At 41.0% G+C, this 115343-nt stretch carries 94 protein-coding genes, 1 tRNA gene, 1 other RNA gene, 1 pseudogene and 1 riboswitch (1 of these 98 only partly in view); of the genes and pseudogenes, 67 read left to right on the top strand and 30 right to left on the bottom strand.

Translation table 11 applies throughout. The features are described from left to right. Positions 1-433: 433 nt before the first annotated feature. From ACFQWC_RS15235 to ACFQWC_RS15155, 17 genes are all read left to right on the top strand, one after another. A tRNA-Arg gene (locus tag ACFQWC_RS15235) sits at positions 434-505 on the top strand. A 251-nt stretch (positions 506-756) separates the two neighbouring features. Continuing rightward, positions 757-2097 (top strand): RNA polymerase factor sigma-54, encoded by a 1341-nt coding sequence (rpoN, locus tag ACFQWC_RS15230; RefSeq protein WP_299743306.1) that lies wholly within the window; start codon positions 757-759, stop codon positions 2095-2097. Between the two features lie 133 nt (positions 2098-2230). Continuing rightward, positions 2231-2476, top strand: coding sequence for a glutaredoxin family protein (locus ACFQWC_RS15225; RefSeq protein ID WP_299743309.1), 246 nt, complete (start codon positions 2231-2233; stop codon positions 2474-2476). A 149-nt stretch (positions 2477-2625) separates the two neighbouring features. Continuing rightward, complete coding sequence (locus tag ACFQWC_RS15220; protein WP_341356952.1) at positions 2626-3645, top strand: sugar-binding transcriptional regulator; 1020 nt, start codon at positions 2626-2628, stop codon at positions 3643-3645. A 54-nt stretch (positions 3646-3699) separates the two neighbouring features. Then, positions 3700-4707, top strand: a complete 1008-nt coding sequence (gap, locus tag ACFQWC_RS15215) for a type I glyceraldehyde-3-phosphate dehydrogenase (protein ID WP_044338275.1) — start codon at positions 3700-3702, stop codon at positions 4705-4707. A gap of 182 nt (positions 4708-4889) precedes the next feature. Next, the gene (locus ACFQWC_RS15210; protein WP_299743322.1) at positions 4890-6074 is read left to right on the top strand and encodes a phosphoglycerate kinase; all 1185 of its coding nucleotides are present in this window, start codon (positions 4890-4892) and stop codon (positions 6072-6074) included. Positions 6075-6133: 59 nt separating this feature from the next. Then, complete coding sequence (tpiA, locus tag ACFQWC_RS15205; RefSeq protein WP_299743325.1) at positions 6134-6898, top strand: triose-phosphate isomerase; 765 nt, start codon at positions 6134-6136, stop codon at positions 6896-6898. Beyond that, entirely contained in the window at positions 6891-8426 is a 1536-nt protein-coding gene (gpmI, locus tag ACFQWC_RS15200) for a 2,3-bisphosphoglycerate-independent phosphoglycerate mutase (RefSeq protein WP_299743328.1), read from the top strand. The genes tpiA and gpmI overlap by 8 nt, the downstream gene beginning before the upstream one ends. Positions 8427-8439: 13 nt before the next feature. Continuing rightward, positions 8440-9732, top strand: a complete 1293-nt coding sequence (eno, locus tag ACFQWC_RS15195) for a phosphopyruvate hydratase (protein WP_044338271.1) — start codon at positions 8440-8442, stop codon at positions 9730-9732. Between the two features lie 532 nt (positions 9733-10264). Next, on the top strand, positions 10265-10492 hold the full coding sequence (gene secG, locus ACFQWC_RS15190) for a preprotein translocase subunit SecG (RefSeq protein WP_044338270.1): 228 nt from the start codon (positions 10265-10267) through the stop codon (positions 10490-10492). Positions 10493-10854: 362 nt separating this feature from the next. Then, complete coding sequence (locus ACFQWC_RS15185) at positions 10855-11601, top strand: alpha/beta hydrolase (RefSeq protein ID WP_299743348.1); 747 nt, start codon at positions 10855-10857, stop codon at positions 11599-11601. Between the two features lie 27 nt (positions 11602-11628). Beyond that, positions 11629-13971, top strand: coding sequence for a ribonuclease R (gene rnr / locus ACFQWC_RS15180; protein WP_341356949.1), 2343 nt, complete (start codon positions 11629-11631; stop codon positions 13969-13971). Between the two features lie 120 nt (positions 13972-14091). Next, positions 14092-14562: an SsrA-binding protein SmpB gene (gene smpB / locus ACFQWC_RS15175; RefSeq protein WP_044338267.1), complete on the top strand. Its 471-nt coding sequence runs from the start codon at positions 14092-14094 to the stop codon at positions 14560-14562. Between the two features lie 150 nt (positions 14563-14712). Beyond that, positions 14713-15076, top strand: a transfer-messenger RNA (tmRNA) gene (gene ssrA / locus ACFQWC_RS15170). Between the two features lie 274 nt (positions 15077-15350). Next, on the top strand, positions 15351-15743 hold the full coding sequence (locus ACFQWC_RS15165; protein ID WP_377108289.1) for a DUF3139 domain-containing protein: 393 nt from the start codon (positions 15351-15353) through the stop codon (positions 15741-15743). A 138-nt stretch (positions 15744-15881) separates the two neighbouring features. Beyond that, on the top strand, positions 15882-16271 hold the full coding sequence (locus ACFQWC_RS15160; protein ID WP_377108287.1) for a cupredoxin domain-containing protein: 390 nt from the start codon (positions 15882-15884) through the stop codon (positions 16269-16271). 203 nt (positions 16272-16474) lie between these two features. Then, a complete protein-coding gene (locus ACFQWC_RS15155) occupies positions 16475-17035 on the top strand; it encodes a hypothetical protein (RefSeq protein WP_377108285.1) in 561 nt (186 codons plus the stop codon). Between the two features lie 2 nt (positions 17036-17037). Here the strand turns inward: ACFQWC_RS15155 and ACFQWC_RS15150 are convergent, their stop codons facing one another. Then, positions 17038-18450, bottom strand: coding sequence for a PQQ-dependent sugar dehydrogenase (locus ACFQWC_RS15150; RefSeq protein ID WP_299743364.1), 1413 nt, complete (start codon positions 18448-18450; stop codon positions 17038-17040). A gap of 279 nt (positions 18451-18729) precedes the next feature. On the opposite strand from ACFQWC_RS15150, the gene ACFQWC_RS15145 reads away from it, so the two are divergent. Beyond that, entirely contained in the window at positions 18730-19248 is a 519-nt protein-coding gene (locus ACFQWC_RS15145) for an undecaprenyl-diphosphatase (protein WP_299743367.1), read from the top strand. 117 nt (positions 19249-19365) lie between these two features. Here ACFQWC_RS15145 and ACFQWC_RS15140 read toward each other — a convergent pair whose 3' ends face one another. After that, complete coding sequence (locus tag ACFQWC_RS15140; RefSeq protein WP_377108282.1) at positions 19366-19854, bottom strand: hypothetical protein; 489 nt, start codon at positions 19852-19854, stop codon at positions 19366-19368. Positions 19855-20017: 163 nt separating this feature from the next. On the opposite strand from ACFQWC_RS15140, the gene ACFQWC_RS15135 reads away from it, so the two are divergent. From ACFQWC_RS15135 to ACFQWC_RS15110, 6 genes are all read left to right on the top strand, one after another. Beyond that, a complete protein-coding gene (locus tag ACFQWC_RS15135; RefSeq protein ID WP_299743370.1) occupies positions 20018-20845 on the top strand; it encodes a DUF2935 domain-containing protein in 828 nt (275 codons plus the stop codon). Between the two features lie 363 nt (positions 20846-21208). Then, entirely contained in the window at positions 21209-22234 is a 1026-nt protein-coding gene (gene qoxA, locus ACFQWC_RS15130) for a cytochrome aa3 quinol oxidase subunit II (protein WP_377108280.1), read from the top strand. Positions 22235-22251: 17 nt separating this feature from the next. After that, positions 22252-24216: a cytochrome aa3 quinol oxidase subunit I gene (gene qoxB, locus ACFQWC_RS15125; protein WP_377108278.1), complete on the top strand. Its 1965-nt coding sequence runs from the start codon at positions 22252-22254 to the stop codon at positions 24214-24216. Positions 24217-24218: 2 nt separating this feature from the next. Next, complete coding sequence (qoxC, locus tag ACFQWC_RS15120) at positions 24219-24830, top strand: cytochrome aa3 quinol oxidase subunit III (protein ID WP_148970166.1); 612 nt, start codon at positions 24219-24221, stop codon at positions 24828-24830. Further along, positions 24830-25129, top strand: a complete 300-nt coding sequence (qoxD, locus tag ACFQWC_RS15115; RefSeq protein ID WP_149156577.1) for a cytochrome aa3 quinol oxidase subunit IV — start codon at positions 24830-24832, stop codon at positions 25127-25129. The genes qoxC and qoxD overlap by 1 nt, the downstream gene beginning before the upstream one ends. A gap of 196 nt (positions 25130-25325) precedes the next feature. After that, positions 25326-26714: a M20/M25/M40 family metallo-hydrolase gene (locus ACFQWC_RS15110; RefSeq protein ID WP_299743387.1), complete on the top strand. Its 1389-nt coding sequence runs from the start codon at positions 25326-25328 to the stop codon at positions 26712-26714. Positions 26715-26811: 97 nt separating this feature from the next. Here ACFQWC_RS15110 and ACFQWC_RS15105 read toward each other — a convergent pair whose 3' ends face one another. Continuing rightward, positions 26812-27234: a VOC family protein gene (locus ACFQWC_RS15105; protein WP_299743389.1), complete on the bottom strand. Its 423-nt coding sequence runs from the start codon at positions 27232-27234 to the stop codon at positions 26812-26814. A gap of 144 nt (positions 27235-27378) precedes the next feature. Then, on the bottom strand, positions 27379-27747 hold the full coding sequence (locus tag ACFQWC_RS15100; protein WP_299743391.1) for a cytochrome-c oxidase: 369 nt from the start codon (positions 27745-27747) through the stop codon (positions 27379-27381). Positions 27748-27991: 244 nt separating this feature from the next. On the opposite strand from ACFQWC_RS15100, the gene ACFQWC_RS15095 reads away from it, so the two are divergent. From ACFQWC_RS15095 to ACFQWC_RS15065, 7 genes are all read left to right on the top strand, one after another. Further along, positions 27992-28621, top strand: coding sequence for a methanogen output domain 1-containing protein (locus ACFQWC_RS15095; protein WP_377108275.1), 630 nt, complete (start codon positions 27992-27994; stop codon positions 28619-28621). 247 nt (positions 28622-28868) lie between these two features. Next, entirely contained in the window at positions 28869-30299 is a 1431-nt protein-coding gene (aspA, locus tag ACFQWC_RS15090) for an aspartate ammonia-lyase (RefSeq protein WP_341356944.1), read from the top strand. A 391-nt stretch (positions 30300-30690) separates the two neighbouring features. Continuing rightward, positions 30691-31962, top strand: a complete 1272-nt coding sequence (locus tag ACFQWC_RS15085) for a helix-turn-helix transcriptional regulator (protein ID WP_299743397.1) — start codon at positions 30691-30693, stop codon at positions 31960-31962. 321 nt (positions 31963-32283) lie between these two features. Beyond that, positions 32284-36462: a S8 family serine peptidase gene (locus ACFQWC_RS15080; protein ID WP_377108272.1), complete on the top strand. Its 4179-nt coding sequence runs from the start codon at positions 32284-32286 to the stop codon at positions 36460-36462. A gap of 262 nt (positions 36463-36724) precedes the next feature. Then, entirely contained in the window at positions 36725-37990 is a 1266-nt protein-coding gene (locus ACFQWC_RS15075; RefSeq protein WP_377108270.1) for a helix-turn-helix domain-containing protein, read from the top strand. Positions 37991-38188: 198 nt separating this feature from the next. Beyond that, on the top strand, positions 38189-42340 hold the full coding sequence (locus ACFQWC_RS15070) for a S8 family serine peptidase (RefSeq protein WP_377108268.1): 4152 nt from the start codon (positions 38189-38191) through the stop codon (positions 42338-42340). 661 nt (positions 42341-43001) lie between these two features. After that, positions 43002-47162: a S8 family serine peptidase gene (locus tag ACFQWC_RS15065; RefSeq protein ID WP_377108266.1), complete on the top strand. Its 4161-nt coding sequence runs from the start codon at positions 43002-43004 to the stop codon at positions 47160-47162. Positions 47163-47217: 55 nt separating this feature from the next. Here ACFQWC_RS15065 and ACFQWC_RS15060 read toward each other — a convergent pair whose 3' ends face one another. Next, complete coding sequence (locus ACFQWC_RS15060) at positions 47218-48444, bottom strand: helix-turn-helix domain-containing protein (RefSeq protein ID WP_377108263.1); 1227 nt, start codon at positions 48442-48444, stop codon at positions 47218-47220. Between the two features lie 233 nt (positions 48445-48677). On the opposite strand from ACFQWC_RS15060, the gene ACFQWC_RS15055 reads away from it, so the two are divergent. Together ACFQWC_RS15055 and ACFQWC_RS15050 are read left to right on the top strand one after the other, a co-directional pair. Beyond that, positions 48678-49934 carry a helix-turn-helix domain-containing protein gene (locus ACFQWC_RS15055; protein ID WP_377108261.1) on the top strand — a complete coding sequence of 419 codons (1257 nt, stop codon included), beginning with the start codon at positions 48678-48680 and terminating at the stop codon, positions 49932-49934. A gap of 132 nt (positions 49935-50066) precedes the next feature. Next, the gene (locus ACFQWC_RS15050; RefSeq protein WP_377108259.1) at positions 50067-54158 is read left to right on the top strand and encodes a S8 family serine peptidase; all 4092 of its coding nucleotides are present in this window, start codon (positions 50067-50069) and stop codon (positions 54156-54158) included. Between the two features lie 151 nt (positions 54159-54309). Here ACFQWC_RS15050 and ACFQWC_RS15045 read toward each other — a convergent pair whose 3' ends face one another. Both ACFQWC_RS15045 and ACFQWC_RS15040 read right to left on the bottom strand, forming a co-directional pair. Beyond that, positions 54310-55026 carry a YwaF family protein gene (locus ACFQWC_RS15045; protein WP_377108257.1) on the bottom strand — a complete coding sequence of 239 codons (717 nt, stop codon included), beginning with the start codon at positions 55024-55026 and terminating at the stop codon, positions 54310-54312. A 291-nt stretch (positions 55027-55317) separates the two neighbouring features. Then, positions 55318-55938 (bottom strand): YdeI/OmpD-associated family protein, encoded by a 621-nt coding sequence (locus tag ACFQWC_RS15040; protein WP_377108519.1) that lies wholly within the window; start codon positions 55936-55938, stop codon positions 55318-55320. Positions 55939-56736: 798 nt separating this feature from the next. On the opposite strand from ACFQWC_RS15040, the gene ACFQWC_RS15035 reads away from it, so the two are divergent. Continuing rightward, on the top strand, positions 56737-60162 hold the full coding sequence (locus ACFQWC_RS15035; protein ID WP_377108255.1) for a S8 family serine peptidase: 3426 nt from the start codon (positions 56737-56739) through the stop codon (positions 60160-60162). A 152-nt stretch (positions 60163-60314) separates the two neighbouring features. Here ACFQWC_RS15035 and ACFQWC_RS15030 read toward each other — a convergent pair whose 3' ends face one another. Beyond that, a complete protein-coding gene (locus tag ACFQWC_RS15030; RefSeq protein WP_377108253.1) occupies positions 60315-64385 on the bottom strand; it encodes a S8 family serine peptidase in 4071 nt (1356 codons plus the stop codon). A gap of 514 nt (positions 64386-64899) precedes the next feature. On the opposite strand from ACFQWC_RS15030, the gene ACFQWC_RS15025 reads away from it, so the two are divergent. The 7 genes from ACFQWC_RS15025 to ACFQWC_RS14995 all read left to right on the top strand — a co-directional run bounded on the left by ACFQWC_RS15025 (position 64900) and on the right by ACFQWC_RS14995 (position 74919). Beyond that, positions 64900-69000, top strand: coding sequence for a S8 family serine peptidase (locus tag ACFQWC_RS15025; protein WP_377108251.1), 4101 nt, complete (start codon positions 64900-64902; stop codon positions 68998-69000). Between the two features lie 141 nt (positions 69001-69141). Further along, positions 69142-70380, top strand: coding sequence for a helix-turn-helix domain-containing protein (locus tag ACFQWC_RS15020; RefSeq protein ID WP_377108249.1), 1239 nt, complete (start codon positions 69142-69144; stop codon positions 70378-70380). A 678-nt stretch (positions 70381-71058) separates the two neighbouring features. Further along, positions 71059-71601 carry a signal peptidase I gene (locus ACFQWC_RS15015; protein ID WP_377108247.1) on the top strand — a complete coding sequence of 181 codons (543 nt, stop codon included), beginning with the start codon at positions 71059-71061 and terminating at the stop codon, positions 71599-71601. 19 nt (positions 71602-71620) lie between these two features. After that, positions 71621-72331: a hypothetical protein gene (locus ACFQWC_RS15010; protein WP_282138519.1), complete on the top strand. Its 711-nt coding sequence runs from the start codon at positions 71621-71623 to the stop codon at positions 72329-72331. Positions 72332-72445: 114 nt separating this feature from the next. Further along, a complete protein-coding gene (locus tag ACFQWC_RS15005) occupies positions 72446-72946 on the top strand; it encodes a protease inhibitor I9 family protein (protein ID WP_377108245.1) in 501 nt (166 codons plus the stop codon). Positions 72947-73385: 439 nt separating this feature from the next. Further along, a complete protein-coding gene (locus ACFQWC_RS15000) occupies positions 73386-74615 on the top strand; it encodes a helix-turn-helix domain-containing protein (RefSeq protein WP_377108243.1) in 1230 nt (409 codons plus the stop codon). A gap of 43 nt (positions 74616-74658) precedes the next feature. Further along, the gene (locus ACFQWC_RS14995) at positions 74659-74919 is read left to right on the top strand and encodes a hypothetical protein (RefSeq protein WP_377108241.1); all 261 of its coding nucleotides are present in this window, start codon (positions 74659-74661) and stop codon (positions 74917-74919) included. A 44-nt stretch (positions 74920-74963) separates the two neighbouring features. Here the strand turns inward: ACFQWC_RS14995 and ACFQWC_RS14990 are convergent, their stop codons facing one another. Continuing rightward, positions 74964-76349 (bottom strand): DUF2254 domain-containing protein, encoded by a 1386-nt coding sequence (locus ACFQWC_RS14990; protein WP_377108239.1) that lies wholly within the window; start codon positions 76347-76349, stop codon positions 74964-74966. Positions 76350-76609: 260 nt separating this feature from the next. Beyond that, a riboswitch (SAM riboswitch) is annotated at positions 76610-76719 on the top strand. A 160-nt stretch (positions 76720-76879) separates the two neighbouring features. Here ACFQWC_RS14990 and ACFQWC_RS14985 point away from each other — a divergent pair. Together ACFQWC_RS14985 and ACFQWC_RS14980 are read left to right on the top strand one after the other, a co-directional pair. Further along, the gene (locus tag ACFQWC_RS14985) at positions 76880-78127 is read left to right on the top strand and encodes a homoserine dehydrogenase (RefSeq protein ID WP_299743424.1); all 1248 of its coding nucleotides are present in this window, start codon (positions 76880-76882) and stop codon (positions 78125-78127) included. A gap of 173 nt (positions 78128-78300) precedes the next feature. Further along, complete coding sequence (locus ACFQWC_RS14980) at positions 78301-79497, top strand: aspartate kinase (RefSeq protein WP_377108237.1); 1197 nt, start codon at positions 78301-78303, stop codon at positions 79495-79497. Positions 79498-79574: 77 nt separating this feature from the next. On the opposite strand, the gene ACFQWC_RS14975 is transcribed toward ACFQWC_RS14980, so the two are convergent. Continuing rightward, entirely contained in the window at positions 79575-80069 is a 495-nt protein-coding gene (locus tag ACFQWC_RS14975) for a L,D-transpeptidase family protein (RefSeq protein ID WP_299743429.1), read from the bottom strand. Positions 80070-80192: 123 nt separating this feature from the next. Next, complete coding sequence (locus ACFQWC_RS14970; protein WP_341356928.1) at positions 80193-80825, bottom strand: spore coat protein; 633 nt, start codon at positions 80823-80825, stop codon at positions 80193-80195. 146 nt (positions 80826-80971) lie between these two features. Between ACFQWC_RS14970 and ACFQWC_RS14965 the strand changes: the two genes are divergently transcribed. Both ACFQWC_RS14965 and ACFQWC_RS14960 read left to right on the top strand, forming a co-directional pair. Continuing rightward, positions 80972-81601: a LysE family transporter gene (locus ACFQWC_RS14965; RefSeq protein WP_377108234.1), complete on the top strand. Its 630-nt coding sequence runs from the start codon at positions 80972-80974 to the stop codon at positions 81599-81601. A gap of 64 nt (positions 81602-81665) precedes the next feature. Then, the gene (locus ACFQWC_RS14960; protein ID WP_377108232.1) at positions 81666-82409 is read left to right on the top strand and encodes a YqcI/YcgG family protein; all 744 of its coding nucleotides are present in this window, start codon (positions 81666-81668) and stop codon (positions 82407-82409) included. Here ACFQWC_RS14960 and ACFQWC_RS14955 read toward each other — a convergent pair. Further along, the gene (locus ACFQWC_RS14955; protein WP_377108230.1) at positions 82406-83725 is read right to left on the bottom strand and encodes an amino acid permease; all 1320 of its coding nucleotides are present in this window, start codon (positions 83723-83725) and stop codon (positions 82406-82408) included. The two genes, ACFQWC_RS14960 and ACFQWC_RS14955, sit on opposite strands and share 4 nt — an antisense overlap. 129 nt (positions 83726-83854) lie before the next feature. On the opposite strand from ACFQWC_RS14955, the gene ACFQWC_RS14950 reads away from it, so the two are divergent. Together ACFQWC_RS14950 and ACFQWC_RS14945 are read left to right on the top strand one after the other, a co-directional pair. Beyond that, a complete protein-coding gene (locus tag ACFQWC_RS14950; RefSeq protein ID WP_377108228.1) occupies positions 83855-84796 on the top strand; it encodes an arginine deiminase family protein in 942 nt (313 codons plus the stop codon). A 392-nt stretch (positions 84797-85188) separates the two neighbouring features. Beyond that, on the top strand, positions 85189-86079 hold the full coding sequence (locus ACFQWC_RS14945; RefSeq protein WP_299743444.1) for a TIGR01777 family oxidoreductase: 891 nt from the start codon (positions 85189-85191) through the stop codon (positions 86077-86079). 41 nt (positions 86080-86120) lie between these two features. Here the strand turns inward: ACFQWC_RS14945 and ACFQWC_RS14940 are convergent, their stop codons facing one another. Beyond that, positions 86121-86498 carry a winged helix-turn-helix transcriptional regulator gene (locus ACFQWC_RS14940; RefSeq protein WP_299743447.1) on the bottom strand — a complete coding sequence of 126 codons (378 nt, stop codon included), beginning with the start codon at positions 86496-86498 and terminating at the stop codon, positions 86121-86123. A 131-nt stretch (positions 86499-86629) separates the two neighbouring features. Between ACFQWC_RS14940 and ACFQWC_RS14935 the strand changes: the two genes are divergently transcribed. Beyond that, positions 86630-87610: a zinc-binding dehydrogenase gene (locus ACFQWC_RS14935; RefSeq protein ID WP_377108225.1), complete on the top strand. Its 981-nt coding sequence runs from the start codon at positions 86630-86632 to the stop codon at positions 87608-87610. A gap of 41 nt (positions 87611-87651) precedes the next feature. Here ACFQWC_RS14935 and ACFQWC_RS14930 read toward each other — a convergent pair whose 3' ends face one another. Together ACFQWC_RS14930 and ACFQWC_RS14925 are read right to left on the bottom strand one after the other, a co-directional pair. Next, positions 87652-88407: a sugar phosphate isomerase/epimerase family protein gene (locus tag ACFQWC_RS14930; protein WP_299743450.1), complete on the bottom strand. Its 756-nt coding sequence runs from the start codon at positions 88405-88407 to the stop codon at positions 87652-87654. Between the two features lie 27 nt (positions 88408-88434). Beyond that, positions 88435-88863, bottom strand: coding sequence for a MarR family winged helix-turn-helix transcriptional regulator (locus tag ACFQWC_RS14925; protein ID WP_299744006.1), 429 nt, complete (start codon positions 88861-88863; stop codon positions 88435-88437). 177 nt (positions 88864-89040) lie between these two features. Here ACFQWC_RS14925 and ACFQWC_RS14920 point away from each other — a divergent pair, with 177 nt between their 5' ends. The 3 genes from ACFQWC_RS14920 to ACFQWC_RS14910 all read left to right on the top strand — a co-directional run bounded on the left by ACFQWC_RS14920 (position 89041) and on the right by ACFQWC_RS14910 (position 91652). After that, entirely contained in the window at positions 89041-90243 is a 1203-nt protein-coding gene (locus ACFQWC_RS14920) for an MFS transporter (RefSeq protein ID WP_377108223.1), read from the top strand. Positions 90244-90405: 162 nt separating this feature from the next. After that, complete coding sequence (locus tag ACFQWC_RS14915; RefSeq protein WP_299743456.1) at positions 90406-90873, top strand: flavodoxin; 468 nt, start codon at positions 90406-90408, stop codon at positions 90871-90873. A 17-nt stretch (positions 90874-90890) separates the two neighbouring features. Beyond that, positions 90891-91652, top strand: a complete 762-nt coding sequence (locus ACFQWC_RS14910; RefSeq protein WP_377108221.1) for a hypothetical protein — start codon at positions 90891-90893, stop codon at positions 91650-91652. 42 nt (positions 91653-91694) lie between these two features. Here the strand turns inward: ACFQWC_RS14910 and ACFQWC_RS14905 are convergent, their stop codons facing one another. Next, entirely contained in the window at positions 91695-91970 is a 276-nt protein-coding gene (locus ACFQWC_RS14905) for a hypothetical protein (RefSeq protein WP_299743462.1), read from the bottom strand. 143 nt (positions 91971-92113) lie between these two features. Between ACFQWC_RS14905 and ACFQWC_RS14900 the strand changes: the two genes are divergently transcribed. Continuing rightward, positions 92114-92269 carry a DUF1540 domain-containing protein gene (locus tag ACFQWC_RS14900; protein WP_082051198.1) on the top strand — a complete coding sequence of 52 codons (156 nt, stop codon included), beginning with the start codon at positions 92114-92116 and terminating at the stop codon, positions 92267-92269. A gap of 100 nt (positions 92270-92369) precedes the next feature. Here ACFQWC_RS14900 and ACFQWC_RS14895 read toward each other — a convergent pair whose 3' ends face one another. Continuing rightward, positions 92370-93578: an MFS transporter gene (locus tag ACFQWC_RS14895; RefSeq protein WP_299743467.1), complete on the bottom strand. Its 1209-nt coding sequence runs from the start codon at positions 93576-93578 to the stop codon at positions 92370-92372. 292 nt (positions 93579-93870) lie between these two features. On the opposite strand from ACFQWC_RS14895, the gene ACFQWC_RS14890 reads away from it, so the two are divergent. Next, positions 93871-94881 (top strand): nuclease-related domain-containing protein, encoded by a 1011-nt coding sequence (locus ACFQWC_RS14890; protein WP_377108218.1) that lies wholly within the window; start codon positions 93871-93873, stop codon positions 94879-94881. A gap of 7 nt (positions 94882-94888) precedes the next feature. On the opposite strand, the gene ACFQWC_RS14885 is transcribed toward ACFQWC_RS14890, so the two are convergent. Then, on the bottom strand, positions 94889-95203 hold the full coding sequence (locus ACFQWC_RS14885) for a winged helix-turn-helix transcriptional regulator (protein ID WP_299743473.1): 315 nt from the start codon (positions 95201-95203) through the stop codon (positions 94889-94891). 152 nt (positions 95204-95355) lie between these two features. On the opposite strand from ACFQWC_RS14885, the gene ACFQWC_RS14880 reads away from it, so the two are divergent. The 3 genes from ACFQWC_RS14880 (at position 95356) to ACFQWC_RS14870 (ending at position 97820) form a co-directional block, all read left to right on the top strand. Continuing rightward, positions 95356-95757, top strand: a complete 402-nt coding sequence (locus ACFQWC_RS14880) for a DoxX family protein (RefSeq protein WP_299743476.1) — start codon at positions 95356-95358, stop codon at positions 95755-95757. 15 nt (positions 95758-95772) lie between these two features. Continuing rightward, positions 95773-96621, top strand: coding sequence for a VOC family protein (locus ACFQWC_RS14875; RefSeq protein WP_377108216.1), 849 nt, complete (start codon positions 95773-95775; stop codon positions 96619-96621). A 221-nt stretch (positions 96622-96842) separates the two neighbouring features. Further along, positions 96843-97820, top strand: coding sequence for an LLM class flavin-dependent oxidoreductase (locus ACFQWC_RS14870; RefSeq protein WP_377108214.1), 978 nt, complete (start codon positions 96843-96845; stop codon positions 97818-97820). Between the two features lie 111 nt (positions 97821-97931). Here the strand turns inward: ACFQWC_RS14870 and ACFQWC_RS14865 are convergent, their stop codons facing one another. The 3 genes from ACFQWC_RS14865 to ACFQWC_RS14855 form a co-directional block, all read right to left on the bottom strand. Then, the gene (locus ACFQWC_RS14865; RefSeq protein ID WP_299743486.1) at positions 97932-98204 is read right to left on the bottom strand and encodes a spore coat protein; all 273 of its coding nucleotides are present in this window, start codon (positions 98202-98204) and stop codon (positions 97932-97934) included. A 209-nt stretch (positions 98205-98413) separates the two neighbouring features. After that, a complete protein-coding gene (locus ACFQWC_RS14860) occupies positions 98414-98956 on the bottom strand; it encodes a DUF6944 family repetitive protein (RefSeq protein WP_299743489.1) in 543 nt (180 codons plus the stop codon). A gap of 69 nt (positions 98957-99025) precedes the next feature. Beyond that, complete coding sequence (locus tag ACFQWC_RS14855; protein WP_299743492.1) at positions 99026-100114, bottom strand: MBL fold metallo-hydrolase; 1089 nt, start codon at positions 100112-100114, stop codon at positions 99026-99028. A gap of 163 nt (positions 100115-100277) precedes the next feature. Here ACFQWC_RS14855 and ACFQWC_RS14850 point away from each other — a divergent pair, with 163 nt between their 5' ends. The 5 genes from ACFQWC_RS14850 to ACFQWC_RS14830 are packed head-to-tail and all read left to right on the top strand — an operon-like array spanning position 100278 to position 104330. Then, a complete protein-coding gene (locus tag ACFQWC_RS14850) occupies positions 100278-100796 on the top strand; it encodes a DM13 domain-containing protein (RefSeq protein WP_377108211.1) in 519 nt (172 codons plus the stop codon). 13 nt (positions 100797-100809) lie between these two features. Next, positions 100810-101517 carry a response regulator transcription factor gene (locus ACFQWC_RS14845; protein ID WP_377108209.1) on the top strand — a complete coding sequence of 236 codons (708 nt, stop codon included), beginning with the start codon at positions 100810-100812 and terminating at the stop codon, positions 101515-101517. Then, a complete protein-coding gene (locus ACFQWC_RS14840) occupies positions 101507-102559 on the top strand; it encodes a sensor histidine kinase (RefSeq protein ID WP_299743500.1) in 1053 nt (350 codons plus the stop codon). Before ACFQWC_RS14845 ends, ACFQWC_RS14840 begins: the two co-directional genes overlap by 11 nt. Then, positions 102556-103698, top strand: a complete 1143-nt coding sequence (gene msrB, locus ACFQWC_RS14835) for a peptide-methionine (R)-S-oxide reductase MsrB (protein WP_377108207.1) — start codon at positions 102556-102558, stop codon at positions 103696-103698. Before ACFQWC_RS14840 ends, msrB begins: the two co-directional genes overlap by 4 nt. Continuing rightward, positions 103695-104330, top strand: a complete 636-nt coding sequence (locus ACFQWC_RS14830; protein WP_299743505.1) for a Crp/Fnr family transcriptional regulator — start codon at positions 103695-103697, stop codon at positions 104328-104330. Before msrB ends, ACFQWC_RS14830 begins: the two co-directional genes overlap by 4 nt. A 17-nt stretch (positions 104331-104347) precedes the next feature. Here the strand turns inward: ACFQWC_RS14830 and ACFQWC_RS14825 are convergent, their stop codons facing one another. From ACFQWC_RS14825 to ACFQWC_RS14815, 3 genes are all read right to left on the bottom strand, one after another. Continuing rightward, positions 104348-105538 carry an NAD(P)/FAD-dependent oxidoreductase gene (locus tag ACFQWC_RS14825; protein ID WP_299743508.1) on the bottom strand — a complete coding sequence of 397 codons (1191 nt, stop codon included), beginning with the start codon at positions 105536-105538 and terminating at the stop codon, positions 104348-104350. A gap of 243 nt (positions 105539-105781) precedes the next feature. Next, a complete protein-coding gene (locus ACFQWC_RS14820; protein ID WP_377108517.1) occupies positions 105782-106192 on the bottom strand; it encodes a VOC family protein in 411 nt (136 codons plus the stop codon). Positions 106193-106327: 135 nt separating this feature from the next. Further along, positions 106328-106750 (bottom strand): organic hydroperoxide resistance protein, encoded by a 423-nt coding sequence (locus tag ACFQWC_RS14815; protein ID WP_299743511.1) that lies wholly within the window; start codon positions 106748-106750, stop codon positions 106328-106330. 178 nt (positions 106751-106928) lie between these two features. Here ACFQWC_RS14815 and ACFQWC_RS14810 point away from each other — a divergent pair, with 178 nt between their 5' ends. Further along, on the top strand, positions 106929-107369 hold the full coding sequence (locus ACFQWC_RS14810; protein WP_299743514.1) for a MarR family winged helix-turn-helix transcriptional regulator: 441 nt from the start codon (positions 106929-106931) through the stop codon (positions 107367-107369). 253 nt (positions 107370-107622) lie between these two features. Here the strand turns inward: ACFQWC_RS14810 and ACFQWC_RS14805 are convergent, their stop codons facing one another. Then, positions 107623-107835, bottom strand: coding sequence for a hypothetical protein (locus ACFQWC_RS14805; protein WP_377108203.1), 213 nt, complete (start codon positions 107833-107835; stop codon positions 107623-107625). 36 nt (positions 107836-107871) lie between these two features. Between ACFQWC_RS14805 and ACFQWC_RS14800 the strand changes: the two genes are divergently transcribed. After that, a complete protein-coding gene (locus tag ACFQWC_RS14800; protein WP_377108201.1) occupies positions 107872-108942 on the top strand; it encodes a nuclease-related domain-containing protein in 1071 nt (356 codons plus the stop codon). Here ACFQWC_RS14800 and ACFQWC_RS14795 read toward each other — a convergent pair. The 5 genes and pseudogenes from ACFQWC_RS14795 to ACFQWC_RS14775 form a co-directional block, all read right to left on the bottom strand. Beyond that, positions 108845-109127, bottom strand: a pseudogene (locus tag ACFQWC_RS14795) (hypothetical protein). The gene ACFQWC_RS14800 and the pseudogene ACFQWC_RS14795 sit on opposite strands and share 98 nt — an antisense overlap. An 87-nt stretch (positions 109128-109214) precedes the next feature. After that, on the bottom strand, positions 109215-109751 hold the full coding sequence (locus ACFQWC_RS14790) for a flavodoxin family protein (protein ID WP_148970101.1): 537 nt from the start codon (positions 109749-109751) through the stop codon (positions 109215-109217). A 131-nt stretch (positions 109752-109882) separates the two neighbouring features. Beyond that, positions 109883-110182, bottom strand: coding sequence for a hypothetical protein (locus ACFQWC_RS14785; RefSeq protein WP_377108199.1), 300 nt, complete (start codon positions 110180-110182; stop codon positions 109883-109885). Then, on the bottom strand, positions 110176-110304 hold the full coding sequence (locus tag ACFQWC_RS14780) for a hypothetical protein (protein WP_377108197.1): 129 nt from the start codon (positions 110302-110304) through the stop codon (positions 110176-110178). Before ACFQWC_RS14780 ends, ACFQWC_RS14785 begins: the two co-directional genes overlap by 7 nt. Before the next feature lie 105 nt (positions 110305-110409). Continuing rightward, on the bottom strand, positions 110410-110865 hold the full coding sequence (locus ACFQWC_RS14775) for a hypothetical protein (RefSeq protein WP_299744011.1): 456 nt from the start codon (positions 110863-110865) through the stop codon (positions 110410-110412). An 89-nt stretch (positions 110866-110954) separates the two neighbouring features. Here ACFQWC_RS14775 and ACFQWC_RS14770 point away from each other — a divergent pair, with 89 nt between their 5' ends. The 4 genes from ACFQWC_RS14770 to ACFQWC_RS14755 all read left to right on the top strand — a co-directional run. Further along, entirely contained in the window at positions 110955-112406 is a 1452-nt protein-coding gene (locus ACFQWC_RS14770; protein WP_377108195.1) for a DEAD/DEAH box helicase, read from the top strand. A gap of 190 nt (positions 112407-112596) precedes the next feature. Then, positions 112597-114177 (top strand): long-chain-fatty-acid--CoA ligase, encoded by a 1581-nt coding sequence (locus tag ACFQWC_RS14765; protein ID WP_341356910.1) that lies wholly within the window; start codon positions 112597-112599, stop codon positions 114175-114177. 149 nt (positions 114178-114326) lie between these two features. Further along, entirely contained in the window at positions 114327-114611 is a 285-nt protein-coding gene (locus tag ACFQWC_RS14760; protein WP_299743536.1) for a hypothetical protein, read from the top strand. A gap of 189 nt (positions 114612-114800) precedes the next feature. Further along, positions 114801-115343: the 5' portion of a dimethylarginine dimethylaminohydrolase family protein gene (locus ACFQWC_RS14755; protein ID WP_299743539.1), read on the top strand. It continues 315 nt past the right edge of the window; 543 of the gene's 858 nt are visible here — the first part of the coding sequence; its start codon is at positions 114801-114803; the stop codon falls past the right edge of the window.

The following is a 115343-nucleotide window of genomic DNA, read 5'->3' as shown; positions in this document are numbered from 1 at the left end:
TTCCTTTTTTAAACGGGGGTGATGTGGTAAGTTTGTTGTTATTTAAGTTAGTAGAAGGTCAATTTCAGTGAATTATGTATCTACCTTCTAAAACAGTATAGAGTGAATCATAGACCGTTCCTTTCCGCTACAGGCACTTGCTTTCCGCGGGGCGTGAGTTGAGCCTCCTCGGGCTTTGCCCTGTGGGGTCTCAACTTTCCCGCTATTCCCGCAGGAGTCAAGTGCCTTCCGCTTCAATACACTCTGTGGTTCTTTAATAAGATAGATAAAGAGTACAGGAGATCTTGAAGAGTTAACTAATTACAAAGAACTTCCCACTGCAATTCTTAAAGGATATTAATAGATAATCTAAAAAAGACATAAACGAGAATATCTATTGCAAACAAGCATTTTCTGGCTTATAATATGTATTCGTGACGGTCATTCATTTCATGCCCTCGTGGTGCAACGGATAGCACGTAAGATTCCGGTTCTTAAAATGGGGGTTCGATTCCCTCCGAGGGCGTACTTTAATCCAGAGAGTTCCTGTGTTTGTAGAGAGACATTACAAGCACAGGAACTCTTTTGCGTTGTAGCTAATTAATAGAGCTAATTGGACAGGGACCTTTATATAAAGTTTAATAGTAGCCTCGGTTCTCCTCACATTTTCCCACTCGTTCCTTCATATTTATAGTACAAACCCACCAACTACCAACGAATTCCCATTAACGAACCGCCAATTTTATTGTAGAATAGACAAATGGGAGGTTAGTAATCATGAATTTGAAAGCAGGACTTTTTCAAAATCAACAATTAAAACTTCAAATGACGCAGCAGCTTTCTCAAGCCATCACCATCCTCCAATATTCTACGATGGAACTGAATGCTTATTTAGAAGCTAAGCAATTAGAGAATCCCCTTATACAATTAGAACCGCCTAAACTAGACCCCCTCCATCAACGAGAACCTTATACTTATAAACGAAATGCCGGCAATCACGAAAATACGGTGGATTGGTATGAATATGTATCCGTGCCAAAGAGGACTCTTGCGGATGCGCTATCTGTTCAATTAAATTTGAAATCGCTTACTTCTTTGGATAGAAAGGTAATGGAAGAATTAATATACAGCTTGGATGACAATGGGTATTTGAGAGTAGACGAAGAATCCTTCATTCAAAAACATGGTTTGGAAATGGCTCGACTAGAAGACTATATTAATAAGCTTCAGGAATTAGAACCGGCCGGGATAGGAGCGAGATCCCTGAAGGAGTGCATATCCCTTCAGCTGCAACGGAAATCCAATGTTCCCCCTCTGGTTACGATGATTGTCGATAACCATTTTCAAGCTTTTGCAGAAAAGAAGTGGAAGGCAATCGCCAATGATCTTGCCGTTGAGCTAAAAGACATCCAGCAGGCGGCTGATTATATCCAGCACTGCAATCCGAGACCCGGCTCGAAATATTCCCAGCATATCGCTGAATACATTATTCCTGAGCTGGTCGTAAAAGTGATCGATGGTCATACAGTGGCTGTATCGTTATATGATGGTACAACCGTAAACGTCACATATAATGAAGAATATACAGATTTCCTAAAGCATCACCCGGATAAGGAAGTCCAGTCCTATCTTCAGGAAAAGGAGCAAGACTTCGAGTGGCTATTGCAAAGTTTAAGACAGCGAAAGCAAACGATCCTGAAAGTAGGGAAGATGCTGGCTGAAAAGCAAAAAGCCTTCTTCTTAAAAGGTCCATCCGCGATCCATCCTCTGACGTTAAAGCAAGTGGCCAATGAAATCGATGTTCATGAATCCACCATTAGCCGGGCTGTAAAAGGAAAGTATATGCAAACACCTTATGGGATCTTCGAGTTGAAGTACTTCTTTACCTCGGCGATCAAATCGGTCAAGCTCGAGGATTCAGAAGTAGCTTCTGCCAGGGCGGTGAAAAATGAGCTGCAAAGGCTGATTGATGAAGAAGATAAGAAAAAGCCTCTATCAGACCAGAAAATTGTCAATCTACTATTGGATAAAGGCTATGATGTTTCAAGAAGGACGATTGCCAAATACCGTGATCAATTAGGGATCACTTCTTCGACGATGAGGAAGAGGTACGAATAGAATCTTGGACTAGTGAGTGTACCAGGTACTCAATGGTTAATTTGTACCTGGTACACCGAAGCCATTTTGTACCAGGTACAAGGCCAACAAACGAAACGACGTTTCCTACAATTAAACAAAGCGAGGCAACAACATGAAACAAGTCATTTTTTACACACGCACACAATGCGGACTTTGCGAAGACGCAAAAATCACCCTGAAACTCCTTCAGGATGAGATGGGCTTTTCCATTGAAGAAAAGGACATCGATAAAAGCGATGTCCTCACAGAACGTTTCGGACTGATGATCCCGGTCGTGGAACTGGACGGGGAAATCCTTCAGTATGGGCAAATTGATTATTTTACGCTCAGCAAGCGTTTACATGAGAAAACCCGATAGTTTCTAGTTGAATTACGGTTCATACCCTGATAAAATAAAATTTGAAAGCAGGGATGAATTTTTTTTAGAGGTAGTGGGACATAATATGTCTATGTGGGACCTTTAAAGTCCAACGCAACCACGCACTTCATTTGAAGGAGCTTTTATCTATGGAATCTTTAATTGACATACAAAAGCGATTATTACCTGACCTGCTTGAAGTTATGCAAAAAAGGCATCAAATTCTACGGTCCATCCGTTTCATGCAGCCTGTCGGACGCAGAAGTCTTGCCCAGAATATGGGGCTGACAGAACGCGTTCTAAGAAGCGAAGTGGAGTTCCTGAACAACCAAGATCTCATTGATATCAAAACCTCTGGCATGATCATGACGGAGGAAGGTATCCAGCTTTTAGAGAACCTTGAAAGCATGATGAGAGAGATTTCAGGAATCAACGTTATGGAACAGGAATTAAAATCTTTACTAAATCTTCATGAAATTGTAATCGTTCCTGGGAATAGTGATGAGTCTCCTTGGGTAAAAGAAGAATTAGGGCGTGCATCAGCTTCTAGTATGAAACGTCGCCTGAAAGGAAATACTATCATCGCTGTGACTGGAGGTTCGACGATGGCAGCCGTAGCAGAAAGGCTGACACCTGATTTCTCTGACGATACCTTGTTTGTTCCTGCTCGGGGTGGAATCGGAGAAGACGTTAAAAACCAGGCTAACACCATATGTGCCAAGATGGCTGAGCACACAGGAACGCGACATCGTGTTTTATATGTGCCGGATCAGGTTAGTAAAGAAGTATACAAATCCTTCTTGAAAGAACCGATGATCAAAGAGGTTTTGAATTTGATCAAATCGGCTAACATGGTTCTCCATGGGATTGGAGATGCTATCACAATGGCTGAAAGACGGAAGACCACTGAAGAGGATTTTGAGAAAATCACAGATGGTCATGCTGTCGGGGAGGCATTTGGTTATTATTTTAACGAATCGGGTGAAGTGGTACATAAGGTGCCAACGATCGGCCTGCAATTAGAAGATTTAAGTCACATCGAAAACGTCATCGCCGTCGCCGGCGGAAGCTCGAAGGCGAAAGCGATTCGGGCGTATATGAAGAGTGCTCCGTATAAAACCGTGCTTATCACGGATGAGGGAGCCGCAAGAGAGCTTTTAAAAGGGTAAGCCCTTTTGAAATATAAAAAATCATCCTTAACTATCTAAAGGAGGAAATTATTCATGGCAACAAAAATTGGTATTAACGGATTTGGACGTATTGGACGTAATGTATTCCGTGCAGCACTTAAAAATAATGACGTAGAGGTAGTAGCGGTTAATGACTTAACTGATGCAAACATGCTTGCTCACCTTTTACAATATGATACAGTTCACGGAACTCTTCAAGAGAAAGTAACTGTTGATGGTGACTACCTTGTAGTCGGCGGTAAAAAAGTAAAAGTATTAGCTGAGCGCGATCCTGCTCAACTTGGTTGGGGAGATCTTGGTGTAGATATCGTTGTTGAATCTACTGGACGTTTCACAAAGCGTGCTGACGCTGCGAAACATATCGAAGCTGGTGCGAAGAAAGTCATCATTTCTGCTCCTGCATCTGATGAAGATATCACAGTGGTTATGGGTGTTAACGAAGACAAGTATGACGCGGCTAGCCACGATGTTATCTCTAACGCATCTTGTACAACAAACTGCTTAGCGCCATTCGCTAAAGTTCTTAACGATAAATTCGGAATCAAGCGTGGAATGATGACGACCATCCACTCTTACACAAACGACCAACAAATCTTAGACTTACCACATAAAGATTACCGTCGTGCTCGTGCAGCTGCTGAGAACATGATTCCAACAACTACAGGTGCTGCGAAAGCTGTATCTCTAGTACTTCCTGAGCTTAAAGGGAAACTGAACGGTGGAGCGGTTCGTGTTCCAACTCCAAACGTTTCTCTAGTAGACTTAGTTGCTGAACTGGATAAAAACGTAACAGCTGAAGATGTGAATGCTGCGCTTAAAGAAGCGGCTGAAGGCGATCTTAAAGGAATCCTTGCGTACAGCGAAGAGCCTTTAGTATCAACTGATTACAACGGTAGCCCGGCTTCTTCTACAATTGATGCATTATCTACAATGGTTCTAGAAGATAACATGGTAAAAGTAATCTCTTGGTATGACAACGAGAGCGGATACTCTAACCGTGTTGTAGACCTGGCTGGTTATATCGCTTCTAAAGGACTTTAATCGATAAAGTTTTGTAAATTGACATCATTAGCATGGTGATTGATGGATAAATTTTGTCCCACCATCTATAATGAAGATGTGATGAAGGGGAGCGGGGAAGATTCCCCTCTCCCTTTTCTTATTGCCATTTCTATTTTTTTGAAAAAGATGTAGAAATTGAAAACTAAAGGAGGCCTTTTACGATGAACAAAAAGTCGATTAAAGATGTCGATGTAAGAGGGAAACGCGTATTTTGCCGAGTAGACTTCAACGTACCGATGTCTGAAGGCAAGATTACAGATGAAACTCGTATTCAAGCTGCTCTTCCTACTATTAAGTACTTAGTGGATGGCGGAGCTAAAGTCATTCTGGCTAGTCACTTAGGGCGTCCTAAAGGTGAAGTGGTGGAAGAACTGCGCTTGACCCCGGTAGCCGAAAGACTTTCCGAACTTCTTGGGAAAGATGTAGCAAAAGCCGATGAAGCTTATGGTGAAGCTGTTCAAACCAAGATCAGCGACATGGCTGAAGGCGACGTTCTTGTACTGGAAAACGTCCGCTTCTACCCGGGAGAAACAAAGAATGATCCTGAACTCGCAAAAGAATTTGCAGCGCTTGCCGATCTTTATGTGAACGATGCATTCGGTGCGGCTCACCGTGCACATGCTTCTACTGAAGGAATTGCCAAGCATCTTCCAGCTGTAGCTGGCCTTCTGATGGAGAAAGAACTGGACGTATTAGGAAAAGCTCTATCTAACCCTGAACGCCCATTTACAGCAATCGTTGGCGGAGCAAAAGTAAAAGACAAAATCGGTGTCATCGACAACCTATTAGATAAAGTGGACAACCTGATCATCGGTGGAGGACTTGCTTACACATTTGTGAAAGCCCAAGGCCATGAGGTAGGAAAATCCCTTCTTGAAGAAGACAAAATTGATTTAGCCAAGCAATTCATGAAAAAAGCAGAAGATAAAGGCGTTAAATTCCTTATGCCTGTTGATGTAGTCGTTGCTGATGACTTCTCAAATGATGCAAATACGAAGGAAGTGGATATTGATTCGATTCCTTCTGATTGGGAAGCACTTGATATCGGGCCTAAGACTAGAGCGTTATTCCAGGATACGATCAAAAGCTCTAAGCTTGTGATCTGGAACGGACCGATGGGTGTATTCGAATTAGAAACATTTGCAAATGGAACGAAAGCCGTAGCGGAGGCGTTAGCCGATGCAACAGATACATATTCTGTTATCGGTGGCGGTGACTCTGCAGCAGCCGTTGAAAAGTTTGGCTATGCTGATAAGATGAGTCATATTTCTACAGGTGGTGGAGCATCCCTGGAGTTCATGGAAGGAAAAGAACTTCCTGGAGTAGTGGCTCTTAACGATAAATAATCGCTTTTCAAAGACCAACAATTTTTGGAACCGATTATATAACAGAAAGGATGAGTACAATGCGTAAACCGATTATTGCGGGTAACTGGAAGATGAATAAGACTTTATCGGAAGCAAAATCTTTTACTGAAGAAGTACAAGGATTAGTTCCTGATCAAGAGGTTGTCGATTCTGTCATCTGTTCTCCAGCCCTATTTTTAGAAAGCTTAGTGAACATTTCAAAAGAATACAAGGTAGAAATTGGTGCTCAAAATATGCACTTCGAAGAAAACGGAGCATTTACAGGGGAAGTCAGTCCTGTAGCGCTTTCTGATTTAGGCGTAAAGTATGTCATCCTTGGGCATTCAGAGCGTCGTGAAATGTTCAATGAAACAGACGAGTCAGTGAACAAAAAGACTCTTGCTGCTTTCAAACACGGGTTAACTCCAATCGTTTGTGTAGGGGAGACGCTCGAGCAACGTGAAAATAATGAAACAAAAGAACTTGTTGGTAACCAAGTGAAAAAAGCACTTGCCGGCCTATCAGCAGATCAAGTGAAACATACCGTCATTGCTTACGAACCAATCTGGGCAATCGGAACAGGTAAGTCATCTACAGCTGAAGATGCGAACGAAGTATGTGCTCATATCCGTCAAGTGGTTGCAGGAGAATTTTCTCAAGAAGCAGCAGACGCAGTGAGAATTCAATATGGTGGTAGTGTAAAACCTGGGAACATTAAAGAATACATGGCCCAATCAGATATCGATGGAGCCCTTGTAGGTGGAGCAAGCCTTGAACCACAAAGCTTCTTGCAGCTTTTAGAAGGGGCAAGCACACATGAGTAAGTCACCAGTAGCGTTAATCATCTTAGATGGTTTTGCTTGCCGTAACACAAAAGAAGGAAATGCTGTAGCCCAAGCGAACAAGCCGAACTTTGATCGCTTGTGGAATCAGTACCCTCATAATCAATTAACTGCAAGTGGTGAAGCAGTAGGACTTCCTGAAGGACAAATGGGGAACTCCGAAGTGGGTCACTTGAATATTGGTGCAGGACGTATCGTGTACCAAAGCTTAACACGTGTGAATTTAGCGATTCGTGAAGGTGAATTCGAAACGAATGCCACTTTCCTTGACGCCATCAATCATGCAAAGGAAAAAGGCACAAATCTTCATATCTTCGGACTACTTTCGGATGGCGGAGTGCACAGCCATATCGAGCATCTTTATGCCCTTCTGGGTTTAGCGGCCAAAGAAGGAATGAAAGATGTTTATGTCCATGCCTTCCTTGACGGTCGAGACGTCGGCCCTCAAACGGCGAAGAAGTATATTGAAGACGCTGAAGCGAAAATGAAAGAAATCGGCGTGGGTCAATTTGCGACGATTTCTGGTCGTTACTATTCCATGGACCGTGACAAGCGGTGGGAACGTGTGGAGAAATCCTACCGTGCCATGGTTTACGGTGAAGGTCCAAGCTATCACGATCCGATGGAACTTGTGAACGATTCATATGAAAATGGAATCTACGATGAATTCGTCATTCCATCCGTGATGACGAAGGAAAACGGAGAGCCGGTTGCAACAATTAAAGACGATGACGCTGTAATCTTTTACAACTTCCGTCCTGACCGTGCGATCCAAATCTCAAATACATTTGCGAATGCAGATTTCCGTTCATTTGAACGTGGAGAGAAGCATCCGAAGAACCTTCACTTTGTCTGCTTAACACGATTCAGTGAAACGGTAAATGGATTTGTGGCATTCAAACCGACAAATCTTGATAATACACTTGGTGAAGTCCTTTCCCAAAACGGACTGAAACAATTACGTATCGCCGAGACGGAGAAATACCCTCATGTCACCTTCTTTATGAGTGGCGGACGTGAAGATGAATTCCCGGGAGAAAAACGAATTCTCATCGATTCTCCTAAGGTGGCAACGTATGACTTAAAGCCTGAAATGAGTGCGTATGAAGTAACGGATGCTTTACTTGAAGAGATCCGTGAAGACCGTCAGGATGCGATTATCCTGAACTTTGCAAACCCGGATATGGTCGGACACTCAGGGATGCTTGAGCCGACGATCAAAGCGGTTGAAACAGTGGATGAGTGTCTTGGGAAAATCATAGACCTTATCACTGAAAAAGGTGGAACAGCCATCATCACTGCGGACCACGGGAATGCAGATGAAGTTCTGACCGAAGAAGGCAAGCCTATGACGGCTCACACAACGAACCCGGTCCCTGTCATCGTAACGAAAGAAGGAATCGAACTTCGTGACGGTGGAATTTTAGGAGACCTAGCTCCAACCATGCTTGATTTATTAAATGTTAATCAACCAGCCGAAATGACTGGAAAATCACTAATTAAAAAATAAGGAGAGATTCTAAATGCCATTTATTACAGACGTATACGCTCGTGAAGTATTGGATTCACGCGGTAACCCAACAATTGAAGTAGAAGTATATACACAATCAGGTGCTTTCGGACGCGCACTAGTTCCATCTGGAGCTTCAACTGGTGAATACGAAGCAGTTGAACTTCGTGACGGTGAAAAAGGCCGCTACCTTGGTAAAGGGGTACAAAAAGCAGTCGATAACGTAAACAACGAAATCGCTGAAGAACTGATCGGTTATGACATCACTGAGCAAGTAGCAATCGACCAAGCGATGATCGCTCTTGACGGTACAGAAAACAAAGGTAAACTGGGAGCGAATGCAATCCTTGGTGTATCTATGGCTGTAGCTCGTGCAGCTGCTGACTTCTTCGGAGTGGAATTATACCAATACCTTGGTGGATTCAACGCGAAACAGCTTCCAGTACCAATGATGAACATCGTTAACGGTGGAGAGCACGCTGACAACAACGTAGACATCCAGGAATTCATGATCATGCCTGTAGGAGCTTCTACATTTAAAGAAGGTCTGCGCATGGGTACAGAAATCTTCCACAGCCTGAAATCAGTACTTAAAGGTAAAGGCTACAACACTGCAGTAGGTGACGAAGGCGGATTCGCTCCAAACCTTAAGTCTAACGAAGAAGCACTTTCTACAATTATCGAAGCAATCGAAAAAGCTGGTTACAAGCCAGGAGAAGAAGTTCTTCTTGCAATGGACGTTGCAGCTTCTGAAATCTACAATAAAGAAGACGGTAAGTACCATCTTTCAGGTGAAGGTGTTGTTCGTTCATCTGCAGAAATGGTTGATTGGTATGAAGAAATGTGCAACAAATATCCAATCGTTTCAATCGAAGACGGTCTTGACGAAAACGACTGGGATGGTTTCAAACTTCTAACTGAGCGTATCGGTAAGAAAGTTCAGCTAGTTGGGGATGACTTATTCGTTACAAACACAACTAAGCTTTCTCAAGGTATCGAGCAGGGTATCGGTAACTCGATCCTGATCAAAGTGAACCAAATCGGTACACTTACTGAAACATTCGACGCAATCGAAATGGCGAAACGTGCTGGTTACACAGCAGTCATCTCTCACCGTTCTGGTGAAACAGAAGACAGCACAATCGCTGACATTGCAGTAGCAACAAACGCCGGTCAAATCAAAACGGGTGCTCCATCACGTACAGACCGCGTAGCGAAATACAACCAACTTCTTCGCATCGAAGATCAATTAGCTCACACAGCTCAATATCTTGGAGCGAAAACATTCTATAACGTTAACCGCTAATACAAGCAATTTGAAAAGCAGTCCCGTCTTTGGATGGGGCTGCTTTTTTGATTTTTGATGGCATTATTTTATCTATATCACCACCCTGGTTTGCCAAGGCACGTTACAATTAACGTTTTTCAGCTAAAAAAAGGGTTTGACAAGCTAAAGAAGAACGTTTCAATGGTGATGTAGTCCATTTCATTCGATTCTTTGCGGAGAAGACTGTTCCAAGGGGCTTTTAAGGGGGACTCGGATGGAAATCCGGCCGTTTTGGGTGGGAATCCAGCCGTTTTTGAGAAAAATCCGGCCGTTTCAGATGAAAATCCAGCCGTTTTCGAAAATAATCCGGCCGAAATAACCCAAAATCCAGCCGATTAACATTTTATCCCAAAATCGAATCGCATATCTCATTTTATTCCATCCCCACACCGACATGCGTTCGCGTCCCTAACCAACTCTTTCCACAATTCAAACAATATTACCTTGTCCACTGCATAATCCCTATGGTAAACTAGTAGTAATGTTATGTTCGTATCAGGAGGTGGGACTCATGCACACAATACTCGTCACTTTACTTATCATCGTATCAATCGCACTTATCGCCATTGTATTACTTCAATCAGGTAAAAGTGCTGGACTTTCAGGGGCCATCTCTGGTGGTGCAGAACAACTTTTCGGAAAACAAAAAGCTCGTGGTATTGACTTAGTACTGCACAGAATCACAATCGTATTATCGGTACTTTTCTTCGTACTAACCATTGCCATCGTAGCTATCTAATACGTACAAAAACCTGATCATTAAGGTCAGGTTTTTTTATTTATCATGTAAGTGGGGTAGCGGGTGATCCCTTCTATGCGTGAAAACAAACTTACTTTTCAAGCGAAATATTGGATTGTCTGACCAATGTTTGCTAAAAATAGAGAAGAACGAATCTTTAAAAGAGAGAAGCCTGCAGTATCAATCTTTTCCACAACTAATCAAACGTCTGTTTCACAAAAATCAAGAGAAAAACCTATTACATAATAATTACATAATAAAATCATTTAAACAATTGTTTAACAGGTTCAGGTCCTGCAAATCAAGGTTCCTATCAACTAATCAAACGTTTGTTTAAAATCAGATAAAAGGAGTTACTAGTCATGAAAACTGTATTACCAAAACCATTCACATTTGAAGCAGGTCCCCGTGCTGTTCTTTTACTACATGGATTTACTGGGAATTCTGCCGACGTCCGGATGCTTGGACGCTACTTGGAGAAGAAAGGCTATTCATCACATGCCCCTCACTATAAAGGACATGGGGTTCCACCTGAAGAATTGGTACATACCGGTCCTGAAGATTGGTGGCAGGATGTCATGGATGGCTATGAGCATTTAAAGAGTAAGGGATATGAAGAGATTGCGGTTGCCGGCCTTTCTCTTGGAGGGGTATTTTCTCTTAAATTAGGTTACACTGTACCTGTAAAGGGTATTGTCCCTATGTGTGCACCGATGTATATAAAAAGTGAAGAAGTCATGTATAAAGGGGTCGTGGATTACGCCCGTGAATTTAAGAAGTTTGAAGGAAAACCGGAAGGACAAATTGAAAAAGAAATAGAAGAGTTTAAGAAAACACCGATGAATACGTTGAAAGCCCTGCAGCAATTGATAGCGGATGTACGGGAAAACGTGGATATGATCTATTCACCGACGTTTGTGGTACAAGCAAGACATGACCATATGATCAATACGGATTCTGCGAATATCATCTATGATAACGTTGAATCCGATGACAAAGACATTAAGTGGTACGAAGAGTCTGGTCATGTCATTACATTAGATAAAGAAAAAGAACAGCTTCATGAAGACGTCTACGGTTTCCTAGAGAAATTGGACTGGACGGTTTGATGAATTCGATGATCAGGAGGGATTGTCATGGACGAAAATATTAAAGAGCATGTGGATAGGCTCCTTTCCTATATGAAGGAAGAAGCATACAAGCCATTGACGGTACAGGAGCTTGAAGAAGCATTCGGAATTAAAGGGTCCACGAACTTCAAGGACTTCGTAAAGGCTCTTGTCGTAATGGAAGAGAAGGGGTTAGTCGTTCGCACTAGAAGCAATCGCTACGGCCTGCCTGAAAAAATGAATCTGGTAAGAGGGAAAGTATCCGCTCATGCAAAAGGATTTGCGTTTGTGATACCGGAAGAATCCGGGATGGACGATATCTTCATCCCTCCTAATGAAACGAATAACGCCATGCACGGCGATATTGTATTAGTAAGAGTGTCTACTTCTTCTTCAGGTTCGAGAAGAGAAGGAACCGTCGTCCGGATCGTCGAACGTGGTGTCGACCAAATGGTTGGTACGTTTACGGAAAGTAAGCATTTCGGATTCGTGATTCCCGATGATAAAAAGTTTGCCAGTGACATCTTTATCCCTAAATCTGCTCAAATGGGGGCAGCCGAAGGACATAAGGTCGTCGTGAAATTAACATCTTATCCTGAGGGACGTAAAAGTGCCGAAGGGGAAGTCATCGAAATCCTCGGGCATAAAAATGATCCGGGAGTCGATATTCTGTCGATCATCCATAAGCATGGGATTGACGTTGAATTCCCTGAAGAGGTCATGGATCAGGCGAATAAGGTGCCAAGTGAAATTGACGAATCGGAAATTCCAAACCGGAAAGACCTTCGTGATCAGACCATCGTCACGATCGATGGCGCAGACGCTAAGGATCTGGATGATGCCGTAACGGTGACGAAACTGGACAATGGGAACTACAAGCTTGGAGTACATATTGCAGACGTCACGTATTATGTCAAAGAAAGTTCCCCAATTGATCAGGAAGCCTTTGATAGAGGAACTTCAGTATATCTGGTAGACCGGGTAATCCCAATGATTCCTCACCGGTTATCGAATGGTATTTGTTCTCTTAATCCCAAGGTCGATCGTTTAACTCTATCCTGTGATATGGAAATTTCACCTGATGGCGATGTCGTGAAACACGAAATCTTCCAAAGCGTCATTAAAACTACGGAACGAATGACGTATTCTGATGTCAACAAAATTCTTGTCGATAAAGACGAAGAACTTCGAAAAAAATACGAGCCGTTAGTACCGATGTTCGAAGAAATGGAAGATTTAGCGCAGGTTCTTCGTACGAAACGCATGAAGCGTGGAGCCATCGACTTCGATTTCAAAGAAGCGAAAGTACTTGTCAATGATGAGGGAGAACCGACGGATGTGGTTCTGCGTGAACGCTCGGTAGCCGAAAAGCTGATCGAAGAGTTCATGTTAGTGGCAAATGAGACGGTTGCTGAACATTTCCACTGGATGGAAGTGCCGTTCATCTATCGTATTCATGAAGACCCGAAGGAAGACAAGTTGCAGCGCTTCTTCGAATTCATTACGAATTTCGGTCTGATTGTAAAAGGGACAGCGAATTCGATTCACCCTCGGGCTCTTCAAGAGATTGTGGAGGACGTCCAGGGGGAACCTGAAGAGATGGTCGTTTCGACGATGATGCTTCGTTCCATGCAGCAGGCGAAATATGACCCTGAAAGCCTCGGTCACTTCGGACTGGCGACAGAGTTCTACACTCATTTCACTTCACCGATCCGTCGTTACCCTGACTTGATTGTTCACCGCTTGATCAGAACTTATTTAATTGAAGGGAAAATTGATCAGGCAACCCGTGAAAAATGGGGTGCTCAAATGGGCCACATCGCTGAGCACACATCAAGCCGTGAGCGTCGTGCAGTGGATGCAGAGCGTGAGACAGATGAACTGAAAAAAGCAGAGTATATGGAAGACAAAGTGGGAGAAGAGTACGACGGTATCATCAGTTCCGTTACGAACTTCGGACTGTTTGTTGAATTGCCTAACACGATTGAAGGTCTTGTTCATGTGAGCTATATGACGGACGACTACTACCGGTTTGATGAGCGTCACCTCGCCATGATCGGTGAAAGAACGGCAAACGTATTCCGAATCGGTGACGAGATCACCGTTCGTGTCGTGAGCGTCAATAAAGATGAGCGTTCCATAGACTTTGAAATCGTAGGAATGAAGAATAATCGCAAGGAGCGCGAAGACCGCGTTCGCTCGATCCGCTCTGATAAAGGAAAATCGGACCGTGGAAAATCGAATCGATCTTCAGACCGTAAAAAGGACGGCGAGTGGTCAACGCGTCCGCCGAAAAACAACAAGAAGAAAAAGACGAATAAGAAACACTTTGAAAATGCGCCTCGAAGCAAACGTAAAAAGAAGAAATAAGGGGTGAGGAGCAATGGGATATCCTTTGCTCCTTTTCCTTTCCAAGTGTTTCGGTACAATTTTTCCGGGAGTTATGAGATAATAAACAGTAAACTCTAGAAAGAAAATGAGGGGATTCTAATGCCAAAGGGAGAAGGCAAGCTTATTGCCCAAAATAAGAAAGCTCGTCATGACTATGCCGTAGAAGAAACTTATGAGGCGGGTCTAGTACTGCAAGGAACAGAAATTAAAGCAATCCGTGGCGGCCGGGTGAACTTGAAGGATTCTTTTGCCCGTGTTCAAAATGGAGAAATTTTCGTTCATAATATGCATATCAGTCCTTATGAACAGGGAAATCGATTTAATCACGAACCCCTCAGAACACGTAAGCTGCTGCTCCATAAAAAGCAAATCAATAAGTTGATCGGTGATTCGAAGGAAGCAGGATATAGTATCGTTCCACTAAAGCTATATATCAAAAATGGTGTAGCTAAGCTTCTGATCGGTCTTGCCCGTGGTAAGAAGAAGTATGATAAACGTGAAGATTTAAAACGAAAAGAAGCGAACCGCTCTATCCAGAGAGAACTGGCTCAGCGTCAAAAAGGCATGTGATTGTACAGATTTCCGGAATCTGGCATTTGCAATTATCTCAGGATTTGTTATACTAATAGATGTCGCGAGGTAATCTTGTGGCTGTAAGAACAATTGAATAAGTGACTTACACGCTGAACTTATTCTTTCCCGTTCTTCCCTTTCTATCATGGGGACGTTACGGATTCGACAGGGATAGTTCGAGCTTAGGTTGCGAGCCGTGGGGATCGTCCACGATAAAACGTCAAAGCCAATAATAACTGGCAAAACTAACAATAACTTAGCTTTAGCTGCGTAATAGCGCTTTAGCTGTTCCTCCCTCCATCGCCTATGTGGTAGGGTAAGGGACTCACTCTTAGTAGGCTACGCCGGAGTCCACCGTCTGAGGACAAAGGAAGAGAACAATCAGACTAGCTGCACGGACGCCCGTCGATAGGCAGAAGCTGCAGTGAACTTGCGAATATATCGACTACGCTCGTAGACGCTTAAGTGGCGATGTTTCTGGACGTGGGTTCGATTCCCACCGTCTCCACCAAATACATATTTGGTGGTTTTTATTTTATCGATTTTAAGATTAGGCTTTAAAATACCTATATTATGTGCCAATTTTGAGCCATGCTCTGTTTGAATGCAGAAGCATGGCTTTTATTATTCACTTGAAGGACCAGTTTAATAGAATAACCTTTCTTACAACTTCCTAAATAAACTGACAATTAAATTGTGAATAAACCCCATTAGTGTATAATTACACTAATGGGGTATTCGTTTACAACTAAATTTAGAGTTTTTTAAAAAGGAGTAAAAAGGTAATGGTCAATTTTATCAAAAACAGAATATCAACTATCATTACGATCACATTGGTTAGTATTTTTCTTACTTATTTATCATACGTCGTCTATACAGATATAGGTGAGAAAAAGCGATATGAGGCAATATTTAGGTATTTGACAGTAGAGAAAGGATATAAAGAAAGTGATATATCAAAGATTGAAGCCGTACATTCAATACAGGCTTTTTTATTTTCCTATGAACCATGGAGTATACCGGTAGTATTTAATGACGAACCAAATGCTATTTATTATTATCATTATAACGACGGAGTAATTAGTCAGGGTGGTATTTCAGGTTATACAGAAAGTGAAGTATATAAACATTTTGAAAGTGTTAAGGGAGGGTTGGATAAAAGTAAATTGATCGATTGATACATCCATTAGGACTTCAAAAGCAAGAGATCTGGGGCTCCAAGATAAAAAGTTCTATTTGAGGGGCGTTGAAACCAAATTTATAGAGTAATTTGCTATTAATTAGAAAAAATAGTGTTTAGGAAGGAGGGATAGCGAATGTCTATGAAAAGGGTAACAGGATTAGTCGTTGTGTTTGCAATGGTTATGGTGGTGACCACTCTAGGATCACAAGGCGTATTTGCCGAATCAGGTACTGTAACTCAGCTTATGGAGACGGAGAAAGCGATGATTGAGGTCGAGTTGAAAGATGATTACTTTAATCCGGAAGTCATCACGATTCCAAATGGGACAGCCACAACGTTGATATTGAAAAACAAAGGTAAGAAAGAGCACACCTTCACTGTGGAAAAGCTTGGGGTTGACGCCGAGGTCCAGCCAGGAAAAGAAAAAACGATTACTGTGAATCCGAAACAGCGTGGTACATATGAATTGATATGCCGGTACCATTTCCAGGAAGGAATGGTTGGGAAAGTAATCATCAAATAAAAAGCGGGCCTATATGGCCTTGCTTCTTTTTGTAAAGGAAATCCACTTATTATGACCGTGATCTCATCATGACAATTGAATTTCCTTCACAAACGGATGCTAAGTTCAGAAATGGATCTATGTATTATTCATAATAGTTCCACCTCTTATAAATGGTAAATAGTATATAGGATAACTGATACTAATTTGAATGGGGTGGAAAGGTGAAATATTTTAAACCTATATTTGATGACGTTCGTTCATCTCAACTAATATTCACTCATCATAAAAAAACGATGAAGTTCAGTTTAGTGTCTATTTTTGCCTGTATTGCTGGTATTCTGCAGGCTGCTGGTGGCTTTTTACCAGGTATAGGATATTTAATAAGTCCCCTCGCCACTGCACCTATTCTGTTATGTTCCATGTTCTCCATTCCATTTGGAGGAATGTCCTATTTACTGACAATCATGTTGTTATTTATCCTGCAGCCCACTGAACTAATTGTCTTTCCTTTTACAACAGGATTGTTAGGACTTGGCATAGGGGGATCCTTTCACTTTTTTAGAGAGAGAGTAAGTATCATTGCTACAGGTGCCATTCTTTTAATGGCAGGAATTATGAGCCTGCTATTTATTGTTGACTTCCCGGTTTTAGGGCCTGCATCCCCTGGTTTCTTTTCATTACTTACAACGGGAATTATATGTGTATTTGCTTTTCTTTATAGCTGGTTGTGGGTTGAAATGGCTTTAATCCTTTATAGAAGATTAAAGAGGATGATTATTTAAGATCATGGAATTATTTCAAAAACAGTGCCTTGGTTAAGGTCAGTCACTTTCGTAGAGCTATAAACCCCTAAATATAATCTTGTCTGCTTTAGATTCGTCCCCAAACTAACATAATAGGCAGATTGAGACCCAAAATCATAATCGGTCTGTATCACACTAAACTCATTTTGTTTACCATTTAGCCTTACGGTGGTGTAAGCTAAGGCCCCTCTAACCTGAGGGTGGGATTCTTTCCGGGCAAGATCGGTGAACACAACGCTTCCTGTTAAACCAGGGATTCTTTTCCCCATATACGGCTGGACTCCTGTAAGTGCAGTTCCTTCAAACTTATCGGGTCTGGTGTCTTTATGAAAATAACTAGTTAATGGATGAAGTCGGTTTCCTGAAAGTGTTACTGCTTCATTGTAAAAGGCAATAGATTTCTCATCCCAATCCGGAGTTCGTGAGCAGGCTTTAATAATCGAAGCAGGAAAATCACCTTCCCAGCCCCGCCAGCCAAAGTTGATGAACTCTTCATAGTCATGTTTGAAATTCATGGAAGAAGCTTGAACAAGCTGAGTAACCTGTATTGGCTGATACTGAACAAATGAAAAAATCGACTCGACCAGATGCTGTCCGACATTTCCAACATATTTAATATACTGATTATAGTATCTTTGAAATGAAATGCCTGGTATATTGCGAACCCCCTTGGCCATTACGGTGAGCGTTTCCTGAATAGATGTGGGAAGTTCATTAAAACGAGTGACAATGGGTGGGTTATTGATGGGTGTATTCTTATTTACATCAATTTCAATTATTTTACCAGATATTTCCATGTTGTCCTGACTTAAGTTAAATGGATCATAGCCAGACCCGCCATCTCCGGTTGTTAAAACAAGGTTACCTGTTTCGGGTGAGAAATTTAAACTATTGAACCCATTATGATTATAAAATGGTCTTCTTAAATTAAGCAATGTCCGTCGTTTCCTGGGTGTCCCATTCGCATGTAATATCCATTCTTCGATCGTATCAATATGATCATATTGATTTTCCCTATTTGTCCACCTGAGGTTTAATGTTGCAGGATCACACGGGTCAGGCTTATAAGACTCATCAAGCGCACCTGATCCTTCTGTTCCAGCGGCTGAATAATGAAGATAAAACAGACCGTTCAAAGTAAACTCTGGATGAAATGCCAGCCCCAGTAATCCCCGTTCATCATAACCGCCTCCAGAAACGCCCAGTCTTAGAATTCGTGAGCGAATATCTAAAAACGTCCGGATAACTCCATTTCTTATGTAAAAGATTTCTCCTACCTGGGTTGCGATAAATAGTCTTTCCCTTGAGTCACCCGGGAGTAAAGCCGTTTTCAACACAGTGGGTAAATTGATCTTACTTACGATAGGCTGTAAACCAACTTTTACTTTTATCAACTGACTTTGCCCTCCTTCTTATTGTTTTCTTATGATAAGAATATGATTTGAACCGTCTATTAGTACAAAATCAGGCGGGAATCAGACAAGGCTTATGGAGCGTCAGCTTGGTTTACAACCCTTGTTTACTGATGATACTGTGAAAAGTTACTGACTATTGCTATCTTTATGAATTGGTTTTCCAATAACGGTATAAAAATGAATTCATAAATAGATTTTTACATACATCACGCTTTAATAGGGGATTTTATTGGTATCTATCAAAATGGAGGCATATTTATGGACTACAAACTATTCAGTGCAATCAACCTGCTTTCTGGACGCTCGGAACCGGTTGATTTACTGATGATCTTTTTATCAAAAAAGATTCGTTATGTTTTTATATTTGTTTTGCTATTCATGTGGTTTCGAAATGATCATTATAGAAGAGTGTCGTGGAATGCAGTGATGTCTTCTGTAATTACTTTGTTTCTTCACACTTTGGTTAAGTTATTCTACTTTAAGCCGCGTCCATTTGCCAAACGGCGGGTCGGCATACTCATTCCATCAAGAACGGATTCTTCATTTCCAAGTAAGCATACCTTGCTGGCATGTGCCGTTTCTACGTCCATTTTTCTTTATGATCGTTTCCTTGGTTCGATCATGTGGATACTATCTGTGTTGACAGGTCTTTCCCGGATTTGGCTGGGACATCATTATCCATCTGATATTATCGGAAGTGCCATCATAGCCTCTATGACCAGCATGGTAGTGAGTAAAACTGCTGGTGGTTTTAAAGGTGAAGGAACACATCACTGAGTGAAGGTTCATTACATGAGCGTGGAAATTTACTATAAGAAAATAGCAACGGCAAAAACCTCTCTTCGTTCAATAGCGATGAGAGGTTTTTTCTTTAAATAACCACGGAATGACCTATTAACTTTCCACTTGCTCCTCTTTTTTAATCCTGCCGGAAAAAACGTTCTCATACAAATACTGAAATCCATACATAAATATCGATTTTAATAAAAAGAGTAACGACAGCTGCATTCGTGTAAACCTGATCAAGGTGACATATCCGATCCTCTTGAACCAATTCAACATGAAGATAGTGAAAAAAGAATCTACAATCAAATTAACCAGGAAATAGATCCAGAACTTCCCGTATGTGTATTTAAATATCCAAAATGACCCAACAAAAAAAGGACCTAGAATCAATGGCAGTTCAGCCAGTACATTCGGTTTGATGGAAAAAGGAAACCACCACCATTTTCTCCGGGTAGCCAAAATGCCCTCTGCTACTAAATATACGCACATAAACAGTGTACCGGGTAGAAATCTAATGAACGTTTTTTTGCGCAGAAGTGGAAGGGATAACCAGGGCAGCAAGGCCATTAACATAATCATTTGTTTTCTATTCTTCATAGAAGGACACCCTTTTCATCATAGTGGTAAATATATTCTTCCTTTTTTATGAAAAACTTATGTACATTCGTGCACGATTCTTTAATCTAATGGTAGTTCTGAATGAAGTCCTTCTTTTTTCACTCCTAATTAAATATATAAATAATAAAAAGGGGGTAAAAATGTGGCGAATCAAATGATCACGACATGGGAGGAGCACTTATTCTGGCTTGAGGTATTACAGGATCATGCTTATTTCATCAGAGACCACTTATCTGCCGCTGAAGCAGAGTATGTGGGTGTTTCACAGCAGTACATTCAACTATTCGGGGAGCTTATCGACCAATTAAACCGCGTTCCGCGTACAGCAGACCATCAGGATGAAACCATGGTCTGGTTTTCGAATAAGGTGTGGCCGGTGGCCAAAGGTTATTTCGAATTTGAAGGAATGCTGCAATCGTTAAGGATCGATAATAAAGTTAATCTAAATTTATCCCCTACTTACCTAAATGGCACGCTTGCAGAAAACCAGGAATACTTGCGGATTTTAATGTATCTCCAGAAGGGTGAAGAGCCAGAGCCGCTTCCTTTGGTGAATTTGATGGATTTATGGCTTGAAGATCAGCTGGGGCACGCGGTATTATTTCAAAACATACTCGATCCCATAGAAATTAACGCGAGCAGGCAGGCAGAGGCTTATATTAACCAATATCAAGTGTATATCATTCAAAATCGGCATCTGAAAGGATATCTCCGATTTAAGCAGCCTGGCTTCGCCCGGCAGAGGGAATTTGCCCATGAAGTTGGTCAAACGACTTTGGAAATGAGTCAGTATATCTCTGGAATGGTTATGAAATATAATAAGAAAAAACTGCTGAATAAAACCACTCTCCGTTTTTTAGAACATCATTTCCCTGAAACCTGTTATTTCATTAAAAAGCTCAGCTATTATTCTCCAAAGCTCAAGGAGGCTGCCGGAACTTGCTCTTTAAAAAGAGCCACCTATTTATGATAGGTGGAAGGGGATATCTGAAAGGTGATTGGTATTAGATGCCTTTCACGGAAAGAAGTTATGTAGGGTTTAATCATCAGCAGGAGGGTTTTATATAAAGGTTGAACGGCAGTGGTAAGGGAATCTTACTTTTCTAAATAATCAATTCATAAACCGCTCTCAAAATTATTCTTGAATAATTTTGAGAGTTATTTTTTTGAGATGTGAGAAATTCTTTCCAACATTGTTACCGTTCTGTGAATAAACTTCGACGAAATTTCGAAAATCTGTTTAAAGTTAAGTGAAACAAGGGTACCTTTTAATAGAATTTGATAGTATAGGTCTACAGTGATAAATCCGACATAAAGGAAGGTGATTTCCCCTATGTTCAATAAATTCAAGCCATACTTGATTGTCTTGATCAGTCTGGTTTCATTATTTTTCATCATTATATTCAGTTCGGGAAGTGAAATGATCATTCTCGATCCGAAAGGGCCGGTAGGGGCCGTTCAGAAAGATCTCATCATGCTGTCAATCTACTATATGCTTGGCATCATGGTTGTCGTTCTTTCCTTCTTTACTGTTATTCTCCTAAAATATCGCAGCAGTAAAAAGGATAGCGATTACAAGCCCGAAATGCACGGGAGTACGAAATTAGAAATAATATGGACGCTTATTCCAGTTTTGATTGTTATTGCCTTGTCTATCCCAAATACAAAGGCATTATATGAATTAAAGGAAGCTCCAAAAGCAACTGCTCATAAAGATCCGATTGTGATCCATGCGACTGCTGCTGATTGGAAATGGATCTTCAGTTATCCAGAGGAAGGTATTGAGACAGTTAATTATGTCAATGTACCGGAAGATCATCCCATTTTATTTAAGGTGACGGCTGCAGATTCCATGGCTTCTTTCTGGGTGCCTCAAATCGGCGGACAGATTTATGGTATGCCGGGAATGGTGAATGATTTATACTTACAGGCTGATGAGCCGGGAACGTATGATGGAAGAAATTCAAACTTCACTGGTGAAGGGATGACCCACCAAAAGTTTGATTTTGTTGCGTTAGAAGAAGGGAAGTATAGAGAGTGGGTAAAAGATGCTCAGGAAAATGAGCCGAAGCTGACGGAAGAAACGTATGAAAAGCTCATGCTTCCTGACACCGTAGACAAGATGACTTTCTCATCTACTCACTTATCCATCGTCGACCATGGGAAGAATTCTGAATATGCCATGGCGATCCGTGAGAAATATGGTGTAGAGGCATCTTCACATGGTGCGGATAAAGATGCTGAATCAAGTCATGGAAATCATGGTGATCATGGAGACATGGAGGATCATGATCACCATGAAGACCATGATAATGAAGAGCATAAAGGCCATGAAAATAACGAAGGACATGAACACTAAGAAAGGAGGACTTCTAGATGTTTGATTTTATAAAGGATAATTTAATCCTCAATGATCCGTTGATTCTTGGAGCCAATATTTCCATCGTTTTCACCGTAATCGGGATCGTCGCAACCCTAACATACTTTAAAAAATGGAAATGGCTATGGAACGACTGGATCACGAGTGTTGATCATAAAAAAATCGGTATCATGTATATCATTGCTGCATTGATCATGCTCTTCCGCGGAGGAGTCGATGCACTTTTAATGAGGGCGCAATTAACGGTGCCCAATAATGAATTTTTATCATCACAGCACTACAATGAAATTTTTACGACACATGGTACGATCATGATTCTATTCATGGCAATGCCATTCTTACTTGGACTAATGAACGTCGTAGTCCCTCTCCAAATAGGTGCAAGGGACGTCGCGTTCCCATTCCTGAATAACTTAAGTTTCTGGTCATTCATGTTTGGGGCGATCCTTTTCAATATGTCATTCGTATTCGGTGGATCACCGGATGCCGGATGGACGAACTACGCACCATTGGCAATCGAAGGAAGTCCGGGACCGGGAATTAACTATTACCTTCTTGGCTTGCAGATTTCCGGAATTGGTACATTATTAACGGGGATCAACTTTGTTGTTACGATCATCAAAATGCGTGCACCAGGCATGACGCTTCTTCGTATGCCGATGTTTACGTGGACGACATTGATTACTGCATTCATCATCGTATTTGCTTTCCCGATCTTAACGGTGACATTAGCGTTGATGACATTTGACCGATTATTCGGTACGCATTTCTTCACGCTGACAGCCGGCGGGAATCCGATGCTCTGGTCGAATTTATTCTGGTTATGGGGACACCCGGAAGTATATATCGTTATTTTGCCTGCTTTCGGTATTTTCTCAGAAATCATTGCAACATTTGCAAGAAAAACATTGTTTGGTTATAAATCAATGATTATCTCACTAGTAGCCATTTCAGGGTTAAGCTTCGTTGTGTGGGTTCACCATTTCTTCACGATGGGCGGAAGCGCTGCGGTGAACAGTGTATTCTCGATTTCGACGATGGCGATCGCCATACCGACCGGGATCAAGATATTCAACTGGTTGGGTACTCTTTACAAGGGACGGATTGAATTTACCGTCGCCATGATGTGGTCCGTTGCGTTTATTCCAACCTTCCTGATCGGTGGAGTGACAGGGGTCATGCTCGGTATGGCTGCAGCTGACTTCCAATATCACAACAACTACTTCCTGGTTGCTCACTTCCACTACACGCTGATTGCCGGTGTGGTATTTGCCTGCTTCGCAGGACTCGTATACTGGTATCCAAAAATGTTTGGTCATAAGATGAATGAACGAATCGGAAAATGGGCTTTCTGGTTCTTCTCTATCGGTTTCAATGTATGTTTCTTACCGCAATTCGTCTTAGGGTTTTCCGGTATGCCAAGACGTGTGTACACATACGGACCAGAAGATGGCTGGACAGCATTGAATGTCATCTCTTCTGTCGGGGCTTTCGGAATGGGAGTAGGATTCATGATCATCGTCTATAACGTCTACTATAGCTATCGTTTTGCAAAACGGGAACTATCAGGGGATGCCTGGGATGGACGTACGCTTGAATGGGCGACCAGCTCTGCGATTCCACCCCATTATAACTTCGCTCATGTTCCTGAAGTGAAGAGTGCGGATGCTTTCTACTATATGAAACAAGAGAGAAAAGAATCTGGCAAACCGGAAAAGGTTGAGTATAAACCGATCCATATGCCAAGTAATGCAGGGACACCATTTATCATGTCCGGGTTATTCTTCGTTGGAGGATTCGGCTTGGTGTTTGAACTGTGGTGGATGGCGATTCTTGCCCTTATCGGTATCTTCGGATGCATGGGATACCGTTCACTATTCTCACACAAACAGGATGCTGGTTACTATGTAAGTGTGGAAGAAATAGAAAAAACTGAAAATCCGTATAAGAGGGAGGCGTGAATATGGCACATAGTACAAATGTAGATCCAAATACGCCACTTGAATATCAATCGGAGATCGGCAAACTGAATATTTTCGGATTCTGGGTTTTCCTTGGTGCGGAAGTAGCTCTATTTGCCACTATTTTCGCTACATTCTTTGCCCTTGAAAGCGGCACGGTTGGAGGACCGCTTCCATCTGAAGTATTTGATCTGAAGAATACAATCATCATGACGTTACTATTATTGATCAGTAGTTTCACGTCCGGGTTATCGATAAATGAATTAAGAAGAAGAAATGTCAAAGGGATGATGGTCTGGCTGATCATCACACTGCTCTTTGGAGCAGGATTCCTTTACATGGAAATCACGGAATTCCTTCACCTGATCCATGAGGGAGCAGCCATGGGAACCAATGCATACTGGTCTTCTTTCTATCTATTGACCGGAACGCATGGTCTCCACGTATCACTAGGTATTTTATGGATTATACTGGTTATGTTCCAGGTGAAAAGACAAGGATTAAATCCAGATACCGCTAAAAAACTATTCGTATCCAGCTTGTATTGGCACTTCCTGGACTTTGTATGGATCTTCGTGTTTACAAGCGTGTACTTACTAGGGATGGTGGGATAATGGAACACAATACAGCGAATCATAGTCGTATTCCTTGGACACAGATCATAGGTTTTGTTTTATCCATTGCATTGACATTTTTGGCCGTTTGGTTCGGACTTTACGCAGGACTCGCGTACAATGTGATGGTGGCTCTTGTATTTGTTCTTGCCTTTATCCAGGCGGCAATCCAACTGTTTATGTTCATGCACGTAACAGAAGGAGAAGGCAGATGGCAGGTAGGAAAAATGATGTCAGCTGCATTCATTGCCCTTGTGATCGTACTTGGATCGATTTGGGTATTGAGCAATATGCATTAATGCATTAATTTGAAATAGAGACCGTTGAATTCATTCAACGGTCTCTATTTTTATATTCTCAACAGAAACACAGTATATTCCTATAAATAGAAAAAATAGTAAAATTTTACTGGTGATTTCGCCTCTTATTTCGTCTTGCGAAATAATGTATGATTCAGTATATTCAAACTATTAATCTACCAGGAGGATTTGATTGTTGAAAAAACCGATTGTATCTCTTACTCTTGCCGCCACTTTATCCATTGGAGCCATTGGGTTACAGCCCGCTTTTGCTCAAAGTAGCGAAGTCGGATATCACCATGTTCAAAATGACTTTGATAAGAAACTATTAAAAAAGATTGATGGAGAAAAAATCTATCAAAACATTGATTACTTATCAAAAGTTCCACGTGTAGCCGGGACAGTTTCTGAAGAAAATGCTGTTCACTATATTAAGGAGCAATTTGAATCGTATGGATATGAAGTGGAAATCCAGCCATTTACGTTTTATGGCTACACACCACCTACTACGATTGAGCTATCTGTAGAGAGCCAACAAGGGGAATATGCGCCAAGAGCATTTACATACTCAGTCAGTGGAAATGTAACGGGTGAACTTGTTGATGCGGGTCTTGGAAAGAAGGAAGACCTTCAAGACCATGACCTGACGGGGAAAATTGCCCTTGTTGAACGCGGGGAAATCAGTTTTAGTGAAAAGGTATTAAATGCAGCTGAAAAGGGAGCGGTCGGAGTCATCATTTATAACCATTCAGATGGACCATTAAGCGGTACATTAGGAGAACATAATGATGACTTTGTTCCGGCAGTTGCCCTATCAAAAGCAGAAGGGGAAGCACTTTCAGCTGAGTTGGGAAAATCAGTCACCATTACGATCGAAGGAGCGGAAACAGGAGAAAAAACTTCTCATAATGTGATTGCAACAAAGCATCCAAAAAATAAAAAGAAAGCAACTGACGATATTATTGTCGTAGGTTCTCATCATGATTCGGTAGCTGGAGCTCCTGGAGCAAACGATGATGCCTCAGGAACTGCTATGACTCTCGAGCTTGCACGTGTCCTGAAGAATGAACAGACAGATACGGAAGTTCGCTTTATCACATTCGGAGCAGAAGAAGTAGGCTTACTAGGTTCTTCACACTATGTTGAGACGTTATCAGAAGATGAAATCGATCGTACGGTGGCTAACTTCAACCTTGATATGGTAGGTAGTAAAGATGCAGGTGACCTTGTCATGCTTACTCTCGATGGTAAGCCTAACCTTGTGACGGAGCTTGCCCAGAAATCAAGTGAAAAACTAAACGGTGAGGCGACACCATACGGTCAGGGTGGACGCAGTGATCATGTTCCTTTTGCTGAAGTAGGAATTCCTGCTGCACTATTTATCCATAGCCCTTCAGAACCTTGGTATCATACACCTGAAGACACCATTGATAAAATTAGCAAAGAAAAGCTTCAAGATGTGGCCGAAATCGTGGGATCTGCTGTTTATGACCGTGCCAGAGTGGATTTTAAGGGTCCAAAGGCTAAAAAAGGTCCTAAACTAAAGGCGAAAGAAGAGATGTTTTACGAGCAGGATATTAAATAAACCCTATCAAAAATAATCAGACTTCAATCTTTACCAATCAACTAACAAACTACTAATAATGAAAAATCAGCCCCTAAAAAGGGCTGATTTTTTGAGTTTATTCTTCTTCACTCTCATAGTTAAATTGCCACTGAATACCAAACTTATCGGTCACCTGACCATACAACTTGCTCCAGAATGTCTCCTGAAGCTCCATATCCACCTTCCCGCCTTCTTTCAGTTTGTGGAAACGGGTTGTCAACTCTTCAGTATCGTTGCTTACCAGGGCCAGGGTGATATTGTTTCCTTCCACGAAAGGCATATCAGGAAACACGTCGGAAAACATGACGTTGCTGCCATCGATTGTCAGTCTTGTATGTAACACGAGGTTCCTGGCTTCTTCAGGAAGGGGATAATCAGGGTGGGGAGGTGCTTCTGCAAACGTCATGATCTGCGGTGGCTCCGTACCGAATACCTCTGCATAATACTCCACTGCTTCTCGACAATTCCCATTAAAATTAAGGTAAACATTGACTGACATGTCTATCACTCCTATTGATTATAATGACTACATTTTTTATTGTAGCATCATCTTGTCCTTGTTGGTTAAAAAATATGAATAATCAATCAATTTAACCAAACAAAAGAACGGCAACCTCAACGTCGGAGGTGGCGCTCACTACCTTCACTCTGCTTTCAATTCCTTCAAGACATTGATTCCAAACAAAAGGACACCGACTGTAGTCACTACACCACCGGCAGCAATAACCGGGACGACGCCTTCATTTCCAAGTATTAAGAAAAATAAACCAATCATCATAAGGGGCAATCCGACATTGTGAAGCCAGAAATGAGCTTTAGCCAGTTTAGTAGAAGATACTGCCGGGAATAAGTGATAAATGAGACCTGCTAACGTTAGGGCAGTCCAGCCTAATAAGTTAATGTGGACATGGACCGGAGACAAACTGTAGTCATGAACCATGGACATATACAGTCCGATACACACACCAATCATAAAGTAGACGACAGAAATTTTGATCAGTTTAATCCCCATCTAATTTCCCTCCTTTTCTCTGGTAATATATGAGAATTTTGACCTATATAGAAGTTGGGTTTCCGTCCATGTATCTAATTTAATTTCAAAAAATAGGCAGATAGTGTTTATTGGGTGTTATACTGAAAGAAATGGGTATTCATCTGTCTTTACAGAATTTTCGTGGAAGCCTCTCATAAAGTTCGAGAAGAATGTAAGCGTTTCCTGATGAGTGGAGTTCCTGAAAAAATGAAGGAGTGATAAGGTGGAAACTGAGACATCACTAACCGGCACGATATTCTTAAGTAAACTCATCACTCAATACGCGTATATACATCAAAAAACGGTAGGTAAAACAGCAGATGAATACATTCGTCAAATCGGCCTTCGTACAGGTGAATGGATTGAAGGATTATATGGGGATAAAGGTGAGGATTGGACGGTCGACCGATATGCAGAGGTCATTGTCGATTTGAAAAATTCAATCGGTGGGCATTTTTACATATCTAAAGTATATTCTGATCATGTCGTCGTAAAGGCTACGGCTTGCCCATTTGGAGAAGTCGTTCAGGATGCTCCACATTTGTGCAATATGACATCTAGCGTATTTGGAGGGATTGCATCCCGTCAATTCGGTTATTCTAAAGTGGTTCTGCGAAAACGAATAGCAGCTGGGGACTCACGCTGTGAAGTAGCGGTATATTTCCGTGAAACAGAAGAAGAAGGAGACGTCTACCGAGACTTACATTATACTCCTAATCACGGTAGTCCATATCATTGGGAAGAAGAAACCATTCGACTATTAAATGAACAGCTAAGGCAAAGTGATGAGCTGGTCATGAAACTTGTTAATGAGCTGGAAGAGTTGAGGGAGCAGGTCAAACAGAATGAATAGATTGCTAGAAAAGCGGGATTTATCTGCAAAGGGTGCAGTTTTCGTGTGCAATTTGATTAAATGACGTATTAAACGTTTCGTGAATCAACATGAGACGTTTTTTTCTGGAATTTCACCTTTTAAGAACCGTTTTTATATGGAGAGTAATGAAATTATTGGGGTTTTGGTATTAATCGTTGCCTACTGTGTCAGGAATTGATAGAATCATCAATTAGAGAAACTGTAATTCGAAAATGGGGAGAAAAAAATGATAAATGTCACTAGTGGATTTAGAATCGAAAAAGATTTTCTTGGAGAAAAAGAAGTACCCGAAGATGTGTACTATGGAATTCAAACCTTACGGGCAGTGGAAAATTTTCCGGTTACGGGGTACAAAATCCATAAAGAGATGATTGATGCCTTAGCAGTCGTGAAGAAAGCGGCAGCATTAGCAAACATGGAAACCACACGTCTTTATGACGGGATCGGTCAAGCCATCGTGCAAGCTTCTGATGAAATATTGGAAGGGAAGCTTCATGAATTCTTCATCGTCGATCCCATTCAGGGAGGGGCAGGGACTTCCATCAACATGAACGCTAATGAAGTCATTGCCAATCGTGCCCTGGAGCTAATGTCCCATCTAAAAGGTGAATATGGAAAGGTAAGCCCGAACAGTCATGTGAATATGTCACAGTCAACGAATGACGTATTCCCGACAGTCATTCATATTTCCACACTGAAGTTATTAGAGAAACTACTTGTCACGATGGAACATATGCTGAACGCCTTTAAAAAGAAAGCACAGGAGTTCGATCACGTCATTAAGATGGGACGTACCCATCTTCAAGATGCTGTTCCGATTCGCCTTGGGCAGGAGTTCGAAGCGTATAGCAGGGTAGTGGAGCGTGATATTAAACGTATCGGACGAACACGGGAGCACCTCTATGAAGTAAACATGGGGGCGACTGCAGTAGGAACTGGATTAAACGCGGATCCTGTATATATCAAGAGTGTCGTGAAACATCTGGCCGATATTAGTGGGTTACCATTAACGGGGGCTGAGCACCTTGTCGATGCTACGCAAAATACCGACGCATACACAGAAGTTTCGGCTGCACTGAAGGTATGTATGGTCAATATGTCCAAGATTGCCAATGACCTGCGTATGATGGCTTCGGGCCCGCGCGCCGGACTTGGTGAAATATCACTGCCATCCAGACAGCCCGGTTCTTCCATCATGCCCGGTAAAGTCAATCCGGTCATGCCTGAACTAATCAATCAAGTAGCCTTTCAGGTCATGGGGAATGATCAGACCATCTCCTTGGCATCAGAAGCGGGCCAGCTTGAACTGAATGTGATGGAACCAGTACTCGTATTTAATCTCCTTCAGTCTATCAGTATCATGAACAATGCGTTCAGAAGCTTTACGGACAATTGTCTTGTGGGAATTGAAGCGAATGAGACACGTATGAAAGAGTATGTGGAAAATAGTGTGGGAATCATTACAGCTGTGAATCCTCACTTGGGGTATGAAGTCGTATCCAGAATCGCCAGGGAAGCCATTCTAAAAGGAAAATCAGTGAGAGAGCTATGCTTGGAATATGATGTTTTGACAGAAGAAGAGCTTGATTTAATTCTGAATCCTTATGAAATGACGAATCCTGGGATTGCGGGACGAGTGCTATTTGATCGGGAATAGGTTTTAACCAGTATAACGAATGAAGAGAAATTTTCCTTTATAAATAGGGGAGGTTTCTCTTTTCTTATTTTTAGAAATCACACTTGGGAATGTTTATTAGCGGTCTAATTCTCTATTCACTACACCCATAAGACTTTTGTAGGGTTTAATTGGTTTATACCATTAAGACCAATTAACTCATAAAATCCTGTACCTTGCCCTCAGAACACATTAATGACAAAAGCTGTCTATTTGAATTTATCACTTTCCTTGAAAAGGTAAAAATGTATATTTATTAATAATTTATATATATTACCCAATAAGATAAGGATAATTACTTCCCATTAATAGCTTATAAGAAACGAATATCCTATGTATAATGATAGATATATACAAGGGGGGAAGTGAAACAATGTCTATAGGCAGGATCATCTACTATCATCGAAAAAAACAAAATAAAACACAAGAGCAGCTTTGCAAGGGGATATGTTCAACCACTCATTTAAGCAAGATTGAGAACAGTTCTAAAGAAGGAAATCTGGAAACATTAGAATTACTTTGTAAGCGACTTGGTGTATCAATCGAAGAGGAAACGGCAAAGACACTTTACTTGAAACGCCAGCTAGCCCAATTCTATGAAGCGATTGAGAGACTTCATCGAGATCATGCCGAAAGACTGTATCAGGAGTTACAAAGACATAAAGACTATATCCAATGTACGGAAATGGTTTACTTATTTGAGCTTTACATGCTTCGATATCAATTATTCACGAACAATCCAACCGAATATGAACAGGCTTCTCTTGGACTCAAAAAGAATATGAGTAAATTTTCATCGTTTGAAAAGTATTTATGGGAGTTCTTTCAGGGAATTTATTACGGACAGAAACAGCAATACTCCAAGGCGCTTTCCATCTTTGATCAAATAGAGGATAGAGCCGATCTCTATAGTGAGAAAGTAACAGATTATTATTACTATAAAGCGGCTAATCATGGGTTATTGAAGCATTTTACATTGTCTCTGCATTACTCACACAAGGCATTGAGGATTTTTCAGAACACTGGGAACATTTTGAGGATACTCCATGTGAAAATCGGATTATCGGCTAACTTGATTTATATTAACGATTTTGAACGTGCAGAAGTCATGTTGCATACGGCCTTAAACGATGCAGAGATGTTAAAGGATAACGAAACGAAAATTACCGCCCTTCATAATTTCGGATTGCTAAATAGAAAAAAAGGAAGGCTGCAAGAGTCGTTAGACTATTTCTCCCAGTCCCTCAAATTGAAAAAAAAGCATACAATGGGGTATTACGGCACATTGATTGAAATGGTACAAGTGTTGCTGGACTTGAACGAGAGGGAAATAGCAATCAATCTTTTGCAGGAGAACCTAAAAGATTTTAAAGATCAAGAGTCCGTTAAATATACGGAGTTGATGGTGTTGTATTTAGATGCGACAGAGGATGATAAACGGCTTAGCGACTATTTAATCGATCGTGGTCTGCCAATGATGAAGCAATATGATCGTTATAAGGCCGCGTCATTTTCAGAACGACTAGCGGTTTATTTTAAAGAGAAGGGGGACCTGATTTCTTCCAATCACTATCTTCAATTATCGAATGAGCTATTGAAAAAGTTAATCTTTAACCATATTGAACCTCTTCAAATAAAAAAGTAAAAACAAGCGACTGCTATTGGTTGCTTGTTTTTTTACTTTTATAAGAAATTTAATAGGGATTATTCACCTTTCGGTAAAGGGTGTATTTACCTATTTATAAGGGTGTAGGAAATAAAAAATAGGTACAAAGACTAACTCATGCGAAACTTTCCCAACTTTCTTCATGACTTAATAGAGAAATGTCATAAAAAAAATAGAATCTTTAAGATAAATGTCGGAAAGTGTAAAGAATTTTCCCAATTAACAGTCATATTAAAGAAGATTAAAATACAAACTGTAAACAACTCTACGCTAATGGATGAATATAAGAGGGGGAAAAGTATGAATAAGAAACGTTCAGCCAAGATCTTGACGGTTGCACTGGCTACAAGTTTACTAGGCACATCAGGGATGCCATTTAACGTGATGGCAGAAGGTTCGCCAAATCCGTCTAAGTTCACACAAGTAAAAGATGTAGAAAAGACGTTGATGAATCTATCGGATGAGCAGAGAAGTGCTCTTAAACAGATCGAAGCGAAACCGGATTTTGAAATCGCTCCGAATATTAATACAGAAAGCGAAGGACTCGTTGATGTCATCGTTGAATTCAAACAGGCACCTGCTAAAGTGGAAGTGATGAAGCAGGCGGCTAAGGGACTCCGAACGACTACTAAAGCAGCGGCTGAAAAGGTAGAGAAATCTCACAGTGAATTCAAACAAACATTCCATTCTATGAAAAATAAAAAGAGTGCAAGCTCTGGATTACAAGATGCGAAGATCACGAAAGAATATCGTTCCGCCATCAATGGTGTCGCGATGTCCATCCCGGGAAATGAGATTGATAGTTTGCTGGATTCCGGGGTCGTGAAACGTGTATGGAAAGATGAAGTCGTTCAGCTTGAACTTCCGGAAATGGAAGGGGAAGCTTCTGAATCTAAAATGATGGATAGTATCCCGCAAATCAATGTAGATAAACTTCATGATGAAAATATAACGGGTGAAGGAATCAAGGTCGGAGTACTTGATACAGGAATTGACTATCATCATCCTGATTTGCAGGATGCCTATAAGGGTGGTTATGATTTCATTGATAACGATAATGACCCTATGGAAACAACCTATGAAGATTGGCAGAATTCAGGTAAACCTGAGGTCAATCCTGCTTCTGGATCAGCCTACTACACGGAGCATGGTACACATGTCTCGGGAACGATTGGCGGCGAACAGAAGAATACAGTCGACTATGCGGTAAAAGGGGTTGCCCCTAATGTCGATTTATATGGCTATCGTGTTCTTGGTCCGTACGGTGCTGGAACAGCCACAAGTGTCCTTTCAGGAATTGAGCAAGCTGTCATCGATGACATGGACGTCATGAACTTATCTTTGGGTGCTTCAACGAACGATCCGCTATATCCGACTTCGGTTGCAGTTAACAATGCGATGCTCTCAGGAGTGGTGGCAGTAGTGGCAGCAGGAAACAGTGGGCCGGAAGAAGGAACACTTGGAGCTCCAGGTGCAGCGGCCCTCGGCATTACGGTTGGGGCAAGTGATTTTGACATGGATATCCCTACCTTCAAATCCATGAGTGTAAATGGTGAAACATTTGAGAATGTTTTATTATTGGGAAAGAACTTTTCCGATGATTTATCATCTCTTCAAAATCAGTCAAAACAAGTAGTTTTTGCCGGACTTGGATATGAAGCTGATTTTGAAGGGAAAGATCTAACGGGGAAAATTGCCTTGATTCAACGTGGTGAAATTGCCTTTGTGGAGAAAATGAAACAAGCGAAAGAAGCAGGGGCTGAAGCTGTCATCATCTACAATAATATAGACGGTGAGATTCAGGCCTATTTGGGAGAAGGATCAGACTATATCCCGACCTTTCGTATGACAAAAACGGATGGAGAGCGTTTGAAAGGGCTAGGCGATAACGCATCCATTACGTTTGGAGATGTAGCGTCTGTCCAAACAGAAGGGGATAACCTGGCCAGCTTCAGCTCAAGGGGACCTGTGGCTGGAAGCTATGATATTAAACCGGATGTTGTGGCACCTGGGGTAGCGATCTTCTCAACCATTCCAGAATATATCAATAGCCCGGAAGAAGGGGTAGACTATTCTGCAGCCTATGCCCGCCTTCAGGGAACATCGATGGCAACACCTCATGTAGCGGGAGTGGTGGCCCTCATGCTTCAAGAAAATCCAAATCTCTCACCATTCGATGTGAAAGCCGCCTTAATGAACACGGCAGAAGATTTGAATGGTGACATATCCGTATTTGAACAGGGAGCGGGACGTGTGGATGCCTATGATGCAGTACATGCCGATGTATCCATCAAAGTGATGGATACAACAAAAAATCTAAATGAAAATGGTGAAGAGGTCGAGATCGATGAAGAGACGGCATCCATCTCTTTCGGAAGTCACTACAAAGATGCCGATGGAATTAAAGCAGACAGCAGGATGAACATCGAGAACAATGGCGGGGAAGACAAGTCATTCAAGGTTGAAGTCGAATACCATGGTGAACGTACAGGTATCAAGGATTCAGCTGCGAACGGCATTCACTTAGACGTTCCGACGAGTGTAGCGGTTGCCGCAAGCGGTTCGAAAGAGATTTCACCAACGATCACGGTTCCGGAAGATGCAGAAGAAGGGCGATATGAAGGATATATTCACCTGACGAATGCAAGTGATGCGAGTGAAACGTACCAGGTTCCGTTTGCGATCCGAGTCACTGGAAAAGGGTTCGACTATCTTGAAACAGACAGGCCCGCTCTTGCGAATAATACGCCTAAGTGGCAGTACTACAATCCATACCTAACAGCAATATTCAAAATGAAAAGCCCACTGACCAAGTTAGACATTATAGTGAAAGATGGACAATCGGGTCAAGCTATTGGATTCATTGCTTCCCTTGAAGATGCGAATGCAAAGCCTGACAAAAAATATTACATTCCTTATGTTTTCTCAGGGGTCGTTTATCCGTTTACAAATGACAATCAAAATCCGATATCAGACCAAAGTATTGATTTGCCTGAAGGGGATTATGAATTAGAATTCATAGGGTACGACGAAGAGGGTAAAACGTATACGATCGACACACCTGTCATCGTCGACAATACAAAACCCCAAGTGACATTTGATAAAGCTTCAGATGTGTATGAAATCAGTGAAGATATGTACACAGAAGAGTTTGGAAAGACAGCATTCTGGCTACACGGAAATGTGCAGGATGAAACAGTGGAAGTCTTACAATCAAAAGGTATGGATTATGATCAATCATCGAACAAATTTTTGATAGCAACGGGATCCCGTGAGTATTATAATTGTTGTTTCCCTTCAGCGGATTCAGAAGGGGATACTCAGTTTGGAATCGAACCTTCTGATATTGCAGATGGACCATTAAGATTAAGTTTAGCTGGTGCTGATATGGCAATGAATGTCAATTACCAAAGATATATCTTCTTACAAGAGGGCACTGAGTATGTAACGTCTGACTACAACAAGAAAGAAGTCGGGATAGACGATACAGTGACCATGACTTTGAGCTTGAATAACGTAAAAGACCTTATTTCCGGAGAGTACACGATTCAATATAAAGGAGAAATGTACTCATTCGAATCGGCAAAGCTGAATGATGAATTTAAAGCCTATGCAGAAGAAAACGGACTTCAACCATCACTTCAAGACCCCGTTGAGGGCAGTCCAGGATATTACCAGACCGTCAAAGTAGGAGCTTCATTGAACGGAGAAGGGTACTCAGGTTTGGATGGTGATATGCCTATGGTAGATGTTACGTTCAAGGTCAATAAAGATGACTGGTTTTATGGATATGACAAACTTGATGTAACACAGTCAAGTTACACAAAGGCCGGTGAAGATGAGGTGGTATCTCTTCCTTATTACAGCACTTCATCATTTGATTTCGTGTCCAAACATTCAAGGATCGAAGGGTATATTAAACCAGAAGCATTTATGAAGAAAAGTGGTAGTGGCAATCTTATTTTACCAACTGGTGTTGCTCAAAATATCGGATCGAAGGTATACGCCTTATCACCGACTGGTAAAAAATATGAAGGCAGCATCGACTCAAGAGGGAAATACACAATCGAAGGTGTTCCTGCTTCACGTGAGACATACAATGTCGTAGTGGAAATCCCAGGACATTTAAAGACCTACTCGTCATTCATACCTGGTTTCGAATTGAATGGTGAAATTTTAGGAAGGTTCAATTCAGTAGGGTCCGATATGAGTCTAGCAGGTGATGTCGATGGAGATCATATGATTGATATTAATGATGCCATCATCACCGTCTTCTCTTATGGAAAAGAAGGCGTCGGAGTAAATAAAGGTGACCTGAACCAGGATGGCAGAGTAGATGAAACGGATCTGCGTTTGATTGAGAAGAATTTCTTAGAAAAAGGTCCAGATGCCAAAAAGAATAAAAAACCAAAAGAAAAACATGGCAAGGTGACTCTGGAAAAATTATTTCACTCAATTGGTCTTGAATTAGAAGAATAATAAAAACGGAGAAAGAGGTGTCCTATGGGGCACCTCTTTTCTTGTATAAAGAAAGTGCTAAGTTCACCAGAACGAGTGATAACTCTGACTGATGGAATTATCAGCAATGAAAGACTAAATCAATTTGATGAAATTCCTCAGAAATAAAATCATCTCAAATCTCTATAGAATGAAATGGAAACTAACTGGTTAGTGAGAAATGAAATTTTATAGTGCCCACAGAAAAAAGAAAGAATTAGAATGCGAATAGCAGGTGAGAAAAATGAATGCAACTTTATTTCAGAAGATTCAGCACTCTATGAAAGAGTTGGGATGGAGAAAAATAGACTTAGCACAACGCTCGGGGATTCATATGAGTGATATAAGTCGGACTTTCAATCATAAGCAGCCACTTTCACTTAAGCATCTGGATGCCATTACAAATGCTCTTGGATTGGGGCAGGGTTCTCTTTATCCGTTTTATGTAGAGGAATGCTTTAACGAAGACCAATTATTGGACAAACGTAGAAGTATTCAGTTCCTGTATAAGTGTATAACGCTTGGTTATGAAAAGCAGAAGAGTGATCTGTTGCTTATCATGAAAGCAGAAACGTCAGACACGAACCGAACCAACTATTTGTCCTATATTTTTACCGTTGCAGAGAACCTATTGAAAGCGAAAAAAGAAGAGAAGGCGTTACCCCTGTATGAATTGATTATTGAAAATGAACCGAATGATTTCTCAACACAACTGGCAACCAGTTATTTTAGGCGATTTTATATTGTGAGGATGACTGAGAACGCACAAATGGCACTTACCCATGTGTTAGAGCATCTGATGTGTTTGCCAAGAGAAGTTAGAATGGAAGCGTATTTATGGATTACAGCGTATTACTATCGACGTGAGCAATGGAAAGAAGTTCTGTATTACGCTGAGAGATTGGAAAGCATGATCAAAGAGGGTGAGTATTATGCAAGAGCCCTTATGTATAAAAGTTTTGCATTGGTACGCCTGGGTGGATCACTTGAAGAAGTATTGGCTCTTACTGCTCGATATGCTCAAGAAAACGAATATTTTGCTGAAATAGCCGCTGGAAACCGGTTTGCTGCTTATTTAGATTTTGGACATTTGGAGTATGCAGATGAGTATCTTGCTTGGTTAGAAGGTAGAGAGGATACATATATTGGTTTGCCAAAGGTGCTCGAGGCATATGTTCAACTGAATCGTATTGAGGATGCGAAACGGCTTTTGGACTGGTATCAACATATCATTGCTGACATGGCTGTTGGTGGAGAGCTGTGGCTGAAGCAGAAGGTGAATTTAGATTTTCGGTACGCCTATGCTCTGTATCAGTGTGAAACCCTTCTATTGCCGGAAGGATTGGATGAACTATTGAAGGTGGCGAGTACAGCAAATCAAATAGGTAATATAGAGAGATTTAAAAAATGTCTTCTCATTTACTGGAAATACAGGCATCATGCGACAGATGACCAAAGAAACAAATATATACAACTGTTAGGTATAAATGAATACCATGAAATTTATTGAAGCAGTTATATACAGCGACATAGCCAATCTAATTTTCTTAATATTCCAGGTGATCAAGGATTTATGATAAAGAAAATTAAAAAACTGAAACTCTCTTGAATAAAAAAACTGAATTTGATGAAATTTTGCAAAAGTTAAATTCTATCAAATTTAAATAGTATGAATATATCACCAGATAAGAAAGAAGGGAAAAGACGGATGAAAAAGAGAATCACCAAAAATGTCACAATGTTGGCACTTAGTGCAGGTCTCGTAGGCAGTAGTCTAGCACCGGCCACACTAACACACAAAGTTCATGCACAGCCCTATTCAGCCATTGATCAAGTACTGTCAAAGTTGACTCCAGAGCAGCGTCAAGCGATTAAACAATTACAAACGAATGTCCAAGGAGGACTACAACTATCCCCTGAGGTAGATCAAAAGAGTGCCGATTCCATTTCTGTTATTGTTCAATTTAAGGACAAGCCGGAACAGACAGCGGTGCTGGAAGCGGAACTCGAAGGAAAAACCCTTTCTAGGACAAAAGCAAAAGAAAAAGTAGATGCAGCTCATGAAACCTTTCAAAAAGACCTGCAAACAATTTTCAAAAATGAGATGAAACAAAAGAAATCATCTTTCAAAATCAAGCAGTCTTATAAGCATGCCTTTAACGGTGTGGCGATGACCATTCCTGCCAACAAGGCAAAAGAGTTACTTGATTCTAAAGAGGTAAAGGCTGTTTGGAGTGATTTGGAAGTACACGTCGAGCCTCCTGTCACAGAACAAGAAAAATCAGAGAAACAAACAGAACCGAATAAGATGACCACGTTTCCTGGCATCGAAAAGCTTCATCACGAAGGATTCACAGGAGAAGGTGTGAAGGTAGGGATCCTCGATACTGGAATCGACTATAATCATCCTGATTTAAAAGATGCCTATAAAGGCGGATATGATTTCGTGGATAACGATAATGACCCGATGGAAACAACGTATGAAGATTGGGTAAAGGCAGGAAAACCTAAAGGATCTCGAGACTATTTTACGCAGCATGGAACTCATGTGGCTGGAATCGTTGCCGGGCAGGGGGCGAACGAGTCTGACTTAGCGGTGACCGGAGTAGCACCGGATGCTGATATTCATGCGTATCGTGTCCTAGGTCCATTCGGTACTGGTAGCACCGGGGCGATATTAGCCGGTATCGACCAAGCAGTGGAGGACGGTATGGATGTGCTTAACATGTCCCTTGGTGCGAGTTACAACGATCCGTTGTATGTGACGAGTATTGCCGTTAACAATGCCGTGCTTGCCGGTGTAACGGCAGTGGTGTCAGCAGGAAACACAGGAAATGGAATGTATACACTTGGTTCACCAGGTACCTCTCCATTGGCGCTTACTGTCGGGGCAAGTGACACATCTGTTACGATTCCAACATTTAAAGGAACGCTTCATGCAGATGCAAATGTATCAGCGGATTTAAAGCTGGTTGCCAGAGGTTTTGACAATAAAATAGAAGAATTAAAAGGACAAAATTTTCAGGTTATAGATGGAGAAAACGGTTCTTATTTTGACAAAGATGTGGATGGAAAAGTTATCCTTGATACACGCGGATATATTGATCTTCGCTCTATGATAAATAATGCGAAAAAAGGAGGAGCGAAGGCTCTTCTATTATACAACGCCTATCCGCTGGAAGATGTGTATTTAGGAGAAGGGTTTGATTCCATCCCTGTATTCTCACTAAGCGATGAACAAGGAAAAGCAATGAAGCAAGCAATGGATTCAGGGAGTGCAACATTCTCCTTTGATGAAATAGGTGATCCAATTGTAACTGGAGGGGATGTATTAGCTGACTTCAGTTCTCGCGGTCCGTCCCGAGTATTGTATGATATTAAGCCGGAAGTAACCGCACCGGGGGTATCTGTCATGTCTACAGTACCGTCATATATACATGGAGAAGACCAAATCGGAAATTATCAATATGCGTATGAAGGTTTATCCGGTACATCCATGGCAGCACCAAATGTAGCGGGGGTTGCGGCACTTTTAAAACAAGCTGATCCAGACATGACGCCTGCCGATATCAAAGCGAGGCTCATGAATACGGCAACTCCATTAAATGGAGAATATAGCGTATTCGAAGTAGGAGCAGGGCGTGTGGATCCGTATAAAGCCATTCATGCCCAAACGAGCATTCAAGTAAATGACGAGACGGAAACGAGTGATGGAGGAGCCGCCACTCTTGCAGATGATGGAATCCAAACGATTAAAGAAACGACCGGTGCCCTCAGCTTTGGCGGCCATGCTGTTGATGGGAAGCATATAAGAGAGACCCGCTCTGTCACACTGATCAACAACAGTAATGAAACGAAAACATATGATGTGAAGGTCGAATTCCAAACATTAGAAGGAAGATTTGCTAATGATTATTCCCGCGAAGCCAACGATGCGGCGGCCAACGGTGTCACCTTGGAGACAAAGAAATCCGTGAAGGTGAAGGCAGGTAAGAAAAAGAAAACTGCGGTGACGATGCTAATTCCAAAAACGGCTGAATTAGGAAATTATGAAGGATACGTTGTGTACACGAATAACGATGATCCGGATGAAACGTATCGCGTTCCATTTGGCATTCATACAGCGGAAGAGGGTATTGATCATATCGAGGCAAGTCCTCCTGCGTTTACAGTAGCGAATGAAGCTGGATATAACGGTATAAAATGGGGTGTCGGGCTTTACTTCCAATTAAAATCTCATATGCGTTCACTGGATCTATTCCTGGTCGATCCGAAAACGAATGAAGAAATCGGATTCCTCGGCTCTTTGGATGGCATGGGTGCAGATGAGCAAATTGAATATCGTCTTGGCGGGGCAATGAACGAAGGGTATTACTATCCGTTAACGGGAGACCCGGATAATCCGATTGCGTATGATACGAAACAAACAGAACCAGGGCTGTACAAAATCAAGATGGTAGGAACAAATGATCATGGAAAAACCTTTAGTTCAGATACGCCGGTTTACTTTAGCGTTACGCAGCCAACCCTCGATCTCAACGTGGACTCTGGTGTGGTTGAATATAGTCCGGATCAAACAACAGTCCCATTAACAGGTTCTGTTTACGATCCAGGTGTGGAAGAAATGAAAGCCGGGGGTATGGATGTATCACAAGCTAATAATAAATTTGTGTATCAATTCGGTCGATTCAGCACCGAAGTTCCTTTAGACCCTGGCGGAAACTTTACCACAAATCTCACACTAGTCCCAGGTGTATCAGTGCTTCCAGTCAAAATGTATGCAGAAAACATGGCGACAGTACGGAACTATGCTAGTTATAAACAGGTATATTATGTGAAACAAGGCACTCAATACGGAACAGCTCTTCCGGATAAGAAGAAAATAACAGCGGGCGATACGGCGACGCTTACCCTTTCGATGAACAATATGACAAATATGAAGCAGGCAGAATATTCATTTATAAATCCATTGTCAGCGGGTGTAGAAATTGAAAGCGTTAAACCGCACGAATCATTGAATGGGAAAGTGGATATTCAGACAGTGAATACAAATATGGAAATTGACGGGATTACAAGGGTGAGAACGAACATTACCGCGACTTTAACCGGTGAGGCGGCACAAACAGGAGTAAGCGGAACGATTCCGATGGTGGATGTCACATATAAAGTGAAAGAAGATTCTGATGGTGGAGATGTAAATATTGATCAATTTAAAGCATCGTACACCAATACAGATGATACGATGAAATCCGTAGAAAGCATCACTATTCCTTATCGGGTGGAACGAACGCACTCTGTTTTGAAGTCTCACGTCAATTCAGAAGCATTTGAGAATCCTTACCTTCCAGGAGAACCATTAACAACTTTTGATTACGTAAAAGCAGGTGCAAAAGTGAAAGTAACAGATGAAGCAGGAATAGAGTATCCACATACTCTTGGAAGTAGCGCAATTAATTATTATTTCAGTTCAAAACTACCAATTACTGATAAGCCATTCACATTGAAGGTAGATATGCCGGGACATTTCACTGTTAAGAGAATCTTTACTGTCGGTTTGAAAGAAAATGGTGAAATAAAGCCTTTTACAGAAACAATTTATTATAATACTGCCCATGCTGGGGATGTGAACAAAGATAATGTGATTGATGTGAAAGACGCACTTTCTATTCAATCGAATTGGAGCACAGACAAGCGCGAAGCGGATATTAACTTTGATGGTGTAGTAGACGCAAAGGATATGCAATTTGTAATCAATAATTACATGATGCAAAATCCTTGGATGGATAACTCTCCAGAACCTGTGAAAACACATGACGGACAAACATTAGAAAGTGTGTTGGAGGAATTAAATATTCAGTAAGGAAAGAATGGGAGCAACGGCCAATGGTCGTTGCTTTTTTTTGGAGAAATAAACCTTGGTGACAGAATGAATGACCTATCGAACATGAGGAATAAATAACCAATAAGGTAAACTACATAGGCTTTGAAGGGATCTTTTTCAATTAAACTATCCTTGATTTTTTCGTCTTCTCAATTCTCATCCGAACTGTTTAGACTATAAGATTGGCCATTTTGGGGGAATTTTATGTCGGATATTCAGGTCTTGATACCTGTTACTATTGTAATGGTTTTATAATTTGCAGGTTCAGAGGATACTAGACTAATATATAGTATTCTTTCTATGTTCCTTAGGTTATTGTAGGCAGATAGCTAATTCACACATGCATGTACAACTAAAAAAACTACCAAATCGTTTTGACCGCATATTCATTATTTATAAAGCATCTAGTTCAGAAGTAGATCCTTTTTCCTGTAGACGATTTTGATTCAATTGTAAAAGCTTGGATATTATCGAACAATTCCCCCCATTGTCGCATTATGGAAGGTTATATAAAATTTGAACTAGGGTACCCATTTGTTTTAAATAGATCTATTTATTAGTTGGTGGTCTGACTCTTCATTCATCCGTAAACAGTTGTATTAGTAGTGTTTAACCATTAAAAACAATCAGGGGGAACGTTATGAATACAGGAAAGCTTAAACCTATTTTTAAGGGCACCTTAATTGCCAGTTTGTTAGTTTCCGCAGGTATTCCATCAGGAGCTATTGCTGAAGAGAATTTTCAGAATAAACAGAAAAACGTAGAACAGATGTTGATGAACTTAACGGATCAGCAAAGGAAGGCATTGAAAGAGCTGGAGATATCGCCTGGATTCACCATATCGCCGGAGATAAACCAAAACAGCTCTGAAATGGTAGACGTAATCGTCGAATTTAATCAGGCTCCTGCAAAAGTAGAGGTCGCAAAGCAAGCTGTCAAAGGGAAAAGAGTGTCTCTATCTTCTGCAAAAGAAAAAGCTGAAAGCGAGCACGATACGTTCAAAAAAGAGTGGAAAAAGGTCAAAAAATTAAATAGACCAGATGATGAAAAAATGGAGGAGGCCAAGATAACGAAAGAATTCCATGCAGCTTTCAATGGGGTAGCGATGACGTTGCCGGCCAGGGCAGTTCAAGAGCTTCTCAGTACAGGAGTCGTGAAGCGAGTGTGGAAGGATAATGAAGTTAAGCTTGATCTCCCACAAGAGGCAAAAGAAATGAATTCAGGGACTCCATCCAATGTCGATGACAGTCTTTCGCAAATTGGTGCGGACAAGCTTCACCAAGAGAATATTACAGGTGAGGGGATTAAAGTTGGGGTTATTGATACAGGTATTGACTATAACCATCCGGATTTAAAAGTCTCTTATAAAGGCGGATACGATTTTGTCGATAATGATTCAGATCCCATGGAGGCGACTTATCAGGAGTGGAAGGATTCCGGGAGACCTGAATTCAATGGTTCCAGTTATTATACATACCATGGAACACACGTATCAGGGTCCATCGCAGCATCCAAGGAAAACAGCTCTCCAGCAGCCGTAAAGGGGGTAGCCCCTGATGTCGATCTTTATGCATACCGAGTATTAGGTCCATATGGGAGTGGATCAACCGCTGCTGTAATGGCAGGTATTGATAAGTCGGTAACAGATGGTATGGATGTTATCAACCTGTCTCTAGGGTCGAATATCAATGACCCTCTTAATCCGTCGTCTATAGCGGTTAACAATGCAATGCTCTCTGGCGTTGTTACGGTAGTTTCGGCAGGTAACACAGGCCCTAATGAAAAAACACTGGGATCTCCAGGATCGGCTGCATTAGGAATAACAGTTGGTGCCAGCGATGTGTCAGTAACGATCCCGACCATTACTGCCAATTCGGGAGGTCAAGAAATTAAGGATATGAAGTTATTAGCACAAAATTTCACAGATAACTTGGAAGACCTCCAGAATATGACCCTTCCAATTATTGAAGTGGGAATCGGTGCAAAAAGCGATTTTACTAATAAAGATGTAGTTGGTAAGGTAGCGTTCATTGAGCGCGGCCTCATTACTTTCGATGAAAAAGTTCAAAATGCAAAAGATGCAGGTGCTAAAGCCGCGATTATTTATAACAATGTGGATGGTGAAATAGAAGCTTATATAGGCGAAGGGACTAATTATATACCTGCTTTCCGCATATCAAAGGCTGAAGGGGAACAACTGAAATCACAATCAGAAATTACCTTTGAGTCGTTAGGAAGCGTCAAGACAGGGGGAGATCACTTAGCGGAGTTCAGTTCGAGAGGGCCAGCTCACGGGAATGATGACATTAAACCAGATGTCGTAGGACCAGGTGTGGCGATATCCTCAACTTTTCCTGAGTTTATCAATCATCCTGAAGAGGGAGAAAGTTATGATGCTGCATATGGCCGTCTAAGTGGAACATCAATGGCCTCTCCTCACGTAGCAGGTGCTGCAGCACTCATCATGCAAGCTCATCCCGAATACACACCTTTTGAAGTGAAGGAAGCTTTGATGAATACTGCCGATGAAATGAATGGTGACTATTCCGTTAATGAAGTTGGCGCAGGCCGGATTGATGTCCATGAGGCAGTCCATGCGGATACATTGGTGAAGGTTCTGGACAAAACGATGCATGAACAAGATGGCAGCCTTGTCGAAATTGATGAAGAAACGGGTTCCATTGCTTTTGGCACTCACTTTAAAGAGGAAGAAGGACATATTGAAGACAGCAGAAAAGTCGTAATTCAAAATCTAAATGAAAAAGATACGAAGGAATTTATCACAAATGTTGAATTTTTACCGGCTAAGGGACAGATTCAAGATGCCGGCAAGAATGGGGTAGAAGTAACGATGCCCGATACGATTTCTGTAGAAAAAGGAAAATCTGAAGAAATTGAGCCGACTATTCGTGTTTCAGAAGTTGCGGAAATCGGACGTTATGAAGGATACATTCACCTTGTCAATTCGAAAAATGAAGGAGAGAACTACCAAATCCCTTTTGCCATCCGTGTGACAGATAAGGGATTTGAGAAGATGGAATTGACAAGACCGATGATTACGAATGATCCCATTAATATTCATCCGTATACGACGCCATATACCAATGCAATCATCAATTTATCAAGCCAATTAAAGACGATTGATATGTTGGTGAGAGATGGATCAGGAGAAGCAATTGGATTTATGGGAACCATTGATGCAAGCCATTTAATGACAGGTATTGATTATTGGGGAGATAAAATTTTTACTGGACTGGTATACCCATTCACCAATGATCCTTCGCAGCCGATTTCTGATAAAAAGGTGAAATTGCCGGAAGGTATTTATACGTTTGAAATGATTGGGTATGATGAGCAGGGTAAAGCATATAGTAAGGACGACATTGTTATGATTGACAATACGCCTCCAAAAGTAGAATTATCCATGGAACCTGGCCTTTACGAAGTGAATGATTCAATGTATACGACAGAAGATGGGTATGATGGCCAAGCAATATGGCTACATGGCAATGTATACGATGATGCCGTCGACAAGCTCAAAGAGAAAGGTATCAATATTGATCAATCAATCCATGGTGTACTTTGGTGGGAATACAGCTTCTATAATCATTTATTTCTTAACCTGGATAGTGAAGGAAACTTTAGATTCCCTGCTATGAAGGAAAGAATTGACAGTATGACCTATTTAGATACCAACCTGTTTGCCTTCAATAATGCTACAGCATCCGAAGCGTATCCACAAGGTATTAAAAATTACAAGTTCATAAAAGAAGGAGCTGAATATGCCGTTCCTACTTATGACAAAGAAAAGCTTCTTATGGGTGACGAAATTACAATGACATTGAATTTAAACAATATTAAGCAATTCGCCTCCGGGGAATACAACGTACCTTTTTATAATAAATTACTTGAATTTCAAAATGTCAAAGTCAATGATACATTTAAACAATATGCCGATGAAAAAGGCGTTAAAGTAAATCTGGATGAGCCAACATTAACTACTGGGAACGTTAAAGTAGGGGCTTCGATCGACCAAAAGGGCTTCCTCATTGATAAAGATCTGCCATTCTTAGATGTCACATTTAAAGTCATTAATGATGAATACTATGCTCCAGATGAAATAACATTTGAAACGAGTTCCTTTAAGTATAAGAAAACATCAGATTCCAGTCCTACAATGATTCGTGTAATTAAAGACAAGTCATTTACAATTCTAGCCGGTCACTCTGTTGTGAATGGAACTATTAATCCTGAAGCTTTCTATAAGGAAAATGGACAATTGGCTGCTTCGATCGACTACTCTAAACTTGGTGCAAAAGTATATGCAAAAGCAGCAGATGGGAAAACATATGAAGCGTCTGAGATTTTCGATAATGGTTACTTTACAATCGATAATCTTCCATTATCAGAAGAAGAGTATGAAATCTATGTAAAGGTACCAGGTCACCTCACGACCAAAGCCTCGGCGAAATTAGTGAAAAACGTCGATGGAGATCTCGCCGGGGTACGGATCTTAGTAGATACGGGCAAAGCTCTGGCTGGCGATGTGAATGGGGATAAGGTGGTTGATATACAAGATGCGATCGTCTCGGTTTTCTCATATGGAAAAGAAAATGTAGGGGTTAACAAGGGAGACATAAACCAAGACGGAAAAGTAGATGAATCAGATCTTCGATTTATAGAAAAAAACTTCCTTGAAAAAGGGCCTGATGCCAAAGGTAATAAAAAGCCAAAAGAAAAACTTGGCAAGGTGACGTTGGAAAAATTATTCCGTTCAATTGGTCTTGAAACACTAAATTAGTGAACACAAATAAATGCCAGGGGTAAATTCCTGGCATTTATTTTCCATTATTAAATTAATCCGAAAATACTTTTGTTGCCAGCTCAAGAGCCTTATTGGTTTCGTCTGTTTTCATGTAATAATGAAAAAGTTCCTTTTCGTATTGTTGGACCAACGATACATAACCACGCTTCTTAAAGTATGGTAGAGCGTTAGTGATTAGGTAGTTATAATATTCAGTATGTTGATTGTTTAGGAGAAGGTGAAGAAGTTTAAAGCTGATTGTATATAAATATTCATTGAGCTCCCTTGCAATGGAAATCCCTTCAAAGACAAGGTTTTCTATTTCGGTATTCGCCAATAAATTACCTTTATGGCTGCTCCGGATGAATCCTTCCAGAGAGATTAAATAACAAGTTGATTTTTTTTCTTTTAGGGACATGGATTGTTCGTACAGTCGTTTTGCACATTCATATTCATTTCTATTATAGTATTCATAAGCTAAGTTATGAAGCACCCGTGCCTTCTTGTCAAAAGCATGACATATATCGCAAGTTTGAATTAAAGCATCGTATTGTTCGACTTTCTGTTGAAAATCACTGCATCCGTCACTTTCGCGCGTCATCAACATAATCATTTCTGCGTCGATCATTTTAAGCAAATTATTACTATTGATAAAATATCGCAACGACTTTTCTGCATAGTAATAAGCCATTACCTTTGAACCTGTGGCAAGGTAGGAGCTCGCTAACGTTAAATAGTACTCTTCATTATTGTAATCATCAACGTTAATTGTTCCTAAGGTAGAGAACGCTTTTAATACATCCTTTTTGGATAAGTAATACATGCCTGATAAATGCTTGAGTAAGTTTCTTTCGTAGGGTGGCAAATGTTTATGTTTCTTTTTTATAGCTTTTATGATTTTATCGGCCTGTCTTAATTCAGAATGTAGTAGATGGTATCTTGCGTTCAGAAGTTCATAAAGAACTTGATAGTCACTGATCGTTATTAATGGTTCTTTCTCCAGTTCGTTTTTTATCGTTTCGATTTCTTCATCGCGTTGCCTGATCATCGCATCATGCCAGCAATGAAGGAGCCTCTTGATATTTTTGTACCGCATTAACTCCTCTTCAATATCAATTCCGAGCCGTTTAGAAAACAAAGAGGTGATCTCTGAAGAATAATCCGTTTTCCCCTGTTCGATTTTACTAACATGCGTATTTGAACAAATCCCATATCCAAGCTGTTCTTGTGTTAGTTTGGCTTTCTGACGATAAAATTTTATGATTTTTCCTTTATCCATGCCACATCCACTCCATAATTGAAAGAATAGTAATGAATAAATACCTTCCATTTAAGGTATCAACAAAGCCTGTTTAGTCCTCTCTATTGTTACTTATCTATCATTTTCCTTTGATTATATTTGAATTTGATGGGATAATGTTTTTGAAAAATTCTATCAAATAAACATCAATCAAGGGAGTTTGTACATGGCAACAGCTCAATTCGTTTTATGAAAAGGAACAGGTGAATCAAATGAATGCTGCTCTCTATCAAGAAATTCAGAAGTATATGGAAATGAAAAATTGGAATAAAACAGAACTTTCCAAGGAATCCGGTATTCATATAAGTGAGATTAGCCGCCTCTTTAATCACAGGCAGCCACTTTCTTTGCAAAATCTGGATGCGATAACAAACGCACTCGGCTTATCTGAAGGTACTCTCTATCAGTACTATTTAGAGGAATGCTTCAATAAAGGAAAGCATGCGGACAAACGCAGAAGTATACAGTTCTTGTATAAGTGTGCAGCGGAAGGATATGTCAACCTTTACAGGGACTTAATAAATTTAATGCTGGAGGAACAGTCAAAAACGATCAGAAAGAAAAATTTATTATATATATTTACTGTTGCTGAAGAGCTTTTTCAAGGAGGAATAGGCGAGAAGGCACTCCCGCTCTATGAGGTGATTATTGAAAGTGAGTCGGATCGCTTTTCAGAAAAAGTTGCAGTAAGTTATTTCAGGAGATTCTATATTGTAAGAGGGACAGAAAAAGGACAGCATGCCCTGTCTTTTGTATTGGATCAATTAGCATACATGCCTAATGAGATAATGTTGGAAGCCTACATGTGGATCATGGCAGATTACTATCGGCGCGAGGAATGGTGGCAGGTGCTGAATTATGCAGAAAAGTTAAAGAAATTGGCACCCGTAGGCGACTATTATGGACGGGCCCTAATGTATAAGGGACTAGCTCTTTCAAGAGTAGGGAACTCCCTTGAGGAAGTATTGAATATAATAGATGAATATTCAAAAATAAGTGAGTATTATGCGGGAATTGCAGCAGGCAATCGCTATGCTGCCCTGTTGGATTTTGGTAAGTTGGAATATGTAGATGAGTATCTCACCTGGCTGGAAAACAGGGAAGATATATATGTGGGACTGCCTAGGATATTTGAGACATACGTTCGATTAGATCGTCTAAATGATGCCAAGACACTTATTGAAAGGTTCAAACATGTAATCGACGATATGGCCGAAAGCAAGGAACCATGGCTGAAAGAAAAAATGAATTTAGACTTTCGCTATGCTCACGCCTTGTTTTTATGTAAAAGGAGTCAATTTGAAAAAGGTTTGGATGAACTAGTGGAAGTAGCGGTTTTATCAAATAAGATAGGGAATTTAGAAAGATTCAAAAGATGTTTGTTAGCTTTTTGGAAATACAGGGTTTATGCGACATCCCAACATGATAAAAAATATACTAATCTGTTACAAACAGGAAAAATGGAATAATTAATTTGAGGAAAAGAGCTGCAAAATGCTCTTTTTCTTTTTTTGATTTGATTGAATTTTCAAAAAATGATATCCCGTCAAGTCCAAATATAATCGAAATGAGCTTTAGTAAAAGAAGAAGGGAAGAGATGAATGAAGATCAAATTGACAAAAAGTTTAACAACTTTAACGTTAGGCACGGGGTTATTGCTTAATCCTGTTGCACAGACTCCTCTTGATCAGGTCGCCGCCGCATCAACAGCATCACCCATTGACCAGGTACTGGCAAAATTGACTCCCGAGCAGCGGCAAGCATTAAATCAATTAAAAGTGAACAATTTAGACGGACTGCAACTATCCCCAGAAACGAATCTCGAAAGTAAAGAAGAAATATCTGTCATTGTAGAATTTAAGGACAAGCCCGCTGAGACAGCGGTGGTAGAGGCTGCTGCTAATGGTAAGAAGCTGTCACTTGACGAGGCTAAACAAAAAGCTGAAGCAGCACATAAAACATTCAAATCAGATCTGCAAAAGATTTATAAAAATGAAACAAAAAAGAAAAAAGAAGTTTATAAAGTAAAAAGGTCGTATAAAAATGCCTTTAATGGTGTTGCGATTGAACTGCCTGCCAACAAAGTAAAGGCTTTATTGGAATCCAACCAAGTAAAAGCGGTATGGTCAAATGATGAGGTACATGTGGAGCCTCCTGTACAACAAGGTGAATCCTCTAACGAAAATAATGAAACAGGAATGCGTACATTTCCAGGAGTGGATAAATTACATGCTGAAGGACTAACCGGCGAAGGGATAAAGGTAGGGGTGCTGGATACAGGCGTCGATTATAACCATCCTGATTTAAAGGATGCCTATAAGGGCGGCTATGACTTTGTGGACAATGACAATGATCCGATGGAAACGACGTATGAAGACTGGAAGAACTCAGGATACGGAGAAAGGAATCCCCTCACAGGTGCATACTATTATACTCATCATGGGTCACACGTTTCGGGGATCATTGCCGGTACAGGGGACAACAGTGTCGATCATGCAGTTACGGGGGTAGCGCCAGATGCAGATTTATATGTCTATCGTGTCTTGGGCCCCTATGGTTCCGGATATACAGAAGATGTATTGGCAGGGATTGATCAAGCTGTAGCGGATGATCTGGATGTCATCAATCTTTCACTTGGAACAAGTTACAACAACCCAATGTATGCAACAAGTATTGCAGTAAATAATGCCGTACTTGCCGGCGTGACAGCTGTCGTATCAGCCGGAAACAGCGGCAGTGGCTTGTATACACTTGGTTCTCCGGGAACTGCCCCATTAGCTATAACGGTTGGTGCCAGTGACACATCCGAAAATGTTGTTACGGCGAAAGGAACACTGCATGCAGACACCACGCTTCCTGCAGATTTGAAATTACTTGGAAAAGGGTATGAAGATAACTTGGAGGAGCTAAGGGGACAAAGTATTCCAGTTATCGATGTTTCCCTCGGATATGAATCCCATTATAATAATAAAAATGTGGAAGGGAAAATCGTTTTAATTCAACGTGGCATTACAAGTTTCGTTGATAAAATTACAATAGCTTATAAAAAAGGTGCAAAAGCTGTTTTGCTCTATAATAATATTCCGGAAGAAGGCTTCATCCCTACCTATTTAGGGGAAGGCTATCAATTTATCCCGACATTCAATCTATCTTACGAACAAGGAAATGAGCTGAAAAAGAAAGTCTCTGCCGGAGAAGCAACATTCTCTTTTGATGAAATGGGACAAGAAACGACGGAAGGAAACAAATTGGCAGACTTCAGCTCCCGTGGTCCCGCACGTACAACATATGACATTAAACCGGAAGTAACAGCTCCTGGTGTCTCTGTATTCTCAACAATCCCATCCTATATGCATGGAGAAGATCAAATAGGGAAGTATGAATACGCCTACGACCGATTATCCGGAACATCAATGGCAAGTCCAAATGCCGCGGGTGTGGCAGCGTTATTAATACAATCAAATCCAGAATTATCACCATCGGAAGTTAAGCAAATTTTAATGAATACGGCAGATCCGTTAAATGGAGATTACAGTGTGTACGAAGTAGGTTCCGGTGTTGTTGATCCATATGAAGCTGTCCATTCAAACACAAGAATTGAAGTGCAGGGCAAAACGTTGCATCCAGTTGATGGAAAAGAAAAAAGCATAGACAATAACACGGGAGCTATCAGCTTCGGTACATTTGCCCCAAATGGCAAACATCTAACAGAGGATCGTTCCCTTGTCCTATACAACAACAGTAAAGAATCCAAAACATTTGATGTAACGGTACAGTTCCAAAAGGATCGCAGAAGCTCAAAGGATGCTTCGGAAAACGGAGTGAACCTTACAACCAATTCAACAATAAAAGTTAACGGAAATGCCAAGAAGAAAACGAATGTATTCATGACGATTCCAAAAACAGCAGAGCTGGGCACATATGAAGGATATATCGTGTATACCAATAGAAACAATCCGGATGAATCCTACCAGGTTCCTTTTGCCATTCAAACGGTGGAAGAAGGAATCAATTATTACAACCTTAGCCATGAAGCAATGACCTTTCCTTACAATTATTTTGATGTAAGTATGACTCGATTTATTGACGCAACATTCAATTTAAAATCACATATGAAAACACTCGACCTATTCCTAATAGATGGAAAAACAAACAAGGAAATCGGGTTTATTGGATCAGTTGATGGATTTGCTTCGAGCTTAACTAATGGTGATTTGACTTTAAAAAATGCCTTTGATGGGATCTACTACCCACTGACAGGAAGTCCAGACAAACCACTTGCTCATCATCCGGAACGTGCTGAGCCTGGTTTTTATAAAGTAAAGGTCGTTGCCACAAACGATGAAGGAAAGACTTTCTCGGAAACGGATACACTATCCATTGATTATAATGCACCAAAGCTTTCTCTAAAACCTGAGTCGGGTGTATATGAATATAAGCCAGAAGAAACAACAGTCAAGATTACAGGTTCAATCTTCGATAAAGAAATTGGGCAAATGAAAGAAGCAGGGGTTGATGTTACTCAAGGAGATAATAAGGTTGTCTATCGCGATTATCTTAATTTCCGAAATAGAGGAGAACTGCCGGTAAATGAAGATGGAACGTTTTCCGTTGACATTCCAATGGACGAAACAAGACCAATGCATCTTGATTTTACCGGGATCGATCCTGCCACTAACAGAACAAATGTAGAAAGCAGTGACATTTACTTCATCAGAGAAGGTGAGCCTTATGCACTCGTGCAGCCAGACAGACGGGCAGCAGTTATGGGTGAAACTTTGGATGTCGCTCTGTCTTTAAATAATGTGGAGAATGTAAAAGAAGCAGTTTACACATTCAATTATAATAATTATTATGTTGATATTGCAGAGGTTAAACCAGCATCAGGCATGAGTGATAAAATTTCGGTGAAGGTTGAAAATGATAATTCTTCCCCTTATTCTTCACAGTTAGAGGTTACCGCAACCTTGAAGGAAGGACAGCAGCCTTTGTCTGGAGATCTGCCTTTAGTCAACGTGACGTATAAGGTAAAAGATGAGTGGTATGGGGGAACACTTTCACCAAGTAGTCTGAGGACTTCCATTACCGATGCTGAAGGAAACACTCAAGACATGTTGTTTAATGCAGCACCTCATTTTCGTATGAAACCCGAAGCAAGGGTCGAAGGTACCATTAAAACGGAGGCATTCATGAACCCATATAATGGTGATCCTGCGACGAATATTGACTATTCAACACTCAGTGCAGAAGCAAAAATGACTGGTGTGGATGGAACAGTTTATGAAGGAACTATAGAGAATGGACCAGGGTTTGACTTCAATTTACCTTTAACAGTAATTGATAAACAACTCAATATGGAATTGAATGTACCAGGTCATTTCACATTCCATAAAACTTTTAAAATGGGTTCTTATGGATATAAAGATATCTTGTTCACAACACTTGAAGCTGGTGATGTAAACAAAGACGATGTTATTGATGTGATGGATGCTGTTTACATTCAAGAGAAGTGGGGGACATCCGATCGTAATGCAGATATTAACTTCGACGGCAATGTCGATGCTGCAGACATTGAATATGTGGAGAAGAATTACCTCCTGCAAAATCCATCAGCAGAGAATGCTCCGAAAGCGAAACAGAACTACAAAGGCAAATCATTGGAGAGGATTCTGGAGGAGCTTGGTGTCCAATAAAATAACAAAAAATTGAGCAATATTATACAAATCTGTTAGAGTGTTTAGGGATTAATTCCTTAAACACTCTATTTTTAATGAATGGCCCCTTCCTCTGACGTTCATCTAAGTAACAAAGAATCTCTTTTTTTGCACTGTGTCAAATCTTGTTTCAGGCTGAGAACGTTCTTCGCATTTTTCGTAATATGAGCCATGTAATCACGCTAATTACAATTAAAACACTTTCAAGGGTTAAGATATACCACGGATACGGTCCCAGTACATCAAATAGACTGGGGCTTTTTGGTTTGTGGCGTAAAAACCAATAATTTCCGTCTGCCTGCTTATTCACGATTAAGATGATCGGCATTAGGAGGTTAATAAAGACAATAAGTTTTGTAAACGACCGGAATGTCGGGTGATACCCTTTTACCAACGTAAAATACAACGTCACCCATACGGCGAACAAATGCGAATAGAAAAAGTGAATAAATCGAAAGTGGGGAAAATCATATGTCAATGCGGGGGTAATGATTGCTTGTGTTGCGCCTAAAACAGCAATAAAAAATAACAATTCAAAGAATATTTTTTTTCTGGTCAATAGTAAACAGATACATAAAATGACAGCGATATTACACAATTCCAAAGGCATGGAACGGCCGATTTTCCATACTCCATGTACATACATCCATACATGATTCATGATCTCCATTAATATCAAGGAATATGCTGTACCTTTTTCCGGGATTTTCCATTTGCTATCATTCAATTTTTTTCGATATAGAAAAATGATGACTGCAACAAAAATAAAGATGGCTAATGTAACAACGTGACTTACAGAAAACAAGCTAAAATGGAGAGAGTGATGACTGTGGTCAAACCAATCCATGATTTCCCACCCCTAGTTTAAATATAGAGCAAACATATGGTGTGATATTTGGAAGGTTTTTATACGGCTATTATGCTTTTTAAACTAAAACATTGAAGTTGAGATCAAGGTAAAAGCAAATTAAAAAAGTGGAAAGGGATTATCCCGTCATCATTTCTGATGCAAATTCAGTTTCCATTAAATAATAGAATGATTCATTGTGTCTATTCTAGTGATCGGCACTTTATATTTAGAACTGATGTAGTAAAGAGGTTAGAAAAATCGAGTGAATGACAAAATCACTCACTCGATTCATTTTTCCTGATTCTTTTTTCTACGATATAAATCCAGCGTCTTATATCCTTCAGACAAGATTTCAATCATCTGATGGGTTCTTTTGTCACGTGTGGATTGCAGTTTAGCTGAAAAGATTTGCCTCGCCCAGTCTTTTTGATAACCAGGAGTCAGGTTTTGATAGAATTTTAACTCTGTCGGATGGTCTTTTAGCAATGCTTCAACATCCTTTATATTTTCCTCATAATCTGCGACACATTGACTGGAAGCAGGTGTATTCGCTACTTTTTTCTTTTCGCGTTTCATACCGACAACCGTAAAGACATCGTCCATACTCACCATACGTGAAAACTTGATATCGCTGTCCCCGATATAACCATCTTTTCCAACATTTAATGCAGGAAACATTTCATCACGGTGAATATAAGTATCAAATCGAGTATTCCCTTTTTTCGGATAGGCAAAAAACAGATACCCTTTTGGAAGCAGGACTTTTTCGTTCTGAAGGACTTTGTTTATATTTTCAGTCATTTCCTCCAGTGTTCTAACAAAAATAAAGATAGCATCATGATTCTCAGAAAGAGTCGCCGGCATGCCTGTAAAGACCGTGTAATCATCAGGCTGATGAAGGACAGCCATATTCTTATATTTGGTTAATTTTAATTTGTCAATAATAGTGGTCAAATGTAACCCCTCCAAGAATTAGAGTAGAGTGAATCAGCTTTAATGAACGAATGGAATTCTAATTTTGTGGATCCAGTTAAAGATTTACGAGTAGGGACAGTCATAGTTGATTGAAGCGGGAATCAACCACTGCTCTCTTGGCTGAAAAGCAACAATGTTTACGAAAACAGGCAGATACTACAAGTATCATTCTTACCTTTTTACCTATCACTTATTATAGAATCCAAGTGTTTATTATAAAGAAACCGGCGGAATTTTTCATCGATCCTATCATCTTTTATCAACAAATTGGAAACTTATTGATCATAAATTGATCCTTCATCCTATCATTCTTCCTTTTTTCCACAACGATTCGAGGGTTTTCCCCAAATATCTAATTGTTCTTTCGTTCTTTTTTCACTGTCAACAGGTGAAATACAAGCATTTAAAGAAGAATTCAATGATAAAATTCCTATTGTTTATAAAACTCTCTCTTAATTTCCCCCAATAGGAAAATGTCGATTTCAGTAGAACATGTATAAGAGGTGCTCACTATTTCTAGATTGATAGAAAAGGAGGGGAAGGTTCGATACAAAGGTATATGCGGCATGTATCTGTTAACTATATCTTAAACTGATAGTTGGCGCATCCTGTTTCAAACAGCAATAGTACGTGATTGCTAATGATTATGCTGTACTAGCATAATCCTAATCTACTTCTAAGATTCTTCATCATGTGTAATAAAGAATGAAAATTATATAAAAGGGTGAGAAGATGAAAGGATCCTCGAAAAGAAAGCTATCGATTGCATTAATGTTCGTTTTACTGTTAAGCAGCTTTGTAACACCTGTGGGTGCAGAATTCCATTTTTCAAAAGACGGACAATCAGCAGTTCTTAGCAAACAAAAAGCTGAACTGCCTATGGCGGATTCTGCTGAAGATAGTGGAAACCATCCATTATACGGACAGGATGGGACTTCAATCGATCCAAATGAAAAAGTTCGTTTAATCGTCGAAGTCGATGTAAATGAAAAGGCAAAATCCATGCCTGAAAAACAGGTAGAACAAGTGAAAAATACGTTTATGAAAAAAAGAGATAGCTCCTCCAAAGTCATACATACGTATTCAACAGGATTTTATGGATTCAGTATGGAAACGACGATGAAAGAAGCACATAAAATCAAAGAGGCAGACGGAGTAAAGGATATCCGTATCGCGAAAACGTATGAGCATATGGATGTAAAGAGCAATGAGCTTGTGGAAGCGATGAGTGTGTGGACAAAATACAATTACAGCGGAGACGGAATGGTCGTTGCAATCGTTGACTCTGGAATCGATTATGAGCATGAGGCACTGAAACTTTCTGAAAAAGGGAAGAAGAACGCAAAGTATAATGAACAGAATATTCAAGCGGAACTGAATGAAACAGATGTAAACGATGTCTGGTATACAGACAAAGTACCGACAGGCTATGACTGGGCAGATAAAGACACCAATGTCATTCCTGCAAGTGATTCCCACGGAACTCATGTGGCCGGAATTGTCGGAGCCTATGAAGAATCCCAGAAAAAGGCGATCGGAGTCGCCCCTGATGTACAGCTATTAGCTGAAAAAGTGTTCTCCGATAATAGCGGCGGTGCTTATGATGATGATATTGTCGCAGGTATTTATCATGCCGTAGAGTTTGGAGCAGATGTCATCAATTTAAGCTTGGGATCTGATGCAGGGGTGGTGGATCCAAATGACCCTGTCCAACGAGCGATCCAATATGCTACTGAACAAGGAGTGCTGGTCGTAGCTGCTGCAGGAAATGCTTCATATAGCACGAAGCAGAACATACTTGAAAGTTCTCAATTACCATTAGCGAAAAACCCTGATATCGGACTCGTAGGTGATCCAGGTATTGCACCATCTGCACTGCAAGTTGCTTCATCAGAGAATGATCAGATGAAAGTCGATGCTCTTCGTCTAAGTGATGAAAGCTTGTTAGGATATCAGATATCGCCCTACGCGAAAAAATTGATTGATACGTTAGAAGCCGATAAGGAGTATGATCTCATTTTCGCTGGTGAAGGGTTTGGGGAACATCTAAACGGTTTGGACTTGGAAGGGAAAATTGTTATTGCCAAACCAGCAAGATATTCCACCTATACAACTCTTCAATATGATTTAAAGAAAAAGGGTGCTGTAGCTCTAATTGTTATACCACCAAGTGACTTTACACCGTATTCTACATTGAGATTTACTGCTAACTCCATTCCAGCCGTGACAACTGACCAAGATGCGTCTATCCAATTGGTGGAAAGGTTAAAAGGTGGAGAGAAGGTGACCGCTCAATTGTCAGATGAAGGACTTTGGGTGCAAAATCCTGAAACGGAACCAATGTCGTACTTTTCTTCATATGGTTCACCGACCGATTTAAGCTTTAAACCGGAAATTACAGCTCCTGGTGGGAAAATAAGTTCTACCGTCCTTAACAACCAGTATGAAACAATGAGTGGAACATCAATGGCTGCTCCACACGTCGCAGCCGGTGGTGCATTACTTCTTCAAAAGTACTATGAAGATCTTCAACTACCCAAAAATGAAGAATCTATTTTAAAAGCGAAAAATGCTCTGATGAATACATCGCAAATTTTAACAAATCCGGATCATGACAATACACCTTACTCGCCTAGACACCAAGGTTCAGGTTTGATGAAAATTGAACAAGCTATCAAAACACCTTACCTACTTCAACATACAGGTGCTCCTTTAGAGAAGTCCTCATCAGTAGCGTTGAAAGAAGTAGATCGCACGTTTGATTTCACATTAGATGTAGAGCCATTAGCTGAAAATCTAGAAAAAGCGAATCATCAGTATGAAATTGTAGTAGATGTGTTAATGGATGAAACAGAAGAGAGAACATATGGCGCAGTAGAAAGAGAATATCTGACATTGAACTCTGTTCCTATAAAAGATGCAGTTGTGAAAATCAACGGGAAACAAGTAACGGATAAAAGCAAATTCCAATACAAGCCACGCCGAGATGATGAAGTGAATATCTCTGTGACACTACCAAAAGATTTAAGTGATGGGCGATTTGTGGAAGGATTCGTTCGTTTGGTACCAAAAGGCAGCTCTGTTAAAGATTTAACTACTTTAACGATACCGTTCATGGGATTCTACGGTGAGTGGGATTCAATCGATAACATTGATGAGAGTCCAGTGAATGGAGATCCCTATTTAGGGTATACAGTTTTATGGAATGACATGTTCGAACTTCCATTGGGTTATGATCAACAGACAGGCAAATTTGATCAAAACGCGGTTGGGTATTCTTCCAAGTCAATTGCTTCGGGTATACATCCTTCATTCACTGCATTTCGTAATTTGAAAGAAATGTCCCTTAGTGTCCAAGATGAACATGGAAATACAGTTTCAAACATAACTGATTTTAGTGAGTATACAGATGATGGAAGTCCTTATACCTTTAGAAAGAATATCATGAGCTACCGGGATTTCTATTACAAATTTGATGGAATCGTATGGAGTGGTAAAGATGATGAAGGAAACCTTCTACCTGATGGAAACTATTATTATGTGTATGAAAGTACGTTGAATTATGAGGGAGCGAACCCTCAACAAACGAAAATTCCTTTTAGTCTGGATTCTGTCTCACCTGTTGTTGAAAATATAAAAATAACCGATCAACCGGATGGGAAGTATAAAATTACATGGGATGTCATAGAAGAAGGAAGCGGTTATATTGGAAGCTTCATTTGGGTCAATGGCAAACGCAAGAATGTGGAAGCTGGGTCCAAAGCGGTTATTTCTGATGAAAAACCTGAAATCGTAATGGTGTCAGCAATGGATCATTTCCGTAATGTAGGCGTTGGATATAAAGGGAATAAAGATCTGCTTCATGCAGATCCATTTATCAATTACTTCAGTGTATCTGGATCAAACATCAATGAAAACAAGCCTGCATCCATCTTGATCTTTGGTTATAAACGAATGGATTGGCATATTGAAATTTCGGATGCAGAAGGCAATGTAATAGAATATGCCGATATTGAAAACGAACATTCCATTTATGGATTGAAATGGTACCCTGGGGCTGAATACCCAGACGGCGACTACTATGTGACCGTGACGGGTACAGATGAAACGGGATTATCGTTAACGTCCGATGCAAAGAAAATAACGATTAAACATTAATTTTAGAAGCCAAGAACAGCCTTCAATTAAGGTTATTCTTGGCTTTTTTCATTAAAGTAATAGATTATATTGTTAATTCAAGATCCATTTATTATGCCCTTACACAAAAGCCGTACCCACGAACCATAGTTCACGGGTACGGCTTACTAATATTAGTTTGTAATCCCCAATTCCTTTTTCACTTTCTCCAGTGTCATACCTTGATGACTTTTAACAGCATCTTTTAATTCATCCAATGTATGGTTTCTCGTCAGATAATTCGTTTCTACATAACTCCAATCCTTCTGATCGACAATGCCATCTAAATTGATGTCAGCGGAACGATCATCAGTCTGCCATTTTTCTTTCAGGTATAGCGCATCAAATATATCAATGACATCGTCTTGATTCACGTCACCTGCATACGTAAACGCAGTGATGGATGTCAACGTCCCAGTAATTTCTCCATCTCCCTCTTTATTCACCATGATTTCTTTAAAATATGTGAAGTGACCGGGGATACTCACTTTTAGTGAATATGGTTCAGAGTTTACAGGGATGTTATCGAAACGGAAGCCTGCTCTATTAGTAATTTCAGCTTTGTATTCTTTTCCGTCTGGACTAATCAACTCAACGGAAGCACCGACTTTCGTATAGTCTCTCGAAAAATCAATGGAAGTGTCAGGATTTAAGAAACCTTGACCAACAAATCCGCCACTGATGATACCGGTTTGATTGAGCAGCTTTAACCCTTCAATATATCCTTGTGCCGTGATGGTGTCTCCATTCGTGTCAATGTATCGATTACTCGTAAAGTTAAATCCTGCATAATCAGTCCATATCTTATCGGTTACTTTAAATGTGACATCCAGCAGTGGAAGTCCTCCTGTAATCTCCTGATCTCCGTTTAGGGTAAGGTCCACCTTTGCATTAGAAACTGAACCACTAGACATATCAGTTTGTACATCTACATCGTAACCGGATAACGCATTATTTTTTTTAATATCGAGAATTTCCATCGAGTCAGTATAGTATAAAGTAAACTTTGCTTCTTTTAATTGCTTTACATTGTTAGCCTTCATCGTAAATGTAACAGTGTCTCCAGGTTTAGCGGACTTCTTATCGTAGGTTCCTGTCATGTAGGAAGTACGTTCAGGAAGAAAATGATACGTCTTTTTTTCCGTTTTGTTCGTCGCAGCATCAAGAGCATCCAATGCTGCTATATTATTTGTCGGTCTGACAAGAGGGATATCCATTTCAAACATACCATCTTCATCGGGGAAGATTCTATATTCAGGAAGCATCGTGTACAAATATTCATAGATGAAATTATCTGCCTGACTAATGTCAATACCTGCATCTTGAATATCCTTTACTTCCTTGTCAATTAATGTTCCGCTTACTGGGTAGGATTCTTGACCTTCTGAGAATTCATAAACAAGCTTATCATCAATACTCGTTTTAAATTCAGGTTTCGTATTATCGATAAAAATGTCTTCTTCTTCAGTAAAGGTTCTGCCATTTTCATTCGTTGCAATAAATTTCAATTTATAGTGTCCTTGCTTGGCGAACATTTCCTTTAGATGGATTGGATAATCCTCATCCCCGGTAAACGGATAATAATTACCTCCGTAACCGTATAAACCATATGGGACACCGATCTGTAAGTCACTACCATCGAAATTTCCGACATACCCAATATCTTCACCTGTTTCTCCATCAGCTAACACAACATCCACTTGCTCTACGTTGGAATTCAATTGGAAACCAAAGGCAGCAACAGGGAAAAATCCAAAATAGCTTCCTGGATTGGTGGTTAATACTTGTTTATCAAATACTAAGAAGTCAAATCCTTCTCCAGCAACACGGATTGAAAACGGAATTTGATAGACTTCATCTGAATCATTTTCATTTACATAGGTGATGTATCCTTCGTAAAACCCTTGATCTGCTGTTTTGGGAATCATGACAAAGGCATTGGTTTTCTTGGATTTTCCGGGTTTAACCGAGATTTTCTTATCAAATACAACCTGAACACCGTTCTTGTTTGCATTCAGGGATTGACTTGTAAATTCAACCTTTCCTGTGAAGGTTTTCGTTTCCTTGCCATGATTGCTTACTTGTATTGTGCGCTGATCACGAATATGTTTCCCATCGTTGTATTGGAGGCCAAAGCTGATGGAGCCTGTTTTCTCATCAATGATGACTTCTTCTCCATTTGCAATGTTGGTTGTCTCATCGATTACTTGGAATTGCATGGATGAATGAATCGCTTCATATGGGTCGACTCTTCCTGCACCCACTTCAAATACGCTATAATCCCCGTTTAACGGATCAGCCGTATTCATCAATAGTGTTTTTATGTCTTCTGGCTGTAGATCCGGATTGGATTCTAATAGGAGGGCAGCGATCCCGGCTACTTGAGGAGCAGCCATGGATGTCCCTGATAATCGCTGATACGCATATTCATAGTTGTCTACATCCTCAGGATTTATCATGTAAGATGGAACAGTGGATTGAACACCGACTCCAGGAGCTGTCACTTCAGGTTTGATATCATAATTAAATTTAGAGGGTCCTCTTGAACTGAAATCGGCTAAATGATCACCCTCTGTTTGAACGGTGCCGATTTTATTAAACATGAAGTCTTCAGAATTTGAGAGTTTTTCAAGTAATGTTTCTCCATCGCTTTTTGTTAAACTGAATGTTGGGATGAAATCCTTATTTTCGCCCAGGAAGTAAGGGATATGCCCTTCTTCTTCGTTATTGTTGTAGATCATGATCGCTTTAGCCCCATTTAGCTTTGCATATTTGATCTTGTCATTCAACGTAATTTCCCCGCGACTTACAAGAACGATTTTGTCATGTACATCTTTCCCGGAATAATCATCAGACCTTCCTAATCCGAGTTCTACGATTGGCAGTGCCTGACCTTCGAAATCTTCAATTTTATCACTATAGTGTTTTCCTAATAACTGTAGGGTAACAGATTGCGATGAAAGCTGACCCTCGTATGTAATGATATCAAGTGGAGTATCACTTGCACCAACCGTTAATGCAAGTGGAGAAGATCCTGGTGATCCAAGAGTATAGGCTTCATCACCTGCGTTTCCTGCAGCTACGATTGTCGTTACCCCACTAAGGACGGCATTGTTAACCGCGACACTGGTCGGAAAATAGGGATCATTGATGGAAGCACCTAATGATAGGTTAATGATGTCCATGCCATCTTCTACTGCTTGGTCGATTCCTTTTAGCACATTTTCTGTGGTCCCGCTGCCATATGGGCCAAGCACTCTATACCCATAAATGTCTGCATCAGGAGCTACGCCTTTCGTGGCATAGTCACTACCATTTGTACCTTGACCGGCAATGATTCCGGATACATGAGTACCGTGTTCCGTATAATAGGAATGTCCCATTGAAAATTCTGGTTTGTATTTAGCATTCTTCCAGTCCTGATAGGTTGTTTCCATTGGATCTTCATCATTATCTACAAAGTCAAAACCACCTTTGTAGGCTTCTCTTAAATCAGGGTGATTATAATCTATTCCAGTATCTATGACACCAATTTTGAGTCCTTTACCGGTCAAACCTTCTTCATGCAATCGATCAATTCCCAGGTATGGATTGCTATCTGCCATTCTAGTAGAAATACCGAGACTTTTTACCTCAGTTGAACCAGGTGGATCAATTCTAAATGTTTCATTCCCCCAAATCGTCTTTACAGTTTGAGTTTGTAATAATGATTTTACCTTATTTGCTGGTAAGGTGATCGCAACTCCATTAAACGCCTCAGTATAATGATATTTAATGTTATATGACTCTTCTTTGGTCTTTTCCTTTTTGAATATTGCCCCAAGTTCTTCTTTAAACTTCTTTTGCTCTTGGTCAATGGCTTTTTTAGCGTCTGTTTTTGTCAGATTTTTACCTTCTGAGCTTGCTAGAAGTTGAGCTGCTTTGACCGGCTTCTGATGCAACTCCACAATAATAGAGATCTCTTCATCGGTATCAAGGTTGACGGCAGAGGATAACTGCAGCCCTGTTTTGTCGTTTAATTCTAAGTTCTTTAAGGCCTTTCTTTGGGTATCAGTAAGTTTATTTAGCATTTCCGTATGAGAAACGGGAGTTTTTTCTACTGTCTCCCCCAATGCACTTTCAGGGGAATAGGATATTGTACTGAATACCATCCCCAATGACAGTCCGGCTGTGGCTGCTTTTTTTACTAACTTGCTCTTGTCCAAATGATACACTCCTTCTTGATAGGTATTTAGTAAGAGGGGTGAATTTTCTTACTATTATAAAAATCATCTCATAAATATAATGGGGAATGTATGGGGGTAATTTAGAGAACGATGAGCAACGGATGTATCTATAATTCTGGGTAATTCGATTTATTATTTTGTGTATTTTCATCATTTAGCTGAAAGTTATTAAAATGGTTTAGTTCATTTGATAGTCTGGTTTTTCCCAAATGTTCATTCGAATTATCCGATCTAGAGAAATATGTGCATGTCTAGGTAGCTGTATGATCACGGATTTTCAATATTGCCCAATTTATATGGTAGTAAAGACCTGGTATAATGGTTTGCTTTTGTGTGCAATACTCTGAAAATATAGATTTTTCAGTATCCATCTACTCATTAGAAGTAAAAATAATTGAGAACACCCAATGAAAATGGACTAGAATTCCCCCAAATGACATCATGAAGATTCGACAATATAATTGGAAGTAGTATCAATGGGGGGGTAAAAATGATGAAAAATAGCAAATTTCCTAAGGTTGCTCTAAGCATGGGACTTCTGCTGGGAGCAGCTGGGCCAATCGGTTTTGACCCGGTTGTACAAGCAGAATCAGGATCGAATGCCATGAACGTACTTGCGGATCTTTCGAAAGAACAGCGTGAAGCACTTGATAAATTAGAGGCAAACCGAACATTGAGAGGACTTCAATTGTCGAGGGAAACAGATTTAAAAAGTGAAGAAGATATAACCGTTATTGTCGAATTTGAACAGCCTCCTGCAAAAGCAGAGCAAATTCAAAAGTCCCTCAAGGGTGAAGAAGTTTCTCTTGAAAAGGCAAAGAAAAAGGTGGAAGAGTCCCATAAAAAATTCAAAAAAGACCTGGATGAGAAGGTCGTAAAAAAGACAAAATCCGGGAAAGATAACTACGAGCTCAAACACTCCTATAAGAATGCGTTTAATGGAGTGGCCATCACTCTACCAGCCAATAAGGTTGAAAATCTATTAGACTCAAACGTTGTAAAAGCTGTATATAGCGAATTAGAGGTTCAGCTCACTCCTCCACCTAAATCAACAGTGGAAGAAGGGACAACGACCAAAGTGGATAGTATTCCCTTCATGAATATCGACAAGTTACATAAAGAAGGGTTTACAGGTGAAGGAGTGAAAGTTGGGGTTATTGACACAGGGATCGATTATCATCACCCTGATTTAAAAGAAGCATACAAAGGTGGATATGACTTTGTAGACAATGATGATGACCCGATGGAAACAACGTATGAGGATTGGGAAGCGGCTGCTGGATACCCTGAAGTAAACCAAGGTAACACATACTACACAGAACACGGGACCCACGTATCAGGGACAATCGTTGGCCAAGCTGAAAATGATTCTGATTATAAGGTAATAGGAGTGGCCCCTGATGCAGAATTGAACGTTTATCGTGTACTGGGCCCATATGGAAGTGGATCGAATAGCGCCATAATCGCCGGAATAGACCGTGCTGTTGCAGACGGGATGGATGTCATTAATCTATCTCTCGGAGCACAGACGAACAATCCATTAGATGCTTCAAGCTTAGCGGTGGATAATGCCGTTTTAAGTGGTGTGACGGCAGTCGTAGCTGCCGGGAACTCAGGGGATCTCGGGAATAGTACATTAGGTTCACCGGGTGCTGCCGCACTTGCTTTGACAGTGGGCGCAAGTTCTGCTCCATCTTTTGTCACCACTTATGATGGTGCGTTTTCAGCAGAAGGTAAGGAGCTGGACGGAAACCTTCAATTAATGACCAATAAATGGACGGATGAGTTTAGTAAGCTACAGGGAAAAAGTTTTGAAATGGTTGAAGTGGGAGAAGGCGGACCAGCTGATTACAACGGGAAAGATGTCAATGGGAAAGTAGCATTTGTTGCCAGAGGTACATATGCCCTCATTGAAAAAATGAACTATGCAAAACAAAATGGCGCGGTTGGAGTTGTGATATATAATAACAATCCAGACGAAGGCCATATTCCACATTATCTAGGTGAAAGTAACGATAATATCCCTACTTTTTCATTATCAAACCATTTCGGATTAGAAGTAAAAGAGCTATTTAAGGAAGGTACACCTATAATCACTCTAGGTGAAGCAGGGCGAGCAGAAATCAGTGGAGACGAGCTGGCTTCCTTTAGTTCGAAGGGCCCGTCAGGAACGTTATATGATATCAAGCCAGAAGTGACTGCACCGGGAGTGAATATTTTATCAACCGTTCCCGCTTATGTTCAAAATAAAGAAGATACTACGGATTATTCGCATGCCTACCAACGATTATCTGGGACATCAATGGCGTCACCTCAAGTGGCTGGTATTGCAGCATTGTTACTTCAGGCACATCCCGGGTACACGCCAAGTGATATTAAATCTGTGTTAATGAATACCGCTGATCCCTTGAAAAATCAATATAGCGTATTTGAGGTGGGAGCTGGAAGAGTAGATCCAATGCAGGCGATCCACTCTGATACAATGATTTCTGTTCTGGATGAAACGCCATTTGTTGAAAATGGGGAAGAAATCATCATCCCGGAAAAAACCGGTGCCCTAAGCTACGGTTTCATACCGATGGGGGGTGAACACATCACCAAAACAACGAATCTATCAATCACAAATAAAAGTGATAAAAACAATAAATATGACATCTCCGTTGAGTATAATATCGGAGCGGAAGCATCAGGATCACTCGATGCGGAGAAAAACGGAGTAAGGCTGACTGTTCCCGACTCGATTAAAGTAAAGAAAAATAAAGAGGAACGCTTCAATGCATTCCTTACGATTCCGAAATCAGCCCAAAAAGGGACATACGAAGGATATATTGTGCTCAAGAACCAAAAGAATCCTGAAGAAATCTACCGTATTCCATTTGGAGCAAAAGTCGTGGAGGAAGGGATTGGCTACTTTGAAGTATATACACCGAGTATTTCAACAAACCGTGTAAAAAATTCTTACAGCAGAAAGGCGACTGATCTTGATTTCAGGTTAAACTCGCCAATGGAAAGGTTGGACTGGGTATTGGTCGACCAAGAAACGAAAGCAGAATTGGGCTGGATTACAGGAGTGAATGCAACAGGTGCGGCGATTGACTATGATTATTTCATTGATGATGGATTTTCAGGGTATTATTACCCGCTAACTGGACATGAAAAGAAGCCAATCAGCTACACAAGAATAAGGGCAGAAGATGGCATATATGAAGTCAAAATGATCGGCACGACGAAAGATGGCAGACAGTTTGCTAAAACATCGACTATTAGTCTTGATAATGATGCGCCTAAAATTACTTTTGATGAGACAAATGCACTGCCGAAGGGAGAACTTCCAATTGTTGAACTGCCAGAAGGCCAAGATACAGTAACATTATCAGGTACTTTGGTGGATCCGGAAATGAGTGAAACCAAAAAAGCAGGTATGTCACTAACTCCGGCAAGTAGCAACATATGGTATGGTCCAACGGGTCCAAACTACCAACTTGAAGTAGATGAAAATGGAAAGTTTTCAAAAGAATTAAATGTTGGAACAAGCACCATAAGGGAAATGCAATATCTTGGTACCGATTATGCAGGAAATACGGCAAAGCCAAAGGTTGTATATTATGTGAACGAAGGATCACAGTTTGTCTATGCACAACCAGATAAAGACTCGTACCAAATGGGTGACAAAATCAAGTATACCTTCTATGCTAATAATTTGAAAAATGCCGAGCATTTATCTATGACCTTCTATTATCAAAATAAATACTTCGATGATTCTGTTGATTTCCAATTAGGGGCTGATCTGCCAGAGGGTTCAGAATTAGTAGAGACAACGACTACCCCAGGAACTACCAAGACGATCATCGATATTACTATTCCTGACGAAGGAGCCTCTGGAGATGTTGTTTTATTTGAGGTCGTAGCAGATACCAGTGCAGATGAGTTTAGAAATATTTATTCTCCACTGTTCAGTAACTCTACGATGCAGGTGAATCATGGTCCCAGAATTCAAACGAAAATCGGACTTCATCCCATTTATCCGGCGTTTTCAAAGGTGGATGCGGGATATTTAGGCGCAGAAGGACTCCTTACAGACAAAGGTGGAATGGATCACAGCAGGGATTACTCGACTGTAGGAGCAACTGTTCAATTAAAAGATACAAAAGGGGCTATTTATCCAGCGAGATTAGAACCAAATGGAGTCATTTACTTCGATAAACTCCCAATTACAGAGAAGAAATATACAATGATTATCGATATCCCGGGACACTATACGACATATACCCCCCTTGAGGTTGGTCGCGAAGAGAATGGTATCGATATAGGAGAATGGATTTCCTATAGAACAGCTGTATCGAAGCCGGGTGATATTAATAAAGATAATGTCATTGATATCCATGATGCAATACTGTTGCAAGAGAATTGGGGAACAGATTATCGAAATACTGATATAAACTTTGATGGTACGACTGATGAACAAGACTTTACCCTTCTTGAAAAGCATTATTTATCTGAGAACGACTTTGTACTTGATACACCAAGTCCTCAATCTCAAGTGAATGGCAAAACGATAGACACGATTAAAGATGAATTGACCATTAATCCTTAACAGTTTCTTTCCACAACATCTTGGTAATCATCCAGAAAGGGTAGTCCATTAAAGGACTACCCTTATTAGTACTTTATTTGGTGGAAGTACCCTATAATTTCAATGAATCTTGAGTGAAAAAATCAGTTGGGAGTGGTAACGTTGAGTTCAGGGATCTTAATAAAATTTTATAGAGAAAAAAAAGAACTAACACAAGAAGAACTGGGAAAAGGGATATGTTCTGTTACACATATTAGTAAAATTGAACGTGGAAACACACAATATTCCCCTGAAATCACTCATTTGCTAAGTAAGAAACTGGGGATTGACCTTGAAAAAGAAATGCAATCGCTTCAGAAATATGAGCGCTTGCTTGATCAGTGGCTTGATAGTATGGTGTTACAGCAACAAAGTGAAATTGAGAGATTAAAGAATGAGGTAGAAGACAATTCATTATTCCTTATTCAATCTGTGAAAAATAAGTATTTCTTATTGCAATCAAGATACTACCTTTTGCAAGGAAACATAACCCAAGCAGAAATCCTTCTGGATAAAATGAAAAAACACCGTAAAGAATTAAACGCATATGAAATTCACTTGCTTCATCACCTTTTGGGAATTACAGAAGTACTGAAAGGAAACTTCAAGAAAGCACTGGAGTACCTGCTTGAAATCAATGAAAAAGAATATTTAAATCATGAGTTTTTCTATCAAATCGCCATTGCCTATCATAACCTTCATTTTAAAGTAAAGGCTTATTACTATAGTGAACTAGCCCTGGATTACTTCAGGAAAACGAATAATTTTAAAAAAGTCATTGATGCTGAAACGATCAAGTTGATAAACGAAGGAAGAAACGAACTTTGGAATTTTGAAGATCTTGTTGATCGATATAATCGATTAATAGCACAATGTGATATTCTCAATGAAACCTCTAAAAAGGCGGCTTTATTAAGCAATTTGGCTTATGAACACTCCTATGCAGGGGACAATGAGAATGCGAAAAAGTATTATGAGAAGACATTATCTTTACTGGGAAAAAATAAAAACTCTCCTACCTACCTTAATAATCTGATTGGGTACGTTTATTGCTGTTTACACATTAAAGAAGATCAAGACAAACAGCAACTCAAGCAATTAATTGAAATAGGCAGTCAAATCGCAAAGGACATCCATGATCAAAGCAGCTATCAATTCTTCAAAATGCTTCGTTTATTATTTGAGAATAAAAAAAAGCAGTACTATCAATTTATTGAAGAAAAGATCATTCCTATGTTAGAGGAAAAAGGAAAACATCAACAATTACAAACATATGAAAAGACCATGTATCAGTATTATTTAGACGAGGGAAATCAAGAGAAAGCTCTCCAGTATGCGGGTAGGTTGGTTCAAAAATGTTAGAGGAAATTGTATACTTTGGAGTCGTCTCCAAATTAAGCAAATAGGAAGGCGTGTATTTCGTAAATAATCCCAAAATTAGAAAGGGAGAGTCGATAATAAAAGTGGCGAAGTCGATAATATAATTCAAAAGGCGATAATATATAGTCCCAACTCGATAATAAAACCTTCAAAGTCGATAATGAAATTTGAAACTGAGTAAAGGTAGAATAGAATTCTTTCCAGACCAAGGATACAGGAAAAAAGTACCTTGGTTTTTTATTTTCAGAAGCAAAACCTCTACTAATCCCTTATAAAAACAGAAAGAGTGGACGTTATCATCAAGGCCACCACCATTTTAATTCTAATCAGTAGACTTAACCCACAGTAAATTTACAATAGGTGCCTCCAACCGACAAAATTGGGGGAAGGAGATAGTGATATAAGACTGGTTATTCTGTCACATTCAAGGATTTTTCTTAGGAGAATATAGACTTCTTCCATTTTAACACCAGAGAATGTTAGGTAATAATGCCTATTCCCCTGGAGGTTCCTCCCCCTGCAAACCCCAATACACCAAGTCACCGAGCTGTGTAATAATATAAATAGAAATCAGAATCTTAACGAAATTCTGATTTGAATAGGACTTTTTTTACTTCCATCAGAAATTACACACAACACAACTAGAATAGAGGGTGAGATATGGAGCAGGTAGTGAAAATGGTCATAAAAGCCGTACCAATCGTAATCTTTTTACTCATCATGATGATCATCGGTTCCATCTTCATAAGCCTGAACAGCAGTAAACCGCTATCCCTTTTTGGATACAAGCCGCTGACCGTATTGTCGAATAGTATGGCTCCTACCTTTGAGGCTGGAGACGTGATCATTATCCGGGAGATGGATGCAGATGATCTTAAAGAGGGAGATATCATCTCCTATTACAACCAGGAGAAAAACCTGATTACTCACAGGATCACCTCCATTGTTGGAGAAGACGGAGTAAAGCACTTCTATACTCAAGGTGATAACAATAATACGGTGGATGAAGATGTTACAACGGCAAATGAAATCGTAGGGAAGGAGCTCTTTCATATTCCAAATATGGGTTTTCTTTCTCAATATACGAAAGGCCCGATGGGTTTCTTGCTATTCATCATTGTTCCATTAACAGGGTATGTGTGTTTAACGGTTTATGAAAGAATCAAGCCGAAGAAGAGGGAAGAGGAGTTTACCAAATCATAATAAATAATGGGGGATTGACATGTTTAAGTTGAAGAATGCATTTTTGGGAAGCGCTTTAGTAGGAGCAATCGTAGTATCTGGAAGCTTTGGTACATATTCTTGGTTCACATCCGAGACAAATGCCACAGGAGAGATCACAAACGGTACATTAGAAATCAACAACTCACAAGACATGGAAACAAAGATCATCGAAGCTACTGGTTTTGCCCCTTCTCAATTAAAGTACGGTGAATGGTTAAAGATTGAAAACACAGGTGATATGGATGCATATCTTAAAGCTACCTATAACCAGTCTCTAAGTACAGATGTACCTTTAGATGCCTATAAAGTAGGGTATATCGCTTATAAGTTCTCTGAAGGACAAGAAATGACAGACGACATCCTGGAAGAATCAAGAATCTACTTAGATGAGTTATTCAATGGGACAACCAATGAAGTGAAATCTATGTCCAAAGCGATTGCTCCTGGAGTTGAAATGGTTGTCGGATTTGTAGAGGAAGAAGTTCAACCTGCTGCAAAAGGCATGAGCGGGAAAGCCAAGATGGTACTTGGGGATGGTTCTAAAGAAGGCGAGAAGCATGAATTCTGGCAATTAAATGATGACCAATATATTGATCTTTCTTTCGCAATCAAACTCGACGAAAAAGCTGGTAATGAGTATCAAGGAGTTACTTATACATCGAATTTGAATGTAACAGCCAAGCAAATGGATGATGGAGCAAAAAACTAAGGTATCCCTAAATTAGAATAACTTTGTGAATAACGTTTGAAAAGGCAATCGATAGGAGACAATCCTGATAGATTGTCTTTTTTTTAACTCTTAACTAAAGGAGATCAAAAGTTAATGAAGAAGTACTACTGGAGTGTCCTTTTCCTGCTCTTTATGATGTACATGGGAGGATGTCAGGAGAACGTAGGGGAAAATGCCTATCAAAACGGGGAAGAGGCGGTGAAAGAAACTATGAATTCGTCAGTCAAAGTTGATCCATCGATTAACCTTTCAAGTGAGAAGGTTGTTTCCGTTATTATTGAGTTTAAGACAAAACCTGCACAAATCGCCATTTTAGAAGCAGAAGCTCAAGGCGTGGATATGACCTTGGAGAAAGCCAAGGAACACGTTGAACAAAGTCATCAGGCTTTCGAACAAGAACTTCATGCCTTCCTGGATGATAATGAAGTAAAATATCGAATCAAACACAGGTATAAGACAGCCTTTAATGGGGTGTCAATAGAATTACCGGCAAATGAAATTAAGAGATTAACGGGGTCTTCCGTTATTTCAAAGATTTATCCAAACCAGGAAATCCAATTGGATCCTCCTATCCAACCTTCAGATCAAATGTAAAAAAAGATAACCGGCACACCTTGAATTAGTCAGGTGCGCCGGTTATCTTTTTTTACTAAATTTAAAAGCCACAATCATTTTCGGAAAATAGCATAAAAAATGTGCAAGAAATCGGGAAAATGGATTAGGTCTAAAGAACTAAACTTGTTTTATCCAAAAAGCCATATAATTAGGAATTTTTAAAATATATAAGTTTTAGTGCCGATATTTCTTTTAAATGTACTTATAAGAGCAAAATAATTAGCAGTGTACGAAAAAAGAACTGGGTAAATAGTTTTGTTTGAGACTTCGGAAAACCTGCTGAAAACCCCAATTTTTTCATGATCACTTACTAGTATAATAGAAGTAGAACCTATATTAAAATAAAAATCAAAAGCGTTGGAACTGTTGTTTGGATGAAATGAACCAACTTATACTACGTCACCCTGGAGGTTAAATCATGCATATTGGTACATTTATAAAGTATTATAGGATATTTAAGGGGATGACCCAAAAGCAGGTGGGCGATGGAATCTGTACACCTGGCCATATCAGTAAAATTGAAAGCGGACACTTACAGATTACGAAAGATAAGATCGAATTATTCAATCAAAGGTTAAATATTAACGTCGAGAAAGAGTTAAAGGCGTATAAAAAATTACGATTAGATTTAGAATTGTGGCATGATGTCATGATCAAGCAGGTAAATGGAAAGATCGAATTATTGAAGGAGACCATCGAACAAAATCCATTAATCAAAATTGAAACATTGAATGGCACCTTTAAGCTACTGAAAGCAAGGTACTTTATTATGAAAGGGGAGATAAAAGAAGCTGCATTCTATTTAAGTCAGTTTTCTAATAAACGTCTTTCCTTCCATATGTTCGATTATGATTTCCAGTTATACTATCATATAAAAGGCATGTATGAGCTTGCAAAAGGAAATCCGCAAACAGCCATAAAGTATTTGGAGAAAATAGATCGAGATATTTATTCCAATCCTGAATCCTATTATCATATGTCAGTTGGCTATCATGATCTTGGTCAGCATGACAAGTCCCTGCGTTATAGTCAGCTGGCTCTGAATTATTTCAAAGAAACGTTTAATTTTACTAGGTGCCTGGATGCTTCTACGATTCAGTTGGTAGCGGAAGGCAGAAGTGAAGGAAAGAATCTGGCCTCGTTGGTAGAGAAATATGACGAGTTGATCCAACATTGTGATAATCTGCATGATCATAGAAGAAAAGCCGTTCTTCACCTGAATTTAGGGAATCTTTATCGAGAAGTAATGGATGATAGAAAGGCAAGAGATGCATTTCACATAGCATATGGATTATTGAGACATGAGTCCTATAAAGAAATGTATGGAAACAGCCTTTTTGGCTATATTGATAGTTCCATGAATGTGGACGGTTCCGTAAATAAAGAAAAATATGCAAGTTTAATAGAAGAGGGTCAGGCATCTGTAAAAGATATGGAAAACCCCTACATGGAAACTTTCTTTACGATGCTTGAGGTCAGGGTTCAAGAGGGAGAGGAAGCATATTATCAATATGTAGAGAATGTCATCATCCCTCTATTGAAGGAAAAAGGGCAATACGCTGAGTGCAACTATTACATTCAAAAACTCTACATTCATAATCGAATGAGTGGGAGAGAGGCAAAAGGAAAAGTATGCGTTTTAAGCTAACGGTTAAATGACATGAACAATTACACAGTAAAGGAGAGGTTCGATGGAAAACCCGGATCGTTTAATATCATCATTTGATGAGGTGACATTAAGTGATTATAAAATGCCCATCATCTGTATTTATTCCAACCCGCAAGATTATCAAGGTATGTTTGTAGCAAGACTATTTGACGTGAATCAACCGACGCATTATATTTTGATGAGACCCAGTTTAGAAGCGGTCAGAAGTGAAATTCCGGAACGATTCTCTTTGGTTCCGAAAGCCCAAGGAGAAGATTCGAACATAGTTGAAACGTGGATTTAGTGTATAAAAAAGCTTCATTTCTCATGGGGAGAAATGAAGCTCTTTTATACATTTTTATTTGCGGAAGGATAGAATTTCTTTTCTATTTCTTTATATTCGTCAAGCTCTTGGGTAAAACGTGCCAGTTTATGAACTTCCTGCAGAAGAAACGTTTTATCCAATTCATAAATCACTTCTTTTTCAATATGATCAATGGTATTACAGGCGAATTCCCATATGGCTTTGTGCTTAGAGGGGTCAATGGACTCTGCAATAAGAGCGAGTGCCCGAACGATGTCAGTAATGATGAGATGATTTTCTTTTGCATAATGCCTGATATAGCCAAATCCCCGATATAGATAGTATTCAAATGCTTCTGTCTGGAGAATGACTCGTATTTTTCCTTCTTGATCGATTAAATACGGGGTGAAGGATAGGTGATCTTCAACTGTTATCATCAGATCGGCCATTTGATCAATCGTATTGGAGGCTGTTTTAGGATCATCATTTCCAAGGGATTTGATTGCTACTTCTGCAAGCTTATGAATTCCCATTTGCAGGTCTTGAATTTCCGTCTCCTTATGGCCCATTTCGATAAAGTCGAGATAGTGATTAGTAGAAATATCCTTGGTTTCAGGTCCCCAAATGCTCACCAATTCATTCCCCGCCAAAACATAATCCCCGACTTTATAGTGGAGCTGTATGACAAGTTGATCATTTTTTGCCGCTTCAATCATTCCATGAAAATCAATCAACTGTATATATCCCGACTCTCTTGACTTCACATGAATGATATTCTCCTTATGGTGCTCCATTATATCGCCGGTGTTTCTAGTTCGGTGGGCTTCTAAGTCATGTTTCAGCGTTTGATTGATCATCACCTCAGAAACCTGCTTCATATTGTACGTGATATTGTGTACCTGCATCCAAGTAGACGCATGATTAATGAAAAAGATAAAAGTGACAGCAGTAAGGAATGCAAGTCCGATCGTCATGGTCGGGGCAGCAACAAACAATTCTTTCTTTGAATCTCCGATAAAAAGAAAGAGAAGCAGTACATATACAAAGCTGCCATTGAAAATTCCGAGGGCATGTTGCGTTTGTTTGTCCGAAATGAAATCAAGGAGCATCCTTGGCGAAAATTGACCACTGAACATCGTGAGTACAACAAGCAGTGAATTCAAGGTGAAAGCACTGAGCGTCAGGATGGCCCCGATGAGTGTGCTGACAAGCATGCGTGTAACAGATGCATCCATACTTAAAAAATCGAGTGTATACTGAGAAATGTCTGCATACAGATCTAAGTAGAGGGTGAGTGCTACAAGGAGTATGGAAAAACAAATATAAAAGAATGGCATATACCAAATGTTCAGTCGGATCTCACGCATTCGTTGCCGTTTTGACATGAGCAGATATTTTCTGATGGATAAGGGAAGCACTTTTTTCAGCATAATAGATTCGGTTCCTTTCAAATAAAGGGATATGGATTAGTTTTCCCTGCCAGATCATGTTAAAACGTCTCTCTGCAAATTAGATTTATAGGCTCGTAGATGGAGTCGAATCTCAAGTAAACCAATAGGAATTACCCTACCCATTGACATTAGAAAGAATTTTTTAAAAATACCAAAAATGGTATTGACGAAGGAATGAATCCCCTATATAATCCAATTCATACTCAAATAGCAAGTAATACCAAAACGAAACGATATATCTCTTATCAAGAGCGGCGGAGGGATAGGCCCGATGAAGCCCGGCAACCTACAGGATCAGACTGTAAAGGTGCCAATTCCTACAGATCTATACGGATCTGGAAGATAAGGGGAGGAGCATGATTATTTAGCCCTCTTCTTAAAAAGAAGAGGGCTTTTCTGTATACCCTCTTTCTTTCCCACATTGCTATCTTCGTCTCTCAGGGTGGATCTTCAAAGGAATGAATCAAGCAAGTGAAAAATTGAAAAAAAGATACTTAGGAGGCTGAAGCATGTCAACGATAAATGTGGCACTTCTGGGGTTTGGAACAGTCGGGCAAGGAGTCTGTGAAGCCATTGATACCCATCAGGAAAGAATAAGGGAAGTCCTCGGTAAAGAGGTAAAGGTAAGGGCCATCCTTATTAAGGATCCTGTTAAACAACGAAACATTGATTCGTCCATTAAGGTCACAACGGATTTTCAAGAAATTCTGGATATCCCGGATCTTCATGTGATCTTTGAAGCAATCGTAGGTGAAGAACCGGGTCATACGTATTTAACCAAAGCCATCGAGAAGGGAATTCATATTGTCACAGCAAATAAAGCCATGTTTGCTAAATATGGTCCGGATCTATTGGAAAAGGCGAGAAATAATGGGGTAACCATAGGTTTCGAAGCGACGACAGCGGGGGGGATTCCCGTGATCGGCAGTATCAGGCAGCTTCTTAAGGTGAATGAGATTGAACGGGTTCAAGGAATTCTGAATGGGACGTCCAATTTCATCTTATCGCAAATGAGAAAACGTGGAATCTCCTTTGAGACAGCGTTAAAGCAATCCCAGGAGAAGGGGTATGCTGAAGCTGATCCGACCAGTGATATTGAAGGCTATGATGCTTTCTATAAACTTCTCATTTTAAGTCAAACGGCATTTGGCAAGCAGCCGGACTGGAAGGATATCAGACGAAAAGGAATATCACACCTGACTGCAGAATGGCTTCAAGCAGCGGAATCATTTCGATTGCGATTTAAGCATGTAGGTTCCCTTGAACGGGATTCTTCAAATCATATCACGGGTGAAGTCGAACCAATCCTTGTCCATGACACCCATCCGTTTTACGGTGTGGAGGATGTGGAAAATGCCATCTCGCTAAAGGGCAGCCTTGTAGGCAGGATCACCCTGCTGGGTCCCGGGGCCGGTAAATTACCTACCGGAAGCGCCATGGTAGAGGATTTTCTTTCATTGATAGAACGGAAGTATACGGACTCTGCCCAAAGCACAGTGAGCACCGGGGAAGTTCATCAAGAGAGCAGCCACCAATGGGTTCTGAGGATCCGTGAAAATGAAGATTATCAAAGCTGGATCCCATCGTTTACATTAAAGGATCGCATTCAGCTGGACGATTACTTGTATGTTTTTGTTGAAGGTAGCAAAGACACACTTCAAACTCTTCTAAGGACACATGACGATATTCAAGCCGTTTCTATTCTAAAAGAAATTCCGTTGGAAAATGAGGTGAAAACTGGCGTCGCCGTTTCATAAAAAAAGTATTAACCAAGTATCATATCGATCGTTGTTTAAAGGAAATGTTTATCACGATGTTGATTGGAGCGGCAGATGCTTGACTCCCGAGGGAAGCGAGCACCAGGAGCGGAAAGCAGCCATTAGTGAAAAATAGCTTCAAAAAAAGGTCTGATAGAAAGTAGGGGGATCACTTGAGTATTATTGTTCAAAAGTTTGGTGGAACCTCTGTTGGTTCTACAGATCGAATCAAACGGATGGTCTTCAATGTCTTGAAAGAAAAAGAAAAGGGGCATGACGTTGTCGTAGTGGTTTCAGCTATGAATAAAACGACTGATACCCTCGTGAAATTGGCAGGGGAACTTTCCACAGAGCCAAGCAAGAGAGAAATGGATATGCTCTTAAGCACTGGGGAGCAGGTGACGATTGCCCTTTTGACGATGGCCCTCGAACATCAAGGAGTAGAAGCAGTGTCGCTGACAGGCAGGCAGGCGGGGATCCGAACCGACGGAGTATTCGGAAATGCGAAGATTACCTCAATCGATACGCATCGGATCAAATCGGAGTTATCAGACGGACGAATCGTCGTAGTAGCCGGCTTTCAAGGGATTACGAAAGGAGGAGAGGTGACCACATTAGGGAGGGGCGGTTCGGATACGACGGCAGCTGCTCTTGCATCGGCGTTAAAAGCCGTCAGATGTGATATCTATACAGATGTGGATGGTGTGTATACATCGGATCCCCGGGTCGTTCCCCGGGCATCGAAAATTGATACCCTCTCCTATGAGGAGATGCTGCGCTTAGCCACCATGGGAGCGGGTGTCCTGCATCCAAGAGCCATCAAACATGCGAGGGAACATCACGTGCCGCTTGTTGTTTGTTCCAGTTTGAATGAGGGGCGTGGAACCTTGATCAGTGGGAAAACTCATAGAAATGCTTCAATAGTCGGAGTGGCCCATCAGGAAGACATCTCTGTTCTCACAATATTTGATTGCCAGGGAGGAGAGTCATTGATTCTTTATGATCTCGATTCACACCATATCGAGACAGAAATAGTAAAGTACGGGGAAAACCTTGTCCTCATCGTTAAAGAACAGGATTTTCAAGCAGTAAAGAGAATCGTCGAACAATATAATCAGGCCTACTCCCATATAGAACAAAGAGAAGATCTATCTAAAGTATCTGTGATTGGACGCATCAACTCATCCCATGAGGTGAAAGAGAAGGTTACCAACGTTTTTCATGACTACCATATTTCAAAGGTGTCTATATGGGAATCTTCAGTAGGATTAAGTGCTCTTGTGGAAAAAAGGGATGTGGAAAAGGCGGCCAGAGTCCTTCATATGCACTTTGGACTGGATTATATAGAAACAAAGAGAGCTGTCTTATAAAGGAAAGAGTGGTGATGCCATCTGACTGTCACCACTTCCCAAATGGAGAAGTGTATAGGCATCCCTATACACTTCTTCTATGGACTGATCAACACAGGTGTACCGATCGGAATGAGGCCTGCCAACTCCTCAACGTCTTTATTATACATGCGTATACACCCTCTGGACACGGCATTCCCAATGGAACTGGGGTCATTTGTCCCATGGATCCCATAACTCTCTTTTGATAAACTCATCCACATCGTTCCAAAGGGGCCACCGGGATTCGGTGCTTTATTAATGATGATGAATTCCCCAATTGGGGTTTCGAAGAGTACTCTACCCACTGCAATGGGGTACTGCTTGATTTGGATGCCGTCTTTGAATAAACGCAGCCAGCGGTTGTTAACAGAGACTTGAATACGGTAGGGATTCGCAGTAGCGTCAGGAATCCCCGGTATGGTGATCGTTTGTCCGGGATAAATATTATCTGGGTCAATACCTGGGTTAGCATTAAGGATGACGGCCAAGGGAGTCCGGTAGTCCCTTGATATCTGACTAAGTGTTTCTCCTGTCTTTACTGTGTGTACCAACTCAAACACCTCCCAATTTCACTTTCTTTCTTAGTCTATGTACATGTGAAAAAGTCGGTTCATCAGACGAGCCGGGACATAAAAAAGCCTGCATCCAAAGAAGGCGCAGGCGTAAATAGCAGCTTATTGAGGGGGGGTCTGCTGTGGAACTGTCGTATAGCTTTGCAGCATAAGCGTCATATCCTGTTCATTTAGCTGAGGAACCTGATAATAGCCATGCTTGTTTTGATAGAGGAAAATCTCATAACTCATTTCAATGAAGTTCGGTACACTGTCTGCCACAACGCGGCGTAATACGGGATTTGTCATTTCAAGAGCCGTCATGGCAAGCAGGGTGGCCAGAGATTTCGTTTGTCCAAGCATATAAGCAGACAAGCCTTTATCTGAAAGCTCATTGACGGATTGGTTTGGTTTTTTGGGTGTTCCTGGTTTTACCCCATAAGTAGTGGCGTGGGATTGGGTCATTTTGTATTGTTGGGTTGGTACAGCAGGGTCATGCCCTGTAGAAAAGCTTCCCACAATCGTATTATACATAGTCGTCACGAAAGTTGACTGCCTCTTTAGAATATCCTTAAGTTCAGGATCCTGGATGTGTTGATCATACATTTGATACTGATCCAGCATGCTGATGATCCCGGCAATAATTTCGTGGGCATCAAATAGTTCATGGCCACCATGATCTTTACTTTGGTTATTCATCATATTGGGTGGCATTTGAGTTCCCGGTTGAGGCGGCATATTAGGTTGATTTTGCATGAGTGTTTTCCTCCTATTTAAGTGACATCGTTGATTAGAATAACCACATATTTGTCAATTATGTATTTCTTCACCCCAGAATGGTTTAATACTCACCGGCCTGTCCGAATACAATAGGAAGAAGTCATTTTGAAGGTGGTCTTAGAATGAGTATATTTCTGAGTTATATCGTTTTGGGATTATCTCTGTCTGCACCCATGGGACCGATTAATGCCGCTCAATTGGACAAGGGGATTCGCTTCGGGTTCTTCCACGCCTGGCTTGTGGGAGTAGGCGGCATGGTGGCGGACGGAGTATTTATGCTCCTCATTTATTTTGGACTGGCTCAATTCGTTGATACCCCGTTGATAAAATTATTTTTATGGGCCTTTGGTTTTTTTGTCCTGACGTATACTGGGATTGAAAGCATCTTAAAGTCGGGTTCCCTCACCTCATCCTCAAGTGGTGATCTATACGAAACGAAAGGGAAAGCGTTTCGTACAGGCTTTTTTATGGCAATTTCAAATCCATTAAGTATTTTATTCTGGCTAGGAATCTATGGTTCTATTCTGGCTCAGACTTCAAGCTCTTATGAAGCGGGGCAACTATTTCTGTATAGCATGGGGATATTTCTCGGGATCACACTTTGGGACCTGACGATGGCAAGTGTTGCGACGGGTGCGAGAAAGCTGGTCAGTCCCCGGATCCTGCGATTGATCTCCATCATTTCCGGATTCATCTTGATGGGATTCGGTATTTATTTTGGTGTGAACGCCTGCCGTTTATTGTTCGGCTAGACAGACACCCATAAGGCTCCCTCCTAATAGGATAAATGTGTAATCTTTAGGAGGGATCGGCTATATGTTACGTTCGAAAAGTTGGATCGATCAACACATGGATGAACTTACAAACTGGCAGCAATCAGCCTATAATCATTTCTCGGCTGTGATGTCCGACGAACATCATCCCTATCCATGTGTGCCTGGAAAACAAGGCTTTCAGTCAGATACATTACGTTTCGGCTTTGCAGATGATCCGAGGAATGAAGCGGCATCTGAAGAGCTGGCGGGCTTGCTCAAACAATATGGAAAAATCTCAAGGGATACAGGGACTTACGCATCTCTTGTCGTGTTTTTTAATTCAGAAGGAATAGGGGAAGACAGCCATTCCATTGATTCGTATCAACATATATTCTGGACTCTATTAAATAGGATACATGAATTAGATGAAACACCTTGGCCGGACGGTATAGCAAAGGATCCCCATCATCATACATGGGAGTTTTGTTTTGAGGGTGAACCGTATTTTGCCTTCTGTGCAACACCGGCTCACATCGTAAGGAAAAGCCGTCACTTTCCCTACTTTCTTGTAGCCTTCCAGCCCCGATGGGTGTTTGATGAAATTAACTCTTCCACTGCATTCGGACAGAAATTAAAGAAAGTCATTCGGAAGCGTCTTATTGAATATGATGAGGCAGAGCCGCATCCAAGCCTGAAATGGTATGGGCAGGAAGATAACTACGAATGGAAACAATATTATCTTAGTGACGACGATTCTTCACTTTCGAAATGTCCATTTTTAAGCCAAAAGAAAATCAAGAGTTAAAGCGTTCCGGCTTTAGCTCTTTTTCCTTTTATGAATGTCGCTATCGCAATCACCATGATGAATCCGATGCTTACAAAGAACCCTATGCGACTCACATGATCAAGTAGTGTACCGCTGATGGCCAATAAAATGAGAGTGAGAGCAAAGAGTGTTTGGATGCGGTCCCAACCGGTTTTGCTCATCAGCTTGTGAAAGGAAGCGAGAATGAATATCCATGTGTAAAGGAGCATGAGCCCCGCCGCTGTAGTGACATACTCGAATAGTTTATCCGGCAGGAGCATGGCAATCACAATCGAAAGAGCGACAACCAGGGTGGTGAGTCCGAAAGCAGGCAGGGGAACCTTCATTTTCCCTTTTTTGGCGAAAACCTTCGGAGCATCTCCTTCTTCTGCCAATGCCACGAGCATCGTCGTGACCGCGTACAAAGAAGCGACCATGGTGGAGAACCCGGCAATAATCAGAATGGCATTGAATACATGCGGGACCCAGGGAAGGTCATATTGTTTAAGGGCCGTAAGAAATGGACTTTCATTCGAATCAATCCTGCCGAGAGGAACGAGCTTTAATACGAGATAAAAGGATAAAAGATAAAGGATCGTTAAAATGAGAAGCATGATATTCCCGGACTTTGGTGCCTCCTTGGGATCCTTGAGCTCCTGAGCCATTAAACCCATCACTTCAATTCCTCCAAATCCATAAAAGGCAAAAAGAAGGGCGAGCCAAAGCCCTTTCCCATCTTGTGGAAGAACTTCTTTTAATGGAGATTGAAGCTGCTGAGCCGCCCCACCGATTCCTAGCCACCCGAACATGGAAGCACAAGCGATGATGACAAACATCACGATGGCCGCTACTTTCATGATTCCAAACAGATTCTCCATTTGCTCTACTTTCTGCACACCCATCAGGATAATCAATAATCCAAGACCTGCAAATACTGCGGTGAAGATCCACAGAGGAATAGCAGGAAACCAGAATTGGGCAAAGAGAGCAAGAGCGGTTAGTTGACTCCCCATGATGAGCATTTCTGCCGACCAATAGACCCAGCCGTTGCTGAACCCTGCCCATGATCCGTAAGCCTGCTTTGCATAAGTACGGAAGGACCCCTTTTCAGGATGATGGGCCGTTAACTTTGCAAGGGCCTGAAACACCATCCATGTTCCAATTCCGGCCACTAAATAGGCAATCAGAACGGAGGGGCCCGCCTTTTGAATGGGGATGGCTGACCCCAGGAAGTACCCTGTTCCGATGATACAGCCCACTCCAATCAAGGAAAGCTGCCACCATGATAGATTTGTTTGATTTGTACACTTACTCATACGTTTTTCACCTGACCTTTAACCTTCATAGTTTGACATTGGGGCTCATGAATTATGTGAAGCGAACAGAATGATTTCCATGGGAAAGGAAAAAGTAAGGATGACTGAAACTAAGGAGGCTGGATCATCTTGAAGATTAATCCGAATTGCTGGAGTGAACATGGAGAATTAAAGACGGTGTTGGTGTGTTCGCCTTCTACATCGGATGTACCCGATCAAAGAACCGCGGATTATGTGGGATGGGAGAAGCCTGTTAACCAGGAAAAAGCTCAAGAAAACCACGTGGGAATGATCAGGGCGATGGAAGACGCGGGGGTAACGGTCATTAATTACTCTGAATACCTGACGGGTGAGAAAGCTGCACTCAATCACCAGCTGATCAACCGGGTATTTGTACGCGATTTGGCCTGTGTGTACGGAAATACTGTGATTCCAGGAGATGCGGGGATTACAATGAGAGCCCCTGAATACATTCATAGTCATGAGCTGTTTCAATCGTGGTTGGACGAAAAGACGTTTTCAATCAGCGATAATAATGGTTTGAAGGCATTGGAAAACGGTGATGTATTCGTTTTGAATAAGGATGCTGTCTTTATCAATACGGGAATGCGTACAAGTATTGAAAGTATAGAGAAGATAAAGCAGAAAGTCTTTCAAGCAGGATTTTCTGAGATTGGAATCATCGATCTACCTCGAACGGGGGAAACCATGCATTTGGATATGAACTGCAATGTGGCCGGGTCAGACCTGCTCATTGCGAAGAGTTATATGAGACTTTTCCCAGTACAAATCATCGGTGAAAAGGGTGGCCGGTATGTGATGATGGAGGAATTTATTAAGCGCCAGGGCTTTGAGGTTCTATGGACAGATGACGTAAAGCATACGGTTGCTGATATTAATTTCTTAAATCTTGACCCCGAAACCCTTTTGGTAAGCACGAAAGCGAGTAAAAAAATAGTGAAAGATCACCCGAAATTGAAAGGCAAGAATTTGATTGAAGTGGATGTGAATGAGCTTGAAAAGGGCGGTGGTGGGATCAGGTGCATGACGCTGCCTTTCGAGCGGGGATAACGGATAGAAAATCACATATATTGGTTATCCTGAAAAATACATAAAGTGTATTTTAACGACACCAACCTTGGTCAACCGACATCATTTCCTGGGAAAAGATGTTGAATACTGTAGGGAATATAGAGTTGACAAACCTTTGCTTCAAGACCTTTTAAAAAGGAAAAAGCCTGCGATCTTAAATCTGATCGCAGGCTTTGTTTGTAAGGGAAAAAATTAGTCCAACTGAATTCCATTCTGTTTTATTTTGCGAATTCCTCCATTACCAAAACGAGTTTACATAGTTGTTCATGTGTTCAGGTACATGGTGGAATAAGGAAAGATTCAGTTTGGTTTTGTTACAGGATTTGGTATGATAAATGTGAAGAAATTCACAAATGAAATGAGTTGATACTGTGGAAAAGAAAATCGTCATAGCGGGGGGAACAGGTTTTATCGGCCAGTATCTTCAAAAGAAATTCCTTGAGAAGGGCTATAAAGTGACCATCATTTCAAGACAGTCTCCCCATGTTTCCTGGGATCGTCCCAATGACATTGTTCAGTCATTAGAAGATGCGGATATGCTCATCAATCTTGCAGGAAAATCAGTCGACTGCCGTTACAATGAAAAAAATAAAGACGAAATTTTCAGGTCCAGGACGGAAACAACGAAAATATTGGGGAATGCCCTTCTACAGTGTCAGAATCCACCTCCTTTATGGATCAATTCCAGCACTGCAACGATTTATCGTCATGCAGAGGACCGGCCCATGACGGAGGAAAATGGAGATATCGGTACGGGCTTCTCTGTTGAAGTAGCAAAAAAATGGGAGAAAGCATTCTTCTCTTTTTCATTACCAGCAACCAGGCAGGCGGCTTTGAGAATCGCCATCGTATTAGGGCCGGATGGCGGTGTGATGACACCATATAAGAATCTGGTCAAATTTGGTCTGGGAGGTGTGCAGGGGCCTGGCGATCAGAGATTCAGTTGGATCCATGTAGAAGATCTGTTTCAGATCATTCTTTTTCTGAATGAAGAGAAGGAGTTAAATGGAGTGTTTAACTGTTCATCTCCAAATCCAGTCACCAACCGTGAATTGATGGCACACGTAAGGAGCGTTATGAACAAGAAGATAGGGCTCCCGACCCCTAAATGGATGCTTGAAGCAGGTGCCTTGTTAATCAAAACAGAAACCGAACTGGTCCTGAAAAGCAGATGGGTCATTCCGGAACGGTTGGAAAAAGCAGGATTCGTTTTTCAATATGGTACATTGGAAAAGGCTCTCAGGCAGATTCTATCCAAATAATCATGAAAGGACTTGTCTTCTGTGACAAGTCCTTTTTAGTGCTACTGATTATTCTCCATAAAATTATAAGTCGTCCAACAGCGATTCATCTCGATCCCTTTTTGCTCCGCATACTCATCGCCCCATTTACACATTTCAAAAAGAGTTGTTTGCAGCTTCTTCCCCATATCTGTCGTAGAATACTCGACCTTCGGCGGGATTTCCTGATAGACCGTCCGCGTGACCAGGCCGTGCTCTTCCAGCTCCCGAAGCTGCTGGGTAAGCATTTTTTGAGTGATGTTCGGGAGAGAACGCTTCAATTCGTTAAATCTCTTCACCCCTTCGTTTAAATTCCACAGTATGAGTACTTTCCATTTTCCTCCTATAACATCGATGACCAAGTCAATGGCGCATTGGTATTCGGGGTTTAGTTGTTTCATTTGAGTACCTCCTTGGTTTCTAAACGGTAACTAGGATACTAAATAGTGCCTGCTTGTGTAACAAGTATATAGTATATATTATATACCATATACAAAAATTAATTATAAACTCTAATGGGAGATGAATAGATATGAAAGCATTACTTTTACACGATAAAGGTTTATGGAAAGACATGAAGGTGGAGGAAATCGAAACACCTTCGCCACAAAAGGGAGAACTTCTTGTGGAAGTCCATGCAGTCGGGTTGAATCCGGTTGATTATAAGACAGCGACCAATGGGATGCCTGCCTGGTCCTATCCGCATATTCTCGGTCTTGATGTGGCAGGAGTGGTAGTAGAGACAGGTAAGGGAGTGACCGAATGGAAGAAGGGAGATCGAGTCGTTTACCACGGTGACTTTACCAAAAAAGGAGGCTATGCGGAATACGCGATTATCAATGCGCATACCGTTTCACGCATTCCTGAAAGTGTGTCATTTGAAGATGCTGCGGCTCTTCCGACGGCAGGTTACACAGCTTATCAGGCACTTCATCGTAAATTACCGTTCGATCAGGTAAATACAATTCTGATCCATGGCGGTGCCGGTGGAGTAGGAGGGTTTGGCGTGCAGCTTGCGAAACTTGCAGGTAAGACTGTCATATCCACTGCTTCCGGTCACAATCATGAATATGTAAAATCCCTCGGGGCAGATTTCGTCATCGATTATCGTGAAGAAGACGTGAATGCAAAAGTGTTGGAAATAACCAATGGACGGGGAGTGGATGCCGTGGTGGACGCGGTCAGCAGACAGAGTGCAACAGACTCTCTAGATGCTCTGGCATACATGGGTCACATGGTATACATTGCTGGTGCGCCTGATTTCACCAAAATCAAATCATTCACTAAAGTGGTTTCTTACCATGAGATTGCCCTGGCGGCAGCACACCAATCAAATGATGTCATCGCTCAGAAAGATTTTGCCGTCATCGGGGTTGACATGCTGTCCTTATTGGAACAAGGAAAATTAGATGCGATGCTGAAAGAAACCATCCGACTTGAAGAAGTTCCTAAAGCATTGAGCCGTTTATCAGAACGCCATGTGAAAGGGAAAATAGTGGCCAAAATAATATAATGTAAAAAGGAGAGCCTGTTGGTCAGGCTCTCCTTTTTACATTATATGTTGTTTTGACGCAAATAATCCAAACTCATCCTGACGCTTTCAATAGGGGAAATCCTGGACTGATCCTGTTCGACGATCCACCAATCCACATCACTATGGATACCATAGTCGAGAACAGAAGCGAGGTCCACACCTCCCGTTCCCAGTTCAGCAAAAAATCGTTCCCCGTCCAACGTCATATCTTTCAAATGTACAAGAGGGGTTCGTCCCTGATATCGTTTCAACCATTCCACCGGCTTTTCTCCAGCAAAGGTCAGCCAGTAAATATCAAACTCTGCCTTTACCCAGTGAGGGTTCGTTTCATTCAAAATCATTTCCAGTGCCGGTTTTCCCGTCGATAGGGTGGTTAGTTCAAAATCGTGATTGTGATAGCAAAGGGTGATCCCTTCGTTAAAACATAATTCCCCAATTGAATTTAAATCATCAATCAAATGAACATAATGCTTCTCTGTTCTCTCTTCAGGTGGAAGATAAGGACAGACAATATAGCTGCTGCCCAGCTCCAATTGATCATGAATCACTTTCTGGACATCGTTTCTCAGTTCAGAGAGAGGAATATGACTTGAAGCGACACGGAGATCCAAACTATCGAGTGTGCCCTTAAGTTCTTTCGCGGATAACCCGCCATGGCCGGCCAGCTCAACACCCTCATATCCCAACCCGGCCACTTGTTGAAGTGTCCCTGTAAAATCCTTTTCCGTTTCATTTCGCAGAGTATACATTTGCAGGGCAATCGGTATTTTTTTCATGGTCACACTCCTATTACGTAATGGTTTTTATTTTCTTGAAATGTTCTCATTCATTTGGGAAAGGACGCTCTTATATACTTCTAAATTCTCCTCCGATATACCTTTAAGAATCGTTCCGTCGTATAAACCTTCTATAAAAGGGGACAGCTCATCCTTGGCAGACATGCCTTTCTGCGAGATAAAAATTAAAAATGACCTTCTATCTTCCAGGTTCCTCTGTTTGTATATCAGTTCTTTCCGTTCCAAGATGTCCAGGATTCTCGTCAGGGTTGGCTGATCTTTTTCTGATTTGATGGCAAGTTCTTTCTGACTGATTCCATCCTGTTCCGCTAAGCGCTTTAGAACCGTCCACTGTTCGGGCGTAACATCAAATTCCTTCAGATGCAGGGTAAGGAATCGAATAATATTCTTCACTGTATGGCTCGTGTACAAGCCGATAGATTCATCGCGGGACATAGTCACTGTTTTCACCTACTGCATTCAATTTTTCTTCCTTTTATCATACATGAAATGGAGGGTTTTAGAGAGGTTTAATAAAAGAAAACGAAATTACTTGTCACAACAACTACATTTACAAATATACTTGTTGTGGATATAATTAGTATAACAACTAATTAAACGAAGGAGAATTTTATGAGTCATTCAACTCCATCAACTATATGGACACGACCATTTTTTATGGCACTAGTAAACAACTTTCTTATATTTCTTGTATTTTATTCGTTGTTAACGGTCCTGCCCCTTTACGTGATCGATGAACTTCAAGGAACGGAAGGGGAGGCAGGACTCGCTACTACCATCTTTTTATTATCAGCGATCATTGTCCGACCATTTTCCGGTAAAATGATTGAATGGTTAGGGAAACGCAAAACGCTCATCATCAGCGTTTTATTTTTTGGCATCTCCTCATTCTTGTACTTTTGGGTCAATGATTTTTATCTGTTAATGGGGCTTCGCTTTTTTCATGGGATTTGGTTTAGTATCAGCTCGACGGTTTTAGTCGCGATCGCCGCAGACATGATTCCCCCTCATCGGAAGGGAGAAGGGCTGGGTTACTTCGCTATGTCGATGAACTTGGCTGTTGTCGTCGGACCGTTCATTTCGTTAGCCCTTATTCAGTGGATTCCATATACGACCTTGTTCTTGGGGCTTGCATTCGTCATAGTCATTGGATTCATTTGTTCTTTCGGCATTCAGGTCATGGAGGGGGATGTGGTTGAAACAATGGACTCCAGACGCTTAACCTTTAAGGATTTGGTGGAAGTTAAAGCGATCCCGATTGCACTTGTAGGATTTTTAACCTCATTTGCATACTCAGGCATCATGTCGTTTATTTCGGTCTACGCCAAATCCATCGGTTTATTTGAATCAGTCAGCTTATTTTTCGTTGTTTTCGCAGCGGCCATGTTGCTTTCACGCCCATTTACAGGACGTTTATTCGACCGATCAGGACCGGATGCAGTCATCTATCCATCCTTATTTATTTTTGCCATTGGGTTGATTTTGTTGAGTGTCACACATTCCGTCGTTCTATTATTGATTGCTGGAACACTCATCGGACTCGGATATGGGGCACTTCTTCCAAGCTTTCAGACGATGTCCATACAGGCCGCACCAAAAAAAAGGACGGGGCATGCGACCGCAACATTCTTTATTTTTTACGATCTGGGGATTGCCGTGGGATCGTTTGTGTTGGGAGTCTTTTCGTTTCAGCTTGGATTTTCTGCTTTGTATATCATTTGCAGTGGAGTGATTTTCGTCACGATAGTGGTTTATAAAGCAACCATACATGAGAATCATGTTGAAAATCAGAAAGCGGGCGTATTGGAATTGTAGATAAATGAGTAGGAAAGCATCCTTCATGAGAGGGATGTTTTTTTATTGTCTAATTGAGAATAATTTTCAATTAGTTGTTGACAAATACAAGGAAAGTTTGTATGGTTTACATATAGTGATAATGATAATTATTATCAATTAGGTGTGCGATGGAGGTTTATCATGACCAAAAAAATAATTATGATCTATGCAAGCATGAGTGGAAATACAGAAGAAATGGCGACGGCCATCGAGACAGGTGTGAAGGAAGCCGGAGCTGAAATCGATGTAATTGATATAAATGACTGCCCGAATGTTCAGGTCCTTGAGAAATATGCAGGAATCCTGTTAGGTGCATATACTTGGGGGGATGGAGAACTCCCTTATGAAGTTGAGGAGTTTTACGATGACATGGACGATGTGGATTTAACGTTTAAGATTGCCGCAAGCTTCGGGTCCTGTGATTCTTTTTATCCTAAGTACGGGGCAGCGGTGGATTTATTAAATGAGAAATTGCAAGAAAGAGGAGCCCGTTTGATTCATAATGGTTTGAAAGTGGAATTAACACCAGAGGATGAAGATGTGGAGGCGTGTAAAGAATTTGGGCGCACATTTGCTAGTGAGCTCTTGTTCAGTAAACAAGAAGGCTAGAGAAAGGAGAGGCATTCGTGAACTATTCACTTTCGATTAAAACATTATCGGATATACATCTAAAAGAATTCATCAATTGTCCCCACAAGTTTTACTATCACTACATCCAGCGTGAAGAAGCAAGTAAAGTTGAATGGAAAAAGGTTATGCAGTTCATTGTGAACCAGGTAGTGAAGGACTTCTTTATGCTTCCCGTCAAAATGAGGACGCCCATCAAAGCACTTGAAATCATTGAGAAGCACCTTTCCTCTGTTAAAACAAACATCTTTGATTCAAAGATAGATTATTACTTAGTGGTGGCGAAAGTGACGGATTATTTAATGCAGGACTTAACTCAGAACTATGGGACATTACCACCTCTTTTTACTAATGAAAAGTTTCAACAATACTTCGAAGAGCTTGAAACTCACTTATCCCTCACGATAGAAGTGGCAGAATGGGAACAAGAATCGTTTACAGTCACCAAGTATCTTGTCGATACAAATCACGAAATGATTACCTTGTATTATTATTTGACGGTGGTTTTCTGTGAAAGATCTTTTGGAAGACTTCCTTCGTCGATAAGAATCGTTTCCTTGTTAAATGGAGAAGAATTCGTCCATTCCCCTTCTCAGATAGAAATGAAGAAAGGTTTGTCTTACATAGAGAAATTAAAAGATATGCTGTCTGCACCACTATCATCCAGTACCAAACCGAATGGGGAAGTATGTTTGAGCTGTCCATTTGTGGAGGTTTGTGCAAACAATGAAATAGAATTTCTTTTTCAAAAGAAGCATTAAACAGAAGAAGAGGACTTACCGTATTTCGGTAAGTCCTCTTTCTCATTCAATTAAAGCGGATGCTGATTGTTTATCAAAATGTATTCGGGCGACTTTTTTCTCGTTTTTAAACAATATATAATGGGCGGTGGCAATTTTTTCTTCAACATAATCAATAGAGAAAGTCCCTGATGGATCTGTAAGACTACCAATTGCACGAGATAAATGATCGATCACATGCTTTAAATGATCTGTCCTCTTCCATTCATTATCCGTATTCATTTGATCCATGATTTCAAATGCAAGATTTTGAACATGGTAAAGACGCCTCTGCTCCATACTAAAGATTCTCCCTTCATATCAAACATATCTCTTTGATTATATGGTGAAAGCTTCAGGTATATGATGATTCTTATCCACAAATCAGGTATGAAACAGGGGGGGAAAGTACACTCTAAAGATAATAAGGGAGGTGTTTGAAAATGGCTCAAGACGTACTATGTGAAGTAAGCAACTGCAAATACAACCGTGAAGGCAAAAAGTGCTCTGCCGACCAGATTTTCGTTGTCAGTCACAAAGGAAACAAAGCCCACAACAGTGAAGAAACGGATTGTAAAACATTTGATCCTGGTATGTAATGAAGAGAGAAGGCAACCATAGGCGTGGTTGTCTTCTTTTTATATAGTATTGATAATAATTCTCATTCTTATACAAAAAAAGCTCACTTTTGTGAGCTTCTCATTGATTAACAGCCTGTTCCGATAAAGTGGTCGTTCTAAGCTGTCGATATCTTGAGTAAAAAAGTCCTGTCATAAAGAGGGATAAACATCCGAATAATACGGTCATGATCTGCAGTCCCACAAGATCCAATAGCAGTCCTGTCAAGAGGAGCACAACTTGGAAAATCAGTCTGTCGAGCATGTTTCTAAACGAAAAGAAACGGCCGTGAAATTCTTTTGGCACCCGCGTTTGAAAGATCGTGGCAGCCGTCGGGAAAAAGCATCCTACTGCAAAACCAAAAACAGTAAATGCCAGCACAGATAAAAACGGGCTGGTCGCAAAATAAAGGAGCAGTTGCGCAATGCCGATGACGAAACTGAAGAAGAATAAGATTTTGTAGGGTGACACCTTTTCACCCATTTTCTTTACAGCAAAAGCACCTGTCATAAAGGCAATCCCTTCGGCGGTATAGATCCAACCTTTAATAGCTGAGCTATCCTGTAGCTCGCTGATGTTGATAACCATCAGGTTGAATCCACCAATAAACAGCAGGGGGATCAACGTCATCACAAGGGTCATAAATACGATGGGCAGCCCTTTAATGACAGGGAATACTTCATTGAAGCCCGCCCCTTTTGTTTTTTCACCTTGCTGTTTGGAAGTTGACGTTTCTTCAATTGTAAGGAACCAGGTCATGACGAATAGTGCTAAATAGGCCACTAATGATAATAGGTAGAGCATCGATAAGGAGATAACCACCAATAGAATTCCAGCTAACGCCGTACCAAGTATTCTTGAAAGGGTGGCCACATTCATATGGACCCCATTCATTTGAAGCAATTCCTTCTCTTTCACCACCATGGGGATGGCGGCTTGGAGAGCAGGGAAATAGAACGCGGCAGAAATTTGAATGCTCACTAAGAAAACGACCATCCACAGCACCGAGCCTGTATTGATCGCAATCAACATGAAAACAACACTTAATGCCCTGGTGAAGCCTGAGATAAGCATCACCGTTTTCTTATTCGCCTGATCCGTTATCCTGCCGGCTAAAGGTCCAACAGCAAGACCCGCAAGCAGTCCAGAAGCCAGAATCACCGACTTTAGGAAATCAGAAGGCACCTTTTCCTGCATGAACTCCAGATTACCGATAATCCCTAACCACAATCCGAGACCTGCTATAAATTCACCTATCAATAATATCCATACATTTTTATTTTTCCACATATAGGTCCGTCCCTCGCAGTCAATTTATTTCGCTTCTCTAAATATACTATGGGTGGAGGGGAATGGGAATGATTTTTTTTGGTGTGGTAAGGGGAGGGTATCTCGAGGAAAAGGGCGTTCGCTGATAAAATTGAGATTTCGCTGATATAATGGGAATTTCGCTGATAAATCGTGAATTTCGCTGATAAATATAATATTTCGCTGATAAAAATTCGAATCCACCATCTCGAAGCAGGATTTTCTGCAGTTCAAGGAGAATACATGTAATATAAAACCCGATTGGAGTGATAAAATGATCGAAAAAGAACGAATAATACCTCGAATCATCCTGATTTTACAAGCTTTACTCCGCAGACTTCCCCTCAACCACCCTAAACTCCTTCTGATATCCGAAGAACTTGGTAAAAGAATGGCAGGATTCAAAGGAGAGAAAGCACTAGATTACACTTTAAGCTTTTTAGACCCTAAAAAATACTACATTCTCCACGATCTCAGATTACCCTGCAAAGATAGCTTTTTTCAAATCGACACCCTACTCATTACAACCAAATTCATCCTCAATATTGAAGTCAAATACCTTGCTGGCACTGCTTACTTCGACCCTATCTTCAATCAACTTATTCAAACAAAAGATGGATTTGAGTCAGCTTTACCGGACCCTACGATCCAAATCAAACGACAAGAAAGTCAGCTATTGAAATGGTTAAAAGAGAATGGATTGCCCTCCATCCCCGTTTTCTCTTGCGTAGTCATGGGCAACGATCGGACTATCATTAAAACCTCTCCAGATAACAAAACCCTTCAAAAAATCGTCATCCATCGAAGTTCTCTATTGGACAAGGTGAGATATATTGAGAACTCTCTTCGAAAAGAGAAGGCCGCGCCTAAAGAAATTAAAAAAATCATTCGTAGCTTAAAAAGACAACACGAAGAGCCTGATTTCTCTGTCTTAGAGAGATTTAACATTACAGAGGGTGAGCTATTAAAGGGGGTCATATGTGAAGAGTGCAATTATCGGCCGTTAGCAAGGAAACATGGCAAATGGTTTTGTATGAATTGTAAAAATGAAAAGATTAATGCTCACATCCAAGCCCTCAAAGACTATGAACTTTTGATTGGTCCTAAAATAAATAACGCGGAACTAAGAAATTTTTTGAAAATCAATTCTTCTCATGTTGCAAAAAGACTCCTCCAATCCCTAAATCTCCCCACAACAGGCACCAAAAAAGGAACACAATACATCCTATTATTCGATGAAAGCCCACCCCGAAAACACAAACAAAAAAACCCGCCAATAACCTGACGAGTTTTCATTCCTTCTCAATCCACTCCTGGGACCACTTCTCTATATCTTTCATTAAAGGTTCTAAAGAGTAACCCTTTTTCGTTAAAGAATATTCTATACGCACTGGTGTTTCAGGGTAAACGTCTCGTTTTACGATTCCTTCTTCTTCAAGATCCTTTAATCTCTCTGAGAGAAGTCTGCCACTGATGCCGATTGCGTCTTTGATGGTGCAGTTTCGTTGTGGACCGGAAAGCAATTGATAGATGATGAGTGCTGTCCATCGTTGACTTAAGATGCCGATTGCTTTTTCGAACCTTGGACAAATTTCTGATTGTTTCACTCTGTCAGGCGCCTCCTTCTTTGTAACTAGTATACCACATCACCAACATTTTAGTAATTTAATTACTTGACAGTACATAGTTATTAAAATAATATAAGTTACATAAAGTAACTAACTTTAATAAAATAACAAAAAGGAAGGAAGAATATACAATGTTACAGAATCACTTAATAGGGGCATTTATTTTAAGAATATTTCTAGGAAGCACCTTTTTTATTCACGGTTTGACTAAGTTTCAGGGAGGGATTGAAAATACGGCCGGTTTCTTTCATAGCTTAGGGCTGCCGGGATTTACAGCATATGCAGTCGCAATCATTGAGTTGGTCGGCGGACTGGCGATGATCCTGGGATTTGGTACACGGATTGTTGCAGTACTATTTGCGTTCGTCATGGCAGGAGCAATCGTAAAAGTGAAATTAGCTGCTGGTTTCTTAGGAAATGGGCAGATGGCAGGATATGAATTGGATTTAGCCCTGCTTGCGATCTCAATCTATTTTGTCGTGGCTAAGGAGTCATTGTTCTCAATAGATCAGAAGTTTTCACAGTCAGAATGAATGGGAGGAATAAAGATGAACTTTCATAAAGAACCACATACATTTGTTGGGGAAGTAAATATAAAAGTCGAAAACTTGGAGCGATCTCTTGACTTTTACCAAGAAGTAATTGGATTTAAATTGTTGGAAGGAACAGATAAAAGAGCGACTCTCACGGTAGATGGCATACACCCACTATTATCTCTGGAGCAACCTGAAGATGTGACACCTAAGCAGGCCAGAACAACAGGTTTGTACCACTTTGCCCTGTTGTTGCCGAATAGAACAGATCTTGGAAAAATATTAGATCATTTTATTAAGCTGAATATACAACTGGGGTCATCTGACCACCTTGTTAGTGAAGCACTGTATTTATCAGATCCTGATGGAAATGGAATTGAGATTTATAGGGACCGTCCTTCATCTGACTGGAAATGGAATGGAAATCAAGTAGAGATGGCCGTCGATCCGATCGATGCACGGGGAATATTGGCTGAGGCCGATGGACAATCGTGGGATGGGCTTCCTGCCGGCACCGTTATGGGGCATATCCATTTGCATGTTTCAGATTTAAAATCAACTGAAGAATTTTACGGCGAGGGACTTGGCTTCGATGTAGTCAGTCGATTTGGAAATCAGGCACTATTCATATCAACAGGTGGATACCATCATCATATCGGACTGAACACCTGGAACGGGGTCGGGGCTCCGAGACCAGCTGAAAACAGTGTCGGTCTTAACTGGTTCACCTTACATTTTCCATCAGAAGAAAAACGAACAACCATCATCCGCCAGTTGGAATCCATAGGAGCAACCATCCAGGAACAAAGAGGAAAACTCCTGACCGAAGACCCATCAGGCAACCGAATCTATCTAAGCTTGTAAGGCAAGAGGGACGGACCTCAAATGAGGTCCGTCCCTCTTGCACATTATCATCGAAAGTCTTATTCCAAAGCGTTAAATCCATCCTGCAACACGAAAATTCGTTTGCACTCTTATGTTCCAAGGTCCGTCCCTCAGGCAAGGTTTTTTATTTGATGGGAAATTCGTGTGATAATGATGGGGACATACTAAGTGATATCTAGATTGCAGGGGAGTGGCATCAAATGAAGTTGAGTGTATTGGATCAGTCTGTGATTTCGAGGGGGGAGGATGCGCGGACGGCGTTTCAAAATACGGTGACTCTTGCGCAGCGAACCGAGGAGCTCGGGTATACACGTTTTTGGGTCGCAGAGCATCATAATACGAATGGGATTGCCGGTTCTGCTCCTCAAGTGTTAATTTCTCATATTGCTTCTATGACGAGTTCGATTCGGGTCGGATCCGGTGGCGTACTTCTTCCGCAATATAGCCCTTACAAAATCGCGGAGGACTTTAATGTATTGGAGACCCTTTTTCCCAATCGAATCGATCTCGGAATCGGCCGGTCGCCTGGTGGTTCGTATGAGACACGTCTGGCTCTGACGGATGGATTGAAGAAGAGTATGAATGAGTTTCCGGGTCAGGTGGAAGCGCTTCAAGCTTATTTACATCACTCGGATGAGCAAGCAGTCAAGGCTTATCCAAAAGTGACGAGGCCCCCGCTTCCCTGGATATTAGGAATCACCCATAGGGGAGCACGCGTGGCTGCTGAGCAGGGTACCGCTTTCACATATGGTCACTTTATCAATCCTGTAAATGGGAAAAGGGCTCTGGACTATTATCATTCTCATTTTCAGCCTTCCCTGTCTTTATCCCAACCTAAGAGCAATGTTTGTATCTTTATCGTCTGTGCTCCAACGCAAGGAGAAGCTGAAGAAATTGCCCTCACTCAAGATTTGTGGCTGTTATCGGTAGAAAAGGGAAGAGACACGGGAATTCCCTCCAAGGAAGAAGTAAAAGCAAGAACGCTGTCAGAGTTGGAAAAAGAAAAAGTGAAGGAAAATCGAAAGCGAGCCATTATAGGGACACCTCAAAAAGTGAGGGAGGAGCTTCATATGCTGAGTGAAATCTATCAGACAGATGAATTTATGATTATTACCAATGTATACAAGTTTGAAGATAAAGTAAGATCATATGAGCTCATTGCTGAGGCTGTCCTTTAGGCTTCAAAAAATCTGCAGTGACTACTCCAATATAGGAATAATCAAGGTTTTAATAAAGAGGAGCCAGTGTACGGTGAATAAGTGCACTGGCTCCTTTTTGGTATGAATTTATTAATAATAATAGGGATAAGGAGGATAACCATAATAAGGTGGTGGATATCCGTATCCATAACCATAACCATAACCGATAGGACTTAAAAGGGCGGCTCCCAGCAGTCCACCAGCAAGTCCTCCTAAAAACGGGTTAAATCCAAATCCGAACGGGCGTCTTCCAAATCCCCCGAAGCCGAATCCAGGTCTTCCAAACCCCACGCGTCCGATGGGGCGGCGTATATCATTGTAATCCACAAATGTTTCATAACCGGTATTGTGAAAATCATTCATAGCATAAACCTCCTCTCTATCTATGGTTATGAATATTCGCCCTCAAACAAAAAGGTATGGGCATTAACCTATATAGAGAGATTTTAGGGAAATAGGCCTATGTGGATTTTTTGAGTAGGAGGAACACAATTCCTCTTTATCTAAATATAGAGCAGCTAACCTAGTTGCTCTACATCTCAAATAACAAATAATGAGTATGTAAAACAACTTTATGAGGATGACTCTTTTGTTTGAACTAATGCGGAAATGATCGCACCGACTGCTTGGATCCAGCTTCCCGCCACATTAATATTACCGCTGTCTCTTTCATTTAATTCGAGGATTCCAGCGATGGCCTGAAGGGAATTACCAATAATCTGGAGAAGATTACCGTATATAGAATATAGCTCTTCTAACGTATGTTCTTCATCAAATGAATCGGCAAGTGCAGCCCCTCCCCCTAATGCCTGGAGAAGATTTCCTTTAATGTTCAGCTCTTGCTTCGTAATATCGTTAAACTTAATGAGTATGCCGGCTATAACGGTTACGTTTCCAATAGCTTGAATTTGATTCCCTGCTTTCGTCAGGGTAAAGTCATCTATTGCATCTGCCTCTAAAGCATTTCCTGTTGCTTGCAGTTCATTTCCTACGAGATTGAACGAGTTTAAAGTATCTTCTGGAATGCTCTTAATAGGGGTACTGCCAACAGCGGCAATGACCGTTCCGATTGCAGCAACCCATGCTCCGAATGTGGCTTTTTGTTCTTTGCTCATAGTATAATCGCCTACTTTACGGTTCTTAGATAGTGTATACAACTAGGCGATCGTTTGTTCATGATGCATTTAAGTTGTTTCCCACCATTTGGATGTAGGGTAAGAATCATTTCCAGCAAGAAAGGTTTCCCCTATCCTTGGAGTAACAACAGGAACCCCGTGTTCTGCACCGCATTTTGTCACACGTTTGATCGGATCGGTCCATTCATGAAAGGATAACGTGAATGCTCCCCAATGAATGGGTAAAAGCTGCTTCCCTTTCACATCAATATGGGCTTGTACAGTTTCTTCTGGGAGCATATGAATCGGTGCCCACCTGGGATCATATTGACCACATTCCATCAAGGTCAAATCGAATGGCCCGTATACACTGCCAATCTCTTTAAAATGATGTCCATAGCCACTATCTCCGCTGAAAAAGATTTTGGAGGAGTTCCCGATGAGACACCATGAACACCACAAGGTAGCATTACGATCATGTAAGCTTCTGCCGGAAAAATGTCTTGCCGGGGTACAAGCCAGAGTAAGACCATTCCACTCAACCTCGTCCCACCAATCAAGCTCTGTAATGTGATCAGAATGGATTCCCCATCTCTCAAGATGACTCCCTACTCCGATGGGAACAAAAAACTGCTTCACTTTGCCTCGAAGCTTTCGAATGGTGCCATAATCGAGATGATCGTAATGATCATGGGAAAAAACTACAGCATCGATGGAAGGCAGTTCATCTTTTTCAAAAGGAAGCTCTTTGCTATACCGTTTTCCTCCTATCCATGGAAACGGGGATGGCGCACGACCAAACATTGGATCAAGAAGTAGTCTTTTTCCATCCATTTCAACGAGAGAAGCTGAATGTCCAAACCAGGTTACATTCGTGACGGAATGAGGATGGTCAAAGGACGGAAATCCAACACTTGGAATATCGCGATCAGGTTTACGGTTACCAGTTCTTTTCATAAGATCCCGAATCATTGTAAGAGACGTGGAAAAGCTGGTATCCATAGAGGTTGGAATGGGATTTTTAAATGAGCCTTTTGAATGCTGAGGTGATGATTGAACGCGTTCAAGGGAAGGCTTCTTGCCAAATGCGGGGTAGAATCGGAGAACCAGGAAGGCAATCACAATCATAGCGATCAGCAAAAATATAAATAGTAGCATGGATTTTGCTCCTTTTCATTCGATATCTTTAACTATCTCAGATTAGCTTGTGACTGTCCAAAATGAAGTCGGCGCCACATTTAAGAAATAATTAAGATTTCCGTTAAAAATCCATAAGGTTTGTTTAGTAAACTATCGTTAATCATAGTGAGGGGATGATTCAATGAAAAGATGGATGATGGGAATAGCTATAGCAGGAGCTTTGGGAGTAGGATGGTGGCTGATCTCCCCATTGTTTATGGATAAGGTCGTGAACGAAGAGCCAGTTTCATCGTCTTCCGGATCCATTATGAAAGACCAGGGAGAGCATACTATGAAAGAAACCGATTCATCTTCGCCAGACGAAATGACAAACGATACAATGAAAATAAATGAATTAGTCGGAACCTTTCAGGGAGCAGATGAAAATCACGAGGCAAAAGGGATAGTGAGTATATCAGATAAAAATATCCGATTGGAAAATTTTGAAGTGACCAATGGACCGGATCTTTACGTTTACTTAGTAGAGGAAGGTCAGAAAACCAAAGAAGGAATTTCCCTGGGTAAATTGAAGGGGAACATAGGCAATCAAAATTACGAGATTCCAGGAGGTCATTCTGCATCATCAGGAATGGAGATTGTGATATGGTGTAAACAATTTAATGTGGATTTCGGTCGTGCTGAATTAGGTAAGGCGATGTAAAGGAGAGTAAACCATGGTAAACAAAGTCCTGTTAGTAGATGATGAAGAAAATATTGTGGATGTATGCGCTCGGTATCTCATGAGGGATGGGTATGAAGTGAGTACTGCTTCTAACGGTATTGAAGCAATCCAACGGTACCATACATTCCAACCGGACATCGTGATCCTGGATATTATGATGCCTGAAATGGATGGGTGGCAGGCAGCTGAAAAGATCAGGGAAGACAGTGATACCCCCATCATCATGCTGACAGCTCTGGGACAGGAGAAGGATCGGATTTATGGGTTGACCATAGGTGCGGATGACTATGTCACCAAACCTTTCAGTCCCCGGGAATTATTGCTCCGTGTCAAAAACGTATTAAGAAGGACCAATACCACTCCAAAACGGGAAGCTCAAAGGGAAGTTCTTAAGTGGAAAGACTTACTTATTGATCGGGATAAACGAAAAGTAGTCGCGGCCGGGAAAGAAATTGACATGACTGTGAAAGAATTCGATTTATTAACCCTGTTAGCAGAGCATCCTTCACAGGTGTTCTCCAAGTCCCAACTGCTCGAAACCTTATGGGGGTATGAATATCTGGGTGATGCCAATACGATCAATGTTCATATTCGCAGGTTAAGAGAAAAGATAGAGGAAGATCCTTCTGAGCCGCAATGGATAAAAACCGTGTGGGGAATAGGTTATAAGTTTGAGGGGCAGCAGCACTATGAAAATTAGAACCCTCCTTATTTTAGCCAACACGATTTCTCTCTCCGTAATCTTAGTATTTCTCACAATCTCGTATGTTCAGATGTTTATCTCAACCAATATCATCATCCTGCTTTCCCTTATTACACTTGGGGCGGGGATCCTTTCCTTTGCAGTGAATTTGATGATCACATCGCCTTTGTTAAAATCTGTAAAGCAGATGAGCAAAGAAGCAGAGCGGATGGCTAAAGGTGACTTTGATGTGAAGGTGACAGAAGGCGGACCTCAGGAAATCAAAGAGCTCGCTGCTAACTTTAATCATATGTCCACTAAAATAGAAGCAATGTTCGACGAAATAAGGGAATCAGAGAAGTTCAAGAGTGAACTGATCGCGAATGTTTCCCATGATCTCAGAACACCTTTATCATCGATTCATTCCTTTGTTGCTGCTTTAAACGATGACATTATCGAAGATCAGGAAGCGCGAAAGAGATATTACGAAACCATTTTGTCAGAAACAGAAAAACTGGGTCATTTAATTGAAGAGGTATTGGAATTTTCACAGTTGGAAAACAGGAAGTTGCCATGGAATCCACATCCGACACCAATCGATAAACTCCTGATCGAAACCATTCAGCAGTTTGAACGGGTTTTACAAGAGAAGCATGTTGAAGTGAAAGTGGAATATGATGACCTTTTGCCCCTTGTTTCTTTAATGCCTGTTCAAATAAAAAGGGTGATGACCAACTTAATACAAAACGCATTATCCTTTTCGCCTGACCAAACGACGCTGTATATTAGGGCTGTCAAAGGTGGGGGGATGATGAGGTTTTCGGTTACAGACGAAGGAAAAGGAGTTCCTCTTGAAGAGCAGGGATCGATTTTTCAACGTTTTTACCGGGTGGAGAAGTCTCGAAATAAAGCAAGTGGAGGGTCTGGATTAGGACTTTCCATCTGCAAAGAAATTGTTGAACTTCATGGTGGAGATATCGGAGTCGAAAGTGATGGTAAGTCGGGCAGCACCTTTTGGTTCAGGTTACCTTTAGAAATAAGTAAGGAGGAGAGACGATGAAAAAAGTGATGATGGGAATCGGCCTGGTACTCCTATTGAGTCTGGCGGCTTTTTTCGGTCCTAAACTGTATGCAAGCATGACCCAGAAGTCATTGGGAAGTGAGCCGGTAAAGCTGGATATGGTGGATGAAGAACATGCGGTTGCGACCTTTGCAGGAGGATGCTTCTGGTGTATGGAACCACCTTTTGAAAAACTGGATGGCGTGTATTCCGTCATTTCCGGATACACAGGCGGTGAGGAAAAGAATCCAACCTATGATGAAGTATCTACGAAACAGACAGGACATGTGGAAGCCGTTCAAATTGAATATAATCCTAAAGTCATTACGTATGAGCAGCTATTGAAAGTTTACTGGAGACAAATCGATCCTACCGATAACGGTGGCCAATTCGTCGATCGGGGCCCACAATACGTGAGTGGTATCTTCTATCATAATGAAGAACAGGAGAATATAGCACAGCGATCAAAGCAGGAATTAGCAGACTCTGGGCGCTTTGAAGAAGAAATCGTCACAGAAATCCAACCTGCTAAAACCTTTTACAAAGCGGAAGAATATCACCAGGATTATTATAAGAAAAATGAATTAAGCTATAAGTTTTACCGAAACAACTCAGGAAGGGATGACTTCCTTGATGAAGCTTGGGGAGAAGACCGGAACATCAAGCTGGATACGAAGCCCCTTTATCCTTTCTACACAGACGAAGAATTAAAAGATAGACTTACAGATATCCAATACAAAGTGACCCAGGAAGACGGGACCGAGAAAGCATTTGATAATGAATACTGGGACAACAAAGAAGAAGGGATCTATGTGGATATCGTTTCAGGAGAGCCTCTTTTCAGCTCAAAAGATAAATATAAAAGCGGGACCGGCTGGCCCAGTTTCACTAGGCCCCTAGTTGAGGAGAACATTGTTGAAGTGGAAGATCGCACGCTATTCATGGTGCGGATGGAGGTAAGGAGTAAACACGCCGATTCTCACCTGGGTCATGTGTTCGATGATGGTCCAGAGCCAACAGGTTTAAGATATTGCATGAATTCAGCAGCCCTTCGATTTGTCCCGAAAGATGAGCTGGAAGAACAAGGCTACGGGGAGTTCGTTTCTCATTTTGAACAAATGGAGGGGGAGTCGTCTTGAATAGAGCAACCTCAGTACGATCTGCTTCAGCCATCAGTGATCTTCCTGGAAAGCTCGTAAACTACTCAATAAAAGAAGTAATCTTTCAACCTTTTTCACTTAGTAAAAATCTGTACAGGATTCAAACAGGGAAAGTAAAGCTATATAAAAACAGTGAGGATGGACGTAAAATCATCCTCACCATGCTGGGTGAGGGAGAATTCTTCAGTAACATAGCGTGTTTCAGCTTAGACGACGAGGGAGTTTATGCAGAAGCTAGCGATGACACGATCTTAACAGTCATCTCCCATAAACAACTGGATAGCTTAAGTGTAACGAAACCTGCTTTTCTTGCAGAGCTCTTCTTCACCTTCAATCAACATATGAAACAACGAAACATGTTCCTCGAACGCATCATGCACGCACCCGTCAAAGAAAGGATCCTTTATCTCATGTCATTCCTCATGAAGAACTTTGGAGAAAAACAGGGGAGATTCATGAAAATAACGGTCCCCCTTACCCACCAGGACATCGCAAGCTTCATTGGCTCTACAAGAGAAACGGTCACCAGTCTCACAAAAGAGCTGATAACAGAAGGACACCTCCAAAAAAAAGATAAGCATTATCTTGTGATGGGAGGGACGGACCTTTAACGGTCCGTCCCTTATTTTCACCTGTCTAATCTAACGATGTCTGCGTCCTGGTTTGGACGGTTTAATATGAGGTCACGGAGGATGTGAGCCCCAAGCATACTATAAACCGTGCCGTTCCCACCGTATCCTAATAAGTAATATGTTCGTTCTTTTTCAGGATGCTTACCGATATAAGGGAGGTTGTCCAATGACTCTCCGAAGCTTGCTCCCCACGCAAAGTCCATTTTGATAGTGAGGTCAGGAAATAGTTTTTGAACCTCTTTTTCAATTTGTTTTCCGCGTTTTTCTATTTTCTTCTCACTTTGAGGTGCGTGAGGTGGATCTTCATCCAATCCTCCTGCGATGATTCGGTTATCCACTGTGGTGCGCATATATAAGTAAGGACGTTTTGTCTCCCAAATCAGAGCTCGTTCATGCCATTGGGATAAATCTTCAATGGGTTCAGTGGCAATGGCATAAGATCGATTGATATCAGTGCCAATTTTCTTATCGATCGGAGGGGTTTCATACCCGGTTGCATGGACCAAGTGGGATGCCTGAATAATACCTTCAGAAGTATGAATGTTGACACCGTCAGCATCCTCTTCTACCCAGCCAGCTTCAAGATTTTCAAAGATTGTTGTCTTTTGACCTGCCTTTAAATAGTCGATTATGCCGTTCACAAATCGGTAAGGATTTACCTCGGCATCTCCAAGGGTAATCAAAGCTCCCGGTTTTGAAAAAGGCAATCGCTGTTTGATTTCTTTTTTAGACCAATATTCTACTGGAAAGCCATGTTCCTTTAGTGTTTTATATTCTTTTTTTAGTTTAGATACATGTCGGGTAGTACTCGCATAGTAGATGCTTTTTCTCCTTATAAATTCAGGTGACACTGGTAAATTCATTGCGACTTGTTCAAGGTTTCCGATCGCTTCCATACATAGCTTATAAAAACGGACAGCTTTCTTTTCTCCAATTTGATCAATCAGATCATGTAGCATGATATCGTTGGAAAATTGCAGTAATCCTGTATTAGCGGATGAACTCCCTGAAGCCATACTCCGCTTTTCAATGATTGCAACGTTCAAACCCGCTTCTGTAAGTGAATAGGCACATAATGCCCCGGACATTCCTCCCCCGATAATGGCTACATCATAATGTTTATCAAAGCTTCTTTTTTTATCTTTTAATGTAGTTGGCCAATACAAGCGGCCATTATGCAGATCCATTTTGGTTCCCCCAATAAGTAGCGATATTTAAATTATGTTCATATTCCATTCCCTTTAAGAGTCATGGATAAAACATATATTTTTGTACCGCAGGGTCTTAGTGGGTTCCAGCATCATAGAAGTAAAGTGGGATTAATTTGTATGAGGATAAAGAAATATTTCAGTCGGAAGAAATTCAATCGAAATGCATCAGTAAAAACGGCTACTGCATTTATTCAGGGTGAGGATGCAGTAGCCACTGGTTTATTTTTTCGTGTAATTCAAGTCCCAACAGATGCCATAAGGATCTTTTACCTTACCATATTTAGCGCCCCAGAACGTGTCTTGAAGTTCCATTACTACAGTTCCTTTTTCAGTTAACCGACGGTAATAAGTATCGATTTCCTCTTCGCTTTCCAGCTCAAGGACAAGGGATATATTGTTTCCTGCCGTTGGCTGATGACCGGGAAAGCTATCTGACATCATAAAGGAAAGCTCTCCTTTTTTAAAGTGAGCATGCATGATTTGATCAGCGATCTCCGGTGGACTTGGGTAATCGGCCTCACCAAAAGTCTGAACGGCCAATACTTCTCCTTCAAACACTTCTTTGTAATAGTCTAATGCTTCTTTCGCTTCGCCACTAAAACTAAAATAAGGTGCAGCCTGATGTTTCATCATTTCTCCACTCCGGTTCACATGAATTTTAATACCTCTTCATTATAGTCCAAACCGTTGGAATAAAACAAGAACAAACGTTCGTTTTTTATAGAAAAAAAAGGGATAGGCAGTTAATTGCCTATCCGCGATTATTTAAAGTGATTCAGTATTTAATTCAACATCGATATTGCCACTTGTTGCTTTAGAATATGGGCAAACTCCATGTGCCTTTTCGACCAATTGCTTCGCTTCATCTAATTCAACACCACTTACTGCTACTGATAACACAACGCCGAGTTTGAATCCACCGTCTGTATCTTTTCCAATGGAAACTTCAGCTGTTACTTTCGATTCAATCTTTTTCTTTTCTTGACGAGCCACTAAGTTAAGAGCGCTATCGAAACAAGCTGCATATCCAGCTGCGAACAATTGTTCAGGATTCGTTGCCCCTTCTGCTCCAGAACCCCCAAGTGATTTAGGCATTGCCAGTCCGACATCCAATACTCCGTCACTGCTTGTTACTTTTCCGGCGCGTCCACCTGTTGCTGTTGCTTTTGCTGTGTATAATGCTTCCATTTCTTTCACTCCTCATTTGTTTGTTTTGATTGTGTGTAATTTAATATTACAAAACTAATATTAACGGCTTTGGTTTTAGTTGTCAACAATTAAGTTGTGTACAATTAAATTTGATAATTGATATCTTTTTTTGTATGATAATCTAAAGTTAGTTTGTTCAAGAAAGGAATCGACATGTATGAAAGATCCATTATTATTAGAAAATCAAATATGTTTTAAGATCTATACAGCAGAGCGGGAGATAACAAAGTTATATCGTGGGCTGCTTGAAGAAATCGGTGTGACTTATCCGCAATACCTTGCATTGTTAGTGCTTTGGGAAGATGGGACGGCATCTGTAAAAGAATTGGGGCGTAAATTGTTCTTAGACTCGGGAACGTTAACTCCGATGCTTAAAAGAATGGAGGCGAACGGGCTTGTCGAGCGTCACCGGTCAGTTGAAGATGAGCGGAGCGTCGTGATTTCTCTTACACAAAAAGGAGAAGCCATGAAGGAAAAGGCTGCTTGTGTTCCGACTCGATTGCTCGAACGATTAGAGATGGATGGGGAAGAGTTGGAGAGGTTGGATCAGACGTTAACCACGATATTGGGAAGACTGCAAGGTATGAGAAGAGAGTAGAGTAGGGGTGACTTTGGTCATCTTTTTTTTTGAGAAAATTGTAGAATCATGGTTGTGGATTTGTTATAATTTGGTAAGTGGCTGGATTTTTCGTGATTTCGGCCGGATTACTTTTAAAAATGGCTGGTTTCCTCCACGTTTCGGACGGATTTTATTCAGAAACGGCCGGATTTTCCGGAAAAACAGCTGGATGATCTCTTGAAAGCTGCGTTCTATCTTAAAAACAGCTGGATGATCTCTTGAAAGCTGCGTTCTACCTCAAAAACGGCTGGATAATCTCTTGAAAGCAACGTTCTACTTCAAAAAACAGCTGGATTCTCTCTTGAATTACCCCGTCCCACCTCAGAAACGGCCGGATCAATCCCGTGAAAGACTTTGCCCACCTCATGAACGGCTGAAATTCTTCAAAAACAGCGTCGTCTCCTAAAACCGTTGGATCTTTTTCAACAGCACCTCTGTCACCCACTGAAACTCTTCCCATTCACCTAAAGGAGTGATCTATTTGATCGGAAAAGAACATCAACCCCCTGTTATCATCTCAAAGCTTGAAGCCCTTTTAAGGCGATTGTCAAAATACTTTGTGAGAAGACTTGAAATAGAGTCTCAACTAGGTAAATTCAAGGCTGGGTATAGTGGTGAGTTATCATTAGACTACTATTTGAACAATCTTCCTGATAAAGAGTATGTTATCCTTCATGATCTTCGTCTACAAATCAAATCTTCCTTCATTCAAATTGATACGTTAATCCTTCATAGACATTTTATTCTTATTTTAGAAGTGAAAAACATTGCTGGAGATATCTATATCGATACAAACTTCAATCAAATGATTCGAACGTTAAATGGTAAAACAGAAGTGTTTCCAGATCCAATCCTGCAAGCGTACAGACAGAAGGTGGAGCTTGAAAGATGGTTACTTGAAAGATGGTTAATGGAAAATAAATGTCCTACTGTACCAATAGAGCACCTGGTAGTACTTACGAATCCCCATACTCAAATAAAAAACACCACGGAAGAGCAGGTGACTCAAAGGCTGGTAAGAAGTGCGAAGCTTCCCTTCAAAATTGAAAGCTACACACACTTTTATCCAATCCCTTCATTAACTCCTAAAGAATTATCCAAAATGACCAAGCTTCTTCTTAAACACCATACACCTCAAACGTATGATGTTCTTCATCAATTTAACGTTTCACAAACAGATATTATTTGTGGTGTCTATTGTGTTCAGTGTGAATCCGCACCAATGGAGAGAATGGGTGGTACTTGGAGATGCCGCAGCTGTAAATCAGTACAAAAAGATGCTCATGTTTATTCGTTAAGAGATTATGCTTTTCTTATCCGGCCTTCTATTACGAACAGGGAAGCGAGGGAGTTTTTACAATTGGAATCCCCTTCAGCGACTCGTAAGATTTTACAGAAAATGAACCTATCAACAACTGGCTCAACCAAAGATAAAAGATACGACTTAACGCCCCTCATGGAGCATCCTCCTTCTCCCCCCGGAAAGTCAATAGTGAAGTCTTCAATGAAGCATAATTCCCGATCGCAGCGTACCCATAGAAGAACCCCATGAAAATTCCCGTAGCAAGGTGTCCTTTATGACTGATGAAAATAGAGATAAGCAAGCCAAGAATAACGGCAATATACTAAAAAGGCATGAGGTTTAAAGAAAACTTTAATGAGCTGGGTGAGGATGATAATCACAGGAATCGCGATGACAGCGTACCAGACGTTTGTGTGTATTGTCGGAAAATCCATAGAGCGCCTCCGTAAAGAATTTTGCTTATAATGTTTCCTTATCAGGTAAAATTAACAAAAAAAATGACCCCTTAAAGGGATCATCCATTATTTAAATAATGCATTCCAACGCTCAGCTTTTTCAAGGGCTGCTATGTCATTCACAATCTCTCCAGGCTTCACTCCGGCACCGATCATATAATCTGCAAATTCCATGTTCACGAATTCAAAGATGTAATTGAACTGCTGTACGAGGGGAAGGCCTTTAATCTTTGCTGAGCTTCCACCGGTAATCACTACATATGCTTTCTTCTTCGTAAGCTCTTCTTTTAAGTTAAAGCGCTCATCGCGCAGGTACTGACTCCAGCGGTCGAAGAAGTTTTTCATGGGACCGCTCATTCCGTACCAATAAAGAGGTGTAGCAAATAGTAATACGTCATGCTCTTCTATTAATTGAACGAGTTTTTCGTAATCATCATCGACTGGAGAGAATCCACCTTCAGAGTGTCTTAAGTCTTCAATCGGTTCAATATGCAGGTCCGTAAGAGATACGACAGTGTGATCGGTTCCTTCTACGATTTTTTTTGCAAGGTATTCTGAGTTGCCGTTTTTTCGTGTGCTTCCTAAAAGGGCTAATACTTTCATTTATCAACACTCCTCTATGAATTCAAATGTATTGTTTGAGTCGTTATTTTTAGCATTCCACATGAAGACAATGGATGCCACGGTGACTGCGATCCTTCTTATAGATCCTGTTTGCCAATAGTCATCTATAGTTAGAGTTTACAGCAATAAACCGTTTGGATGCCACCTTTTGATAAGAGAAGGTAAATGCGATTCTTGATGAGGCATACACATGCATATACGCATATCCGAGCAACAGAGATGATTCCCAAACGACGATCGACAGGGGGGATAAGAGTTGGAGTACTATTTGGTAATAATAGTAAAGTGGCTGGATTTTTCCCGGAATCGGCCGGATTATTAGCAAAACCGGCTGGATTATGAGAGAAAACGGCCGGATTCTTCACAATAACGGCTGCATTCTCACAAAAACTGGCTGGATTTTTCACCATTCACTTGGATTCTCACGATAAACGGCCGGATTCTTCACCAATTCAACTGGATTCCTCACAATTTCACCTGGATTCTCACAAAAACCAAGCCGGATTTCCCCCCATTTCACCTGTATTCTCACAAGTGGACGCTCCCCCATGACAGATGCAGCGCAATAATCCATCAAAAAAGGACGAATCGATAAAGAATCCGTCCTTTTTCAAGAAAAGCGTGAAGCTGCCTCTTATTACCGTCTGCGAAACCCTTCCTCACGCAAATACAACGCAGCTTCATCATACCCGCCAAAGCTGTCTTCCAGGTTATCACCGGCATAAATATTCCAGCGGTCATCTTCTTCGATCAGCATGAGGGAATGACCTTCAGTATCTTTCCACATCTGTTCGACGGGCGGCACGATTTCTTCTTCCGTAGCCAGATGATCAATGGATGCCCGAATGATGTCACGCAGTTCGTCACCCGAGAAATCACGGATGTTCACGAGTCCTTTTTGATTGGCTTTATAGTCAGGAAGACTCCCCGTATAAACAAAACCGTTTCCGTTCGGATGCAGGTGATATACCACAGTCGTCTTTTCATAGAGACTTTCTTCAAAGTGGAAATTCACCCTATTCAATGAAACGTTTTTACGTGTAAGCTCAGGAAACTCTTCTATAATGGTTAATTTATCTTCAAATGGTAACATCATATTCCTCATTTCATTTTACGATTTTCCCATTATAACACAGTGCCCTATTTTCTAAAGAGAGATAAGGGTATAATGGGAACAAAGAGGTGACCCCATTGAATGATTTTACTTCCTTAGGAATCCAACCTAAGTACGTCAATGCGTTAAAAGAACAATCGATTTCAGAACCAACACCGATCCAGAGCGAAACCATACCTGTTTTATTAAATGGTGAAGATGTGATCGGGCAAGCACAGACAGGAACGGGAAAAACGATGGCTTTTCTCCTGCCTATGCTTTCCAAAATTGATCCAGCGAGAGATGAGATCCAATCTCTTATTGTGACTCCGACGCGGGAGCTCGCAATTCAAGTAACCGCGGAGTTGAATCAGATTCTTTCTTCTACGGAAGATGACATAAATGTGTTAGCTGTGTACGGCGGCCAAGATGTTGAGAAGCAGATCAAGCGACTGAAGAATAAAGCGATTCATATCGTGATTGGGACACCTGGTCGTTTACTTGATCACGTTCGTCGGGAGACTGTGGACTTTTCAAACGTATCGTTCCTTGTACTGGATGAAGCGGATCAAATGCTTCATATCGGATTTTTCGATGAAGTCGAAGCGATTATTCGCGAGACTCCGTTTACCCGTCAAACCGCTCTATTTTCTGCGACGATGTCAAAGGATATCCGAAAAATCGGCAAGCGCTATATGAATAACCCTCATAATGTACAGATTCGCGAAAAAGAAAAGATTGTACAGGAAATACAGCAGGAAATCGTAGAAACGACGGATCGTCAGAAATTAGATGCCCTCAGTCAAACGATTCTTGACGTTCAACCGTTTTTAGGCATCATTTTCTGCCGAACGAAAAGAAGGGTCAGCAAGCTTCTGGGTGATCTGAAAACGAGAGGATTTCTGGTGGATGAACTACACGGTGACTTATCTCAAGCGAAACGAGAAGGTGTGATGAAGAAGTTCAGGGACGCGAAACTTCAGCTTCTTATCGCGACCGACGTGGCGGCTCGTGGTCTTGACGTTGAAGGAGTCACTCATGTGTTCAATTATGATATCCCTCAAGATGTGGAAAGCTATATTCACAGAATCGGACGAACGGGTCGTGCCGGAAAAGATGGACTTGCCATTACCTTTGTTGCACTGAAGGACAAGCAGGATCTTGAGATGATTGAAAAAGGCATTGGCCTTTCATTGCCTCGTCGTGTCGTGGAGGTGGCTCCTTCTAAGGAAACCGCCGATGTCCATAAGGGATCAAATGAAAGTGCGAAGGATAGACGTGAAAAGAATATCCAAGCGAATAAAGAGCGAAAAGCAAGGTCTCCACGTGGTGGCCGGTCTCGTAACAGTGACGGTGGTGATTCGCCACGCAGTCGTCGATCGAGAAGGGAAGAATCATCATCCCGACGTGGAGGAGACTCCGCCAGTCCCTCAAGAGGCAGACAATCCAGATCAAGTGATTCCGGCAAACCAAGAAGAAACGACTCCAGCGGTAAAAGAAACAGCCAGGGTAAATCCTCTTTAAATAGAAGAGGCCGCTAACTCAAAAAGCATGGTGACCAATGTGTCGTCATGCTTTTTTTATAGAACATCTTTCATCAATATACGGCCCTCCCCTATAAATCAGTATCTCATTATATAAAATTTCAGAATATTCCCAATTGATATCCCGGATCTGCTAAAATAATGAATATAAATAGTCATTAACGAACAGAAGGGATGGGTTGTACATATGCATGTACCTTTAGTGTTAACGGATTTTTTAGATCGGGCAGTCGAACAATATGGAGAGAAGATAGCGATTATTGATGATGTGAAGCGTTTGACGTATAAGCAGCTGAATGCCCGCGTGAATCAACTATCCCGGGGGCTACAGGAATTTGGGATTGAAAAAGGGGACAAGGTTGCGTATTTAGCTCCCAATACCGCAGAGATGCTGGAGGGGTTCTATGGGGTCTATAGTGTCGGAGGGATCATGACACCACTTAATACGCGCTTAAAACCTGCGGATTATCTATTTATCCTGACTCATAGTGAGAGCAAAGCATTATTTGTGGATGAGGAACTTTATCCGCTGGTGCAGCCGATTCTGTCTAATGTGCCGGATTTAAAGCATATTGTGATCCATGGTGAGTCAATAGATGGACATCCCGGCTATGACGAGTGGCGCGGTTCATTCAGCGACGAAGCTTTCGATCGCGTAGACTTGGAAGAAACCGATATCGCTTCTTTATTATATACGAGTGGGACGACAGGAGATCCGAAGGGAGTGCTCCTCACCCACAGGTCCAATTATTTGCATGCTCTATCATCCATGCATCATTTACGGGTTTCGGATCGCGACACGTTACTCCATGTCCTGCCCATGTTTCATGTGAATGGCTGGGGTTCACCTTTCTATTATACTGCCAACGGTGCGACCCAGGTGATGCTCAGAAAAGTAGACCCTGAGATGATTTTAGATAAAGTCGAGAAGCACGGCGTAACGGTTATGCATATGGCGCCGACTGTTCTGAATATGCTTCTGGAGAACTATCCGAACAGGGAGCGGACGATCGGACAAGATGTAAGGGTTGTCATTGCGGGTTCGGCTCCTCCACCAGCATTTGTCCGAAAGGTAGAAGAGGATCTAAAGTGGGAGTTTATCCAGGTGTACGGAATGACTGAAATATCACCACTTATCACTACATCCATCCTGAGATCTTCCGAACAGGACCGACCAAAGGAAGAAAAATACCGGTTAAAGGCGAAAGCCGGCTACAGTATGATTGGCAGCAAGGTAAAAGTAGTGGATGAGCTCGGTAATGAAGTGCCCCGTAACGGGAATGCGATTGGAGAAATCGTGACAAGAACGAATACCGTGATGGAAGGATATTTTAAAAACCCCGAAGCAACCAATCAAGCCATTCGAGATGGATGGCTGCATACAGGTGATATGGCGACGGTCGACGAGAATGGCTTCATTGAAATTGTCGACCGGATGAAAGACGTCATCATCAGCGGAGGAGAAAACATCTCTTCCATTGAAGTAGAGGGGGCTCTCTATGAACATGACAGTGTCCTCGAAGCAGCGGTCGTAGCCATCCCCCATGAGCGTTGGGGAGAAGTGCCCCATGCAGTCGTTGTTATCAGGGAAGGTCACAGCTTAACGGAAAAGGATCTTATCGAATTCAGCAGAGAAAAGCTTGCCCACTTCAAAGCACCGAAGAGTATTACCTTTGCAAAGGAGTTACCTAAGACCGCTTCAGGAAAAATCCAAAAGGTTGTGCTCCGAAAAGAATACTGGAAGGATCATGACCGGATGGTTCATTAGGAAGTATTATTTTGGCGTGCGACAGCACGCTTTTTTCATTGGATAACAAAGGGTTTATTTCCAAAATCTCACTCATTTGTTTATCATAATCTATTCGTGGTAAACAAGAACTAAGCACTTACAGACACACTTCAAAGGAGAGATTGTTAATGAAAATAAGAAATTTATTACTAACTTTACCGCTGAGTGCAGGCTTGGTTTTAGCTGGTTGTGGAAATGATGAAGGTGCCGAAGATGAAGCTAATAACGTGGAACAGCAGGATACTTCTCAAGATGAAAGCACTATGAATGAAGAGTCGAATAACGAAGATTCCATGAATGAAGACAAAGCAGATGAAGAAGATAATGAGGGTACGCTTAATGAAGATCCTTCCGGTGAAACATTGAATGACGATGAGGTGGATAAGGACGATAAAGCCTCAGAAGAACAATAGAAGGCATTCTGAAAAGGGCTTAGCTGAGTCCTTTTTTAATTGAAGTGCACAGTAGCCCATATAACACCCATTAACTATACCTGTCGTCCCTGTTTAGGCTTCTTCAGCATAAATTATAAAAAGGAAGTTTTATCAGCATAATAACAGGGAAAAGCAGTTTTTAAGAGTATATAAATGGAGGGCGTAAAGATGAGTTTAAATTCCCCGTTGGTTCCAAAATCTAAAACCCATTGTTCCAATGAGTATGGAAAGTTAAAGAAAGTGGTTGTTGTTTCACCTGAAAATATGCAAATAAATGAAATCATAAATGAGACTCAAAAGCATTTCCTAAAGGAAAATATCAATATAGATAATGCGGTACAGCAACATAAAAACTTTGTTGATACGTTAGAGAAAAATGGTTCAGAGGTCATTCACCTTCAACCATCACCAGAGTTTAATGAACAAGTCTTCACAAGGGACATCGGTTTCACGATTCATGATCAATTCTTCGTTGCATCGATGAATACCGATGTCAGGCGGGGCGAAGTGAAAACGCTGAAGAATTGGCTGGAAACGAATGACGTGCCTTATCATGAACTTCTCCATTCCATTGAAGGAGGGGATGTGCTCGTTGATGAGCAGAATATTTGGATCGGAGTGAGTGGACGGACGAACCAATTGGCCATCCAATCGTTACGAAATCAGCTCCCCCAATATACCGTTCATGAGTTACCTTTAAAAGAAGGAATT

The organism is Rossellomorea sp. GCM10028870 (assembly GCF_042666755.1).
Lineage (GTDB): Bacteria > Bacillota > Bacilli > Bacillales > Bacillaceae_B > Rossellomorea.
This window is presented reverse-complemented; position numbering and strand designations above follow the sequence as displayed.

Excerpts from the sequence above, each read along its gene's own strand:
- rpoN (WP_299743306.1), top strand. The coding sequence starts at position 757 with ATGAATTTGAAAGCAGGACTTTTTCAAAATCAACAATTAAAACTTCAA.
- ACFQWC_RS15225 (WP_299743309.1), top strand. The coding sequence starts at position 2,231 with ATGAAACAAGTCATTTTTTACACACGCACACAATGCGGACTTTGCGAA.
- ACFQWC_RS15220 (WP_341356952.1), top strand. The coding sequence starts at position 2,626 with ATGGAATCTTTAATTGACATACAAAAGCGATTATTACCTGACCTGCTT.
- gap (WP_044338275.1), top strand. The coding sequence starts at position 3,700 with ATGGCAACAAAAATTGGTATTAACGGATTTGGACGTATTGGACGTAAT.
- ACFQWC_RS15210 (WP_299743322.1), top strand. The coding sequence starts at position 4,890 with ATGAACAAAAAGTCGATTAAAGATGTCGATGTAAGAGGGAAACGCGTA.
- tpiA (WP_299743325.1), top strand. The coding sequence starts at position 6,134 with ATGCGTAAACCGATTATTGCGGGTAACTGGAAGATGAATAAGACTTTA.
- gpmI (WP_299743328.1), top strand. The coding sequence starts at position 6,891 with ATGAGTAAGTCACCAGTAGCGTTAATCATCTTAGATGGTTTTGCTTGC.
- eno (WP_044338271.1), top strand. The coding sequence starts at position 8,440 with ATGCCATTTATTACAGACGTATACGCTCGTGAAGTATTGGATTCACGC.
- secG (WP_044338270.1), top strand. The coding sequence starts at position 10,265 with ATGCACACAATACTCGTCACTTTACTTATCATCGTATCAATCGCACTT.
- ACFQWC_RS15185 (WP_299743348.1), top strand. The coding sequence starts at position 10,855 with ATGAAAACTGTATTACCAAAACCATTCACATTTGAAGCAGGTCCCCGT.
- rnr (WP_341356949.1), top strand. The coding sequence starts at position 11,629 with ATGGACGAAAATATTAAAGAGCATGTGGATAGGCTCCTTTCCTATATG.
- smpB (WP_044338267.1), top strand. The coding sequence starts at position 14,092 with ATGCCAAAGGGAGAAGGCAAGCTTATTGCCCAAAATAAGAAAGCTCGT.
- ACFQWC_RS15165 (WP_377108289.1), top strand. The coding sequence starts at position 15,351 with ATGGTCAATTTTATCAAAAACAGAATATCAACTATCATTACGATCACA.
- ACFQWC_RS15160 (WP_377108287.1), top strand. The coding sequence starts at position 15,882 with ATGTCTATGAAAAGGGTAACAGGATTAGTCGTTGTGTTTGCAATGGTT.
- ACFQWC_RS15145 (WP_299743367.1), top strand. The coding sequence starts at position 18,730 with ATGGACTACAAACTATTCAGTGCAATCAACCTGCTTTCTGGACGCTCG.
- ACFQWC_RS15140 (WP_377108282.1), bottom strand. The coding sequence starts at position 19,854 with ATGAAGAATAGAAAACAAATGATTATGTTAATGGCCTTGCTGCCCTGG.
- qoxA (WP_377108280.1), top strand. The coding sequence starts at position 21,209 with ATGTTCAATAAATTCAAGCCATACTTGATTGTCTTGATCAGTCTGGTT.
- qoxB (WP_377108278.1), top strand. The coding sequence starts at position 22,252 with ATGTTTGATTTTATAAAGGATAATTTAATCCTCAATGATCCGTTGATT.
- qoxC (WP_148970166.1), top strand. The coding sequence starts at position 24,219 with ATGGCACATAGTACAAATGTAGATCCAAATACGCCACTTGAATATCAA.
- qoxD (WP_149156577.1), top strand. The coding sequence starts at position 24,830 with ATGGAACACAATACAGCGAATCATAGTCGTATTCCTTGGACACAGATC.
- ACFQWC_RS15105 (WP_299743389.1), bottom strand. The coding sequence starts at position 27,234 with ATGTCAGTCAATGTTTACCTTAATTTTAATGGGAATTGTCGAGAAGCA.
- ACFQWC_RS15100 (WP_299743391.1), bottom strand. The coding sequence starts at position 27,747 with ATGGGGATTAAACTGATCAAAATTTCTGTCGTCTACTTTATGATTGGT.
- aspA (WP_341356944.1), top strand. The coding sequence starts at position 28,869 with ATGATAAATGTCACTAGTGGATTTAGAATCGAAAAAGATTTTCTTGGA.
- ACFQWC_RS15085 (WP_299743397.1), top strand. The coding sequence starts at position 30,691 with ATGTCTATAGGCAGGATCATCTACTATCATCGAAAAAAACAAAATAAA.
- ACFQWC_RS15080 (WP_377108272.1), top strand. The coding sequence starts at position 32,284 with ATGAATAAGAAACGTTCAGCCAAGATCTTGACGGTTGCACTGGCTACA.
- ACFQWC_RS15075 (WP_377108270.1), top strand. The coding sequence starts at position 36,725 with ATGAATGCAACTTTATTTCAGAAGATTCAGCACTCTATGAAAGAGTTG.
- ACFQWC_RS15070 (WP_377108268.1), top strand. The coding sequence starts at position 38,189 with ATGAAAAAGAGAATCACCAAAAATGTCACAATGTTGGCACTTAGTGCA.
- ACFQWC_RS15065 (WP_377108266.1), top strand. The coding sequence starts at position 43,002 with ATGAATACAGGAAAGCTTAAACCTATTTTTAAGGGCACCTTAATTGCC.
- ACFQWC_RS15060 (WP_377108263.1), bottom strand. The coding sequence starts at position 48,444 with ATGGATAAAGGAAAAATCATAAAATTTTATCGTCAGAAAGCCAAACTA.
- ACFQWC_RS15055 (WP_377108261.1), top strand. The coding sequence starts at position 48,678 with ATGAATGCTGCTCTCTATCAAGAAATTCAGAAGTATATGGAAATGAAA.
- ACFQWC_RS15050 (WP_377108259.1), top strand. The coding sequence starts at position 50,067 with ATGAAGATCAAATTGACAAAAAGTTTAACAACTTTAACGTTAGGCACG.
- ACFQWC_RS15045 (WP_377108257.1), bottom strand. The coding sequence starts at position 55,026 with ATGGATTGGTTTGACCACAGTCATCACTCTCTCCATTTTAGCTTGTTT.
- ACFQWC_RS15040 (WP_377108519.1), bottom strand. The coding sequence starts at position 55,938 with ATGGCTGTCCTTCATCAGCCTGATGATTACACGGTCTTTACAGGCATG.
- ACFQWC_RS15035 (WP_377108255.1), top strand. The coding sequence starts at position 56,737 with ATGAAAGGATCCTCGAAAAGAAAGCTATCGATTGCATTAATGTTCGTT.
- ACFQWC_RS15025 (WP_377108251.1), top strand. The coding sequence starts at position 64,900 with ATGAAAAATAGCAAATTTCCTAAGGTTGCTCTAAGCATGGGACTTCTG.
- ACFQWC_RS15015 (WP_377108247.1), top strand. The coding sequence starts at position 71,059 with ATGGAGCAGGTAGTGAAAATGGTCATAAAAGCCGTACCAATCGTAATC.
- ACFQWC_RS15010 (WP_282138519.1), top strand. The coding sequence starts at position 71,621 with ATGTTTAAGTTGAAGAATGCATTTTTGGGAAGCGCTTTAGTAGGAGCA.
- ACFQWC_RS15005 (WP_377108245.1), top strand. The coding sequence starts at position 72,446 with ATGAAGAAGTACTACTGGAGTGTCCTTTTCCTGCTCTTTATGATGTAC.
- ACFQWC_RS15000 (WP_377108243.1), top strand. The coding sequence starts at position 73,386 with ATGCATATTGGTACATTTATAAAGTATTATAGGATATTTAAGGGGATG.
- ACFQWC_RS14995 (WP_377108241.1), top strand. The coding sequence starts at position 74,659 with ATGGAAAACCCGGATCGTTTAATATCATCATTTGATGAGGTGACATTA.
- ACFQWC_RS14990 (WP_377108239.1), bottom strand. The coding sequence starts at position 76,349 with ATGCTGAAAAAAGTGCTTCCCTTATCCATCAGAAAATATCTGCTCATG.
- ACFQWC_RS14985 (WP_299743424.1), top strand. The coding sequence starts at position 76,880 with ATGTCAACGATAAATGTGGCACTTCTGGGGTTTGGAACAGTCGGGCAA.
- ACFQWC_RS14970 (WP_341356928.1), bottom strand. The coding sequence starts at position 80,825 with ATGCAAAATCAACCTAATATGCCGCCTCAACCGGGAACTCAAATGCCA.
- ACFQWC_RS14965 (WP_377108234.1), top strand. The coding sequence starts at position 80,972 with ATGAGTATATTTCTGAGTTATATCGTTTTGGGATTATCTCTGTCTGCA.
- ACFQWC_RS14960 (WP_377108232.1), top strand. The coding sequence starts at position 81,666 with ATGTTACGTTCGAAAAGTTGGATCGATCAACACATGGATGAACTTACA.
- ACFQWC_RS14955 (WP_377108230.1), bottom strand. The coding sequence starts at position 83,725 with ATGAGTAAGTGTACAAATCAAACAAATCTATCATGGTGGCAGCTTTCC.
- ACFQWC_RS14940 (WP_299743447.1), bottom strand. The coding sequence starts at position 86,498 with ATGAAACAACTAAACCCCGAATACCAATGCGCCATTGACTTGGTCATC.
- ACFQWC_RS14935 (WP_377108225.1), top strand. The coding sequence starts at position 86,630 with ATGAAAGCATTACTTTTACACGATAAAGGTTTATGGAAAGACATGAAG.
- ACFQWC_RS14930 (WP_299743450.1), bottom strand. The coding sequence starts at position 88,407 with ATGAAAAAAATACCGATTGCCCTGCAAATGTATACTCTGCGAAATGAA.
- ACFQWC_RS14925 (WP_299744006.1), bottom strand. The coding sequence starts at position 88,863 with ATGTCCCGCGATGAATCTATCGGCTTGTACACGAGCCATACAGTGAAG.
- ACFQWC_RS14920 (WP_377108223.1), top strand. The coding sequence starts at position 89,041 with ATGAGTCATTCAACTCCATCAACTATATGGACACGACCATTTTTTATG.
- ACFQWC_RS14915 (WP_299743456.1), top strand. The coding sequence starts at position 90,406 with ATGACCAAAAAAATAATTATGATCTATGCAAGCATGAGTGGAAATACA.
- ACFQWC_RS14905 (WP_299743462.1), bottom strand. The coding sequence starts at position 91,970 with ATGGAGCAGAGGCGTCTTTACCATGTTCAAAATCTTGCATTTGAAATC.
- ACFQWC_RS14900 (WP_082051198.1), top strand. The coding sequence starts at position 92,114 with ATGGCTCAAGACGTACTATGTGAAGTAAGCAACTGCAAATACAACCGT.
- ACFQWC_RS14895 (WP_299743467.1), bottom strand. The coding sequence starts at position 93,578 with ATGTGGAAAAATAAAAATGTATGGATATTATTGATAGGTGAATTTATA.
- ACFQWC_RS14890 (WP_377108218.1), top strand. The coding sequence starts at position 93,871 with ATGATCGAAAAAGAACGAATAATACCTCGAATCATCCTGATTTTACAA.
- ACFQWC_RS14880 (WP_299743476.1), top strand. The coding sequence starts at position 95,356 with ATGTTACAGAATCACTTAATAGGGGCATTTATTTTAAGAATATTTCTA.
- ACFQWC_RS14875 (WP_377108216.1), top strand. The coding sequence starts at position 95,773 with ATGAACTTTCATAAAGAACCACATACATTTGTTGGGGAAGTAAATATA.
- ACFQWC_RS14870 (WP_377108214.1), top strand. The coding sequence starts at position 96,843 with ATGAAGTTGAGTGTATTGGATCAGTCTGTGATTTCGAGGGGGGAGGAT.
- ACFQWC_RS14865 (WP_299743486.1), bottom strand. The coding sequence starts at position 98,204 with ATGAATGATTTTCACAATACCGGTTATGAAACATTTGTGGATTACAAT.
- ACFQWC_RS14860 (WP_299743489.1), bottom strand. The coding sequence starts at position 98,956 with ATGAGCAAAGAACAAAAAGCCACATTCGGAGCATGGGTTGCTGCAATC.
- ACFQWC_RS14855 (WP_299743492.1), bottom strand. The coding sequence starts at position 100,114 with ATGCTACTATTTATATTTTTGCTGATCGCTATGATTGTGATTGCCTTC.
- ACFQWC_RS14850 (WP_377108211.1), top strand. The coding sequence starts at position 100,278 with ATGAAAAGATGGATGATGGGAATAGCTATAGCAGGAGCTTTGGGAGTA.
- ACFQWC_RS14845 (WP_377108209.1), top strand. The coding sequence starts at position 100,810 with ATGGTAAACAAAGTCCTGTTAGTAGATGATGAAGAAAATATTGTGGAT.
- ACFQWC_RS14840 (WP_299743500.1), top strand. The coding sequence starts at position 101,507 with ATGAAAATTAGAACCCTCCTTATTTTAGCCAACACGATTTCTCTCTCC.
- msrB (WP_377108207.1), top strand. The coding sequence starts at position 102,556 with ATGAAAAAAGTGATGATGGGAATCGGCCTGGTACTCCTATTGAGTCTG.
- ACFQWC_RS14825 (WP_299743508.1), bottom strand. The coding sequence starts at position 105,538 with ATGGATCTGCATAATGGCCGCTTGTATTGGCCAACTACATTAAAAGAT.
- ACFQWC_RS14820 (WP_377108517.1), bottom strand. The coding sequence starts at position 106,192 with ATGAAACATCAGGCTGCACCTTATTTTAGTTTTAGTGGCGAAGCGAAA.
- ACFQWC_RS14815 (WP_299743511.1), bottom strand. The coding sequence starts at position 106,750 with ATGGAAGCATTATACACAGCAAAAGCAACAGCAACAGGTGGACGCGCC.
- ACFQWC_RS14810 (WP_299743514.1), top strand. The coding sequence starts at position 106,929 with ATGAAAGATCCATTATTATTAGAAAATCAAATATGTTTTAAGATCTAT.
- ACFQWC_RS14790 (WP_148970101.1), bottom strand. The coding sequence starts at position 109,751 with ATGAAAGTATTAGCCCTTTTAGGAAGCACACGAAAAAACGGCAACTCA.
- ACFQWC_RS14785 (WP_377108199.1), bottom strand. The coding sequence starts at position 110,182 with ATGGTGAAAAATCCAGCCAGTTTTTGTGAGAATGCAGCCGTTATTGTG.
- ACFQWC_RS14775 (WP_299744011.1), bottom strand. The coding sequence starts at position 110,865 with ATGTTACCATTTGAAGATAAATTAACCATTATAGAAGAGTTTCCTGAG.
- ACFQWC_RS14765 (WP_341356910.1), top strand. The coding sequence starts at position 112,597 with ATGCATGTACCTTTAGTGTTAACGGATTTTTTAGATCGGGCAGTCGAA.
- ACFQWC_RS14760 (WP_299743536.1), top strand. The coding sequence starts at position 114,327 with ATGAAAATAAGAAATTTATTACTAACTTTACCGCTGAGTGCAGGCTTG.